At 42.3% G+C, this 115,343-nt stretch carries 103 protein-coding genes, 2 pseudogenes and 1 other annotated feature (2 of these 106 cut by a window edge); of the genes and pseudogenes, 84 read left to right on the plus strand and 21 right to left on the minus strand.

Features of this window, described 5'->3' with window-relative positions; genetic code table 11:
• The 13 genes from cysT to ABC357_RS05590 form a co-directional block, all read left to right on the plus strand.
• Nucleotides 1-136 carry the final stretch of a sulfate ABC transporter permease subunit CysT gene (cysT, locus tag ABC357_RS05530; RefSeq protein WP_412886543.1) on the plus strand. Its footprint begins 698 nt before the window's first position, so 136 of the gene's 834 nt are visible here — the last part of the coding sequence; its start codon lies off the left edge, out of view; the stop codon is at nt 134-136.
• A gap of 16 nt (nt 137-152) precedes the next feature.
• Nucleotides 153-1,025 carry a sulfate ABC transporter permease subunit CysW gene (gene cysW, locus ABC357_RS05535; RefSeq protein WP_412886544.1) on the plus strand — a complete coding sequence of 291 codons (873 nt, stop codon included), beginning with the start codon at nt 153-155 and terminating at the stop codon, nt 1,023-1,025.
• A gap of 15 nt (nt 1,026-1,040) precedes the next feature.
• A complete protein-coding gene (locus ABC357_RS05540; RefSeq protein WP_412886545.1) occupies nt 1,041-2,108 on the plus strand; it encodes a sulfate/molybdate ABC transporter ATP-binding protein in 1,068 nt (355 codons plus the stop codon).
• Nucleotides 2,109-2,399: 291 nt separating this feature from the next.
• The gene (locus ABC357_RS05545; RefSeq protein WP_412888586.1) at nt 2,400-2,528 is read left to right on the plus strand and encodes a YezD family protein; all 129 of its coding nucleotides are present in this window, start codon (nt 2,400-2,402) and stop codon (nt 2,526-2,528) included.
• Between the two features lie 90 nt (nt 2,529-2,618).
• Nucleotides 2,619-3,368, plus strand: coding sequence for a phosphoadenylyl-sulfate reductase (locus ABC357_RS05550; protein WP_412886546.1), 750 nt, complete (start codon nt 2,619-2,621; stop codon nt 3,366-3,368).
• Nucleotides 3,369-3,374: 6 nt separating this feature from the next.
• Nucleotides 3,375-4,520, plus strand: a complete 1,146-nt coding sequence (gene sat / locus ABC357_RS05555; protein WP_412886547.1) for a sulfate adenylyltransferase — start codon at nt 3,375-3,377, stop codon at nt 4,518-4,520.
• A 12-nt stretch (nt 4,521-4,532) separates the two neighbouring features.
• Nucleotides 4,533-5,132, plus strand: a complete 600-nt coding sequence (gene cysC, locus ABC357_RS05560) for an adenylyl-sulfate kinase (RefSeq protein ID WP_412886548.1) — start codon at nt 4,533-4,535, stop codon at nt 5,130-5,132.
• Nucleotides 5,133-5,144: 12 nt separating this feature from the next.
• Nucleotides 5,145-6,776 carry a nitrite/sulfite reductase gene (locus ABC357_RS05565; protein WP_412886549.1) on the plus strand — a complete coding sequence of 544 codons (1,632 nt, stop codon included), beginning with the start codon at nt 5,145-5,147 and terminating at the stop codon, nt 6,774-6,776.
• Nucleotides 6,760-6,975: a DUF3906 family protein gene (locus ABC357_RS05570; protein WP_412886550.1), complete on the plus strand. Its 216-nt coding sequence runs from the start codon at nt 6,760-6,762 to the stop codon at nt 6,973-6,975. The genes ABC357_RS05565 and ABC357_RS05570 overlap by 17 nt, the downstream gene beginning before the upstream one ends.
• A 4-nt stretch (nt 6,976-6,979) precedes the next feature.
• The gene (gene cobA / locus ABC357_RS05575) at nt 6,980-7,750 is read left to right on the plus strand and encodes a uroporphyrinogen-III C-methyltransferase (RefSeq protein ID WP_412886551.1); all 771 of its coding nucleotides are present in this window, start codon (nt 6,980-6,982) and stop codon (nt 7,748-7,750) included.
• Between the two features lie 15 nt (nt 7,751-7,765).
• On the plus strand, nt 7,766-8,518 hold the full coding sequence (locus ABC357_RS05580) for a sirohydrochlorin chelatase (RefSeq protein WP_412886552.1): 753 nt from the start codon (nt 7,766-7,768) through the stop codon (nt 8,516-8,518).
• On the plus strand, nt 8,499-9,200 hold the full coding sequence (locus ABC357_RS05585) for a precorrin-2 dehydrogenase/sirohydrochlorin ferrochelatase family protein (RefSeq protein WP_412886553.1): 702 nt from the start codon (nt 8,499-8,501) through the stop codon (nt 9,198-9,200). Before ABC357_RS05580 ends, ABC357_RS05585 begins: the two co-directional genes overlap by 20 nt.
• Nucleotides 9,201-9,417: 217 nt before the next feature.
• Nucleotides 9,418-10,515 (plus strand): metallophosphoesterase, encoded by a 1,098-nt coding sequence (locus tag ABC357_RS05590; RefSeq protein WP_412886554.1) that lies wholly within the window; start codon nt 9,418-9,420, stop codon nt 10,513-10,515.
• A 30-nt stretch (nt 10,516-10,545) separates the two neighbouring features.
• Here ABC357_RS05590 and ABC357_RS05595 read toward each other — a convergent pair whose 3' ends face one another.
• The gene (locus ABC357_RS05595) at nt 10,546-11,430 is read right to left on the minus strand and encodes a LysR family transcriptional regulator (RefSeq protein ID WP_412886555.1); all 885 of its coding nucleotides are present in this window, start codon (nt 11,428-11,430) and stop codon (nt 10,546-10,548) included.
• Between the two features lie 113 nt (nt 11,431-11,543).
• On the opposite strand from ABC357_RS05595, the gene ABC357_RS05600 reads away from it, so the two are divergent.
• Nucleotides 11,544-13,004: an aldehyde dehydrogenase family protein gene (locus tag ABC357_RS05600; RefSeq protein ID WP_412886556.1), complete on the plus strand. Its 1,461-nt coding sequence runs from the start codon at nt 11,544-11,546 to the stop codon at nt 13,002-13,004.
• Nucleotides 13,005-13,195: 191 nt separating this feature from the next.
• Here ABC357_RS05600 and ABC357_RS05605 read toward each other — a convergent pair whose 3' ends face one another.
• On the minus strand, nt 13,196-14,170 hold the full coding sequence (locus ABC357_RS05605) for a bile acid:sodium symporter family protein (protein WP_412886557.1): 975 nt from the start codon (nt 14,168-14,170) through the stop codon (nt 13,196-13,198).
• 230 nt (nt 14,171-14,400) lie between these two features.
• Here ABC357_RS05605 and ABC357_RS05610 point away from each other — a divergent pair, with 230 nt between their 5' ends.
• Complete coding sequence (locus ABC357_RS05610; RefSeq protein WP_412886558.1) at nt 14,401-15,336, plus strand: helix-turn-helix transcriptional regulator; 936 nt, start codon at nt 14,401-14,403, stop codon at nt 15,334-15,336.
• 204 nt (nt 15,337-15,540) lie between these two features.
• Here the strand turns inward: ABC357_RS05610 and ABC357_RS05615 are convergent, their stop codons facing one another.
• Nucleotides 15,541-16,272 carry a hypothetical protein gene (locus ABC357_RS05615; RefSeq protein ID WP_412886559.1) on the minus strand — a complete coding sequence of 244 codons (732 nt, stop codon included), beginning with the start codon at nt 16,270-16,272 and terminating at the stop codon, nt 15,541-15,543.
• Between the two features lie 234 nt (nt 16,273-16,506).
• Between ABC357_RS05615 and ABC357_RS05620 the strand changes: the two genes are divergently transcribed.
• The 7 genes and pseudogenes from ABC357_RS05620 (at nt 16,507) to ABC357_RS05650 (ending at nt 22,013) form a co-directional block, all read left to right on the plus strand.
• Nucleotides 16,507-17,424 carry an AEC family transporter gene (locus tag ABC357_RS05620; protein WP_412886560.1) on the plus strand — a complete coding sequence of 306 codons (918 nt, stop codon included), beginning with the start codon at nt 16,507-16,509 and terminating at the stop codon, nt 17,422-17,424.
• 86 nt (nt 17,425-17,510) lie between these two features.
• Nucleotides 17,511-17,840, plus strand: a complete 330-nt coding sequence (locus ABC357_RS05625; protein ID WP_412886561.1) for a DUF2628 domain-containing protein — start codon at nt 17,511-17,513, stop codon at nt 17,838-17,840.
• Nucleotides 17,841-18,210: 370 nt separating this feature from the next.
• Nucleotides 18,211-18,975, plus strand: a complete 765-nt coding sequence (locus tag ABC357_RS05630; RefSeq protein ID WP_412886562.1) for an alpha/beta hydrolase — start codon at nt 18,211-18,213, stop codon at nt 18,973-18,975.
• Nucleotides 18,976-19,030: 55 nt separating this feature from the next.
• Entirely contained in the window at nt 19,031-20,629 is a 1,599-nt protein-coding gene (locus ABC357_RS05635; protein WP_412886563.1) for an SWIM zinc finger family protein, read from the plus strand.
• A 265-nt stretch (nt 20,630-20,894) separates the two neighbouring features.
• Nucleotides 20,895-21,197, plus strand: coding sequence for a DUF5658 family protein (locus ABC357_RS05640; RefSeq protein ID WP_412886564.1), 303 nt, complete (start codon nt 20,895-20,897; stop codon nt 21,195-21,197).
• Nucleotides 21,198-21,214: 17 nt separating this feature from the next.
• A pseudogene (locus ABC357_RS05645) lies at nt 21,215-21,409 on the plus strand (FaeA/PapI family transcriptional regulator); the annotation flags it as partial.
• Between the two features lie 340 nt (nt 21,410-21,749).
• The gene (locus ABC357_RS05650) at nt 21,750-22,013 is read left to right on the plus strand and encodes a ribosomal protein L7/L12 (RefSeq protein WP_412886565.1); all 264 of its coding nucleotides are present in this window, start codon (nt 21,750-21,752) and stop codon (nt 22,011-22,013) included.
• Between the two features lie 118 nt (nt 22,014-22,131).
• On the opposite strand, the gene ABC357_RS05655 is transcribed toward ABC357_RS05650, so the two are convergent.
• Nucleotides 22,132-22,374, minus strand: coding sequence for a zinc ribbon domain-containing protein (locus ABC357_RS05655; RefSeq protein ID WP_412886566.1), 243 nt, complete (start codon nt 22,372-22,374; stop codon nt 22,132-22,134).
• 520 nt (nt 22,375-22,894) lie between these two features.
• On the opposite strand from ABC357_RS05655, the gene ABC357_RS05660 reads away from it, so the two are divergent.
• Together ABC357_RS05660 and ABC357_RS05665 are read left to right on the plus strand one after the other, a co-directional pair.
• Nucleotides 22,895-23,002: a DUF2711 family protein gene (locus ABC357_RS05660; protein WP_412888587.1), complete on the plus strand. Its 108-nt coding sequence runs from the start codon at nt 22,895-22,897 to the stop codon at nt 23,000-23,002.
• 70 nt (nt 23,003-23,072) lie between these two features.
• Nucleotides 23,073-23,399: a phosphoribosyl-ATP pyrophosphohydrolase gene (locus tag ABC357_RS05665; RefSeq protein WP_412886567.1), complete on the plus strand. Its 327-nt coding sequence runs from the start codon at nt 23,073-23,075 to the stop codon at nt 23,397-23,399.
• 85 nt (nt 23,400-23,484) lie between these two features.
• Here the strand turns inward: ABC357_RS05665 and ABC357_RS05670 are convergent, their stop codons facing one another.
• Together ABC357_RS05670 and ABC357_RS05675 are read right to left on the minus strand one after the other, a co-directional pair.
• Entirely contained in the window at nt 23,485-23,880 is a 396-nt protein-coding gene (locus ABC357_RS05670; protein ID WP_412886568.1) for a hypothetical protein, read from the minus strand.
• A 110-nt stretch (nt 23,881-23,990) separates the two neighbouring features.
• On the minus strand, nt 23,991-24,737 hold the full coding sequence (locus ABC357_RS05675; protein ID WP_412886569.1) for an IclR family transcriptional regulator: 747 nt from the start codon (nt 24,735-24,737) through the stop codon (nt 23,991-23,993).
• A 472-nt stretch (nt 24,738-25,209) separates the two neighbouring features.
• On the opposite strand from ABC357_RS05675, the gene ABC357_RS05680 reads away from it, so the two are divergent.
• The 5 genes from ABC357_RS05680 (at nt 25,210) to ABC357_RS05700 (ending at nt 30,538) form a co-directional block, all read left to right on the plus strand.
• Nucleotides 25,210-26,154, plus strand: coding sequence for a fumarylacetoacetate hydrolase family protein (locus tag ABC357_RS05680; protein ID WP_412886570.1), 945 nt, complete (start codon nt 25,210-25,212; stop codon nt 26,152-26,154).
• A 2-nt stretch (nt 26,155-26,156) separates the two neighbouring features.
• On the plus strand, nt 26,157-26,657 hold the full coding sequence (locus ABC357_RS05685) for a DinB family protein (RefSeq protein ID WP_412886571.1): 501 nt from the start codon (nt 26,157-26,159) through the stop codon (nt 26,655-26,657).
• A 15-nt stretch (nt 26,658-26,672) separates the two neighbouring features.
• Nucleotides 26,673-27,782, plus strand: coding sequence for a cupin domain-containing protein (locus ABC357_RS05690; RefSeq protein ID WP_412886572.1), 1,110 nt, complete (start codon nt 26,673-26,675; stop codon nt 27,780-27,782).
• An 86-nt stretch (nt 27,783-27,868) separates the two neighbouring features.
• Nucleotides 27,869-29,074, plus strand: a complete 1,206-nt coding sequence (locus tag ABC357_RS05695; protein WP_412886573.1) for an FAD-dependent monooxygenase — start codon at nt 27,869-27,871, stop codon at nt 29,072-29,074.
• 96 nt (nt 29,075-29,170) lie between these two features.
• Nucleotides 29,171-30,538, plus strand: coding sequence for an MFS transporter (locus ABC357_RS05700; protein WP_412886574.1), 1,368 nt, complete (start codon nt 29,171-29,173; stop codon nt 30,536-30,538).
• A gap of 380 nt (nt 30,539-30,918) precedes the next feature.
• On the opposite strand, the gene ABC357_RS05705 is transcribed toward ABC357_RS05700, so the two are convergent.
• Nucleotides 30,919-31,458 carry a TetR/AcrR family transcriptional regulator gene (locus ABC357_RS05705; RefSeq protein WP_412886575.1) on the minus strand — a complete coding sequence of 180 codons (540 nt, stop codon included), beginning with the start codon at nt 31,456-31,458 and terminating at the stop codon, nt 30,919-30,921.
• 226 nt (nt 31,459-31,684) lie between these two features.
• Here ABC357_RS05705 and ABC357_RS05710 point away from each other — a divergent pair, with 226 nt between their 5' ends.
• The 6 genes from ABC357_RS05710 (at nt 31,685) to ABC357_RS05735 (ending at nt 45,907) form a co-directional block, all read left to right on the plus strand.
• On the plus strand, nt 31,685-33,445 hold the full coding sequence (locus ABC357_RS05710; protein ID WP_412886576.1) for an ABC transporter ATP-binding protein: 1,761 nt from the start codon (nt 31,685-31,687) through the stop codon (nt 33,443-33,445).
• A complete protein-coding gene (locus tag ABC357_RS05715; protein ID WP_412886577.1) occupies nt 33,438-35,264 on the plus strand; it encodes an ABC transporter ATP-binding protein in 1,827 nt (608 codons plus the stop codon). The genes ABC357_RS05710 and ABC357_RS05715 overlap by 8 nt, the downstream gene beginning before the upstream one ends.
• A 686-nt stretch (nt 35,265-35,950) precedes the next feature.
• The gene (locus ABC357_RS05720; protein WP_412886578.1) at nt 35,951-39,898 is read left to right on the plus strand and encodes a DUF8202 domain-containing protein; all 3,948 of its coding nucleotides are present in this window, start codon (nt 35,951-35,953) and stop codon (nt 39,896-39,898) included.
• A 263-nt stretch (nt 39,899-40,161) separates the two neighbouring features.
• Nucleotides 40,162-43,209 carry an ATP-binding protein gene (locus tag ABC357_RS05725; protein WP_412886579.1) on the plus strand — a complete coding sequence of 1,016 codons (3,048 nt, stop codon included), beginning with the start codon at nt 40,162-40,164 and terminating at the stop codon, nt 43,207-43,209.
• Between the two features lie 2 nt (nt 43,210-43,211).
• Nucleotides 43,212-44,321: a response regulator gene (locus ABC357_RS05730; RefSeq protein ID WP_412886580.1), complete on the plus strand. Its 1,110-nt coding sequence runs from the start codon at nt 43,212-43,214 to the stop codon at nt 44,319-44,321.
• A 770-nt stretch (nt 44,322-45,091) separates the two neighbouring features.
• A complete protein-coding gene (locus tag ABC357_RS05735; RefSeq protein ID WP_412886581.1) occupies nt 45,092-45,907 on the plus strand; it encodes a hypothetical protein in 816 nt (271 codons plus the stop codon).
• Nucleotides 45,908-46,173: 266 nt separating this feature from the next.
• Here ABC357_RS05735 and ABC357_RS05740 read toward each other — a convergent pair whose 3' ends face one another.
• Nucleotides 46,174-46,851, minus strand: coding sequence for a hypothetical protein (locus tag ABC357_RS05740; protein WP_412886582.1), 678 nt, complete (start codon nt 46,849-46,851; stop codon nt 46,174-46,176).
• Between the two features lie 332 nt (nt 46,852-47,183).
• On the opposite strand from ABC357_RS05740, the gene ABC357_RS05745 reads away from it, so the two are divergent.
• The gene (locus ABC357_RS05745) at nt 47,184-47,723 is read left to right on the plus strand and encodes a DUF4352 domain-containing protein (protein ID WP_412886583.1); all 540 of its coding nucleotides are present in this window, start codon (nt 47,184-47,186) and stop codon (nt 47,721-47,723) included.
• A gap of 111 nt (nt 47,724-47,834) precedes the next feature.
• Here the strand turns inward: ABC357_RS05745 and ABC357_RS05750 are convergent, their stop codons facing one another.
• Nucleotides 47,835-48,101 (minus strand): hypothetical protein, encoded by a 267-nt coding sequence (locus ABC357_RS05750; RefSeq protein ID WP_412886584.1) that lies wholly within the window; start codon nt 48,099-48,101, stop codon nt 47,835-47,837.
• 261 nt (nt 48,102-48,362) lie between these two features.
• Here ABC357_RS05750 and ABC357_RS05755 point away from each other — a divergent pair, with 261 nt between their 5' ends.
• The 4 genes from ABC357_RS05755 to ABC357_RS05770 all read left to right on the plus strand — a co-directional run bounded on the left by ABC357_RS05755 (nt 48,363) and on the right by ABC357_RS05770 (nt 50,845).
• A complete protein-coding gene (locus ABC357_RS05755) occupies nt 48,363-48,683 on the plus strand; it encodes a PadR family transcriptional regulator (RefSeq protein ID WP_412886585.1) in 321 nt (106 codons plus the stop codon).
• 70 nt (nt 48,684-48,753) lie between these two features.
• Entirely contained in the window at nt 48,754-49,095 is a 342-nt protein-coding gene (locus ABC357_RS05760; protein WP_412886586.1) for a DUF1048 domain-containing protein, read from the plus strand.
• Nucleotides 49,096-49,333: 238 nt separating this feature from the next.
• Entirely contained in the window at nt 49,334-50,095 is a 762-nt protein-coding gene (locus ABC357_RS05765) for an ABC transporter ATP-binding protein (RefSeq protein WP_412886587.1), read from the plus strand.
• The gene (locus tag ABC357_RS05770) at nt 50,096-50,845 is read left to right on the plus strand and encodes an ABC transporter permease (protein ID WP_412886588.1); all 750 of its coding nucleotides are present in this window, start codon (nt 50,096-50,098) and stop codon (nt 50,843-50,845) included.
• A gap of 374 nt (nt 50,846-51,219) precedes the next feature.
• Here the strand turns inward: ABC357_RS05770 and ABC357_RS05775 are convergent, their stop codons facing one another.
• Nucleotides 51,220-51,507, minus strand: coding sequence for a hypothetical protein (locus ABC357_RS05775; protein WP_412886589.1), 288 nt, complete (start codon nt 51,505-51,507; stop codon nt 51,220-51,222).
• Nucleotides 51,508-51,874: 367 nt separating this feature from the next.
• Nucleotides 51,875-52,129: a binding site (T-box leader), on the plus strand.
• Nucleotides 52,130-52,200: 71 nt separating this feature from the next.
• Between ABC357_RS05775 and ABC357_RS05780 the strand changes: the two genes are divergently transcribed.
• The 6 genes from ABC357_RS05780 (at nt 52,201) to ABC357_RS05805 (ending at nt 56,251) form a co-directional block, all read left to right on the plus strand.
• A complete protein-coding gene (locus ABC357_RS05780) occupies nt 52,201-53,877 on the plus strand; it encodes a glutamine--tRNA ligase/YqeY domain fusion protein (protein ID WP_412888588.1) in 1,677 nt (558 codons plus the stop codon).
• 18 nt (nt 53,878-53,895) lie between these two features.
• Nucleotides 53,896-54,060 (plus strand): DUF6366 family protein, encoded by a 165-nt coding sequence (locus ABC357_RS05785; protein ID WP_412886590.1) that lies wholly within the window; start codon nt 53,896-53,898, stop codon nt 54,058-54,060.
• A gap of 228 nt (nt 54,061-54,288) precedes the next feature.
• Nucleotides 54,289-54,786: an LURP-one-related/scramblase family protein gene (locus ABC357_RS05790; protein WP_412886591.1), complete on the plus strand. Its 498-nt coding sequence runs from the start codon at nt 54,289-54,291 to the stop codon at nt 54,784-54,786.
• Between the two features lie 145 nt (nt 54,787-54,931).
• Nucleotides 54,932-55,297 (plus strand): hypothetical protein, encoded by a 366-nt coding sequence (locus ABC357_RS05795; RefSeq protein ID WP_412886592.1) that lies wholly within the window; start codon nt 54,932-54,934, stop codon nt 55,295-55,297.
• A 262-nt stretch (nt 55,298-55,559) separates the two neighbouring features.
• Nucleotides 55,560-55,757 (plus strand): hypothetical protein, encoded by a 198-nt coding sequence (locus ABC357_RS05800; RefSeq protein ID WP_412886593.1) that lies wholly within the window; start codon nt 55,560-55,562, stop codon nt 55,755-55,757.
• A gap of 170 nt (nt 55,758-55,927) precedes the next feature.
• Nucleotides 55,928-56,251, plus strand: a complete 324-nt coding sequence (locus tag ABC357_RS05805) for a hypothetical protein (RefSeq protein WP_412886594.1) — start codon at nt 55,928-55,930, stop codon at nt 56,249-56,251.
• A 58-nt stretch (nt 56,252-56,309) separates the two neighbouring features.
• Here ABC357_RS05805 and ABC357_RS05810 read toward each other — a convergent pair whose 3' ends face one another.
• Nucleotides 56,310-56,534 (minus strand): hypothetical protein, encoded by a 225-nt coding sequence (locus tag ABC357_RS05810; protein ID WP_412886595.1) that lies wholly within the window; start codon nt 56,532-56,534, stop codon nt 56,310-56,312.
• 173 nt (nt 56,535-56,707) lie between these two features.
• Between ABC357_RS05810 and ABC357_RS05815 the strand changes: the two genes are divergently transcribed.
• From ABC357_RS05815 to ABC357_RS05830, 4 genes are all read left to right on the plus strand, one after another.
• On the plus strand, nt 56,708-57,118 hold the full coding sequence (locus ABC357_RS05815; RefSeq protein WP_412886596.1) for a DUF4362 domain-containing protein: 411 nt from the start codon (nt 56,708-56,710) through the stop codon (nt 57,116-57,118).
• Between the two features lie 353 nt (nt 57,119-57,471).
• Nucleotides 57,472-58,755 carry an IS21 family transposase gene (gene istA, locus ABC357_RS05820; RefSeq protein WP_412885845.1) on the plus strand — a complete coding sequence of 428 codons (1,284 nt, stop codon included), beginning with the start codon at nt 57,472-57,474 and terminating at the stop codon, nt 58,753-58,755.
• Nucleotides 58,755-59,513: an IS21-like element helper ATPase IstB gene (gene istB / locus ABC357_RS05825; RefSeq protein ID WP_412885551.1), complete on the plus strand. Its 759-nt coding sequence runs from the start codon at nt 58,755-58,757 to the stop codon at nt 59,511-59,513. Before istA ends, istB begins: the two co-directional genes overlap by 1 nt.
• Before the next feature lie 38 nt (nt 59,514-59,551).
• Nucleotides 59,552-60,421 (plus strand): SMI1/KNR4 family protein, encoded by an 870-nt coding sequence (locus ABC357_RS05830; RefSeq protein WP_412886597.1) that lies wholly within the window; start codon nt 59,552-59,554, stop codon nt 60,419-60,421.
• Between the two features lie 719 nt (nt 60,422-61,140).
• Here the strand turns inward: ABC357_RS05830 and ABC357_RS05835 are convergent.
• Nucleotides 61,141-62,049 carry a LysR family transcriptional regulator gene (locus ABC357_RS05835; protein ID WP_412886598.1) on the minus strand — a complete coding sequence of 303 codons (909 nt, stop codon included), beginning with the start codon at nt 62,047-62,049 and terminating at the stop codon, nt 61,141-61,143.
• Nucleotides 62,050-62,183: 134 nt separating this feature from the next.
• On the opposite strand from ABC357_RS05835, the gene ABC357_RS05840 reads away from it, so the two are divergent.
• The 8 genes from ABC357_RS05840 to ABC357_RS05875 all read left to right on the plus strand — a co-directional run bounded on the left by ABC357_RS05840 (nt 62,184) and on the right by ABC357_RS05875 (nt 72,791).
• On the plus strand, nt 62,184-63,197 hold the full coding sequence (locus ABC357_RS05840; protein WP_412886599.1) for an alpha/beta fold hydrolase: 1,014 nt from the start codon (nt 62,184-62,186) through the stop codon (nt 63,195-63,197).
• A 40-nt stretch (nt 63,198-63,237) separates the two neighbouring features.
• On the plus strand, nt 63,238-63,384 hold the full coding sequence (locus tag ABC357_RS05845) for a hypothetical protein (RefSeq protein WP_412886600.1): 147 nt from the start codon (nt 63,238-63,240) through the stop codon (nt 63,382-63,384).
• A gap of 399 nt (nt 63,385-63,783) precedes the next feature.
• Nucleotides 63,784-64,521, plus strand: a complete 738-nt coding sequence (locus tag ABC357_RS05850; protein WP_412886601.1) for a polysaccharide deacetylase family protein — start codon at nt 63,784-63,786, stop codon at nt 64,519-64,521.
• Nucleotides 64,518-64,688: a hypothetical protein gene (locus ABC357_RS05855; protein ID WP_412886602.1), complete on the plus strand. Its 171-nt coding sequence runs from the start codon at nt 64,518-64,520 to the stop codon at nt 64,686-64,688. Before ABC357_RS05850 ends, ABC357_RS05855 begins: the two co-directional genes overlap by 4 nt.
• A 382-nt stretch (nt 64,689-65,070) precedes the next feature.
• Complete coding sequence (locus tag ABC357_RS05860; protein WP_412886603.1) at nt 65,071-67,020, plus strand: DNA/RNA helicase domain-containing protein; 1,950 nt, start codon at nt 65,071-65,073, stop codon at nt 67,018-67,020.
• Nucleotides 67,021-67,068: 48 nt separating this feature from the next.
• A complete protein-coding gene (locus ABC357_RS05865) occupies nt 67,069-67,398 on the plus strand; it encodes a pyrophosphohydrolase domain-containing protein (protein ID WP_412886604.1) in 330 nt (109 codons plus the stop codon).
• Nucleotides 67,388-69,808: a DEAD/DEAH box helicase family protein gene (locus ABC357_RS05870; protein WP_412886605.1), complete on the plus strand. Its 2,421-nt coding sequence runs from the start codon at nt 67,388-67,390 to the stop codon at nt 69,806-69,808. Before ABC357_RS05865 ends, ABC357_RS05870 begins: the two co-directional genes overlap by 11 nt.
• Nucleotides 69,809-69,890: 82 nt before the next feature.
• Nucleotides 69,891-72,791: a DEAD/DEAH box helicase gene (locus ABC357_RS05875; protein ID WP_412886606.1), complete on the plus strand. Its 2,901-nt coding sequence runs from the start codon at nt 69,891-69,893 to the stop codon at nt 72,789-72,791.
• Nucleotides 72,792-72,837: 46 nt separating this feature from the next.
• Here the strand turns inward: ABC357_RS05875 and ABC357_RS05880 are convergent, their stop codons facing one another.
• On the minus strand, nt 72,838-73,230 hold the full coding sequence (locus ABC357_RS05880) for a (deoxy)nucleoside triphosphate pyrophosphohydrolase (protein WP_412886607.1): 393 nt from the start codon (nt 73,228-73,230) through the stop codon (nt 72,838-72,840).
• 437 nt (nt 73,231-73,667) lie between these two features.
• Nucleotides 73,668-73,793, minus strand: a pseudogene (locus tag ABC357_RS05885) (excalibur calcium-binding domain-containing protein); the annotation flags it as partial.
• Nucleotides 73,794-74,871: 1,078 nt separating this feature from the next.
• Here ABC357_RS05885 and ABC357_RS05890 point away from each other — a divergent pair.
• The 5 genes from ABC357_RS05890 to ABC357_RS05910 all read left to right on the plus strand — a co-directional run bounded on the left by ABC357_RS05890 (nt 74,872) and on the right by ABC357_RS05910 (nt 81,987).
• Nucleotides 74,872-76,188 (plus strand): DUF2399 domain-containing protein, encoded by a 1,317-nt coding sequence (locus tag ABC357_RS05890; RefSeq protein ID WP_412886608.1) that lies wholly within the window; start codon nt 74,872-74,874, stop codon nt 76,186-76,188.
• Entirely contained in the window at nt 76,164-77,576 is a 1,413-nt protein-coding gene (locus ABC357_RS05895) for a hypothetical protein (RefSeq protein ID WP_412886609.1), read from the plus strand. Before ABC357_RS05890 ends, ABC357_RS05895 begins: the two co-directional genes overlap by 25 nt.
• Complete coding sequence (locus ABC357_RS05900) at nt 77,536-78,219, plus strand: hypothetical protein (protein WP_412886610.1); 684 nt, start codon at nt 77,536-77,538, stop codon at nt 78,217-78,219. The genes ABC357_RS05895 and ABC357_RS05900 overlap by 41 nt, the downstream gene beginning before the upstream one ends.
• Complete coding sequence (locus tag ABC357_RS05905; protein WP_412886611.1) at nt 78,200-81,394, plus strand: AAA family ATPase; 3,195 nt, start codon at nt 78,200-78,202, stop codon at nt 81,392-81,394. Before ABC357_RS05900 ends, ABC357_RS05905 begins: the two co-directional genes overlap by 20 nt.
• 179 nt (nt 81,395-81,573) lie before the next feature.
• Nucleotides 81,574-81,987, plus strand: coding sequence for a YhfM domain-containing protein (locus ABC357_RS05910; protein WP_412886612.1), 414 nt, complete (start codon nt 81,574-81,576; stop codon nt 81,985-81,987).
• A 218-nt stretch (nt 81,988-82,205) separates the two neighbouring features.
• On the opposite strand, the gene ABC357_RS05915 is transcribed toward ABC357_RS05910, so the two are convergent.
• Nucleotides 82,206-82,829: a hypothetical protein gene (locus ABC357_RS05915; protein ID WP_412886613.1), complete on the minus strand. Its 624-nt coding sequence runs from the start codon at nt 82,827-82,829 to the stop codon at nt 82,206-82,208.
• Between the two features lie 323 nt (nt 82,830-83,152).
• Here ABC357_RS05915 and ABC357_RS05920 point away from each other — a divergent pair, with 323 nt between their 5' ends.
• From ABC357_RS05920 to ABC357_RS05985, 14 genes are all read left to right on the plus strand, one after another.
• Nucleotides 83,153-84,076 carry a ketopantoate reductase family protein gene (locus ABC357_RS05920; RefSeq protein ID WP_412886614.1) on the plus strand — a complete coding sequence of 308 codons (924 nt, stop codon included), beginning with the start codon at nt 83,153-83,155 and terminating at the stop codon, nt 84,074-84,076.
• Between the two features lie 145 nt (nt 84,077-84,221).
• Entirely contained in the window at nt 84,222-84,905 is a 684-nt protein-coding gene (locus tag ABC357_RS05925) for a response regulator transcription factor (RefSeq protein ID WP_412886615.1), read from the plus strand.
• Nucleotides 84,906-85,907 carry a sensor histidine kinase gene (locus ABC357_RS05930; protein ID WP_412886616.1) on the plus strand — a complete coding sequence of 334 codons (1,002 nt, stop codon included), beginning with the start codon at nt 84,906-84,908 and terminating at the stop codon, nt 85,905-85,907. It abuts the gene before it with no gap.
• 94 nt (nt 85,908-86,001) lie between these two features.
• Nucleotides 86,002-86,685, plus strand: coding sequence for an ABC transporter ATP-binding protein (locus ABC357_RS05935; protein WP_412886617.1), 684 nt, complete (start codon nt 86,002-86,004; stop codon nt 86,683-86,685).
• A complete protein-coding gene (locus ABC357_RS05940) occupies nt 86,682-89,252 on the plus strand; it encodes an FtsX-like permease family protein (protein ID WP_412886618.1) in 2,571 nt (856 codons plus the stop codon). The genes ABC357_RS05935 and ABC357_RS05940 overlap by 4 nt, the downstream gene beginning before the upstream one ends.
• Before the next feature lie 316 nt (nt 89,253-89,568).
• Nucleotides 89,569-91,638: a bifunctional aldolase/short-chain dehydrogenase gene (locus ABC357_RS05945; RefSeq protein ID WP_412886619.1), complete on the plus strand. Its 2,070-nt coding sequence runs from the start codon at nt 89,569-89,571 to the stop codon at nt 91,636-91,638.
• Between the two features lie 172 nt (nt 91,639-91,810).
• Nucleotides 91,811-92,764, plus strand: a complete 954-nt coding sequence (locus ABC357_RS05950; RefSeq protein ID WP_412886620.1) for an AraC family transcriptional regulator — start codon at nt 91,811-91,813, stop codon at nt 92,762-92,764.
• 210 nt (nt 92,765-92,974) lie between these two features.
• Entirely contained in the window at nt 92,975-94,393 is a 1,419-nt protein-coding gene (rhaB, locus tag ABC357_RS05955) for a rhamnulokinase (RefSeq protein WP_412886621.1), read from the plus strand.
• Nucleotides 94,394-94,410: 17 nt separating this feature from the next.
• Nucleotides 94,411-95,667, plus strand: a complete 1,257-nt coding sequence (rhaA, locus tag ABC357_RS05960; protein WP_412886622.1) for an L-rhamnose isomerase — start codon at nt 94,411-94,413, stop codon at nt 95,665-95,667.
• A gap of 133 nt (nt 95,668-95,800) precedes the next feature.
• The gene (gene rhaM, locus ABC357_RS05965; protein WP_412886623.1) at nt 95,801-96,115 is read left to right on the plus strand and encodes an L-rhamnose mutarotase; all 315 of its coding nucleotides are present in this window, start codon (nt 95,801-95,803) and stop codon (nt 96,113-96,115) included.
• A 30-nt stretch (nt 96,116-96,145) separates the two neighbouring features.
• On the plus strand, nt 96,146-97,462 hold the full coding sequence (locus ABC357_RS05970; RefSeq protein ID WP_412886624.1) for an MFS transporter: 1,317 nt from the start codon (nt 96,146-96,148) through the stop codon (nt 97,460-97,462).
• 188 nt (nt 97,463-97,650) lie between these two features.
• Nucleotides 97,651-98,412, plus strand: coding sequence for a DeoR/GlpR family DNA-binding transcription regulator (locus ABC357_RS05975; RefSeq protein WP_412886625.1), 762 nt, complete (start codon nt 97,651-97,653; stop codon nt 98,410-98,412).
• 155 nt (nt 98,413-98,567) lie between these two features.
• Complete coding sequence (gene rhaD, locus ABC357_RS05980; protein WP_412886626.1) at nt 98,568-99,404, plus strand: rhamnulose-1-phosphate aldolase; 837 nt, start codon at nt 98,568-98,570, stop codon at nt 99,402-99,404.
• 181 nt (nt 99,405-99,585) lie between these two features.
• On the plus strand, nt 99,586-101,040 hold the full coding sequence (locus ABC357_RS05985) for a protein adenylyltransferase SelO (protein WP_412886627.1): 1,455 nt from the start codon (nt 99,586-99,588) through the stop codon (nt 101,038-101,040).
• A gap of 78 nt (nt 101,041-101,118) precedes the next feature.
• On the opposite strand, the gene ABC357_RS05990 is transcribed toward ABC357_RS05985, so the two are convergent.
• From ABC357_RS05990 to ABC357_RS06005, 4 genes are all read right to left on the minus strand, one after another.
• On the minus strand, nt 101,119-101,913 hold the full coding sequence (locus ABC357_RS05990; protein WP_412886628.1) for an SDR family NAD(P)-dependent oxidoreductase: 795 nt from the start codon (nt 101,911-101,913) through the stop codon (nt 101,119-101,121).
• Between the two features lie 162 nt (nt 101,914-102,075).
• Complete coding sequence (locus ABC357_RS05995) at nt 102,076-103,092, minus strand: AraC family transcriptional regulator (protein WP_412886629.1); 1,017 nt, start codon at nt 103,090-103,092, stop codon at nt 102,076-102,078.
• Nucleotides 103,093-103,578: 486 nt separating this feature from the next.
• Nucleotides 103,579-104,013, minus strand: a complete 435-nt coding sequence (locus ABC357_RS06000; protein ID WP_412886630.1) for a MarR family winged helix-turn-helix transcriptional regulator — start codon at nt 104,011-104,013, stop codon at nt 103,579-103,581.
• Nucleotides 104,014-104,037: 24 nt separating this feature from the next.
• Nucleotides 104,038-104,517 carry a glutathione peroxidase gene (locus ABC357_RS06005; protein WP_412886631.1) on the minus strand — a complete coding sequence of 160 codons (480 nt, stop codon included), beginning with the start codon at nt 104,515-104,517 and terminating at the stop codon, nt 104,038-104,040.
• Nucleotides 104,518-104,709: 192 nt separating this feature from the next.
• Here ABC357_RS06005 and ABC357_RS06010 point away from each other — a divergent pair, with 192 nt between their 5' ends.
• Nucleotides 104,710-105,933: a transglutaminase-like domain-containing protein gene (locus ABC357_RS06010; protein ID WP_412886632.1), complete on the plus strand. Its 1,224-nt coding sequence runs from the start codon at nt 104,710-104,712 to the stop codon at nt 105,931-105,933.
• A gap of 256 nt (nt 105,934-106,189) precedes the next feature.
• Here the strand turns inward: ABC357_RS06010 and ABC357_RS06015 are convergent, their stop codons facing one another.
• Both ABC357_RS06015 and ABC357_RS06020 read right to left on the minus strand, forming a co-directional pair.
• Nucleotides 106,190-107,962, minus strand: a complete 1,773-nt coding sequence (locus ABC357_RS06015; RefSeq protein ID WP_412886633.1) for a cache domain-containing sensor histidine kinase — start codon at nt 107,960-107,962, stop codon at nt 106,190-106,192.
• Nucleotides 107,963-107,968: 6 nt separating this feature from the next.
• Nucleotides 107,969-108,703 carry a response regulator transcription factor gene (locus ABC357_RS06020; protein WP_412886634.1) on the minus strand — a complete coding sequence of 245 codons (735 nt, stop codon included), beginning with the start codon at nt 108,701-108,703 and terminating at the stop codon, nt 107,969-107,971.
• Between the two features lie 303 nt (nt 108,704-109,006).
• Here ABC357_RS06020 and ABC357_RS06025 point away from each other — a divergent pair, with 303 nt between their 5' ends.
• From ABC357_RS06025 to ABC357_RS06050, 6 genes are all read left to right on the plus strand, one after another.
• On the plus strand, nt 109,007-110,014 hold the full coding sequence (locus ABC357_RS06025) for an ABC transporter ATP-binding protein (RefSeq protein WP_412886635.1): 1,008 nt from the start codon (nt 109,007-109,009) through the stop codon (nt 110,012-110,014).
• On the plus strand, nt 110,011-111,015 hold the full coding sequence (locus ABC357_RS06030; protein ID WP_412886636.1) for an ABC transporter ATP-binding protein: 1,005 nt from the start codon (nt 110,011-110,013) through the stop codon (nt 111,013-111,015). The genes ABC357_RS06025 and ABC357_RS06030 overlap by 4 nt, the downstream gene beginning before the upstream one ends.
• Nucleotides 111,016-111,052: 37 nt before the next feature.
• Nucleotides 111,053-112,003 carry an ABC transporter permease gene (locus ABC357_RS06035; RefSeq protein WP_412886637.1) on the plus strand — a complete coding sequence of 317 codons (951 nt, stop codon included), beginning with the start codon at nt 111,053-111,055 and terminating at the stop codon, nt 112,001-112,003.
• Between the two features lie 64 nt (nt 112,004-112,067).
• Nucleotides 112,068-112,952 carry an oligopeptide ABC transporter permease gene (opp4C, locus tag ABC357_RS06040; protein WP_412888589.1) on the plus strand — a complete coding sequence of 295 codons (885 nt, stop codon included), beginning with the start codon at nt 112,068-112,070 and terminating at the stop codon, nt 112,950-112,952.
• Nucleotides 112,953-112,991: 39 nt separating this feature from the next.
• Nucleotides 112,992-114,605 carry an ABC transporter substrate-binding protein gene (locus ABC357_RS06045; RefSeq protein WP_412886638.1) on the plus strand — a complete coding sequence of 538 codons (1,614 nt, stop codon included), beginning with the start codon at nt 112,992-112,994 and terminating at the stop codon, nt 114,603-114,605.
• Nucleotides 114,606-114,682: 77 nt separating this feature from the next.
• Nucleotides 114,683-115,343: the start of a M20 family metallopeptidase gene (locus ABC357_RS06050; RefSeq protein ID WP_412886639.1), read on the plus strand. The gene runs 758 nt beyond the window's last position; the window shows 661 of its 1,419 coding nt (coding positions 1-661); its start codon is at nt 114,683-114,685; its stop codon lies off the right edge, out of view.

Below are 115,343 nucleotides of genomic sequence, written 5' to 3' on the forward strand. Positions count from 1 at the left end.
CATTATGACAAAACTGGAGCAATACGATTATGCAGGAGCGACCGCGATTGCAGCTGTCATGCTGATAGCCACGTTTCTTATTCTATTGTCCATTAATCTGCTGCAATGGGCGGCCAGCAGAAAATTCATGCACTAAAAGGGGGGAAATCAAGATGCAGGTTTCGGCAGAAATGACCAAATCGGCAAAGGTTGGCCGATATTCTAATACAGAGCCGCTTGGTATCCGTTTGGTTTTGATTTTACTGGCCGTATTGTTTTTAGTTCTGTTTCTCATTTTGCCGCTTATCGCAATTTTTGCGAAAGCTTTCGAAAAGGGTGCAGGCCTTTATCTGGCATCTATTACACATCCGGATGCGCTTGCCGCAATCAAGCTGACCTTGCTTGTCACATTCATTGTTGTCCCATTGAATGCACTATTCGGCATTGCCGCTGCATGGGCTATTTCCAAATATTCATTTAGAGGGAAAAATATCCTGATTACACTTATCGATTTGCCTTTTGCGGTTTCACCTGTGATTGCAGGCTTACTCTTTATTTTGCTATTCGGGCAGAACAGCGCACTGGGCCCGTGGTTGCTGGAAAATAATATGGCCATTTTGTTCTCCGTGCCGGGAATTGTCTTGGCTACACTCTTCGTGACGTTCCCTTTTGTTGCACGCGAGTTGATCCCTCTCATGCAAAGCCAGGGGTCATCAGAGGAGGAAGCGTCGATCGTTCTTGGAGCGGGAGGCTTGAAAACCTTTTTGAAGGTGACTCTACCGAATAGTAAATGGGGCTTGTTTTATGGCATCATCCTTTGCAATGCAAGAGCAATAGGGGAGTTCGGGGCAGTGTCGGTCGTGTCCGGGCATATCCGGGGCTTGACGAATACAATGCCTCTCCATATTGAAATTCTCTATAATGAATACCAATTCACAGCTGCTTTTGCCGTAGCTTCGCTCATGTCGCTATTCGCCGTTGCTACATTGATAATCAAAAGTATGGTAGAGAGGAAAGGAAATTACCGCTCGAAGAAGGTAGGATAGGAAGGGGGAAAAGGTATGGCGATTACAATTAACAATGTATCAAAGTCATTCGGGAATACGGCGATATTGCATTCTATCAATCTTGCCATTCAAAGCGGGGAGCTAGTGGCACTTTTGGGGCCCTCCGGTTCGGGGAAAACATCGCTTTTAAGGATTATAGCAGGATTGGAGCAGCCGGATGAAGGAAATGTGCTGTTCGACTCCCGCGATTTAACTCATTTGGGGCTCGGGCAAAGGGAGGTTGGTTTCGTATTTCAGCATTATGCCCTCTTCAGGAATATGACAATCTATGAAAATATCGCATACGGCCTTAAGGTTCGCCCACGCAAACTGAGGCCTTCAAAAGAACACATCCATTCCAAGGTTAGTGAATTATTGGCGTTAGTTAAACTCGAACAATATGCCCGCCGCTATCCAAATGAATTGTCGGGTGGACAAAGGCAGCGCGTTGCTTTGGCAAGGTCTCTTGCTGTAGAGCCGAGGGTGCTGCTGCTGGATGAGCCGTTCGGTGCATTGGATGCAAAAGTGAGGAAGGAATTGCGCCGCTGGCTTCGTAAATTGCATGATGATTTTCCGCTCACAAGTGTTTTTGTCACCCATGATCAAGAGGAAGCATTGGATGTGGCAGATCGGATTGTGATCATGAACGAGGGAAGAATCGAGCAAATCGGCACTCCGGAAGCGGTATACGAAAATCCTGCCAATCCGTTCGTCTATGATTTTTTGGGCAGTGTGAATACATTTTCAGGCAGGATAAAGGACGGAAAGCTGGAGACCGGGGCTTGCTCAATTGCACTGGAGAATCTAGAAGGGGAGTTGGAGTGTGAAGCCACTGGTTTTATTCGTCCGCATGACTTTATCATTGATAAGCAAACACAAGCTAATGATTCAATCAAAGCGGTAGTCGGCCGTATACATGCAATTGGCCCGATTGTCCGCGTGGAAATGAGGCGATTGGATAATGGGGAAAGCATAGAGGCAGAAATAACAAAGGAATTGGCAGATTTGCTGTGTTTGAGGAAAGGTGACCATGTCAGTGTAAAGCCGAAGGATGTGAAGGTGTTTCTTGATTATGTCATATAAATAGGCTGTTTTTAATAGAGTTCAGTAAGTTGAAAAATAAGGCTGGAAATGATGCACCTCTGTGAACTTTATCGGAGGCCAGGCCACAATAATCATCGTTTTTGCGCTGAGTTATCATGGTTATAAAAAGACTGGAAAAAAGGAGAAGCTGCCGTGTAGAATTAATATTGACAAATCTTATGAGTATGGTAGGATTAATTTTAATATTTCTTACTCTTACCAATTAAATCAATGTGAAACAACCATAAGGGAGGGCGAACCCAATTGGAACCATCTCAAAGGAAAATCGTGATGGATCAACTTGAAAGGATGCTTGATTCTGTAAAATTTGGCAGTATTACGTTAGTTGTCCAGGATGGAAGAGTCATTCAAATCGAAAAGCATGAGAAGGTTCGCCTTCAACAACCGAAAATGCGCTGACTAGAAAACTAGAGGCGGTCTTTTTTACTTTACGTGTAGAAAAGACTGCCTTTTTTTATCGGCTGAATATTTCGAGAGGGGGTGTTTAGGATGGGAAAACAGCTTGCTGAAAAAGAATTGGCGGCATTATCAGATACGTTTTCACTACAAAGTGGCACCAAAGGCGCAAAGCAGGTCCTCAAATGGGCATATGGCTTTTATCATGGAAACGAGATTACGTACGCATCGAGCTTTGGGGCTGAAGCAATCGTTCTTATTGATTTAATCCAGGAAATCAAGCCTGATGCCCATATTCTGTTTCTTGATACAGGGCTTCATTTTCCGGAGACATATGATGTGATCGATACTGTCCGAAATCGTTTTCCAGCTTTGAATATAGAAATGAAAAAACCGTCCCTAACCATTGATGAGCAAATGGATATTCACGGCCCTGCGCTGTGGGAACGCGATCCGAATGCATGTTGCTATATTCGTAAGGTTCTACCGTTGAAGGAATCGCTGGATGGGAAAGCCGCTTGGATATCAGGTCTTCGGAGGGAACAATCGCCAACCAGGGCACTCACTCATTTTTTAAATATCGATAGCACCTTCCGAAATGTAAAAATATGTCCATTGATTCATTGGACATGGAAAGAGGTCAGGGAATATATTTCTTTAAAAGATTTGCCCTATAACAGTCTCCATGACCGCGGTTATCCGAGTATAGGCTGTTTCCCCTGTACTCAGCCAGCAGAAGGAGAGGCTGACAGCAGGGCGGGGCGCTGGAAAGGAAGCATGAAGACGGAATGTGGATTGCATCCGGCCAGGAACAAGGATAATGAAACCAATCAAAAGGAGTGAAGGAAAATGGCACTGCCAAAACCTCATGGAGGATTTCTCATAGACAGGTACGATCCAGCGATGGATGTAACAGAGATCACAAAAGAAATTCATATTGATGCTGTCGCGCTGAGTGACCTCGAATTGATCGGTGTCGGATTATTCAGTCCGCTCACCGGGTTCCTTGGTGAAAAGGAATATAGATCCGTTGTTGAAAATATGCGTTTGCCGGATGGAACAGTATGGAGCTTGCCTGTAACTTTGCCGACGGACGAAGCTACAGCCAGCATTTTGTCCACCGGGGAACGCGCGAAGCTTATCCATGGAAATTCGGTGTACGGCACTATCAACATATCAGAGATTTTCCGGCCCGACATAAAAAAAGAGGCGCGTGAAGTATATAAGACGGAGGATGTCTCCCATCCAGGCGTTAAAAGATTATTTGAAAGAGGAAATGTCTATATCGCAGGCGAAGTGACACTGATCAAGAAGCCGGACCATGGAAGTGCTACTGCATATTGGCATGAACCTGCCAAGTCCAGAAAATGGTTTGCTGAAAAAGGCTGGAGCTCAGTAGTGGGATTTCAGACAAGGAATCCAGTCCATCGCGCCCATGAATACATTCAAAAAATCGCGCTTGAAACGGTAGATGGTTTATTCCTGAATCCATTGGTGGGCGAAACCAAAGCGGATGATATTCCGGCAGATGTACGATTGAAAAGTTACAAAGCTTTGCTGGAGGGCTATTATCCGAAGGATCGCGTGCTGCTAGGCGTATATCCTGCAGCCATGAGATATGCCGGCCCAAGGGAAGCAGTCTTTCATGCTATTGTCCGCAAAAATTTCGGATGCTCCCATTTTATCGTCGGCCGCGACCATGCAGGAGTCGGGAATTATTACGGCACATATGATGCCCAGCAGATATTCAGCCAGTTTACGGCGGAAGAGCTTGGCATTACGCTTCTCTTTTTTGAAAACAGCTTTTATTGCCGTGCGTGCGAAGGGATGGCATCTGATAAAACGTGCCCGCATAGCGATGATCAACGTGTCATCTTATCAGGGACGAAGGTCAGGGAAATGCTCAGGAACGGAGAAGTTCCACCGTCAACCTTCAGCCGCAGGGAAGTGATTGATATTTTGATAGAAGGATTAAAAGAAGAAGCGAATGTATAAGGGGGGAAGGGAATGACTCAATCGAAGCATTTGACTTGGCACCAAGCGTCTGTGACGAAAGCGGACAGATGCAGCCAAAACGGCCATGGAAGCTGTGTCCTTTGGTTCACGGGGCTGTCCGGCTCGGGCAAGTCGACAATCGCCAATGCCCTTTCACGCTATTTGCACCGGAAAGGCATATCTGAATACGTATTGGATGGAGATAATATCCGCCATGGCTTAAACAGGGATCTGGGATTTTCCGACAGCGACAGGAAAGAAAACATCCGGCGAATCGGCGAGGTGGCGAAATTATTTGCCGATGGAGGAACAATCGTCATTTCTGCATTTATTTCTCCTTTCTGTGAGGACCGTGATGCAGTGCGGGCGATGTTCGAACCGGGAGAATTCATAGAAGTGCACATCCATTGTCCTTTAGACGAATGTGAACGCCGTGATCCAAAGCAGCTCTACCAAAAAGCGCGCAAGGGGGAACTTAAGGAGTTTACAGGGATTGATTCTCCATATGAGAAGCCCATTAACCCGGAGATCACTATATATACTGAGAAGCTAACTGTTGAAGAAGCGGTATATCAGATTAGGCAATATTTAATAGATGAGAAGATTATATAGGGGGTGGCAGTCTTGGGATATATCAAGCATTGGGCTGATAATGAAAAATTGAATAAATCAGAGCTGATGAAATTGGATAAGGATGGATTGAAGATTTTAGGGGATATTCCCTATTATGCTGCGAATGGATTTTCTTCTATTCCACGGGACCAATGGGATCTCTTTAAATGGGCAGGCCTATACTTGCAGCGGCCGAAGGAAGACGGGTATTTCATGATGCGTGTAAATGTTCCTTCAGGCATTCTGGATAATCGTCAATTAGAAGCGCTTGCCGGGATAGCCCGGGATTATGGAAGAGGTGTCTTTGATATCACCACGAGGCAGGCGATTCAATTCCATTGGCTTGAAATCGAACAAATACCGGATATATTTTCCCGTTTGGAAGCCGTCGGCCTTTCCAGTGCTGGCGCCTGTGGCGATATTACACGCACAATAGTCGGCAATCCGATTGCCGGCATAGATCCGGATGAATTATTCGACACTTCCCAGATTGTGAAAGAAGTCTATGATTATTTCCAGCGTAATGAAGATTTTTCGAACTTGCCGAGAAAATATAAAATGTCCATCAGCACCAATCTGAAAAACGCTGCCAATGCGGAAATTAACTGCATTTCCTTTACGCCCGCTTTGAAAGAAACCGGAGGAGAAACGCAGAAAGGCTTTCATTTGAAAGTGGGCGGAGGCCTATCTTCCCGCCCGTTTTTAGCCCAAACATTGGATGCCTTCATTGAACCCGAACGGACACTGGAGGTAGCGGTGGCTGTAACGACCATTTTCCGTGATTATGGCTATAGAGAAAAAAGGCATTTGGCCCGTTTGAAGTTTTTAATGGCCGATTGGGGTCCGGAAACATTTCTGGAAAAGATCGAGGAATATACAGGGAAACTGCCGTCAAAAGGCACCGAGCCCGTCCAACAATGGAATGCAGGGTATTTTTACGGGATACATGACCAGAAGCAAAAAGGGCTGAATTTTTTAGGATTCAATGTACCAGTGGGACGCCTCAGCGCCGATGAAGTTTTCGAAATCAGCTTGATTTCCCGCAAATATGGAAATGGAGAAATACGCACGTGCAATTCGCAAAATTTAATCATTCCGAATATCCCTGCCGCGCATGTTGAGGCGCTTTTGAAAGAACCGGTGTTCAAACGGATTACTATCAATCCGAATTCATTCATAGGCCATGCTGTCTCATGCACGGGAATCGAGTATTGCAATCTTGCCCTTGTCGAAACAAAAGAACGGATGAGGTTGATTGCGGAGGATCTGGACAAGAAAATCAGTCTTGATGTTCCTGTGCGGATGCACATGATCGGCTGTCCGAATTCTTGCGGACAGCGGCAGATTGCTGATATCGGCCTGCAGGGCATCCAGGTCAGAACGAAGGATAAGAAGAGGATTGACGCCTATGAAGTCTATATCGGAGGCACGTTGAACGCAGGAGGGAAATTCAACGAAAAATTGAACGGTAAAGTGCCGACTGAACATCTTCCGGACGTTCTAGAGCAGTTATTGCTGCATTTCAAAGAGGAAAAAGCAGCAGGGGAATCTTATTTTGATTATGTCCAACGACTTGGCATTCCTGCCATTCAGCAATCCTACGACCGGATTTTGGAGAAGGAATTGGATGGCTTATCTATATAGATTTACAGTCGATTTAGGGAGCAGGCTGGTTACCGCCATCATCCATGCTGAAGATGATGATGCGGCCTTCACCCACCTCGATGTCGAATTGGAAAAGTATTATTTAAAAGTACCGGAAAAAGTCGTGGCAATTCTAAGAGAAAAGAAACGATTAGGAAAACGGAGCGGCTATATACTTGATGGTGAGGAAGGGGAGTGAGCCGATGGCTGGTAAAGTATATCTTGTTGGTGCAGGGCCAGGCGATCCGGATTTATTGACTATTAAGGGGATGCGCTGCTTGGAGCAATGCGATGTCATTTTGTATGACAGGTTAGTCAATCCTGCACTATTAACGTTTGCAAGGAAGGATGCACAATTGATTTATTGCGGCAAGCTTCCCCAATACCATACGATGAAGCAGGAAACCATTAATTCTTTCTTGGTGAAATACGCCAAGAAGGGTTTAGCGGTTGTCCGCCTGAAAGGGGGAGATCCTTTTGTGTTCGGCCGCGGAGGCGAAGAAGCGGAAGCCTGCTTTGAAAATGGAGTCCCTTTTGAAATCGTCCCGGGCATTACAGCAGGAATCGCCGCACCCGCTTATGCAGGCATCCCTGTTACACACCGGGAATTAAGTAAAAGTTTTGCTTTCATCACTGGCCACCAGGCTGGCGGAGAAGAAGCGAAACATCAATGGAACCATCTTGCCAACGGTGTCGATACGCTCTGCATATATATGGGGGTATCCCATCTGCCGGATATTGTACGCCATCTAATCGATAATGGAAAACCAAAGCAAACCCCGATAGCGCTAGTCCACTGGGGTACCTGCGATGAGCAGCAGACTGTCAGCGGGACTTTGGCAGACATTGTAGCAAAAGTGAAGGCATCCAAGATTGCAAATCCTAGTATGATCATTATCGGCGAGGTTGTCACTTTGCAGGAAAAGCTGAATTGGTTCGAGCAGTGGCAGCCGAAAATCCCATCCGTCCAGTGAAAAAGGAGGCCTATCATGGAAAGTATTCTGTTCATCGGGCATGGTACACGTTCAAAGGAGGGTGCCCGAGAAGCAAAAGAATTCATTCAGAAGCTAATGGAGGAAATAACTGATCCAATAAAGGAATATGCTTTTTTGGAGCTGGCTGAGCCGACCATAGAGCAAGGTTTTAAAGCATGCATTGCACAAGGGGCTACTAGTATATATGTAGTCCCGCTTTTTCTTCTTGCAGCGGGCCACATAAAAGAGGATATTCCTTTTAGGCTTACTGCACTGATGAAGAAGCATCCCGGGACTCAGGTGTTCATGGCAAACCCCTTTGGCGTGCAAGAATCCATCCTCGATTCGATTGCCGAAGAAATCGCCAGGGCGGCAGGCAATTTAACAGGCGAAGATGCCATCTTAATCGTTGGAAGAGGAAGCAGCGATTCCTCTCTCCAACATCACTTTTCTCAAATAACTGCTGGTATAAGTGAACGGACAGGGATAAACAATGTGCAAGCCTGTTATTTGGCAGCAGCAAAACCTGCCTTTCCATTAGCGATCACTGAATTAAACCGAACAACTACAGGCCGTCTGGTCGTAGTCCCGTATCTATTGTTCGCGGGCCTATTGTTGTCTGAAGTATTCTCAGTGGTGAAGGAAATGCAACAGACTGGCAATCAGACAGTGGTGACGGAGCCTTTATCGAGGCATAAAAGCATGAAGGATTTAGTGGTGGCGAAAGTGAGAGGGAAAGGAGTACAGTATGCAGCCCTTGGTCATTGATTTGAAAGGCAAAAAGGTGACCATCGCCGGAGGAGGTACTATTGCATTGAGGAAAGCAATGGTACTCGGTGATGAAAATCCCATTTTGACATTTATAGCCCCGGCCTTTTCCGACGGCGTGCTGGAGTATGCCAGAAACAATAAATGCCTCTTGATTGAACGGGAAGCGGAGGGAGAAGATTTCGCCGATTGTTTTCTGGCCATAATCGCTACCAATGACCGGCAGGCCAATTCTTTGCTATCAAACGTTATTCCACACAACATTCTTTGCTGTGTAGTAGATGAACATAATGAAGGAAATGCCCTGTTTCCCGCGACTGTAAAACGCGGCCATCTGCAAATTGCGGTCAGTTCCAGTGGGGCCAGCCCGAAATTGACAAGAAAGCTGAAAAAAGAATTGGAGAGCCACTATGATGAATCTTGGATAGAATACAGCATTTTCCTGGCAGATGTCCGCAATGCAATGAAAGAAAAAGATATACTCTTCCAACAAAAGCAGGAAATCCTTGAAATGATCCTTGATGATTCATTCCGCCTGGATTCGAGGAATAGAAAGCGGATACTGGAGAGTCTGGATTCAATCCATCACTTCAATGGGCTAGCCATATGTACTGAGAAAGGAACCATCGTCAGCAATGATATCGGAGACGATTCCACGGGATTAATGGAAAGAATAAGGTAGAATGCAGGAATGTAAAGGGGATGTGTTCTTAGCAAGCCCGTTATGTATAGAAAGGTGGATTTTGATTTAGAGATACGGATGGGTTATCGATCTGTATCTCTCTTTTTTTATGGAAATCGCAGCCGGAATGTACACTGTTGATTAAGATTACCAGCGCCATCCAAATGCGTTAAAATAGAAGGAGGAATACATACAGGGAAGTGAGTGATATATATATATGCTCGATATACAGGAATTGAAATTGCCGGCAGAAGGAAGAGTTATTGCTATATCCGATATTCATGGCGATCTGCCGTTGTTGAAGAGGTTACTGGCTAAAGTAACATTCACAGAGGATGACATGTTGATCCTGAACGGAGATCTCTGTGAGAAGGGACCCGATAGCCTAAGTGTCGTCCGCTTTGCCATGGAGCTGATGGCAGAAAATCAAAATGTACATATTACGCAAGGAAATTGTGATGGCCTCGTCAAATATGTGTTTGAAGGAGATGAAGATATCCTGCAATACATGAAAAAAAGGCCATTTACCATCTTGAATGAATGTCTGGCAGAACAGGGGAGAACAATTGCTGATTTCAAAAGCATGGAAGACCTGCAAGCTTTTTATCGGCCCTATTACGGCAAGGAATTTGATTGGCTATTGAACCTGCCGGTCGCTCTGGAAACGGAAGATTTCCTCTTTATCCATGCAGGAATCGAAAATCGCACAGATTGGCGGAATACAAGTTTTGAATCAGCTGTTTCCATCCCGGATTTTTATAATAAAGGGCATCAATCCGAAAAAATAGTCGTCGTGGGCCATTGGCCTGTCGTCAATTATCGGGCAGAGACATTGAGCCATCATAACCCACGTATCGATTTAGAGAAACGCATCATTGCAATTGATGGAGGCAATCGTTTAAAGGTGGATGGCCAATTGAATGCGTTCATCATAACATGCCATCCAGGTAAAACCGTTTATTCCTATACTTATGTTGATTCATTGGAAAGATCGGCTGTCGTGAAGAAAAAACATGAGCTCAAGCAGATAGCCCTTGGAACAGTTACTTATCCTAACTATGAAATGAGGAAGTTAAGGGAGGGGACCTATTTTACTCTCTGTGAAAACGTTAAACTGGGCATTGAACAGCTTATAAAGAATGAATATCTGAAGGAAAAAGAAGGTGTGCTGCATGCCAATGATGATACAAGCACCACCCTTCTTCCTGTTGATGGGGGAGAGGCAGTGGCGATTGTTGATGACCAATGTACTGGGTATATGCTTGTAAAGAAGGAAGGAGCAGTCGGCTGGGTGCCCAAAAGCTGTTTTGAGTGAATGGGGCCTTCGCTATAGTGGCGAAGGCTTCTATTTAAATAATTCAATAAAATCCATGGCGGTCCTGGATACATACCGATCATTCCTCCAAACGAGGGCAATGTTCGAATAGACAGCTGAGTCGCTAATTTCGATGACTTTGACCCCATGAACCATGTGAGGGGGAACGGATGATCTTGGAACGATTGCAGCGCCGCCTATTCCAGCGGATACAAGGGAAATCAATACATTGACATCAGGGCACTCGCACAGAATATTAGGCTTCATTCCGATCTTTTCAAATTCATGGACTATTTCCTCGTAGAGGCCTTCTCCTTTTTCTCTATGTACAATCAATAAAGGAATCTCTCCTACTTCTTTTATGGAGATACTGTCTCTTGAATGCCAGTGATGCCAGTTCTCCGGTACCACCAGCACATTCGGCACTTTGCCAAGCGCAATACTTGTAATATTCTTCATATGGACAGGCATATAAACGATTGCCAATTCGATATCTTTATTTTCTAAATAATTGTCTATCTCGTATGGGTCGCCTGCAAACAGCTTGAACGATACGAGAGGATGATTTTCCTTGAATTGCTTCATTTTTTCCGGAAGGTAGGATACATAGGCGAGGACCGAGCCGATTGACAGGACTCCCTTCATCCCTGCTCCGGTTTCCTTTACTTCAAGCAAGGAATCCTCGAATTGCTGTATTAGAAGTTTCGCCTTCTCATAAAAAAGCTTTCCTGCTTCAGTTAATTCCATAGTTTTTCCATTTCGCTTCCGTTCGATCAACGTCAATCCGAGTTCTTCCTCCATCATCTGCAGCTGCTGGCTGAGTGGCGGCTGGGACATATTTAATTTTTTTGCCGCGCGGGAAATCTGCCCCTCTTCAGCAAGCGACTTGAAGTAATGCAATTGTCTCATATCCATTTCGATCACCCCATACTATTATATATGTTTAAACTATATATTAATAATTATATTAATATTTTAAATATATATAATAGAGTGATAGAATTAAAGAGTTAAAAGGGGTGTTTATAATGGGGATATTTGAAGGTTTGAACAAAAGTTTTTTAAATGGAGAGTGGACAGACGGAGCAAGCGGAAAAAGCTACGATATTTTGAATCCGTTTGATGATTCAGTCATCTCCACTGTAAGCCTTGCTTCAAAGAAGCAGTTGGAGGAAGCATTTGAAACAGCAAAGCAGGCACAGAAAGAATGGGGGAAAACGCCAGCTGACACACGCCGCCAGATCATGCTGAAAGCGGCTGGATTCTTAAAGGAACACCGTGATGAAATTATCGGGATTTTATCACATGAAAATGGCGGAACATTGATTAAAGTAAGTTTTGAATTTGACCTGACAATCGGAATCATGGAAGAAGCGGCCAAAATGGCAGATGAAGTCAATAAAATGAACGAAGTGCCTTCAAGCATGGAGGATAAAGTCAACCATGTGTACCGTTTGCCGCTAGGGGTGATCTCTTCCATTTCACCGTTTAATTTCCCATTGAATCTATCAATGCGGACAATTGCACCGGCAATTGCGTTGGGCAATGCGGTTGTCCATAAACCGGATATCCAGGTCAGCTATTCAGGAGGAATCATCATTGCGAAAGCATTCGAATATGCAGGCCTTCCAAAAGGGATATTTAATATGGTGTTGGCAGATTTGGACGAAATCGGCGACGGAATGATCACCAATCCGATTGCCCAATTGATCAGCTTTACAGGATCTACGGCAGTCGGAAGACATATCGGGGAAATTGCAGGCAAGAATCTTAAGCGTGTTGCCCTTGAATTGGGAGGAAACAATCCGTTTGTCGTGCTTGCAGACGCTGATTTAGACCGGGCAGTCGATGCAGCCATTTTTGGCAAGTATATTCACCAAGGCCAAATTTGTATGTGTGTAAATCGGATCATTGTCCATAAAGATCTGTATGACCGCTTCATTGAAAAATTCGTAGAACGTACAAAAGCATTGCCTTATGGGGATCAAATGGATCCGAAAACAGTGATCGGGCCGCTTATTAACAGCCGCCAGCTAGAGAAGGTCGAGAAAATAATTGCCGAAGCGAAAAAAGCCGGTACGAAGATGGCCCTTGAAGGCAAAAGGGTCGGCAATGTATTGACGCCGACTATTTTCTGCGATGTCAATAATGATGATCCAATCGCCCAATCGGAGTTATTCTCTCCTGTGGTTTCCATTATCCCGGCTGAAACAGACGATGAAGCAATCGATATTGCCAATGATACGATTTACGGATTAAGCTCTGCTATCTTTACCACAGATTTGGAAAAAGGGGAGCAATACGGGCTGCAAATCAATAGCGGGATGACCCATATCAATGACCAATCTGTCAATGATGCGCCTAATATTCCTTTCGGAGGAAACAAAATGAGCGGTGTAGGCCGTTTCGGCAATCCTTGGGTCATCGATGAATTCACGGTAGCCAAATGGATTTCCGTACAGACAAAATATCGGAATTTCCCATTTTAATAGGGAACTGGAAAAACAGATTATCGAAGATATAACTATGACGAAAAGAAGGCTCTTTTATTGGGAGCCTTCTTTTCATATACATACATATGCCTGAAATGTGCTGTAGGGATTTCCCCGTTTTTGGAATGTCTATTAAGCTCCAGCCAAGGAAATAAGGCTCCCTGTGCAGGAGTCTTATTTTTCGTTGTTCAAGCAATATCCGCTTTTTCTTGTCCAGTGGAGCCAGCTGTTTTTCGTTTTTCCTTCATCCGGCTGAATATCGTCGCAAGGATCGGACCGGATATATTATGCCAGACAGAAAAAATAGCACTTGGGACAGCTGCTAGCGGTGAAAAGTGGGCGGAGGCAAGAGCTGCCCCCAGTCCTGAATTTTGCATTCCTACCTCAATAGCGATGGCTTTTCTTTTAGGAAGGTCCATCTTAAACAGTTTGCCGAATAAATAACCAATCAGATAGCCCAAACAGTTATGCAAAACAACCACTGCGAATATTTCCAATCCGGTTTTGGCGATTTGTGCCTGATTTCCGGCCACAACGGCTGCCACGATCGCGACAATCCCGATCACTGATACGAGCGGAAGTACCTTTACACTGGCCTTTGCCTGGCGGCTGAATAGTTTTTTCACGATAAAGCCGAGGACAATCGGAATAATGACCACTTTTACAATGGACATAAACAAGTCGGACGGGCTTACATCCAGCCATTCACTGGCCAGCATATAGATGAGTGCAGGTGTCATGATAGGCGCGAGAACGGTCGTTACGGAGGTAACCGCTACAGATAAAGCGACATCGCCCTTCGATAGGAAGGTCATGACGTTGGATGATGTTCCACCCGGACAGCAACCGACCAAAATAACGCCTACCGCGATTTCAGGAGGAAGGTTCAGGCCTTTGGCCAAAAGGAATGCCAGACCTGGCATGATCAAAAATTGGCCGACAACCCCTATTATGACATCCTTGGGCCGCTTAAAAACTTCCTTGAAATCATCCGCCGATAATGTTAAACCCATTCCAAACATGATGATGCCAAGCAATGTAACAATATAAGGCCCAATCCATGCGAATGAAGACGGGGACACGTAAGCGAGGACTGCGAATAGCAATACCCACAAAGCGAATGTATTGCTGAAAAACGAGCTGATTTTTTCTAATGTTTTCATTTATGCACCTCTATCCTTTGCAGTGTTAAACCGATAATGGTGCTAAGTATATATTATTTTCTGAATAAATACAATATTAAAATTATTTACGCGGCCTTTTGGTATCTCTTTTATAAAAGATGTGAAAGTCCGCATGAAGCTGTACAAAGAATGCATGAAACGCTGCCTGCTTAATGCTGTTCTTCCGTTATAATATAAGAAAGAGATAAGACGGAAAGGCGATGAGCGGAATGAGTAAAGTCAGCAACTGCCTGCATATGCTGAATTGCCTCAATAGTAGGGGGGTTGTTAAAATTCAGGAACTGGAAGAAATGCTGGAAGTGAATGAACGGATGATCCGAAAATATAAGGATGAAATCGAAATGGCCGGCATACATATCGGTTCGAAGCGAGGAAAAGAGGGAGGCTATTATCTTGAAAAAACAACACTGCTTCCGAATATGGAATTTCAGGAAAAAGAGCTGAATGCCCTCGATATGGCGTATGATTTGATCAAGAATGACCATAGCTTTGCGGAATTTAATGCGTTCAAGCGTATGTATTTCCAGATTGCATCGACCCATAACCATAGCATAGAAACGAATCCATATATCTATTTCATCCATAAATACAAACCAAGGGACACGTTGACAAAGGATAATGAAAACTTCCTTGAGCTTAGAAGCGCCATCATCCAAAAGAGAAAAGTAGTCTTTTCCTATCAAGGGTGGCGGGGAATAGAGGAAACGAGGAAGGTGCATCCCCATGGTCTTGTCCATTATGACGGCAACTGGTACTGCTGCGGGTTTTGCGAGTTAAGGGGGGAGCAGCGGACATTCAAGCTGCTGCGCATTCAGCATCTGGAAGTAACAGAGGAAAATTTTGAGCGCGATGGACAGTTCAATATCCGCCAGGACAAAATCGGGATATGCGATGATGTGCATAACATCGAATTGCATGTGTTTCCCCCGTATGCCCATACGATTTCTGAAGCGGTATGGGGAGAGAAACAAGAAATCATCGATCAAGATGATGGAAGTGTTTCTTTTCGGGCAACTATGTCCGGAAAAGAATCCATCATTAAATGGATTCTAGGAATGGGGAGCGCTGTCCATGTACTTGGGCCGGCCCATATCAGACAAGCGGTGAAGGACGAATTGATCAAAACGATAGAGTATTATCAATAATTTTTAATGCGGCTTTCATAGTGCCGGATAGGCTGATAGGATATCTCCTATAAAAGGATAGCGGATCGATGAGAGAGCTGTTGTTTACAGCAGGCGTTTAAGCCATTTTGGCAATGCGATGGAAGGTGGGCAATAAATAGCAGCTTAGGGATGCTGATTTTTCAGAAGGGCAGGCAGGAGATGCCCATACCCTTCCAATTAGAGTCAATCGATAGACTCCCCATAGTTGATGCCTGTCCATTTTGAGTAGATGTTGTACAATTCCTGTCTGGAAATATTGAATTTGGAAAGGACCAATCTTTCAATAATAGGAAAGTCATCAACAAGGTCAATTTTCTTCATATTTTTAGTCAGAAGCTTAGCGTAATTAATGATGTAATCCAGAACATCCTTTTCGTAATGCCCATTTGAGGTTTTGTCATTTTGAATGGGAACAATATATTTCTCGTATATCCACATGGAAGTCCTGACTTTTTGCTGTGTCAGGACTTTGCTGCCGAATACGAGCTTTCCTTGCGATGAGAAAATTAATCCTTTATTGGAATGAGTATTCAAATAGGTATATGTCTGTTTGCCTGTCTTTACATGAAGTTGTAGGGAATGCATATAAAGCGGATTATAGGGATAGTCTGCTGTAAAGAAACGGCCATACTTTAGTTTGTATTTCAGTTGCTTGTGGAAAAGAGACAGGACAACAAATTGTTCCTCGTGTGGCAGGCTTTCGAAACGTTCGCTGCCCTTTATTTGGATATGTACGTTTTTTTTCTTAAACTCAACCTGATGATTGTCGAAATATTGGCTGAAAATCGGTTTCCTCATTTCAAGGGCAGCCAAGGCTTGAAAGTTTGTATAAGTGATTTCCTGGTGGATGAAGCTAAGAACAAGACTGAACAGACAGCTCGCTAAGAAGCAAATGAAAAAATATAGTAATCTCAATTGTAATTCTCCGTACGATTAGAATTGGTATAGGATATCATAACCACCTCTATAGTAATACAAAAGTTACTTTGATTGCCTTTTTTAGTATATTTTTATTTTTATGAGTTTAGTAGAAACAATATAAGGAAGAGTACCCGCTGCATTTTATACTCTTTTTCAATATATGGCGTATAATAAACCTTGAAATCTTAGCAGAATACTTGTTTTTGCTTCTTAGGGGATGAATTGCCAATGTTTATGAAAGTATTGAATGAGAATACGGTTCTCTTGATTTTTATGGCTATCGGTTTTGCTTTGCGCAAAGGAAGAATGATGAATACGCCCAATATGGATGGTTTATCGAAAATATTGACGCTCGTCGCTTTGCCTGCGGCCATATTGATGAGCCTTCAGACTCCTTATACACCTGAACTGATGAAGAAGGTAGGAATCACTTTGGTGGTCTCTTTGGTTATTACGATAGCAGCTTTTTTAATAGGATTGGCGCTCGCTCGCGCATTCCACATTCAGCATATTGAACGCAAGGTATGGATCGGCTGCTGCACATTTTCCAATATCCTGTTCATCGGCATTCCGATCATCGGTTCATTATACGGAACCGAGGGAATTTTAATGCTCGTAAGCTATAATACAATCTCTATGTTCCTACTATTTACGCTAGGCATAGCCATTTATAGCAAAAAGGGCGAGAACAGCATTCGTTTGAAGCAGTTTTTCATGAACCCGGCGGTTATTGCGACATTCATCGGGTTCCTTTTATTTGTAGCCAATATATCGCTGCCGGCTCCCGTCCATGGCGCCATGACAGCGCTGGGAGGCATGACAGCTCCGTTATCGATGCTCATTACAGGAGGCATGATGGCCGACAATAAAATCGGTGCCTTTCTCATCGATTTCAAGGTATATCTCTTTTCCAACATCCGCTTATTCCTGATTCCAGCCATAACCTATGTAATCCTGTCTTTTATGATAGACGACCCGCTGATCATCGGAGTACTAGTTGTGGCTTCTGCTATGCCTTCTGGCGCAATGAACGTCGTCTTTGCCGAGCAATACAGCGCATCTGGACCGCTTGCATCCAAATATGTCGTCATGACAACTTTATTGTCGATCATTACGCTGCCGGCTGTAGCGTATTTATTGGGATAAGGAAAAGTTCTTTTTGTTATGAAAATTTAAAACATATAGTATAATAAACAGGGCATTTTTACCACAGGATGAAAGGAGGAGAAAGAATGAAGGCAAGATTATCAAATGAAGCAGGCGTAACGAAAAATGTCAAAATCGGATTTAGTTGGACTACTTTCTTTTTTGGGTTTTTCCCTGCACTTTTCAGGGGAGATTTAAAATGGGCAGCTATCATGTTTATTACAGCAGCTGTTGTAGGCACATTCACAATTGGTTTTGGCGCATGGATTCCAGGTATTATTTTTTCATTTGTATATAATAAAATCAATATTAAAGAATTGCTTGAAAAAGGGTATAGACCTGCAGATGAACGAACTAGGGAAGAGCTGCAATCAAGAGGCATTATTTCCGCATCGGTTTCAAAGATCAGTGCTTAATCACAGCCGTATGGTACGTACAGGGATTGTTCACCAATCCCTGTTTTTTTTATGAATGAAAACCATTGGAGCTTCAAAGGGGCCAAGTTAGCTACTATGTTTAATCAGCTGAAGAGTAAGTGCACCATGATTCTTATAACAAGGACGCTGCTTTCTTCATGGTGTATGCGAGGGTCCGCAGAGAAACCCGCACCTTGTGCAATCCTAGAAAGAAATCGCCTTTTATTCGCAGCCGCAAATATATGGAGTGTAAACGGGCTATTTATGTACAATCCTTTTATGTATAGTACGCATATATATAATTCATACTTTATTAATCGGAATAGTGTGTTATATAATGGTGAAAAGACAAAAAGAAAGGGGCGAGGACATGCATGAACAGTATCCAGTTATGCCAGGGGCAGAATCATTTTTCCATAAAGGAGGAGAAGTAGGTATACTTTTGTCACATGGCTTTATCGGTACACCGCAAAGTGTCCGGTTTTTAGGAGAACAACTAGCAGATAGGGGCTATACGGTGATGGCGCCCCGCTTAAAAGGACATGGGACACATTATAAAGAATTGGAATTGTGTACATCCAGTGATTGGTATCAGACGCTCAAAGAAGGTTATAGAGAGCTAAACAAGCATTGCCGGACTGTTGTGGTTATGGGCCAGTCGATGGGTGGCACACTTGCTTTATGGCTCGCATCAAACCTCGCGGCTGACGCTGTCGTACTGATTAACCCAGCATTATCTGTACCAATCTTTGAACAATATATGGGTGAAAAAGAGCTTCGATTCATTGATGAAGGCGAGCCTGATATAAAGGCATGCAATATACACGAAATCGTATATGATAAAGTGCCGATACAAGCAATATGGCAACTGCAAGAATTAATGCGTTTGACACCGGAAAAGCTGAAGAATATCAAATGCCCGATTTTGGCCTTCAAATCTGCTGTTGACCATGTAGTTCCTCCCGAGTGTACGGATATGATATTGAATGCTGTCAGCTCCTTACAAAAAGAGGTCATCACCTTGCCAAACTCCTATCATGTCGCTTCAATGGATCATGATAAGGAAATGATTGTCCAAGTAACTGACTTTTTTATTCGCCATTTGCTTGTCGGGCATTTTCGGCACACCAGTTAAGCAGGCCGAAGCATGGTATAATACAGGAAATAATTCTAGCAGAAAGGATTGAACCATGAATTTAGCAGATTTTGAAACAAATATGCCGAGAAAAATTCTTGCGAGGGGCCAGAAATATTATAAAGGGGGCACTATTGATTGCATGGTGGAGTCGAACCCTGGGCATTTCGTGTTTGAGGTAAGTGGGACAGCGGATTATATAGTCGACATCCGCGTCGACGAGCATGGCGAAATCCTCTCATCAAACTGCACATGCCCTTATGATTACGGGCCAAATTGCAAGCATGAGGCAGCTGCCTTCTACGCGCTATGCGACTGGAAGGATTCCGGAAGGGTGCTGGCAGATGAAGAAGCGCCGAAGGAGTCAGAGGCTGTGATGAAGAGGAAGCCTGCTCAAGAGAGTTCCATCGTTATCACAGATATGCATGTGAAGGCTGCTAAAAAGCTGATCAAGGAGTTTATCTTGACCTATAAGAGGCGTGGATTCATTGAGTGGAGAGACGTTCCAGCTGCTTTGGCTGGAGTGGGAATGGCTATCCAGAATGCTTGGGAGATCCATCGTTCACACCCTGAACAAGCTGTCGATCTGTCTTTGGCTGTTTTGCAAGCAGTGATCGATATGCTAGCCTATTGTGATGATTCAAATGGTGAACCAGCAGCTGCCATCTATGAGAGCTTGGCTATCATCCAGGAATCAGTGGTCGAGGGCATTCGAATATTGGACGATAAAGAAATGAACCGTATGCTTAAAAAACTGATGAAGGAAGCTGGGCATAAGCGATATGACGGGTATAATGAATGGCGAACAAGTTTGCTGCACGCCTGTATTCCAATGTGCAATTCACCGAAAAGAAGAGCACAACTTGAAGATTTACTGAATGAGTTGCTGTCAGAATTACATTCTTCGACTAAAAGATATGACAAAGAACAGCTGTTGTTGGTCGCCAGCAAATTAGTTCAGCGCTTCGATGGGGAAACGGCTTATGTTTCGTTTATCAAAAGTCATATTGATGTAAGCGGCTTTAGGGAAATGGCCATCCAATATTATATGTCCAAGCAGCAGTATGAAGATGTCATTCAATTGTGCGAGGAAGGAAAAAAGCGGGATAAGGACCAGCCAGGATTAGTGGTCCAATGGGAAAAAGATGCTCTTGAAGCCTATATAAAGCTAGGTGATTTAAAAGGGCAAAAACAGGTGCTTAAAGAATTGCTGTTCCGTGAAAGAGATGGATATAAATACTATAGCAGACTGAAAAAAATGTATTCACATGATGAATGGCAGCATAAGCAAAAAGACATTTTATCACGATTGCACAAGGAAAATCATTCTTACACATACTTAAGTATTTTAAAAAAAGAAAATTTGAAAGAAGAGCTTCTTCAATATTGCAGTAGGAATCCTAAGCTGATAGAAAATACCTACCCATATTTAATTGATCGTTTCCCTGAAGAAGTAGAAGAGTTGTTTTTTCGACATATCGAGGAATCAGCAGAAAAAGCAAGCAACAGGAAACAATATTATATGGTATGCAGGCATATTAACCGATTAAGGGAAGTATGCAACGATGCACTTGCTGAAAGAGTCATCGACCACCTGCACGCAAAATATCATATGAAGCCTGCGTTTTTGGATGAATTATCCAACGTTCGTTAATATAGCCCTTGGCTGTTTGAAAGCTGTTTAAATTGAACAGCTTTTTTGTTCGGGAGGCAATCAGATGACGAGATTGTAAAGTGTAACAGATTGGTCATCCCTCCACTGGCTTTGGCATACACATTAGTGTAAAAGATATCTAGCAGAAGAAATGATTTGTTTAGAGCGATCGTGCAATGGAAAAAACGTAAGGAGACCCATTTTCTAGAACGGACAATAGGATTTTGTCTTGGATACACTCACTATATAGGTAGGTGGCTGCCATATGCAAAAGATTGTAAGATGCTTGTTGTTGCTCTGTCTTTTTGATGCGGTGGCGACTGATATAGGTATACGGACAGGCTTTATTGAAGAAGGGAATCCGTTAATGGGGATGATATATGAGCAAAGCAAGATTGTTTTTTATTGCTGCAAGCTCATTTTTCCTGTGCTGTTGGTTATTTTGTATGAGAAGCATATACAATCGAAGCTGCTGACGGTGCTGGTAGGAGTCTGCTTTACTTTATACGTAGCGGTAACGATGATCCACGCTTCTTGGATTGGGGTTGTTTTCATTACACTTAAATGAACGAGGGAGAAAGCATCATCCTGCCATATATCCAGATGCAAAATGAGCCCGTTTCTGCAGAGGAGGTGGCAGAAGGGGTAGGGCTCGCACGAGTGACTGCCCGCCGTTATCTCGATTATCTGGAAAAGCAAGATAGGGTGGAGATTGTTATTCAGTATGGGGGCATCGGGCGGCCCGTGAACCGTTATGCAGTTAAAAGTGGGCATTCCTGAAAAAGAGAGGGAAACAGGGGGCTCTCCGACTTGTTGAAGAGTAGAGAATGTTTGTGTTTTTTACCTTACTATTTCAATTCTATTTTTTATGCTACAAATGTGTTAAATATCACTAAAGTCCTATATTTCAGGTGCAAACTAGGATAGAATGCATAAACAAATAGATGGAACGAAAGGAAGTCCACAAATAAAGAAACAATAGATTTTAGATTTATTTGCTTATCCGTTTATCACAGCAGGCCTTCCCATATATGCATGGCTTTTTGCTGTAAACGAATCGGATTTAGTTACTTCCTCCTCTATTTAACCTTTAAGGACGCTTGAAAGGGGAGAGGAGCCAATGGTTCTAAAAATGACTGCCATTGTTGTCATCACCGGTTTGGCTATGCTTATTTGGACTCTGATCAGAAAGCTGAAGATATATCAAAAACGGCGGCATTCATATAGTTTCAAACAAAATCAAGATGCCATAAACAGTAAAGTACGAAAGATGCTGCAAAACGGCTATACAAAGCCAGCGATTATCAAAGTTGTCAGACAAAGAACAGGTTTGGGGTTGTTTGAAGCCAAGCAATATGTGGAGAGAATGACTCGTATGGAATGAAGGCCGGAGTCCGTTTAAATACTGATATTTTCAAAATGAGCAACAATCCTGTGCAGATTGTTGCTCATTTAGTTAAGGCTGCTGCCTAATTGTTTGTTTTTAAATCAGTTATTCTTTATTAGAAATATGCTTTCCACGCAGGCTGCACTTTCATGGTGTCCTCAGCGAGTTTTTCGGCTGCTTGTCGGTCCACCTGTTTCGATTGCATGATAAATTGGGTCATATGGTCTTTTTTCTCTGTAAAGGACTGCATGGATCCATCCGGTTTGGCACAATGGATGCAATAATCCTTGGAAGGGTCACCACCAGCGAAATCAGACAATCCTTTCATGGGCATACCGCATGAGATACAGGTTTTCATGTACTCTCCTCCTAATGATTAAATAGATTGTTAAGCTTTTTTTCTCCTATTCTTATTTTAAGGGAATGGAGAGCTTCTGTCAGTTTTGAGGAAAAAACGTTTAATACAGGTAGCCGGCAATTATGCCTGCGACTTTAAGAGGTTGATTCACTGATGTTTAAATGGACTTGTCCGTTTTGTCATTGTACCCTGTGCTCTTGATGCCATTTCAGGCTCGGAGCTTTTCATCCTATAGTTTAATTTCCCGCTCCAGGATGCCCGTTTTCCGGGGCCTCCTCTTCCTGCGTGGTCTCATCTCTCCCGCTGATCCCGCAGGAGTCTAGCACCTTCCGCAAATAAAACAGTAAATTCATCTTATTATAAACACAACTATTTGAGCATTAAACACCATCGGAAAGAGTTTCTACAGTCATCTTTTGTTTGTAAAATGACAGAGACATTAAGTACCTAAAAGGAGTCCGTTTTTTGATAGATTATGTTTGGATTGATGAAGAGTCACCTATTTTAAAGCAACTTCCGAATACTATTCATGGCCAATGATGAACATATGGATCCTATTGTTCAATCGATGAATTGGGAAGCTATACTATGTGACAAAACAACGTTAATTAGTTGGTATTTTGAATAAGGAACGAAACGATTGTAATTTTACAACTACTGGGCTATAGAGAGACCGCTAGTTTGAAAGGAAGAGACAAATGCCTGTTTATAACAAATTGGTCCGCGACCGGATTCCTAAAATTATGGAAGCGCAAGGAAAGCGGCTGAAAGTAAGAACGCTCGTGGAAGATGAATACGTTAGAGAATTGAAAAATAAAAGCAAGGAAGAACTGGATGAATATCTCAACACGGACAATGATGGTGATGCTACTGAAGAATTGGCTGATCTGCTGGAAGTCATCCATGCCCTTGCGAGAGTGCATGGGACCGATATGGCCGGCATAGAAAAAATCCGTATGAAAAAAGCGGCGGAACGTGGCGGCTTCAACGAGAGGTTCTTTTTGATTGAGGCAGAAGGAGAATGAACATACCGTTTTCTAGCCAGCTTCTGCAGTAAACAGGACAAGTCAGAAAAGGGATTCCCGTCAAAGATCCCTTTTCTTTTTGTATTTAGGAAGCTGCCACTTCTTTTCGGCTGTCGATGACAACGACCCAGTGCTCCATCGGGGCCATAAAATCATGCAAATGCGTCCATTTCTTGTTTTTTGAAAGGGCGCTTATGAGCAGGCAGATAGATTTCTCATTTAAATCGTTTACGAGTAAATCGAGCAGGGTTGCCTTCATGTTCATGATATCTTCATAATCATCCGTTACGGAAATGATCAGATCCAATTGGGGCATGAAACAATCCAGTTGCTGTCCAAGCTCACGCAAATCCGCAAGCGTATTTCCTTCGCATGCCAAATCGTTGAGGTGATTGACAAAATTCATATATTCCACACTGTTGTCACGCTTTATTTTTTCGGTCAATAAGTCCGTTAACAGGTTTGTTGGTAAGTTTTTCACTATTAATGAACTCCTTTCACTATTTTGATAATAGTGTAGCTTCTTTTGTTTTATTTTTCAAATAATTTAAATAATTGCAAGTAAAAGAGGCAGCTCATAGCTGCCTCTTTTTATGGTTGCCTATAACCGAAGGTCTGTGAAATCTCAAATGATTTTTGGCGCAGATATATACTAAGCGGATGGTCCGGCGAATCAGGGATGGATTCCTTGAATCCGACAACTGTCAGTGATCCAACCAATTCCGAGTTGAAATTGAGGATCGGGACTGAAACAGAAGAGACGGATGGGACGAGCGGTTCCCTGGCAAAGGAGATACAGGATTCTCTGACCTTCTGTAGTTCGCCCTGCCCTTCTGCTGGAAAGCCATTTTCCCTTAACCACTCTTTTTTCACCTCTTCCTCCAGGAAGCTATTGTACACCTTGCCGCTGGAAGAGAAAGGTGGCAAAATCGTCCCTATTTGCGCCCCGATATTCAGGTTATGGGGAGGGCTTTGGATTTTGACCACAATCGGTCCCTTATAGGTCCATGTCGTAAAAAGCACAGTATTATCGGCTTCTTGGCATATGTCCACTAAGTAGGGAGCGACACGGCTGCTGGCATCTTCCTGATCGATGGCAGACATGCCATATTGTATGAGCCTGGCACCAAGCGAGTACATCCCGGACATAGGATCGCGGTAAAGCATGTCAAGCTGCGTCAATGTATTTAAATATTTGTATAAATTACTTTTGGTTATGCTGGTGGATTCTTGTATATCCGAGAATCTCAAAGGCTTCCCGGCTGTCGAAATCGCGTCGATCACAGACATGCCCACTTGAAGCGATTGAATAACGTTCGATGATTTTGCAGTTTGCATCCGGCATATGTCTCCCTTTTTTCTACAAGTATACCAGAAAACGCGAAACAATCTGAATCCCATGTTTTCCATGAGTATGACAGGTAGAAAATACTATTTTTAAATAACCATAAAAATATAATCTTGACAATTTTTTGAATATTATACTATTATTTATACAAATAGTGAACATTGTTCTCTGTTAGTGAAAATTTTGCCGTTTGGAGTGAACATTTGTAAAAGGATATCGTGTTCATTGAAAGAAAACCATCGTTTACTGGTGAAGGAATCCCGAGACAAGAGGGAGTAATTCTGGAAGCGGGCGGGTTTAGGGAGTGAACAGGTGGCCCTATATGCCGCGCTCCATCATTGGAAAATAAACTGGAATTGGTTTCCGGCCATCCAATGAACCAAAATGATGAATGTAAATACTCGGTAAAAGAGTGGAATGCGGACCGACTGCAATACAACATACTAGAAAAGGGGTAATACAATGAAATTGGTAACATTCAGCAAAAATGGATTAACACGCATCGGGGCAGTAACTGAAAACAAGCAAGTGATTGATTTGAATTATGCTTATCAGGCAAAGCTTGAAGCAGAAGGAAAGCTTCGTGCGGCACTAATTGCAGAAGCATACGTTCCTGCTGAAATGAAGGGTTTTTTGCAGGGTGGGAATGAAAGCCTTTCCATTGCGAAGGAATTGGTCGATTATGCCTTGAATAATTCCGGCAGCTATAAGCATCCGCTTGTCCATGCCTTTGAGGATGTCAAAATTGAAGCGCCTGTAAACAACCCAGGAAAGATTATTTGTGTGGGCCATAATTACCGTGAGCATATTGCCGAAATGAAGCGTGAATTGCCGCCATTCCCAGTTATTTTTGCGAAATTCGCAAACACAATCATCGGTGCGCAGGATGATATTCCGCACTTCCCAATTTCGGAACAGCTGGATTATGAAGCGGAATTTGCCTTCGTTATCGGAAAACAGGCCCGTAATGTAAGCAAGGAAGATGCACTATCCTATGTTGCAGGCTATACCATAGCCAATGATGTAACCTATCGGGATATTCAGCGCCGTACACTTCAATGGCTGCAGGGAAAAACGGTCGAAGGCAGCCTGCCGATGGGGCCATGGCTTGTTACGACTGATGAAATCAAGGATCCTTCAGGGTTGGGCGTCCGCTTATCCGTTAATGGGGAAGAACGGCAGAAGACAAATACGGAGAACTTTGTATTTGATGTGAAGTACTTGGTGGAATTTTTATCAAACCTAATGACACTAGAGCCTGGTGATATCATCCTTACTGGGACACCGGGCGGGGTAGGGGTTGCACGCGATCCGCAAGCATTCCTGAAGGATGGTGATGTTGTCACGGTGGAAATCGACCGAATCGGCATTTTGGAAAATAAAGTATTCGCAGTGGAGGTGGACTGATAATGGGTGAAAAAACAATCAACCAATCCATCGAGTCAATCCAGGCTACGTTGGATCAAATAGTGGAAACAGTAGAAAGCCTGCCTGAGGATTCCATCCGTTGGAAACCTTCCGATGATGAATGGTCCATCCTGCAAATTCTGTCCCATATCAGTGAAGCCACTCCCTATTGGATCGGTGAAATCAAAACCGTTGTAGCAGACCCGGGATCAGAGTGGGGAAGAGGCATGCAGGATTCCGCAAGGCTTGCGGCTGTTGCAGAGCCGGAAAAATTATCCTCCGAGAAAGTGGAAGAACAAGTGAAGCAACTGAAAAATCAAGTGGAGGTTGAGCTTGGCGGATTAACCGAGGAGCAGCTGAAAAAAGAATCGCCGCACCGCAACTTTGCGAAATTCGGCAACAAGCCTGTATCCTTTATCATCGGCCATTTCATAGAGGAGCATTTGAAGGGACATCTCGGCCAAATTAATCGGAATATTTCGAAATTAAAACAAACTAACTAAAAGAGGTTGTCATTAATGGGAGAGAAACACGCTTATCTGCAGGATAAAGACGTCCAGGACTTCACGAAGGATATCCAGGAATATAATTTAGGGCCTTTATGGGAAGCTATTCCAGCTTTGATGAACAAAAATCCAGAGCCGCATGCCGTCCCATATCTCTGGTCGGATGAATTGCTGAAGCGAAAATTGAATGAAGCCGCGCAAATTTTCACGCCTGACCGCGGCGGTGAAAGACGCGCTATTTATTTCCAAAATCCCGGACTAACGTACCGCCAGCCATGGGGATGGGCTTCCACGACCCAAACGCTGTATGCAGCTGTCCAGCTCTTGCTGCCGGGGGAAGTGGCTCCTTCACACCGCCATTCGCAAAGCGCACTCCGTTTCATAACCGATGGTGAAGGAGCTTATACAATCGTCCAGGGCGAACGGATCTTCATGGAGGAAGGAGATTTCCTCATCACGCCGAAAAACCTATGGCACGGCCATGGCCATGTCGGCGATAAGCCGATGATCTGGATGGATGCTCTTGATATCCCTGCCATTTATTCGATCGGCGGCACTTTCTTTGAGCCATACCCGGATAAAATTGAAACACCGAAGAAACCGGACAATTTTTCAGAGCAGCGCTACAGAGGGGGAATGGTCCGCCCTGTAAGCGACCGGTACTCTCAGGTGGCGCCCCTCGCCAATTATAAATGGAACCGTACACAAGACGCACTGAAGGGGCTGACCAGATTCGACCCGGATGAAAATCATGGATATGCGGTCGAATATATCAACCCGTCCAATGGACAGACAGCCAATCCGACAATGGGAGCATGGATGCAGTACTTGCCGAAAGGTTTCCATACAAAGGCATTGCGCCATACCCATTCCGTCATCTATCAGGTGCACCAGGGGTCAGGCTATACAGTTATCAACGGTGTCCGGTTCGATTGGAAAAAAGGCGACTACTTCTGCATCCCGAACTGGGCGTGGTACGAGCATGTCGCTTCTGAGGAATCCTATCTGTTCTCGGTCAATGACCTGCCGATCATGGAACGGTTCGATTTGGAGCAGTCGCAAAACCTGGAAAGCGGAAACGGCCACCAAGAAGTCAAAGGCGAGTTCAAGGCAGTGCGATAAACAGGCTGAACCGGCCAGGTGAACATGCCCGGCTGGTTCCTGAAGGTGTCAGCACAACATGTTAATCAATAAGAGGAGGCATTATGATGGAAAATACGAAAGAAATTCCAATGATAGTCATAGGCGGTGGAATCGGCGGTTTAGCAGCCGCTCTCGGAATTGCGCAAACTGGACAGTACGTCAAGGTATTGGAGCAGGCACCTGAATTCGGAGAGGTCGGAGCGGGCATCCAGCTTGCCGCCAATGCTACGAATGTCCTGCAAAGGCTTGGTGTAATGGATAAAATCAATGAAATAGCCGTCTTTCCGAAGCGCCTTGTCCTAATGGACGCATTCAGCGGGAAAGAGCTGTCTGCCCTTGATCTTGGCGAAGTGTACAAAGAACGATACGGTGCACCATATATCGTCCTGCACCGCAGTGATCTGCATCGTGCCCTTTACGATACATGTAAAGAAAACCCTTACATTGCCCTTGAAACCAATCAGCGAATCATCGGAACAACAGAAGAAGATGGAGGCGTAACGGTGAAAGCGGCAGACGGACAGGTCCACAAAGCAAGCGCTGTCGTAGGCGCAGACGGCATCTGGTCCAAGGTCCGCCCTATGTTTGCGGAGGATGAAGCGATATGCTCCGGGTATGTCGCCTATCGCGGAGCCCTGCCGATTGAGGAAATCGGAGGTGCAGCAGGAAATATGGACGATGTATACATGTGGATCGGCCCTAACCTGCATCTAGTCCAATATCCGGTCCGCCGCGGCGAATTATACAATCAGGTCGTTGTCTTCAAGAGCAAAAGCTATACGAAAGAAATCGAAGCAACCGAACAATGGGGAACACCGGAGGAAATGGATGAAGTGTTTGCCGGCACATGCGGACAGGTGCAAAATGCCATCTCCTTCATTTCCAGACAACGCCGCTGGCCAATGTTCGACCGTCTGCCGATCGACAATTGGACGAAAGGAAAAATCACACTTCTTGGAGACTCTGCCCATCCGATGCTGCAATATTTAGCACAGGGTGCCTGCCAAGCATTGGAGGACGCCGGCTATTTATCAGACATGCTTCAGGAACACGGTGAAAACATTGAAGCAGCATTCCAGGCCTACCAGCAGGAACGGATCCCTCGTACAGCCTATGTACAAGGGTCGGCAAGAACATGGGGGGAAATTATCCATAATACTACACACGAAGGCATCCTGCTTCGGAATATCATCATGAACAACCGCACCTCACAGGATTTCACATTCGTCGATCAATTCCATGGCTATAACAAACATGCAGTAAAAGCATAAATAGACAATGCCGCCAGCCGCTTGCACAATGCAGCAGCCGGCGGCCATTTTCAATCGGGAAAAATCATGTATTACATACAGCTTGGAGGAATAAGGATGAAAAGAGTGAACCCAGCGGAAATCATCAATACGAGCCGATTTAACCGCTTCCATTACATGCTGCTTGCCTGGTGTTTTTTTATTATCATTTTTGACGGCTATGATCTGGTCGTCTATGGGACAGTCGTGCCTAAGCTAATCGAGGAATGGCATCTTACATCCGTCGAAGCTGGGGCGCTCAGCAGCTACGGATTATTCGGCATGATGTTCGGAGCCATTTTTTTAGGGATGCTGGCAGATAAAATCGGCAGGAAAAAAGTAATTGCCGTATCATTGTTTTTGTTCAGCTTGTTTACGTTCCTATGCGGCTTCACAGACAGTCCCACAACATTTTCAGCCTTCCGTTTCATCGCAGGCCTCGGTCTCGGAGGAATCATGCCGAATGTAATCGCCCTCATGACAGATTACGCACCCCAGAACCGAAAAAGCATGGCTGTATCCATTGTGCTATGCGGCTATTCAGTCGGCGGCATGCTGGCACCATTTCTCGGCATCGTCCTCATGCCCACATTCGGTTGGGAATCCATCTTCTGGTTTGCCGGCTTGCCACTGGTGTTGATACCGCTTATATATAAGAAGCTTCCCGAATCATCTAGCCATCTTCTCCGGAATGGGAAGAAGCAAGAACTGATTGCGATTCTGTCCAGGGTGAATCCTGACAGAAAACTCAGTCCAGATGTTGAGTGGACGGAAGCGGCTGAGGAAGTGAAAATTCCGGTTGCCGGCCTGTTCAAGGAAACGCGGACACGCAGTACTATCATGTTCTGGATTGCTTTCTTCATGTGCCTGTTGATGGTATTCGGGCTGAACACATGGCTGCCGAAGCTAATGATCAATGCAGGCTACGGACTGAACTCAAGCCTTGCCTTCCTTATTTCATTGCAGGCGGGAGCCATCGCAGGTACATTGATCGTCGCATGGCTTTGCGACCGTTACGGCTCCAAAAAGATGCTCGTTCCCTTGTATGCACTCGGAGCAGTCAGCCTGATTCTCCTTGGATTCGGCGGGAGTCCCATCTATATTTATGTATTAGTCACGATTGCCGGCGCATGTACAACCGGCGCGCAAAACCTTGTCCAGGCATACGTCTCCCAGTATTATCCTCCAAATGTCTGCTCGACCGCCCTCGGCATGGCTTCAGGAATCGGGCGGGTTGGCGGAATAATTGGTCCGCTTATGGGAGGCTTTCTGCTTGCGCAGCATTTGCCGATTCATATGAATTTTATCGCGTTTGCCATACCGGGGGTGATTGCTTCGGTTGCGTTGAGCTTGGTGCCGGAAAAGCTGGCTTATTATAGGCAAAGGCAATTGAAGGAAATGCCCAAGCCGGAGCAAGCTTATGTTGTAGAGGAACCGACCGTCTAAAGTAATATGAGAGTGAAAAAGCAGCTATTCATGATGATGAGCTGCTTTTTCTTTTTTGTTGTAATCAGTATGTCTAGTAAATGAGCCGATTCTTAATGGAACAAGGAATTGGATGGAAGGTTACCTATACACAAAAGTAGGTCGCATTATCGGTATCTTCTTTTCTTTTAATAGTTGAACCTGCGAATCTTCGATTGAACGAAAAAGTGTCTATCATAGCGAAAGATCATTCTACTATTTTGTTCATAAAGGATTGTATCTTATAAATAAGAAGTAAACAGAATTGTCAGTGAAGAAAATCAGTTTTAAGGCGAATGGCCTGTGCAGGACAACTCCATACATACCAAAAGCCATGTTCCTACGATCGAACATGGCTTCCTTTACGCGGGCGGAATCGGTACCGGCACAGTTAAGCGGTAGAGGTCGCTGACGATGGCGGCCATTTCTTCGGGGCTCTCAGTGGCGCCTCCCTTAATCCACTCAAACATGATATTATGCATAGCGCCCAACAGGAACCGGCTCTCATACTTTTTCTTTGCGGTGGTTGTATAGAGGGATATCGTTTTGTTGGCATGCTCCAACAGAACATAGGCAAGCTTGGCTTCATGGAGGCATAATAAAAACTCGCGGTGCTTGATCCAATAACGGAAGAAGGCCAAAACGCATACATACATATCCTTAGTAGGGTCGAGGTGCTTTGTTTCCTGTCCGAAGCGGTACCCTAGCTCATCCACATAGTGGGTGATGATCTCTTCCTTGGAATTATAGTTCCTATAATAGGTGACTCTTGATACGCCGGCCGTTTTGGCGATATCGGTAATGGTGATGTCCTCATACTGTTTTTCTTTCATCAATTTGAACAAAGCGAGGGCGATGCAGTCCTTCGCGAACATATTGACAGCATTTCGTTTCTTTTCCATGTAACAAAACCTCCTTATTTGTTACAGTTGCCTTTAAAACTATTGAGTTAGTAAATTATATCAATATAATGAATATCATTCAGTGTAACAAGCAGTGACTGAAGGAATCAACTGACAAAGTTAAACAAATAGGCTTTTTTTCTCCATTTTGTCATCTGCTGGCTAATTTGCCGGCAATGCTTCTTCGAGAAAAAGCCAACAAATAAGTAAAGGAGCTTCACCGTTAATGGTTAAAATTTTTAAATATTTGAAGCCGTTCGAATGGCTGCTTATATTCGCCAGTTTACTATTCATCGTAGCCCAGGTATGGCTGGACCTGAAATTGCCTGACTATATGTCGGAAATCACGGGCTATGTTCAAACAAAAGGGAGCTCAATGGGCCAAATCTGGGAAGCGGGGGCCTTCATGCTTCTCTGCGCTTTGGGCAGCTTGGCGGCATCGGTCGTGGTCGGCTTCTTCGCCGCACGCATCGCCGCTTCATTCACAGCCCGCCTTCGTTCGATGCTGTTCAATAAAGTAGAATCGTTCTCCATGAAGGAAATCAATACCTTTTCGACGGCGAGCTTGATCACTCGTTCGACAAACGATATCACGCAAATCCAGATGATCGTCACCATCGGCTTGCAGGTTTTGATCAAAGCGCCGATTTTGGCAGTCTGGGCCATCGTGAAGATTTCGGGGAAAAGCTGGCAATGGACTGCGTCGACAGCAGGCGCTGTCGGATTGCTGCTTCTGTTTATTGTGATCGTCGGGTTAATTGCGTTGCCTAAGTTCAAAGTTATCCAGTCGCTGACGGATAACTTGAACCGCGTTTCCCGTGAAAACCTGACAGGCCTTCGCGTCGTCCGGGCATATAACGCAGAAGCCTATCAGCAGGCTAAATTTGAGGAAGCGAACGATAGTCTGACAAAAACGCATTTGTTCACTACTCGAATGATGGCCGGGCTGATGCCGTATATGATGATGATCATGAGCGGACTCAGCTTGGCGGTCTATTGGATCGGGGCTTACTTGATTGACCGAGCCGACATGATGGACCGGATCGGCTTGTTCAGCGATATGGTTGTCTTCTCTTCTTATGCGATGCAGGTCGTGATGGCTTTTCTCATGCTGACAGTCGTGTTCATCATGATGCCGCGGGCAGCCGTGGCGGCAAACCGCATCAATGAAGTATTGGACACAGAGCTGTCCATCACCGATGGCTTTGTCCATGACGAGGCCACGAAGGAAAAAGGGGCAGTCGAATTCCGCCACGTCAGCTTCAAATATCCGGATTCTTCCGAGTATGTGCTGAAAGACATCAGCTTTACGGCCGCACAGGGCGATACGGTTGCCTTCATCGGCGCGACCGGCAGCGGCAAGACGACGCTCGTCAACCTGATCCCTCGTTTTTATGACGCAACCGAAGGGGAGGTGCTGGTAAACGGCATCGATGTCAAAAAGCATGCCCAGAACAATCTGCATAAAAAACTGGGCTATGTACCGCAGCGCAATGTATTGTTCAGCGGCAGCATCACTTCGAATGTGGCCTATGGAAGCAACCGGACCGAAGATATCCGGCAAGAGGTTGAAAAAGCGGTGTCCATCGCACAGGGAGAGGAATTCGTCCGCAAAATGGACGGTGCATACGACGCCCATGTTGCCCAAGGCGGCTCGAACTTATCGGGCGGGCAAAAACAGCGCCTGTCTATTGCGCGTGCTATCCACCGTAAGCCGGAAATCTACATTTTCGACGATTCATTCTCGGCGCTCGATTACAAGACGGACCGTGTGCTCCGGGCTGCGCTAAAGAATGAAACAAGCACCGCGACCAATCTGATTGTTGCCCAGCGCATCGGCACCATCATGGATGCTGATAAAATCATCGTGCTGGATGAAGGGAAAATTGTTGGCTCGGGGACACATGAGGAATTGTTAAGAACGTGCCACGTGTATCAGGAAATCGCCTATTCCCAACTGTCAAAGGAGGAGCTGGAACATGCTTAAGAAGAATAAACACCAAATGGACGGCTCTTCCGCAAATGGGGAGCAAGCAGGAAGCTTCAAAGAAACATGGGGTAGGTTAATTGCTTATTGTAAACCATATCTGCCGGTCATCATTCTGGCGTTCGCACTCGCCATCACTGGAACAATCTTCACGATCATCGGACCGGATAAGCTGAGCGAAATGACTGACCATGTCACAGCAGGACTGACCGGCTCCATCGATTTGGATGCCGTAGCGAAGATCGGGTTCCTGCTGGCCGCCCTTTACGGATTCAGCGCCCTGTTTTCCTATCTTCAGGGGTTCATCATGGCGACTGTCACGCAAAAGGTGACCAAAAAACTCCGTACGGACATATCGGAAAAAATAAACAAACTGCCATTGAAATACTTCGATTCCCATAACTTCGGGGATGTGTTGAGCCGGATCACTAACGATGTCGATATGATCGGCCAAACGATGAACCAAAGCATCGGTACTCTTGTCAGCTCGTCGGCGCTGTTTTTGGGGTCACTATTCATGATGTTCAAGACGAATGTCGCCATGACATTGACGGCAATCGTCTCTACCTTGATCGGATTCGGCCTGATGGGGCTTATCATCAAAAAATCTCAGAAGTATTTCCTGAGTCAGCAACAGGAACTCGGGGCGATGAACGGCCATATCGAAGAAGTCTACGCCGGCCACTTGGTCGTAAAGGTATACAACGGCGAGGAGGAAGCAAGGGAGACATTCAATGAGATTAATGAACGTCTCTACCAAAACATCTGGAAATCGCAGTTCTTATCCGGGCTGATGATGCCGATCATGACCTTCATCGGCAACTTCGGATATGTAGCGGTGTGTGTTGTAGGTGCCGCGCTGGCGCTGAACGGGCATATCTCATTCGGTGTCATCGTTGCTTTCATGATGTACATTCGCCTGTTCACACAACCGCTCGCGCAAATGGCGCAGGCTGCCACATCACTCCAATCGACGGGGGCGGCAAGCAAACGGGTATTCGAATTCCTGGAAGAACAGGAGCTGGAAAATGAAAGCCATAAGACGACAGTGCTTACATATGTCAAAGGCGACGTGGAATTCAAGCATGTGCAATTCGGTTACAGCGAGGATAAGACGATCATTAAAGACTTCTCGGTCCATGCCGCAGCCGGGCAAAAAGTGGCTATCGTCGGCCCTACAGGTGCCGGGAAATCGACCATGGTCAACCTGCTGATGCGCTTCTACGAAGTGAATGGCGGAGAAATCCTGATCGACGGTGTGCCGATCCACTCCATGACACGTGCAAATGTCCATGACCTGTTCTGCATGGTTTTACAGGATACCTGGCTTTTCGAAGGGTCCATCAAAGAAAACATCATCTACAATAAACGAGGCGTGACGGATGAAGAAGTGGTGCAGGCATGCAAAGCCGTCGGAATCGACCACTTCATCCAAACCTTGCCAATGGGCTACGACACGGTATTGAATGACCAAATCAGCCTGTCCGCCGGCCAGAAGCAATTGATCACAATTGCCCGCGCAATGGTGGAAAACGCACCGTTATTGATCCTTGATGAAGCGACAAGCTCCGTCGATACCCGCACGGAACGGCTTATCCAGGAGGCGATGGACAAACTGACCGTTGGCCGCACATCCTTTGTCATCGCCCATAGGCTGTCGACCATCAAGAACGCCGACCTTATCCTTGTCATGAAAGACGGCGACATCATCGAGAGCGGCAATCATGACACGTTGTTGGCTAAGCAAGGGTTTTATGCAGACTTGTATAATAGCCAATTCACTGAGCCGGTTGTGGAAGAAGAGGAATTGTGTGTGTAAAGGAAAGGGTTATTTAAAAGCTCGCAATTTCCAGAGTTATTATTAAGTGCTTTATTTCGTAGAACTAGGACTAATAGACTTGGGGAAGAAATTTCACGAAATAGCCAGGGGATAAGGAGCTATGAAGCCTAATAAAAAAGCAGTCGCAGAACGTAATATACACAACAAATAAAAGTGAGTACCCTATAAAAATGATAAGAATAATCATTTTTATAGGGTACTCTTTTTTTGTAATATGAAAAATAAAAACAATAAAGTATATTAACAGGATTCCTTGTTCTCTCTAAGAATCCTATCTTTCTATGCGATTAATATGGCTTTCCATTGTTTCTAATCAATTTTTAGGTTCTCAGAAATATCTTTTTGTGATGATTAAGAGTTTTCTTTAATAAAAGCACCCCGTATTGTCTAGCGTTACTCTCATATATTAAGCCCTTCAGCAAACTTAGTATCCATTTAATGAAGGGCTTTACCAAGCAAAAAACTATAGAGTTGAATTTTCAATAAATAAGGGTTTACAAAATGGTTCTGATCAGGCTTTATTCCGATTCAACCCCTTCAGTGGGTGAACAATCTGGACAAATGGAGAGAATGCTTAGGTAAAATGGTTCATTGTTCAGATTTTGTTCAGGTAGACTATATTAAATTAAAGTATGTGGGTATTAAAAGAAAGGTTGGAAGAAAAAATGCAGAAAGTTAAAAAGCAAAAAAAATGGTGGAAACGTTCACTAGCAGCAATGTTCTCTTTAACGCTTATGACGAGTAGTTTGTCAATGACAGGAGTGCCTGAGAGAGTTAACGCAGCTAATTCTCTAGGACCAGGTGGTGTGACGGATGCTACGCTATGGCTTCGACCAGATAAGGGAATTAATGAAAATAGTGGCAAGGTTACTTTATGGCAAGACCAAAGTAGTAAGATGAATCATGCAACTGCTGATACAGCAAGTATTCAACCAACGTATTTAGAAAATGGCATTAACTTTAATCCAGCACTACAGTTTGACGGAAAAAATACTTACATGAATTTAGATGTAAGCAAACTCCCAACTGGTAAACGTGCAAGATCAGTTGTTGCTGTGGCCAAAACTAGTGTTACTGCTCAAAAAACAATTATTTCCTGGGGGACTGAAGTATCAAATAAAATGTTTGGATTAGTGAGGAATGGCGATCAAGCTAGAATGATAGGGTATGGATCCGATAATGGTGTCATTAACACTTTCTGGGATGCTAATGTAAATGAACTTACTGGTACATGGGAAGGTGATAGTGGTGACAACACAGCATCTATATACAGTAAGATGAAGGTGAAGACAAATATTTCGCAATCAATAACTAGCTGGGATACAAGTTCGGATCCTAACGCGAATCCAAAAGCAGTGGCACGTATTGGGGCGAGGATTGAGAACACTACCCAAAGTTGGAATGGGCTCATTTCAGACGTCATTGTATTTGACAGAGTGTTGACGGATGTTGAACGCCATCGTATTAGTAGTTACTTAGCTGTAAAATATGGCTACACACTCGATCAGACAACACCGACTAATTATCTTGCTTCTAACGGAACTAAAATAATTTGGAATGCAGAAAACAATAAGGGTTATGGCAATCGCATCACAGTCATTGGGAAGGATACTGGAAGTGACTTGGTGCAGAAGCAATCGAAATCAACTGAAGAAAGTGGCAATGTAACGATTGCACTTGGAAACGATATTGCAACATCTAATAAGGCTAATAGCAGTAGTGTTGCTGAAGATAAAACCTTTTTAACTTTTAGTGATAATGGTGCAGAAGCGGATTATACAATCCCTCTTGCTGACAATAATATACCTGCAACGTTGGCGCATGCGAATCCAACTACACAAGCACAAGTGAAAATGATGCCACGTATCTACAAGGTAGATAAAAGTGCTGATTGGACGGACTTACCGGTTACTTTACAAGTAGACGGGGCAGATCCTACTAAATATAGTATCTATCTTTATATGAGTGATGATCCAAACTTTTCGACATCAACAGTCACGGTGAAATCGACAGATAAAACGACAGGTAAAGTAACACTGAATAGTAGAGAACTTGGGAATGGTAGCTATTTTACATTTGTTATACAAGTTGATAAAAGAGCTTTAGAAACACTAACTAATAAAATTGAAAAAGAAAATCTACAAGAGAATAGCTATACACCAGCAAGCTGGAAGGGCTTACAAAACGCATTAACAAATGCAAACATCATATTAACCGATACAAATGCAACACCAGAACAAGTAGATGAAGCACTTAAAGTATTAAAGAGAGCAGAAGAGGACTTAGTGCATACATCAGCTGTAGATAAGTCAAAACTAGAAGCTAAAGTAACGGAAGTAAGCAATCTAAAAGCCATTGACTATACACCAGCAAGCTGGAAGGGTTTACAAGACGCATTAACAAATGCAAACATCAAATTAACCGATACAAATGCAACACAAGAGCAAGTAAATGAAGCACTTAAAGTATTAAAGAAGGCGGAAGAGGACTTAGTGCTTACATCAGCTGTAGATAAGTCAAAACTAGAAGCTAAAGTAACGGAAGTAAGCAATCTAAAAGCCATTGACTATACACCAGCAAGCTGGAAGGGTTTACAAGACGCATTAACAAATGCAAACATCATATTAACCGATACAAATGCAACACAAGAACAAGTAAATGAAGCACTTAAAGTATTAAAGAAAGCGGAAGAGGGCTTAGTACTTACATCAGCCGTAGATAAGTCAAAACTACAGATCAAAGTAAATGAAGGTAATAAGTTAATTTCGAATCATTACACGCCTTCAAGCTGGGGAGCATATACTTCTACCAAATTAGAAGCGGAAGAAGTTTTAAAAAATCCAAATGCAACACAAAGAGAAGTAGATGCGGTATTAACAAAGTTAACTTCGGCACAGAATACGCTAGTAAAAGTACCTGCCGAAACACCTGGCCTAGACTCACTTACATCATCAACAGGTACATTAAGCCCAATTTTTTCATCAGAAGTCACAAACTACACTATGAATGTTGAACACACAACGTCTCAACTATCATTCAAAGCGGTACCATTTAATCAAGGTGCGAAGGTGACAATGACAGCCAACGGACAAGCTGTAAACATGGGGGATTTCTTCCCGCTATCAGTTGGAGAAAATACAGTTATGATTACAGTGACAGATGATACAGGATCAAAAACATACGTTATTACAGTTAACTATACCAAAGATACTTCATCGGGATCAGGCAATGGTGGCGGAACATCGACATCAACACCACCAATGACTGAAACAAACACAACAACAAAAATCAAAGTTGATTTAGATATTGACGGTGCTAATCCGATGGAAAAAATACCAGTTGAAATTGAACGTACAAAGCACGCAAACGGTCAAATCACTGACTTTGTCGCGTTAACAGAAGCGAATGCGAAGGAAGCTGTACAGAAAGCCAAACAAATTGGCAACAATATTACGCGTATTGTAATTCCAGATGCCAATGATGAAGTGGATAAAGTAACGGTTGAAGTGCCAAAACAATCGATTCAAATGCTACGTGAGAATGGCTTATCTTTCGAAATTTCAACGGACAATGCGTATATAACAATCCCAGTAAGCTCTATGGACGGAGTAAACGACAACCTCCATTTCCGCTTTCTTCCAGTTAAGAAGGAAAGCGAGCGCAAGGCGATTGAAGAGCGAGCAAGAGTTGAAAAATTAGTGTACGAAACACTACAAAGCAATGATGTGCGTGTCGTGGCACGTCCAATGAAGATTGAAACGAATATGCCAAGTCGTCCTGTACAAGTGACACTGCCACTGAAAGGTGTGAAAGTGCCAACAGCGAAGGCAGAGCGTCAAGTATTTTTAGAGCATCTTGCGGTGTTTATTGAATATTCGGATGGGGAGAAAAAGATCGTATTCCCTGAATTCATGACAATGGCGAACGGTGAACTTGGTTTACGTTTCACAGTGGACAAATTCAGCACATTTACGGTTATTCAATTCGAGAAATCAACAGTAGGTAAGCATGAAGCTTATATTAATGGCTTTCCGAATGGTACATTTGGTCCTGAAGAAAACGTGACACGTGTGCAAGTAGCGACAATGATTGCGCGCATCTTAGGCTACACAGATGACCAAACAGTAGACTACGCACCATTCAATGATATTCCAAGTAATCATTATGCAGCGGGTGCTATTGCTTTTATCAAAGAGCGAGGCATTATGAATGGTAATATGAATGGTAATTTCCGTGCAAGCGATAACATTACACGTGCACAAATGGCAACAGTGGTTGCGAACTATAAGCAGCTTCAGATAGAAGAAGGTGTAACTATTACTTTCAACGATACAAAAGACCATTGGGCCCAATGGATTATCGAAGCGAACCGTACTGCTGGTATCATTAACGGTTATGAGGATGGAAGCTTTGCACCAAATAAATACCTAACACGAGCGCAAGCTGTTGTCATAATGAACCGCATGTTTGAACGCGGTCCATTAAATAGCGTGACAACACCAAGTTTCCCTGACGTTAAAGGTAACCACTGGGCATTTAAAGATATTGAGGAAGCAGCAAAATCACATGTTTACTTTATCGATGAAGATAAGAATGAGCAGCTTTCAAAATAAGAAATAGCAAAAGCAGGCTAGGGGGAATCCTTAGCCTTTTTCAATCATAATCGAGACGGATATGGTAGTCAAACAGACGAATAGTACTGCGATAAGATTTCCAAGTGACGGATGAATGCTTGAGTCATATGATTCCTTGTACAGTTTTTGTTAAAATGTACTATGGTAGTATCTTCAATGAAAGATGATTTAAAAAGGAGAAAGAAATAGGATATAGCATACATAAAAACTCATAAAGATTTACAATAGGGGGAGGCATGATAATGAAAAAAAATATCTTGATCATCGTTAGCATTATTACGCTGTTTGTTATCGCCTATTTCTTAGGTAATTGGCATTATTTTTCGATTAAAAACCCTCAGATAGTTGAAGATGGAACTGTTAGTATCGATTCTGAGCAATTACATAAGCCTGTTAAACTTGAAGGGGAATGGTCCTTCTATCCAAATGTTTTAATACCACCTGGCGAGTCACTTGATACTTATAAAAATCAACGTACAACCATTGAGGTTCCAGAAAATTGGCATGGATATGTGCGACCAAATGAAGAAGGAATTACGGTGGGGACTTATCACATCAAAGTGAAGGTACCTTTTGAAGGACAATATGGCTTGTATATACGTACGATTCGACAGTCAAATCGCATTTTTATTAATGGTGTGGAGGTTGGAGCAAAAGGTAATCCAAGTACAACCATGAGTGATTATCAAACTGAAAATGATGATAAATACACTGTATTTGCACGAAGCGACAATAAAGAACTCAATATAATCATTCATGCAGGCAACTATAATTATCCGCAGGCAGGAATTATTTATCCCGTGGAATTCGGTACAATGGAAGTCATCCAACACCAATATAGGATAAAAGTTTTAGCGGATACAATTGTCAGTGTAGGGTACATTATCTTTGGTATTATTTATGTCATTTCTTACGGACAAAATCGCAAGCGCAGGGAAGAGTTGTACTTTGGACTATTTACGATATTATTAGGGATTTATATGTCCTTTATTAATCAAAAAGTGTTTTTTCTGTTAAGTCCCCCAATTCTTACTGTCAATCAAGTTCGTTTGCAACTTGGAATTTTACCTATAGCACTTATATGCTTAACGCTTTTTATCTATTATATGTACCCACAATTGACGAAAAAAAGAATTGTTTTCTTAATTATCATTTTACTTGGTATTGTTTTCTTTATATATGCTATCTATAATCCTTTTACCCATAATGAGAGAGCTACATCTCCACTGATAATCAATCAAAGAAAGGTAGATTATATAGCGGTAACTGCTCCAGTCGTCTTGTATAACGTATGGATTATTATACGTGTTATGTTGAAACGACTTGAGGGAGCTCGTTATATTTTAATTGTGTTTGCGGCAATTTGCTGTTATGCCATTTTATTAATTCTTAACTTCTTTACAGGAATTCCAATTGATTATAGTGAATACGTGTTGTTTTTACTTATATTATTAGGTTTTGCCTCATTGTTAAACTATCGTTCCAATGTAGCATTCATAAAAATTCAAGCACTATCAGAAGAATTAATTTTACATAACCAAATGAAGGATGAATTTTTACTTAAAACTTCCCATGAATTGCGAACGCCGTTAAATGGTATTCTAAATCTATCAAAATCGTTAATGGAAGGTTTGCAGGGACCATTGAGACGTGCTCAACAGGAGCAAGTAATTTTAATCCATAATATTACACAGCGTTTAGGTCATTTAGTAGAAGATTTGTTATTTTCATCTAATCAAATGACCGGAGAAGTACAGGTTTCACCAAGTAAAGTGCCAATATCTATTATAAATGAAGTAGTAGAAGAAATTCGAAGTGTCATGCCAAAGGATAGTCAAGTACGCCTAATAACTGATGTAGACTTGGAAGTGCCAGCCATGTTCACAGATGAATTACGCTTTAAGCAAGTACTTTATAATTTATTGCATAATGCTATAAAGCATACGACATTAGGAGAAATCAAGGTTACAGCATATGTGTATCAAAAACATATGGTTATTCAAGTAAGTGATACTGGCTCTGGAATTCTTGCATCTGATTTAGAGCATATTTTTAATGCCTTTTATCAATTAAATAATCATCATAATAAGGAAGGGCTCGGTTTAGGATTAAGTATTGCTAAAAATATTGTTGAAAAATTAAACGGTGAAATTCATGTCACAAGCTCGCTAGGAAAGGGTACGACATTTACATTTACGATGCCGCTAGCAACAGAAGAGGACATGAGCAATGAACAGTCATCCGCAATTATTAAGCATTTAACTCCGGAAGTGCTAAAGCTTGATTTACCATTAACCTATAAAGGGAATAATAAAACAATACTTGTGGTAGATGATAACCATATCGATATTAAGGTTTTAGTTGACGCATTAGCTTTAAAGGGGTATACAGTGATAGCAGTTGATAACGGTTTTGATGCGGTGGACTATATTAAAACGAATCAAGTGGATTGCATGTTAATCGATTTAATGAAGAATGGTATGTCAAGATATGAACTATGTAAGCAAGTACGTAAACAATATGACGTGCTAGAGCTACCTATCATTATTTTGACGGCAATTATGAAACATTCTGATTTAATCTTAACATTGCAAGTTGGTGCTAATGATTATTTGCAGAAGCCTATTAAGATGGAAGAATTATTTATACACATTGAATCTTTACTAGCTGTTCGACAATCTTCAATAGATGCTATTGAAGTGGAAATGAATTATTTGTATTCTCAAGTAACACCACATTTTGTCTATAATACCCTGAATACAATTATTGGTTTAAGCTATACCGATATAGATAATACGAGAGAAGCATTATACTGCTTGGCAACGTATTTCCGTGCAAAGTTAGGTGCTAATTATCGTAATAGTTTTGTTTCCATTGAAGAGGAAATAGAGCTTGTAAAGGCATATCTTTATATAGAAAAAATGCGTTTTGGAGATCGTTTAACTGTTAAATACGATATTGATGAATCTATCCAGCTAATGATTCCTACACTATCCATTCAGCCTTTGGTGGAAAATGCTGTTTTTCATGGTATATCCAAAAAGCAGGAGGGTGGCATGATAGAGGTAAGTGTTCAACGAGAAGGACAATTTGTTCGTATTAAAATATATGATGATGGGGTAGGTATGCCAGATGAAAAAATGCAAAAATTATTAAATGAAGAGAGCTCTCGCATTGGTTTTACCAATCCATTAAAAAAATTCAAACTGATAAAAAATGCCAGCCTACGCTTATATAGTGAGGAAGGTAAGGGTACGACTATTTTTATACTATTACCAGAGGGTGATTGAGCATGAATATTATTATCCTAGAGGATGAAAGAATGGCTATTGATTTATTAAGCATAATGTTAAATCGACTTACACAATTTCAGATTTCTATAAAGGGGACATTTACGAATGCAGTAGATGCCCTTATCTATCTTGAAAAAGAATCTGTTGACATCATATTTTTAGACATTGAAATGATTGATATGCATGGCTTACAAGTGGCAGAACAGCTCTTAATAAGACAACCATCCTTACAAATCATATTTGTTACAGCACATGCTCGATTTGCGGTGGAGGCATTTGAGGTTGAGGCAACAGATTATTTGTTAAAACCCGTACATGAGAAACGACTTATTAAAGCATTGACAAAAGCACATCAACGATATCTATTACAAGTTAAGGAATCGAAAGAGAACAAAGAGAATTTTTTATATGCACATACCATGGGTAGCTTTTATTTACTTGATGCTCAGCGTGAGGTAGTGAAGTGGCGTACAAGGAAAGTGCGCGAACTATTTTTATATTTATTATTTCACAAAAACAAGCCTAAGTTAAATGTCGTCATCATAGATGATCTATGGCCAAATTTCATTTTTGAAAAGGCAGCAAGTAATTTACATACGTCTATTTATCAATTAAGAAAGATTCTAAAGGAAAATGGCATAAATGATTCGATTCAATTAGTCAATAATCACTACCAATTAAATGTTGAAATTGATAGTGATTACGATGAGCTCATAGAATTATTAGAACAAGAAGACCATGATGAAGCGTCAATTCAACTCCTTTTAAATTGCTATGAGGGTGATTTTTTAGCAGAAGAGGAATATCCATGGGCTAATCAAACACAGCTACGTTTAAAGCAAGGGGTAACGCGAGTACTTGAAATGTATATTGCGAATACATCATCTGATAATCCTCTACTAAAATTTAACAGTCTCCAAAAGTTACTTGAATTAGATGAATTCAATGAACAGTACATGTTTTTACTATTAGAATTTTTAATCGAGCAAAATAAAAAACAGAATTGTTCAAAATACTATGAATTTATACAGGAGAAATTAGCTGAAATAAATGTCCCGGTTCCCCAAAAGATTCATAAGATTTATAAAAAGTACATGTCCAAAGTTTAATCTTTGCTTTCCCCTAACAGTAAAATGAGGAAATTCAATTAGAAAGGGGGGATAGAATGGATTCATTTACATTTTATAACAAAGTGACGAAGGCGACATAGTTTATCGACTTTCCTTTCCCACCGTAGTAGCGCTAGTTTTTGTGCTATATGGATGGCTCTCTCAGTTTAATAGAAATTTCTCCCGAATACTCGCTTATTCGCAGGATTTCATGCACCTGATATTTTGTAACGATAGAATATGGGGGCAGTTCCAATAAAAGAATCGTAGAGACATAGTGAAATAGAAGAGTATATTAACACTCCACTTTTTACCATACAATGCACATGCTCCATGCCGCCCCTGGAAGCTTTCCCTCCCATGTCTCAACGGGTCATTTGCCCTTTCATTCCTTCATTATGCCTATCCAAGAGGCCGAGGTTTTCAAAAGAAAGAGGTGGATAAATATTTATTCAGGAATAATATATTCTGAGGTTATTCATCCGTCCATTTTGTTCGAAATAGAAATTGCCTATAGCTCTGCGTCTCTAAAAGTGCGGAAAACAGTATCCTCTCTTTCCACACAATTTCCATTTCAAGATCATTCCCCCTATTTCTGAATGAATAGGAAAGAAATCGAAATTAGATAAATAGATCATTTGGATATCTACATAACTTGGTCACGTATTATCAATAAGTTTTGTTTCATTATGATGGGGAGTCTGATCCAAAAGCAAACCTGCTAAGGGTTTGCTTCGTCCAATATGTAGATATAAAAAGGGGGAATCTCAATGAAAAAATTAATTATCGCGGGGATCACAGCAGCGGTCATTGCCGTTCCAGTTACTTTCAATGCAATGACGAAAGCTGATGCGGAAACAAAACAGGCGGTAAATGACCAAAAACAGCCTGTCGACAAGGAATTATCACCAAAACAATTAGTTGAACGATATTTGACTGCGGCTCAGAATGAAAATTATCGTTATATGGCGCAGATAACCGATGATGAAAGATTCAAAACAAAGGCTGAACAAGTGGAACAATATAAATTGATGGGAAAAGATGAGGAAGTAATTGACTACAAAATTAAGTCTGTCAAAAACGAGACAGATAAAAAAATAAAAGTTATTGCAGACATAACATATACTGATAGTACAAATAAATCTGGCAGTACAACTGAAGAAACACCGATTTACCTTAAGCAACAAAAAGGCGCGGGATGGAAGGTGATTGTCGAAGATGAGGCAAAGGCTGATCTAGCTGCACTTCAAGAAGCGGAGAAAAAAGAGACTCCGGAGCAATTTGCAGTTAAGTATCTCGATTTAATTAAAGTTAAAGACTTCGATAAAGTTGCGGTATACACACTGGATGACCATTATAATGGTGATGCAGGATTGACTGCAAAAAGGTACAAAGAGACTGCAAAAGAAAAACCGACAATCACAGGCTATCAGATTCAAAGCGTAAAAAATGCTACATATGAAAAAGCAACTGTTGCAATCGTAGTTAACTATGACGATGGAAGCGACATTGTAACCGAGCTTCAGTTAAAAAGATTAGGCACAATGTGGGTAAATCACGTAAAGAATAAATCCGGATCTATGTAGGGACAGTTAATATATCGACTCGATGTAAATGTGTAATGGCTATGGTATCACGTTTTGATAATAGGAGTATTGATGATTATCGATGCTTAATAGATTTTCAGAAAGAAGAGAATGAAGAAAAACTAAACCAGCTAGTCGTTTGTTAATCATAAAATATATGTTAGAAGAATAGGGGATATATGTATAAAAGGAAAAGGGCCGAAGCAGTAATGGTCACCGTATTCGGCCTTTTTATGCTGCTCGAAAGTAGAGTGCATTTTGCTGTTTCAGAATGTAAGAGCCTTTATCTTTTTTTGTAAATCTGCGACTGGATAGGATTCAATGTGCGGTTTGTTGAGGTTTAAATTGTCATCTGTGAAAGTAATTCCAATTAAGGCAACTATCGGTGTATCGCCTATTGTTGAAAGAGTGATATTGGTGATGGCATCTCCTTTGAAGAGAGGAAACGGTTTTAGTTTCTTTATTTTTGTATCATATACAAATAGTTTGCCAGAGATGATGGTACCATACTTAGAACCTTGCACAAGCAGGATATAGCGGTCATCCAACCAAACGGCTCCTCTTGGTGTAATAGAAGATGTAGCTTTTGCGGAATCTACAATTGTTTCCACACCTTTATCGGTAGAGAAAATGCGAGTCGCCCCATCTTCCTCCCATTCATATTGAGTGAATACGACTTTATCTCCGGATGGTGAATAGTCATAGCCAGGAAAAGTAGCATGTTGATCGATGGAATAACTGGATGTTCGTCCATTCGGACTTTTTACTTGGAGGGCATTCTTGTTAAAGCTATAGGATAATTCATATGCTTTTTTTGGTGCAGAGGCAGTCGAAGCTTCTGCTGTAAGTTTACCTTTAAAGGCTGTCCCAGAGAAAAATACGATGTTCAGCATGAATAGAGACATAACTCCGATAATCATGTACTTGCCTAATTCTTTTCTCATTTTGCATTCCTCCTACTATTAGTAGTTCAGTTACTATACCCATATGTGAGTGTTAATATATGTATATTTCTGTTTTTTTAGAATGATTCATATTATTGATGTTTGCTAGATTGGTGAAACTCTGCCCTCTTAGCAAAGAAGCCGCAGAATGAATCATAGTTACAGAAATATTACAAAATAACGCATTTTTTCTACTCTTTTTTATGTGACGTATATAGTGCCGGATAGACTGTTAAGCTATAGATATAAAGCAACAAAAAAGATATGTACATAAAAGAATGCATAGTATCTAGCAGCTTACTAAACGGTACGTATCAAAGAGGGGGAAAATCATGAAAAAGGCATTCAAGTTCGGTTGTCTCGGAATAATCGCACTCATTATCATCATAGTCGTTATTTCATTGGCTGTAGGTGGAGGGGATGATGATTCACCTAAAAAAGTGGCAGATAACGGAAAGACAGAACAGAAAAAAGAAAAGAGCAATGAACCATCCCTATACAAAGTGGGTGAAACCGTAGAATTAAAAGATATCCGGCTGACATTGAACAGCGCGACTTTTGTTAATGCTAATCAATATTCACCAGCCGAAAAAGGAAAAGTGCTTGAAGTAGCATTCACCGTTACCAATAATGGCAAAAAACAAGCATATTTCGGCGCTGAAGAAATGAAGATTTCATCTGCAGACGGTATCCAGCATGACCAATATTTCGGTATGGACAATACGTTCATGAATGAAAATATCAATCCAGGCAAGACGATTACAGGAAAAGTCTATTACGACGTTCCTGCAAGCCCCAAGTATGAACTGATCTATACGCCAAATTTCAGCTGGGATGAAAAGAATATTACGTTTGAGCTAATACCTCAATAAGAATAAAGGGATGCAGTCGTACTTGATGACCGTATCCCTTTGTTTTGTCTATTAACAATTATTTATCTTTTCGGAAAAAAACGTTACATGATTGGATTAGATTGGCACCACTCATAATCTCTTTGGAACATTTACGCAATGGGGCCGTAAGAAGGCGCGAATTCCCTCGGCCAGCAACTCAGGCTGCTTGAATGCAGCAAAGCGGCCGCCTCTAGGCAATTCAGTCCACCGCTCGATATTTATGTAAGTACGTTCTGTCCATTTTCTCGGCGCTTTATTGACATCTTCAACAGTCAATGTTATTCCAGTCGTCACTTCGATAGGATGATTTTCTGGGGCATGCTTTCCATAATGTGTATGATCACAGTAAAGCCGCATGGAGGAATCTCCGTTCCCGAGTCATTCATGAGATTGGTCACCATTAAATCCTGTAGCAAGTAATAGCTGTTCTGCATAGCATGTAATAAGAGCAGCAAATTCTTTCAAAAACAATTTGACACCTTAGCTACTCGGTGTTACGATGTACCTGTAGTAAGCATTACTGAATAGCGGGATTTCCCCAATGCTGTTCAGTAAAAAAGTGCTTCAGTACTTAGTATCACTGAATATAAGTCAGACAAAATAGAGGTGAATCTAAACATGGAAAATCTTACGGAAATGCTAAAAGGATCGCTGGAAGGCTGCGTACTTGAGATCATCAGCCGCCATGAAACCTATGGCTATGAGATTACCCGCCGCCTGAACGATCTCGGGTTTACAGAAGTCGTGGAAGGAACAGTCTATACCATCCTAGTGCGATTAGAAAAGAAAAAACTGGTGAGCATAGAGAAGAAACCGTCGGATATGGGGCCGCCCCGAAAGTTTTATTCACTTAATGAGGCTGGCCGCGAGGAACTTGATCTGTTTTGGAAAAAATGGGATTTTGTATCATCTAAAATCAACGTCTTAAAGTCAACCTAGCTTCATAGGATATTCCGTCTGATCTGTTTGGAATGCCTTGTTCAGCTATATAAAAAAGGAGGAAAAATATATGTTAGGATTGTTCAAAAAAATGATTGGCGATAAAAAAGAATATAGGATGATGATGGCGCGGGTTGATGCCCTGCCGGAGGACTACCAATTCGTATTCAAAAAAATCCAGAACTATATGTGGAATTTTGCAGCAGGCAATGGGATGGATATGCTGCGCATGCAGTATGAATTAATCGATTTGTTCGAAGAAGGTGCAGCGGAAGGAAGGCAAGTGCTTGATATCACCGGGGAGGATGTGGCATCGTTTGCCGATGAACTAGTGGCAAACGCTAAAACCTATATCGCCAAATATCGTGAAGATTTGAATGAAAGTATCATGAATCGATTTGGAAAAAAATGAAACCAATAGAAAAGGTCGACTGAATAGCTGGTACACATATAAGTTGCCACCTTCACTATTCAGTTATATTTTTAGGACGGTACTAAGTAATACGGATTATTAGTCTGACTAAGTAGAATGAATAGCTCGCGATTTTTCGGCCGGATTATTACACCAATTTGTATAATCAACGGGCAACCAAGTGGTTTACGGAGTTCGCAAAAGGCCTAGCTGAGTTTTTAAGAGGGAGGAAATAAGGATGAACCATACAGTGTTATCTGTAAAAGGGTTAAAAAAGTCATTTAAAGACAAGGAAGTTCTAAAGGGTGTGGATTTTGAGGTGGGACGCGGCGAAATTTTCGCCTTGCTAGGCTCAAACGGAGCGGGCAAGACGACGGCGGTCAACATTCTTTCAACGCTGATGAAGGCAGATGGCGGAAAAGTAAGTGTTTGCGGCTATGACGTCCAGCGCCAGCCGGATGATGTACGCCGGAGCATCAGCCTGACAGGGCAGTTCGCTGCTATCGACGGCATGCTCACCGGACGGGAAAACCTGATGTTGATCGCCAAGCTGCGGAAAGTTTCCAATCCTGCACAAGTCACCGACGATCAGCTTGCCAAATTCAGCCTGACCGATGCCGCCAACCGCCGGGCGGATACGTATTCTGGCGGGATGAAGCGCAGGCTGGACATCGCCATGAGTCTGATTGGGGCACCAGCGGTCATTTTTCTCGATGAACCGACGACAGGGCTTGACCCCGAAGCGCGGATTGAAGTCTGGAATACCGTCAAGGAGCTTGCCGGGGGCGGTACAACTATCTTGCTGACAACACAGTATCTCGAGGAAGCCGAACAACTGGCGGACCGCATCGCCATCCTGCATGGCGGAAAAATCATCACGACTGGCACACTTGCACAACTCAAAGAGATGTTCCCGCCTGCGAAAGTAGAGTATATTGAGAAACAGCCGACATTAGAGGACATTTTCCTTGCAATCATCGGCAATAAGGAGGAGATGTAAATGATAGGCCAAACTAGGGTGCTACTAGGGCGTTTAATGCGCACTATCATGCGCAGCCCGGATACGATCATTACAGTGGCGATTACGCCGATTATGATGATGCTGCTGTTTGTCTATGTGTTTGGCGGTGCCATAGAGACAGGCACGGACAACTATGTCAATTATTTATTGCCTGGCATCTTGCTGATCGCGATCGCATCCGGCGTCGCTTACACATCGTTGCGGCTGTTTAACGACGTGAAAAGCGGGTTGATGGCGCGTTTCGTTACTATGCCCATCAAGCGTTCTTCGGTATTATGGGCACATGTATTGACCTCGCTTGTCTCCAATGCGCTGACAGTCGCGGTGGTTATCCTCGTCGCTCTCTTGATGGGCTTCCGTTCCAGCGCTGGTATTCTTGATTGGCTTGCAGTAGCTGGTATCCTCAGCCTGTTTACGCTTGCGCTGACGTGGCTGGCTGTTATTCCCGGATTGACGGCGAAATCGATGGAAGGGGCTACAGCCTACTCGTACCCGTTGATTTTCCTTCCGTTCATCAGTTCAGCCTTTGTCCCAACTGAAACCATGCCTAAAATTGTCCGCGTGTTCGCTGAGAATCAACCAGTGACTTCAATCGTGGATACGATTCGCTCCCTCCTGTATGAAGGGACTGTCGGAAACGGCATATGGACCGCACTTGCCTGGTGCGCCGGTATTATGATTATTGCTTACTTTTTTGCCAGTAAATCATTTAAACGCCAGTTAGGGTAAGTGCACCGTTTTTCGATAAAATGAGGATTCGAGTATCAGTCACTCCCAATAAACCTGTTTTTGCGGAGAGCCGTTTTGCATCAGATAAGCTTCTTGGCTGAGTGCAAGCAAGTACACAGAATGACGACCTGTTAATTGCGGTTGAAGAAAGAGATCGGAGAAATGGAAAAATACAGCCCTAGCAACTAAATAAGGTTCGGATGACTGTCTGAAATAAGCCTGGACTATTGGTTATCTAAGCGAACAATAAGAACAGCATCTTTAAATTTGATATATAGTACTAAAAAGCCGCGATATACATAATGTTATATCGCGGCTTTTATAGGGCCTTGAACAACAGTGAATAGTTGCACTCAAGGCTGGTAAAGCTCTATTTAGTATTTATACGGGTTTTCTTGCTCGTATTCCTCAAGCTGCTCTTTAAAAGATATCTGACTTCTACGATCTTGGAATGTATTTACATCGTAATGTTTGTTGTGTTTACACATCTTACAATTGCAACTCAAATTATATTTCGATAAGCGCCCTGGCTCACGCAGGTAATGAATAGTAGGTAATAGCTCCTCTAAAGGCTCATCGAAATGATTGAAATACATTTTGAACCGACTACGAATAATACGATTTCTTTGGTGTCTAACATAAGCTCTTGAACGATTTTTCATCTAAGCACACTCCCTTGAATGGAACGTCCACCTGCAAGAGCCCAAGGAAATAATCCCTTACAGGCGGACTATTTTATGCTTAGAAATAGGGTTGAGTTTGGTCATAAATGCCTCCTAATCATTAGTTGATTCGTGTAATGATTTTCATTACGAATATGTTTTATTGCAGCACTATATTTCTTCTATCTTTTATGTACGCCTTTCACGACTGCTGCAGTAAGTTTAACTAAACTTATTATAGTAAAAAAACAGGGTAAGGGCGACTAAATTACACAATAAGCTAAGACCAAGTGGGGATATTATGATTATTCCATCTTTACAATTGCTGATGGCCTTGATAATATTGTTGGTAATAAATTCAAAACATGCAAACGCGATGAAGAGAAGAGTAAATAAACCTCATTCTTCACAGAGAGCTCCGGGCGCTGAAAAGGAGCAAGAATGGCTTATTGAAACAAGACTCTGAGCATTCACATTGGAACTTCCTTCGTAAGGGATAGTGTGGCAGGCGCTCCTGTTATAGAGCTAGGGTATAAGGATCGATCGGTTCCGTACCTGAAGAGGTTGATATGGCGACATATTAATAAACTGGGGTGGCACCGCGAAGAATCTCGCCCCCAAGACTGAACTAGTCTTGGGGGTGGGATTTTTTTTATTGGTCCAAAAACAATGATAAACGGAGGAATAAAAATGATGGAAGAGAACAGAGACATGCTTAACCCAATTGAAAGGATTGTCGACGAAGACACAAGGGATGGCATTTTCAATAGAGCCATTTGTACAAGATTCCCGCCTGAGCCAAACGGATATCTCCATATTGGAAGCGCCTATGCCATCCATATAAATTATATGATTGCTAAAAAATTCAATGGGGAATTTAACCTTCGCTTCGATGATACCAATCCTTTGAAAGAAGACAGTGAATATGTCGATGCCATTATAGAAGACATGAATTGGTTGGGATATTCCCCCGCAGACCGTATCTTCTATGGCTCGGATTATTCGAATCAACTGTTCAACGCGGCGCTCTATTTAATCAAAAAGGGAAAAGCCTATGTATGCGACTTATCGCCTGAAGAAATAAAGGAATACCGAGGGACCTTGACAGAGCCGGGGAAGGACAGCCCTTACCGAAACAGGCCGATTGAGGAAAACATCGATTCATTCCTACGGATGAAAAAGGGAGAGTTTCCGACGGGCTCGAAGGTGTTACGGGCGAAAATGGATATGCGTTCGCCAAACATGAATCTAAGGGATCCCATCCTTTATAGGATCATCCACGCAAGCCACTATAGAACCGGCAACGAATGGTGCATTTACCCCATGTATGATTTTGCGCATCCTATCCAAGATGCGATCGAAGGCGTCACCCATTCCTTATGCTCCATCGAATTCAAGGACCACCGCCCTCTATATGAATGGGTGCTATCGGAACTGGACGTGAAGGAACCGCCCAAGCAAAGGGAATTTGGAAGGGTGAACATAACAGGCGTTGTAACAAGTAAGCGGTACCTGCGGGAGCTGGTGGCCGGGCAATTTGTGGATGGATGGGATGACCCAAGGCTGCCGACATTAAAAGGGCTCAGAAGAAGGGGGTTCACCCCTGAAAGCATACGGGCTTTTGTTCAGGAAATCGGTTTCGTCAGGCACCAAAGCATCGTGGATTTTGCTTTGCTTGAAAGCATACAACGCAATGAGCTGAAATCAAAAGCGAAAACTGTAATGGCCGTTTTACAACCACTGAAAGTAACGATAACCAATTATGATGAAAAGGCGACCGAGCTTTTGTCTATAGAAAATAATATAGAGAATGCTGAGCTGGGGCGCAGGGATGTTCCTTTTTCAAGAACGATTTATATAGAAAAGGAAGACTTTATGGAATTTCCGATAAAGGGATATAAAAGATTGTCCTTACATGGGGAAGTTAGATTAAAAGGGGCCTATATCATCAAGTGCAATGACGTCATTAAGGATAAAGCCACAGGCGAGGTCACTGAACTTCTGTGCACATATGATCCGATCACCAAAAGCGGGACAGGGTTTACAGGAAGAAAAGTGAAGGGAACAATCCATTGGGTGTCAGCCGATAACTGTGTTTCAGTTAACGTAAACGTATTTGAACCATTATTCGCAGATGAGCAGATTGCACAGGACCGCGAAAAGACGTGGGATGAGAAAATCAATCCAAGGTCTAAGGTGCTTGTGAAAGATTGCAAAATAGAATCCTCTGTGGTCGATGCAAATATGGGAGAAAGGTATCAGTTTTTACGGCACGGTTATTTTTGCTTCGATCCATACTCGACAGATCAAAAGAGGGTCTTCAATCGGATTGTTTCGCTGAAGGATTCTTGGAAAGGGAAGCGGGGATGAACAAACGGGGCATGTTGGTTGAAAAAGAAATCTGTTTATATACGATGTAATTTAAAGGATGGTATGAATAGAGCTCAAAACGGTGATTTTACAAACCTGTTTGGTGGATTAGGCTGGAAAGGAACAGGAATAGTAATTGTAGCTTTAATTGTGGGTTATATTGTATATACATTCATATTATGAACCATCTCATTGAACGAATAGGAACGATTCTTTATCAAGTGCTGATCTTTCAGCACTTTTTTATGCAGCTAATGGGGTATGATCATGTAAGAAGGATTTAAGAAACACAATTAAGGCCTTTCTTCATATTTAGTGGCGCTACTATATAGAATTCAATGCTTAAGGCTGAAACCAATGCCTATCTCAAACGTAATTATTGTAAAAGACGTAAGGTTGGGAGGCGTATGTATGAGGCAGCTTTATATAAAGCAGAAGGTGTTCAGTCTTAGCGGGAAATTTACGGTGAAGGACCAGCAGGAGAAGGACATATATTATGTAGAGGGAAGTTTTATGAAAATCCCGAAGACTTTCTACATTATGGATACAGCAGGAGATGAGGTAGCACTCATTACGAAAAAAGTGTTCAGCTTTTTACCCAAGTTTTTCGTCGAGGTGAATGGCCGGGAGGTATTAACCATAAAAAAGGATTTTTCCTTCTTTAAAGCACGATACACAATTGATGCGGCCGATATCGAAGTGCAGGGTAATTGGTGGGATATGAATTTTCAAGTTTTACAGCATGGTAATATCATAGGTGAAGTGGGCAAGGAGTGGTTCACTTGGGGCGATAGCTATAAGGTTCACATCATAGATGAAGAGATGGAAACCATTATGATTGCACTCGTTATTGCCATTGATTGTGTGAAGGCTGACCAAGCAGCTGCTTCCTCGGTAGCGTCGACTTAAGCTTAGTAATTGAGCGCGAGTCTTGAATAAGCTTTCTTATTCTTAGAGAACGAACAGGCTGAAGATCGGATCTGTCTTTAAGGCAGCTTTTTCTTCCCTCTTTTATCAACTAACCATTTCAGTAACGAAGAAAGGCAGTACTTTTATGGAAAACGTATCACATGCAGTTCAATTAGAATCGATCAAATCGATGCAATCGACAATCAGTAAACTCGAAAAAGCCTTGTCTCAGATGACACAGAAAGGCGTTAATACTACCTTAGTCAAAAAACGGCTCAAAGCTGTTTGCGTTGGTTTAGCAATGCTGGAAGATGTTTGGAATCAAAGCCCGTCTTCTTACACCCGGGAAGATGTAACGGAAGCCCGCCATGTTCTTGCTGGTTTATTGCCTTCCATCGAGACTAGCTATAGTAAGTCAAAGGCTGGCAGTCCTCAACGAACGCTTTTAGAAAGAAGAATAAAGGCGTTGGAACTAGCTATCCAAGCGATTGACGATCATTCCAATGACTAACGAGAATAAAGGGTGATGAGCAGAAGCCATTTAGACAAGATAGGTTGAGTGGGAATAGACGTAGCAGCATTCTTGCAATGTATCGATTGAATTTGTAAAATAATGTTCTTGAACTACCGGGGCGTTAATCCACTTAGGATTAACGCTTTTTTTGTTGAAGTCTATTGGATAAGCGATACAGTTTAGTCCACTAATTAATGGAAACAACTGTCCAATTAGTGGTATATTTATTGTATTATAAAAATTTAAGAGGTTAATAAGTATGCCAATCGCACTGATAAAAAAAATTATGGAACTAACCGTATTTGGAGTAATTGGTTATTTTTCATTTAGTAATGTATATAAAAACAAAAATGCTCCGTTCATGGCGAAAGTGTTAGTAGGAATAGTGAATGTAGCTCCTCTTTATGTGATTTATGGTTGGATCAAATTGTATATAGAAAGTGGTGTTCAACCATAAAGAAGGTTATCTTTAAAGCGGCCTTCTTCGTTTAAATAACGAGGATTCATTTAGATACATCCACAATCAGGGGAGGCTAGTTCAGTACAAATAGAATATCTTATTAATAATAATCGATGGAGGGAATCGAAATTAAAAAATATATCATTACAATCTTAGTATTATTTCTCATGGTAGCTGGTGTAATCGCCTATTATTTGAATCATAGTTATAAAACGGTAGGCTACGTAGTGCAAGCAAATGAAGATGAATTACTAATTATTTCTGAAAGCGGATATGAAAGACTGAACAAAAAGATGCCGGAAAGCATGACATTAGATAAGGTAGATGATGATTTATTATCTGAGCTTTCGTATATTTACATACCAAAAATAAATAAGTTCATTCAGTCTGAATATCAGAAGAACAATAAAGTGAAATTGTATTCTGGATCTGGAATAATGGATTCATTACCACCCCAAATCGAAGCAGATCTAATTGTCAAGATGGATTAGAAGCATAGTTTTCTTTCAAGAACGTAATGTATAGGAAAGTGAAATGATTGTTAATCAGTTATTCAAGAATAAAGGGAACATTTATTTCCTTGCTATATTTTTGTCCCAAGTCAATTGCTTCTTCCTTTGTTAATCCAGTAGCTAAGTCTTTACAAGTACAACCAGGAAAACGGTGGAATCCTCCTTCCGTAGCATGCAGTGTGTATCCTCGGCTACAGCAACTTCTAACTACATATGTATTATTTATAGGATAAACGGCAATAGCAAAAACCTCATTGTTCATGTTAATCACCCCCAACTATATATATTCTATAGAAAGGTATATTTATCCTTTTTTTATTTTGGAGCTATATAGCAGTCCACGTACTATTTTCTTATATGACGAATGAAGCAGGATAGTGAAAGAAGGTTATAGAATGTTTCAAGAGTAATATTGATAAGTGGGAGGGAGAAAAAATGAGAGTAATTATGATTGGATTCCTTCTATTGGTCATGGCAGGATGTCAATTTAATAAAAATGAAGAAGTGGTTGATAACCACGGTGATATACAAAATATAGAGAGTTTAGATAGATTTGTTGAGAACGTAAAAAATCAAAAAGAAGATCAAATTGATTTTGTACAGTATGGAATAGAGGGGCAACGAATGGTTCGGACTTTAACATTTGATGGAGAAAAAATGACTGCTTCTAGCAGTGTTGACGGGGATTTTATTCAAGAATATAGCTGCGGAAACATATTAGTTGAGACTAACAAAAAGACAAAAAAATATATTCTCAGTGATTGTTCTGGTAGTTTTAATGGAAATTTTGAGTTACTATCAGTCCAATTGCAGAAAAAGGATTCAACAAAACCAGTTAAAAACTAGCCAATGATAACAAAAGTGCCAATTGATCAAAAGATATATGAAGCACGTTATTTTAAAATCATTGGATCCTATAAAAAAGGTACAAAGGTTTATCTATTTTTAGGGGTCGATGAAAAAGGCAATGCCATTGAAGACCACAACGGGTTGATATAGGTACATGATGGAGGGGAGAAGATGAAAATAATCGATTTGATTGAACCTAGTGATAAGGTGGCTGGAGTCTCCTTGCTTGATATCAAAAAAACGGAAAAAGAACTAGGTGTAGAAATGCTAATTTAAATATGTACAGTATTGCTCGAATAAATATGTACAAATTTGATATGAATCTACATACTAATCTTGGGGGGATTAGTATGTACATAACAATGAATATTGATATCGATTTTGAGATTAAAAGTCTTTCAGACTTACCGAAATTCAAACAGATTATGGAGCATATGAAAATGAAAATCAATAAAAGTAAGCTAGCAAAGGAATTGGGTGTGGATCGGCGGACAATTGATAAATATCTAAATGGCTTTATCCCAAAAAGAAAAAGGGAAAAGCCCTCAAAGATTGATCCTTATTATGAAATAATAGCCGCATTGTTATCAGAAGATTCAAAACAGGTATTTTATTACCGTCGTATGCTTTGGCAGTACCTAAAAGACAATCATGGATTGGAATGTGGAGCTTCAACCTTCCGTGCGTATATAGCTCGTACACCTGAATTTAATGCCTACTTTGAAGAGGATAAACGTATTTCTTCACCCAAAGGGACAGTCCGATTTGAAACGCCACCAGGTAAGCAGGCCCAATTAGATTGGAAGGAAAACATTTTATTCGAAACCAAAGAGGGAGAAAAGATAGAAGTCAATGTGGCGGCTTTCATTTTATCAAATTCCAGATTCCGAACATTTCAATTAAGTCTTTCTAAGTCACAGAGTACCTTACTTTCTTTTTTAACAGATACTTTTGAAGCAATTGGCGGAGTTCCAGCTGAAATCCTTACGGATAATATGAAAACGGTAATGGATGAAGCGAGGACTGATTATCAACCTGGGAAAGTGAATGCGAAATTTGATCAGTTTGCGAGGGACTTTGATTTTAAAGTCAAACCATGTATTGCAGGACGACCGAGAACCAAGGGGAAAATTGAATCCACAATGAAACTCCTTGATGAAATTCATGCGTACCAAGGTCAACTGACAATGGAGGAACTTCATCTATTCATACAGGATTTAGGGAATAGAATGAATCACCAGATCCATCAAGGAACGGGGAAAATACCGATTATGGAATTCAAAAAAGAAAGGAACCACTTACTCCAGCTACCAACTGACAAAGTAAGAGATTCCTATCGCATCAAACATACACATGTAAAAGTCAATGCATCAAACATGATTTCCTACAAATCGAATCAATACTCTGTACCACCAGAATATCAAGGAAAAAAAGTAGGCTTACAGGTGTATGATGACTACTTGTGGATTTATTATAACATGAAACTGATCGCCCAACATCCAATTAGTAACGCTAAACTTAATTATCAAGAGGAACATTATAAGGCAAGCTTACTTGTTTCCACCCCTCATTATCCTGAAATCGACGATTTAGCAAAACGGAATTTAGCAACGATTGGAGAAGTGTATAAATAATGAATCCAACTACAAACTATCAACAATTATTATGGAATCTTGACTATCTAAAGTTAAAGCAAATGAGCTTACATTTAAATGAAATCGTAGACTTCAGCGTAAAGCATCAGATGTCATTTATCGACACATTAATCAAGTTGACTGCGTATGAAATAGACATACGGGAGAAAAACATGACGCAATCGATGGTGAAGGTCGCAGCTTTCCCTCATTTTAAGGAGGTGAAAGATTTCGATTTTACCTTTCAAACATCGATTAACCAACAGCAGATTCTAGACTTCCTTACATTGCGTTTTATCGAGGAGAATGAAAATATTGTGTTTTTAGGACCAAGTGGTGTCGGTAAAACCCATTTGGCCACAGCAATAGGGATTGCGGCAGCAAAGAAACGGACGAGTACCTATTTTATTAAGTGCCATGACTTGATTCAAAATTTGAGGAAAGCTCGATTAGAAAATCGGTTAGAGAGCCGTTTGAAGCATTACAGCAAATACAGACTGTTAATCATCGATGAAATCGGTTATTTACCGATTGATCACGAAGACGCTAAGTTGTTTTTCCAGCTGATTGATCGAAGATATGAAAAAAGAAGTACCATCTTAACAACCAATGTGAATTTCAAAGCGTGGGATGAAATATTTCAGGAACCTAAACTGGCCAATGCCATATTAGACCGCATTTTACATCATGCGACAGTTGTGCCTATGATAGGTGATTCATACCGATTAAAGGATCATTTAGCAAAAGAGAACGAGTAATTCTGTACATCCTTATCCAAGCGAAAGTGTACATATTTATGTTGACATTTACACTAGGTGCTCTTTTTCCAGAAGAATATAAGGAATTATTTTTAGCATCAAATGGAGTGAAATTTGGTGATTGGACTTTGTTCCCAATTAAAACGAGTGAACATTGTGAATTAGGAAATATTGTAATTCGAAATAAAGATGACAGACCCAAAGACTTGCCACTCGATATGATCTGTATTGGTGAAAATCTGAAAGGTGATAAAATGTGTTACCGAGTCAGAAAAAGATTTATGCAGGAATATATCTTTATTTGGAATGAAAAAAACGGAATTAAAAAATATCCCTCATCATCATTAAGTGAAATTATTGATAGAAATATACCTAAGGCAAAAAAGAATAAGCCAGTTAAAGTGGGGACTTTTCTTGTTGAAAGTGAAAAGTTAATTATAACTGACCCTGGTTATCGGGTAGATGAAGAGCAAGAAATGCAAATCATAATTGAAAATGTTAAAAAAGGTACTTGGAACTCATCCATCTCTTACTCAGATGAAGAAGTAGTTGATTATTTACTTGCCTTTCATGGGGATAAGAAGCCAAGAGGGAAATGGCACCTTTGTGATAAATGGATCGGGATTGATTCTGCGAAAGCAGGCATATTCGATTTAGAAACATTCGGCAGAGATGAAATGGTTCCATACGAAGTGGAAAATACTGATGACCTTGATATGGATGAAGAAGGCATGAAATATTTTGTTGCCTGTTGTGATAAGGTCTCTTCAAATGCACAAGGCGGGGTTGTTCCAGGTGGTGCGGTATCAATGTCAGGTTATGGTGATGGAGTATACCAAGTGAATGTAAAATATAATATTTCCAAAGAGGTGGTCGGAGTAATGATCGATTTTAGAAATGAAGAATAATTAAATTCAATTATATTCTTGTATAAAAGGCTAATAAGCTAATAGGAGAAGGATGATATGGACACCTTACTTTTATTTTATAAGAAATATCAAGGGAATATTGAGACTATGATTATATTAATTGGGCATTGAGGATGTTGGAAAATGATCGCTCGTCATTTTCAATGAATATCCTATCTTCTCTCAGAGAACCGTTAAATATCTTTGAGGTGGAAAGTTATTTTAGAAACGCTGTTACTGAATTGGACATACAGGAACCATCCTATAAAGAGTGTGCTGAATTGTATATGAAACATTTGTCGGAAAAGATACTTGAAAATGAAAATAATGCTATTGATATAGCTTATCAGATGTATGGGTAGTTCGTGACTTGGAGTATTATGACGACCCCGAATCCATAGAAGTATGGTACAAATGGCATGCCATTAGTGAAAGTATAGATGTTTTAGGTATGGAGACCATCGCTCGAGATTGAGTAGGGCATTCTTAATGACAACTATCGTGAACGAGGCGAAGAATCAACTAAGAACAAGTAAATAGAGGTTTTAACGGGGACGTGAATTGGAAAGGATTCGTCCCTTTTTCTGTTTGTAATATAGTAGCTTTTTGATGGGGTAAGTGGAAGGCATCTTATTTATTGAAATAGGATGCCATATTAATAATCATTTCATATTGCTAATTAAATAACCACCATAAGATAGTGAAATATCATCGATTGGCTAAATAGTTTTATGCTCCTCCTCCATGCCTAAAACCTCTCTCGCTGCTTCTATGAAAGCTACTATTATTGGCGAAAGCCACTTGTCTTTATGCCATAACATCTGTGTATAGACATGCAAGTCCGGATTCTTCCATGGAAGAATAACGAGGTCGCCCCGTTCAACTTCTGCTTCGACTGTTACTTCAGGGAGAAAGGCAATTCCGATGCCGGAAATGGCACATTGTTTAATCGCTTCTGCATTTTGAAATTCCAAATAAGTAATTTGATCAATGCCCTTTTTTTCAAATGACATGTCAAACATAGTTCGATAGGGACAGCCTTTTTCATTGACTAGAAACGCTTCTCCTTGAAAATCTTTCTCTTGTAGATGAGCGCGCTTCGCAAGGGGATGGTCTGGAGCGACGAAAAAACGAAACGTTTCCTCCAGCAATGGTTCCACTTGAAGGCCTGTTGAAAGAATGGGTTCGTCCAGTATAAAGACTACATCCGCGGTTCCTTCAAAGAGGGTTTGCTTGAGCTGCTGATTTGGAACAGAGCGGAAGATGAGACGGACTCCCGGATGGCGTGAACGAACGAGCTGAAAGACTGCTGGAAGCCGATATGCGCAAAGAACCTCGTTGGCGCTTATTGTTAAAGTACCGTTTAGGCTTTCATGGTCGTGAACGGCACTGCGTGCTTCTTCTAATTGATCCAGAATGCTTTGGACATGGGTTAAAAAGCGTTTACCTGCAGTTGTAAGAACAAGCTGCTTTCCCAAGCGGTCAAAGAGGCGGACGCCAAGTTCATCCTCCAATGCTTTCATTTGCATAGTGACATTAGAGGGGACATAGTTCAGAGCTTCGGCAGCCCGGCTGAAATTTAAAGTAGATGCAACTGTGCGGAATGTATTTAGCTGGCGCAATTCCATTGTTCTTCCTCCCTTAACCTTCAAAATTATTGAATACTGCTTTGAATTTTATTCACTTTTCTTGAGATTACCACAGGCCTATACTAATCACAAGGAATCATTCCATGGTTTCATCTTAAAGGGAGGGTACTAACATGGATTATGAGATATTTGATTTGGGGGATGTCACGTTGCAATCGGGAATCACGTTGCCGGACGCTTTTCTTGCCTATAAAACGTATGGGGAATTGAACGAACAGAAAGATAATGCAATCGTCTATCCAACTGCTTTTGGCGATCAGCATGTCCAGAATGAATGGTTGATAGGAGAGGGCATGGCACTGGATCCGACGAAATATTTCATTATCGTTCCCAATCTACTGGGAAACGGTTTATCTTCGTCTCCCAGTAACACGCCTCCACCGTTCGACCGGGCCAATTTCCCGCGGGTAACCATCTATGACAATGTCACATTCCAATATCGGCTGGTGACTGAACAATTTGGCATTCAAAAAATAGCCCTTGTAGTTGGATGGTCAATGGGAGGCATTCAATCTTTCCAATGGGGGGCAAGCTATCCTGACATGGTAGAACGAATTGCACCTTTCTGCGGAAGTGCCAAGACTTGGCCCCATACGTTTGTGGTTCTGGACGCTTTGAAAGCTGCGCTGATGGCTGCAGTCGGCTTCGATTCAACTAAATCAAACTATTTGACTTCAGCAGATATGCGTGCCGTTGGCCGAGTCTATGCTGGATGGGGCTTGTCGCAGGCGTTTTATAGAGAGGAACTATATCGTGAGATGGGATTTGATTCGTTGGAAGACTTTGTGGCAGGAGTCTGGGAAGATAGCTTTATGAAGATGGACCCTCACAATGTCCTGGCCATGTTATGGACCGGGCAGTTTGCAGATATTAGTGCAAACCCAGCCTATAATGGAGATTTTGAGGAAGCGCTTAAGAATATTAAAGCACTTGCCTGCGTCATGCCGGGAAGCACTGATTTATTCTGTACGGCTGAAGATAACAAATACGAGGCTAAGCTTATACCTAACGCTGAATGGAATCCGATTCAATCCATCTGGGGACATTTTGCCGGCCGTGGAATCAATAGAAACGATAATCAATTTATCGATGACAATTTAAAAAGGCTGTTGGCACATAGTAAATAAGGTTTGATATCTATATTTCCAGGAAATGTATGGAAATCCAATGCCAGAATATACAGGAGTAAATAAGCCATTTAGTGAAAGAGCGCAAAGAGCTCTCATTGAGATGGCTTTTTCTCATGATAGAAAACATGTGGAAAGTGAAGAAATACCAATTGTAAAAAATTATGGTGATATCCTCATAGGTTAAATTGTTTTTTTCATCGTTTCATTGGCTATGATATGGTCTTCTATGTTTGAATTAACGTCTATTCCTTGGTTGGTTAAGATTCTAGAAAGCTGTTGCATGTAATGGTTCATTTCAACGTCAACATCCTATAGAGAGCATAGCACTTATAAACAATGTACTGATGAAACACGATACAAAGTACTTTATTCTCAAATACAACACTCCTCGGAACTATTTTATAATTGACCATTAAGAGGATTAATTAGGTAAATTCATGTAAATATCCAGGAGGCGGAAAGTGCAAATATGGTGGCGTCCATAGTTTTTCTCCCATAAGGATGCCCGCCCTAGAACCATGAGGGGGATTGATAATATTCGCCGAAGGAGGCATACTAACAAGCAAAAAGCGGGGTCTGTTAGATGAAAGTGAAAGTGTTCCTTTTGATATGCCTGCTGGCCGTGTGCCTTCCGGCGGCGAATGCCTCCGCCGAGCGGAAAATACCAATATTGATTTACCATTCCATTGCCGAATTCAAGGGGCATGGCTCCCAAGAATTGTACGTGTCGCCGGATGCGTTCGAACAGCAAATGCTGTATTTGCGCGAGCATGGCTTCACCCCGCTGACATTCGAGCAGTGGCAGGAGATGGACCAGGTCGCCAAACCGATCTTTCTTACCTTCGACGACGGCTACAAAAACAACCTGACAGCCTTTGCTGTTTTTAAGAAACTGAAGACGGATACCTTCTCTCCGAAAGGCACCTTCTTCGTGATTTCCGAATTCATCGGCCGTTCGAACCGCTTGTCGGAAGACGACCTGAAGATGCTGGCTACATCAGGTATGGTTTCAATCCAATCCCATTCAGCGACCCATCCCGATCTGCGTAAGGTGGATAACTTGGAGTACGAGCTGAAAGGGTCGAAGGAAGCGATCGCGCGCATAACCGGCAAGCCGGTAATCGCTCTTGCCTATCCATATGGAATTTTCAACAAGAAGGTCATCGCCGAAACGAAAAAATACTATGATTTCGGCATTGCGACGACGCCCGAGTATTTCGTGAAAAGAGGCGCCAAGGATGAACAGTATACATTGCCACGGCTGTATATCACCTATACCACAACGATTGCCGAGTTTGCGAAGATTGTGGAGGGGAAATGAACCGCGGCAACGAGAGAGAAGGCGCCAGCTATATGCTTGGCGCCTTGCTTGTATGGTTACTCTTCGTCATCCGCGTCCACCGTGCCTGTGCGGCTGCTGACATCCATGGTTTTCAATCGGTTGTCGGCCGTTTTGATTTCCACTTCGTATTCGAACTCGGAATGTGAGAGTCGATCTTCCTCCAATTCCTCACGCTGATTAATGGGTGGTCGTTGAACGTCGGCATTTAAATATATTTGGCGACACTTAAAAGTAGAATTCCACGAATTTCAGATTGGATATGGTAGGATCATTTTTGGCATGCTCTTAGTGGGGGGGAGAATTCGAAAAAGGCAATTAAGGATAAAGTCATTTCCTCGATTGCCTTTTTTAGTATGCAATATATGATAAATTCTTTGTTAGATAAGAGTTTAATAGTAAAATAGTATTAATGATATTGATTCATTATACAATTACCTTTAGATTAGCTTGTCGGGAATTCGAATAAAATATTTGCAGGCATGACAATTTATTTTAGTCTTCTTCAGATTACAGAAAAGGTGAGCAATTATGATTATTTATGAGGCTTTGAAAAGCGAGTTTTTGAAAGATGTTTATGAAGATCAGTTGATAGATAATATTGTTCGTAACTATTCCGCAAAGATTGGGGCAGTTAATAAAAGTGAGTTAAGATCATGGGATAACTCTTTGAAATATATGCATAACGTTTTATTGGATCCAGAAATACCTAATGATGCTGGAGTGGCAATTGAGTTTAAAATACCGAATACTTCAAAAAGAGTCGATTTTCTTATTTCGGGCAGTAACGACCATAATCAGTCCATCGTCATTGTCGAATTGAAGCAGTGGCAGGATGTGGAGAAGGTGGAAGGGAAAGAAGCGATTGTCAGAACATTTTTGGGAGGAGGACCAAGGGAAACTACACATCCCTCCTACCAGGCATGGTCTTATGCCGCATTAATCCAAGATTATAATGAAAATGCCCAGAACGAACATTTTGAGTTGCACCCATGCGCCTATCTACATAATTATGTGAAAGTAGAAAATGATGACCCTATTATAGATGATTATTATCAATACTATATTGAGAAAGCACCCGTCTTCCGGAAAGGGGATGCCACTAGACTTCGGGGATTTATAAAACAGAATATAAAGTATGGAGATCGTAAAGAGAACTTATATAAAATTGAAAATGGCCGTATCCGGCCTTCTAAATCATTACAGGATGCACTCCTTAATATGCTCAAGGGAAACAAAGAGTTTGTCATGATCGATGAACAAAAAGTGGTTTATGAAACAGCTAAAACCCTTGCTGAAGAAGCGTATCAGAAGAATGAGAAACAGGTTCTAATCGTCAAAGGTGGACCGGGAACCGGAAAATCCGTGTTGGCTATAAATTTATTAGTAGAGTTAACTGCAAAAGACATGGTATGCCAGTATGTGACGAAAAACGCGGCTCCAAGAGCCATCTACGCCAAGAAACTGAAGCAGGATTTCCGCAAGGGCCACATCGATAACCTATTCAAGGGGTCCGGCAGCTATATTGAAGCGGCCAATAATGCCTTCGATGTACTGATTGTGGATGAAGCGCACCGGCTAAACGAAAAATCAGGCATGTTCAACCACCTCGGCGAAAACCAGATGAAGGAAATCATCCATGCATCCAAACTAGCCATCTTCTTCATCGACGAACGCCAGCGGGTGACACTGAAGGACGCGGGAAGCATTGAAACAATCAAAAAATTTGCCGATGAATACAATGCAAGCGTTTCCTACGCTGTGCTGGACTCGCAATTCCGCTGCAGCGGTTCCGACGGCTATCTCGCGTGGATCGATGACGTACTGCAGATACGGCAGACAGCCAACGACGACTATATAGGAAGCGACTATGACTTCAGGGTATACAGCGCCCCCGCAAAAATGAGGGATGAAATCTTCAAGCTGAACCGGACAAACAATAAGGCAAGGCTGCTCGCGGGTTACTGTTGGGATTGGAAGAAGGAAGGGAAGAGCAATTCCAAAATACATGATATTGAATTGCCTGAACACCATTTTTGTATGAGCTGGAATCTTGCTAATTCAGACAGTTGGGCAATTGATGAAAACTCAGTCAATGAAGTAGGATGCATCCATACTTCACAAGGTTTGGAATTTGATTATGTGGGTGTGATCATCGGTGATGATCTGTATGTAGAAGATGGCGATGTGAAAACGGATTTCACGAAAAGAGCGAAAACAGATAGTTCTTTAAAAGGGATCAAAAAGATGGCTAAAGAGGAACCTGAAAAAGCAAAGAAGCTTGCCGATGAAATTATACGGAATACTTATCGTACGCTTTTGACCAGAGGGCAAAAAGGTTGTTTTGTGTATTGTACCAATAAAGAACTGGAGCAGTATTTCCGAAATCGTCTGAAGGATATACAGATCGAGTATAAAGCGAATGAGTTTTTTAGAGATGTGTCTTTTGTTGCAGAGGATGCCGGGAAGTATGATGAATGATTTTTCATACTTAAAATTGAAGCAGATAGCTATGAAAGGATGATAGTAATGCCAGTTCATAATAAACTAGTACGTGATTTAATACCGAATATAATTAAGAAGACAGGCAAGGAATTCTCTACAAGAATATTAGATAAAGAAGAGTATGAACTAGAGTTGCGCAAGAAAAGCCAAGAGGAACTGAGGGAGTATCTGGAAGCGGAAGATGATGAGAGTGCAATTGAAGAACTTGCCGATTTAATGGAAGTCATCTATGCTCTAAGCCGCTGCCATGGCGCTACACCTGAGAAATTGGATAAAGCGCGCAAAGAAAAAGCCGCTAAAAGAGGCGGATTCGACGAGAAGATTTATCTGATCGAGGTAAGTGATGGCAAGTAGCATCGAGCTGATCACTCAAGATCTATCTACCCGTGTGAAAGACAGTATCAACAAGGCGAAAACTTGTTATATACTGACTTCTTTTGTGATGAACTCAGGGGTGAAACTATTGGAAGAAAGTTTGCTTCAAGCGGCGGAGAACGGCAGTGATATTAAAATTTGCACCGGGGATTATCTTTACATCACCCAACCAGAAGCTTTAGAGCGCTTGATACGCATCCATCAGTCGATTGAAGTGCGTCTTTGGAAAAGTAAAGGAATCTCCTTTCATCCAAAGGCGTATATTTTTGAAAATGACCATGATGGCACCTTCTATGTCGGTTCCTCGAACATGTCCCGTTCAGCCCTGACAAATGGGGTTGAATGGAATGTATCTATTACTGGCGGCGAAGAAAATGATATCGTAGAGACCGCAATTAAGGAATTTCTGATACTGTATCATGATGAATCCACCATGCCGCTTAACGAAGAAACGGTCAAACAGTACCACAAAGAGTATGAAGAATTCCATAAAAGTCATCCGCAATTAGTCCGTACATGGACGAAGCGCGAAGAAATTGAACTGACGTTGCTGGACGCGAAAGAGGATGGGCCTCTACCTGAAAAAGTAATCGAGAACCAACAGTCTTATGATGTGATAGCACCGCGCTTCGCCCAAATTGATGCTCTACAAGAGCTGGAAAATATCCAGGAAGAAGGATATGACAAGGCAATGGTCGTCATGGCGACAGGCCTTGGGAAAACTTATTTGGCTGCTTTCTTCGCGAAACGTTTCAAGCGAGTTTTGTTCGTCGCGCATCTGGAAGAAATTCTTCATCAAGCAAAATGTTCTTTTCAGAAGGTCATTCAGCCTGCCAAAACGGGCATTTATAATGGCAAACATAAAAATACGGAAGCCGATGTAGTATTCGCTTCAATCCAAACATTGAGCCGCAAACGCCATCTGGATGTATTTGCACCGGAAGATTTCGACTTAATCATCATTGATGAATTTCATCATGCGGCAGCCAATACATATCAGAAAGTATTAAACTATTTCAAACCAAGATTCCTACTCGGTATCACCGCCACACCTGACCGAAACGATTATCGTGACATCTACAGCATTTGCGACGGAAATGTAGCTTACCGGATTGATTTCATCGAAGCGATCCAAAGGCAGTGGCTCGCGCCATTCCATTATTACGGTGTATACGATGATACCGATTATTCTCAGATCAGATGGCTGGGAACAAGATACGATGCCGAAGAGTTGGCCGTTGCGCAATTGAAGGAAGACTTGGCGGAGAAGATTCTGCAAGCATGGCGACAGCATCGCCAGACAAGGACGATTGTCTTTTGCTCAAGTATCTTGCAGGCTGACTTCCTTTCAGATTATTTTAACAGGCACGACTATAAGACTATCAGTCTGCATTCACATTCCGCAACAGCACGCGATGAAGCTATCATGCAACTGGCAGAAGGCGAATTAGATTGCATCATGACCGTCAATCTATTCAATGAAGGTGTCGATATTCCTGCAGTCGATACGTTATTGTTTGCCCGTCCGACTGAATCGCTGACGGTTTTTACCCAACAGATAGGCAGGGGACTGCGCTTAGCGGAAGGGAAAAGTCAGTGTGTCATTATCGATCTTATTGCGAATTATCGCAATGCCGATGTGAAGCAAGAGATGTTTTACGTGCCGGTTGACGAGAAGAAGAAAAGCAAAGCCCTTCAACAGATGGCGCCGATTGGTTGCGATATTCATTTTGAACTTGAAGCCAAACAACTATTGGAAGAACTGGCAAAAAAGAAAATGCCGCGAAAGGAAATGCTTAAACGCAGTTACCAGCAAGTAAAACTGGAACTCGGCAGACGCCCATCTTATCTCGAGGTGCATATGAAAGGCTCAGTCGATAGCCGACTTTATAAACAGGAATTCAAGTCGTACATTGCATTCCTGCAATGGTCCAGTGAATTATCGGAGCAAGAATCACAAATATTCTTGTGCTATGAGGATTGGTTCATCGAAGTAGAGCGGACAAGCATGAATAAAAGCTACAAGATGATACTTCTGCTCGCCATGCTGAAACGGGGGCCAAGTGAATGGATGAAGCCGATCACAGCAAGAGAAGTAGCACCATTTTTCCATTCTTTTTTAATGGAGAAAGAGTACCGCAAACGTATTGACTTCAGTGATCAATCTTGCAAGAAACTATGGAAATATGATGAAGGGAAAGTCGCTAAATTGATAGAAACTATGCCGATGACAAAATGGAGTGGCAGTTCGAAGGGCATGTTAAAGTCTGAAGATGGAGTGTTCGTTCCTAACTTGGATGTGAGCGAGGAAGACCAGCAGTCTGTTTATGAGTTTACTAGGTGGATTTGCGAGTATCGATTGCATAGTTATTTTGAGAGGAAAGAGTAGAGTTAAAGAATTAGTAAGGATAACAAATATTTAATTGGCTGTTACATATTAATAAATGAAAAAACATCGAGGTGATTTAAAAATGAATTTCAAAGATAATTTAGCCTCTTCATTACGTAAAGGTTTTATTGATCAGGAGTTAAAAGTGGCGGGTACATATCGGCCAAAGTTATTAGTGAATAACTGCAAGAAAAATGAAAATGTATTGGGGTCACTGTTGGAAGAGTTAGATCGCTGTGATTCTTTTATTTTTTCTGTTGCTTTTATAACAGAGAGCGGACTTGCTATGCTTAAGTCACATCTATGGGATCTTAATAGGAGAGGTGTAAAAGGTCGTATTTTAACTTCAACTTTTCTAAATTTTAATCAACCAAAATTATTTCGTGAACTCATGAAAATTAAAAACATTGAAGTACGATTGTCAGATTTAAGTGGGTTCCATTCAAAGGGATATATTTTTCATCATAAAGATCATTATTCTATGATTGTTGGAAGTTCCAACTTAACAGCAAATGCGCTCAAGGTAAATTATGAATGGAACGTCAAGTTAACTTCACATGAAAATGGAGAACTGATTCATCATTTTAATAGGCAGTTCGAAGGTGTCTGGGAGAAATCTCGATTATTAACGGAAGAGTGGATAAAAGAATATGAGGTGAATTATAAACCAGTTGTAAATAGTCAAAAATTGAATACCGTAATCGATTTTTCGGAATCTTACCAAGTAAATTCCATAGAAAATGCAATAAAAATTACGCCTAATAAAATGCAGGAAGCAGCATTAGCCCAAATTCAATCATTACGAGATGCTGGAAAGAATAAGGGGCTTATTATTTCTGCAACTGGGACTGGTAAAACGTATCTATCTGCATTTGACGTAAGGCGTTTTGCACCGAAACGCATGCTTTTTATTGTACACCGTGAGCAAATATTAAAAAAAGCAAAATCTGATTATCAAAAAGTATTAGGTGGGCCTGATCAAGATTTTGGTATTCTATCTGGAAATAGCCAGGAGAAAGATGCTAAGTATTTATTTGCTACGATTCAGACAATTTCTAGAAAAGATTTTTTAAGCACATTTAATAAGGATGAATTTGATTATATATTAATTGATGAAGTGCATAAGGCAGGAGCTTCCTCCTATCAAAAGGTAATCAATTATTTTCAACCGAAATTTTTTCTAGGGATGACAGCAACACCAGAAAGAACAGATGATATTAATATTTATCAATTATTTGATTATAATATTGCATATGAAATTCGACTTCAAGAGGCATTAAACGAGGATATGCTTTGTCCTTTCCATTATTTTGGGGTAACAGATATAGCCCTTGAAGGAAAACTGCTCGATGATTCTGTTATGTTTTCTAAGTTAGTAACAGATGAGAGAGTAAATCATATATTAGAGAAAATTCATTTTTATGGGTATTCCGGTGAGCAGGTAAAAGGATTAATGTTTTGTAGTAGAAAAGAAGAAGCTAGTGAATTATCAAAGGAATTTAATAAACGAGGTCTTCGTACAGTGGCTTTGCTTGGTAATGACGGACAAGAATATAGAGCTAAACAGGTGAAAAAGTTAGAAGATGGTGATTTGGATTATATTTTGACTGTAGATATCTTTAATGAAGGGATTGATATTCCCTGTATAAATCAAGTAGTTATGTTAAGGCAAACTCAATCAAGTATAATTTTTATTCAACAACTAGGTCGTGGTTTGAGAAAACACGCATCGAAGGATTACGTAACCATAATTGATTTTATTGGTAATTATAAAAATAATTATCTTATTCCCATTGCATTAAGCGGTGATCAATCACTTAATAAAGATAATATGCGACGTCAGACTAAGGACACAAGTTATATACAGGGTATTTCGACTGTTAATTTTGAAGAGATCGCTAAAAAAGAAATCTTCAAAGCGATCAATAGTAGTAATTTATCTACATTAAAAAAATTTAGAGAGTCGTATTTATCTTTAAAAAATAAAATTGGTAGAATTCCATATCTATATGACTTTCTACAGCAAAATTCACTTGATCCTATTGTTTTCGTAAATACAAAAAAATATCCAAATATCCATGAATTTTTATTAAAAATGGAAAAAGGTCTCCCTGAATTAATGAAATATGAGAATAAAGTATTATCTATGTTTTCCTTAGAACTATTAAACGGAAAAAGAAAGCATGAATTAATTTTGCTTGATCTTTTGTTAAAAAAAGAAAGGATTAGCTATCAAGAATATACAGAAAAATTATTGGAACAAAATTGTTCCGTTAGCGATGATATAATTGCTTCCGTAGAACGAATACTTAATTTGTCTTTCTTTAATAGTAAAGATATTAAGAAGTACGGTGAAAAACCTATAGTAAGTATCAATGAAGAGGGTTATTTTTATTTTAATCAAGAAATAAATGAATGTTTACATAATCATTCTTATTTTAAAAGTTTAGTAAAGGACTTATTATTAGCAGCAAATGAAAAGAGTAAGGCGTATAGCTATAATCACCCGTTGACGCTCTATCAAAAATATACGAGAAAAGATGCTTGTAGATTATTAAATTGGCATAATGATGAAAGCTCCACTGTATATGGATATAAGGCAAAGTATGGAACATGCCCAATCTTTATAACTTATCATAAAGATGATAACGTTGATGCTAGTGTGAAATATGGAGATGAATTTCAAAATCCAGAGCTATTAAGATATTTCACAAAAAATAATCGGACTCTCTCTTCTGAAGAAGTAAAGAAAATTGTCTATTCACAAGAAAGAGGGATTAATTTACATATTTTTGTGAAAAAAGATGATGATGAAGGTAGCGATTTTTATTATTTAGGTAAAGCCTTTCCTGATAAAGAGACAGCAGCAGAAACGACCATGCCTGATATAAATGGTAAGGAACTCCCTGTAGTAACGATGAATTTATTAATGGAGCAACCGATTGAATATAATTTGTACCATTATATTGTAGAAAGAGATTAGGAGAATACAAGGAAAGTGTCAATTGACATTTTCCTTGTATTATAAACTAGTCTTTTATTAAAGCGTCAATAGTTGGAACATCAGCTGGTGCCCATTCAAGTTGACGAATCTCTTGTAAAGGTACCCATCTCAGTTGTGCATGTTCTTGTGCAATAGGAGTCCCTTCAATAATTATTGCTTTATAAGTTATAAGATTAATAATAAAAGCTGGGTATTCATATACAATATCAGCGACAAGTTCTTGCACTTCAATAGTGCATTCAAGTTCTTCTTTTATTTCGCGTATTAAACTTTCTTTAGGGCTTTCTCCCTGTTCAATCTTTCCACCTGGAAATTCCCAAAGGTTTGGTAAGGTCATAGTAGGAGAACGAAGTGCACAAAGGATGGTATTATCCTCACTTAATATAACGGCCCCAACTACTTTTATTCTCTTTTTCATTGTATCAAATCCTTTAAATTCAAGTTATATGTTATCTTAACATAAATAGTTCTAATTAAATGAAAAGGTTTTTTAAGATTATTAAGTTTTAATGCTGGGTAAATAATTATTTAATGGTGAAATAATAACTAATTTTACAAATATAAAACTCCTGAGAATAGCTTACAATATTTAAAGTAACGTTAAAGCCAATGGAAGTGAAAGCACTGCCAAAGCTTTATTTAAAACTAAGGAAGATATGCAGCAGTGGAAAATGCAGAGACGTGTAGAGTATAACTGTCTATAAAATGGCAACACAAAACTTTGAAAGCAGGCTATAACGTGCAAGTGGCAAAAAATATAAAAAAGTGAAATTGAATGCCCCAATTTCACTTTTTACATTATTTAGAGACTAATTATGTTCCGGCCTCTTAACGTTTATTAGAGATTTGAATTATTTATCTTTCGCATGCAAAATTGTCTTTATCTCGGTCGAGTCTAGGTTCGTATGCAGGATGGCTAGATGGTACACCATTTGGATATACTTTTCTTAATTCTGTACAGTTTTTAAATGACTCATTTCCTCTATCAGAAGTTGAAGTGTTATTCGCACTTTGTTGAGCTGCAATTCTAGCTTTCTCATCAGCTTCAGCTTTAGCTTTTTGCTCAGTCGCAATTCTAGCTTTTTCTTCAGCTTTAGCTTTTTGCTCAGCCACAATTCTAGCTCTTTCTTCAGCCTCAGCTTTAGCTTTTTGCTCAGCTGCAATTCTAGCTTTTTCTTCAGCTTCAGCTTTAGTTTTTTGCTCAGCCGCAATTCTAGCTCTTTCTTCAGCCTCAGCTTTAGCTTTTTGCTCAGCCGCAATTTTAGCTTTTTCTTCAGCTTCAGCTTTAGCTTTTTGCTCAGCTGCAATTCTAGCTTTCTCTTCAGTTTTAGCTTTTTGCTTAGTTTCATTTGATTTGTTATTTTCTGAGATACTTTCTTTTTTAGTATTATTGCTTACTTCTTCTATTTCTGATTTGTCTACAAAGATAATTCCTAGAACAAAAAATAATATAAAACCTATTATGAGTAACCAACCTGGTTTTTTGAAAGTAACTTTTCCTTTTTTATTTCTATACATCAAGTACAAACCGATTAAAAATACGATAGTTCCAATATAAGAGATTGGAACAACTAGGCCCATGAGTAACATTATCAAAAGAATTACACCGATGATGATTCGTCTTATGTTTTTCATTTCACTTCTTCTCCCTCTATTTTATTTAATTCCATTAATAAGAGTAACCTATAATCTTGTATTTTTATATATTTTTCATATTATTTAAATAGGTGAATGTTAGTTGTTGTATAGTTTTGGAAAACTGTTTCAAAAACTATGCTAGTCTTTTGAAAAAATTGTTTCATTGGAAAAATAAGATAATGATATATACATAACGTTGAGCCGAGAAAATCTAATGATCAACATACAAAATGAAGAATCAGTGAAAACTTATCCATCAATTCTTTTTAAAGTGGTGTTTAAAGGAAAAGTGAAAGTACAATGATATCCTTCTTTTAATCGTGAAATATTTCACGTTATGATTAATAGTATTCCATAAACATCCTCCTTCCCTTAATGTATAATCGGAAGTATAGATAGCTTGGACAGGAGTGGGCCATACATGTTGGACCAGAATTATAGAAACTATATTAAAGCCAATTATCTAAGGGCTAATGAAGCGATTGATGAATATCAATTAACGGCATTGTGGGAAGGCCTATGGGAAGTGCCGATCGTGAAGAGGACGGCGAAACGGAGAAAAAGGACGCGCATGTTGTTGGTTCAAACCATAAACAAGGCGGAAAGTGAAGAATACCAGCAGTTAAGCAAGCTATTTACAGGGCCGGGTGTGAAGAAGCAATTGCCTTCCGGGCAAGGTGATCACTATCTGGAAAAAGGGTTAGTGATGAAGCTGCTTGACTTTGAAAGCGATGAAAAAAGCGTCAAATCGCAAACCTATGTGATGGGATTGCCGCTTTATACATATATGCAGCAGCAAAGGGAAGAGCAAAAAGCTAGTAAGGATACGGAAATACAGGCAGTGGAGGAGCGATATGCCGAGATTAGTAGAATCCCTTATACAGGAACGATATCCGGCCGCACCGAATATATCACCATGCTTGAGGAGATGTTTGAAGAGCTGCTGGCATACCTGAAAGGGGAATCTTCCAAGAAGGAAGGTAGCCTGTATAGATGGCGTTGGAACAAGCAAATACAGTTCCTTCACTTTGCCGTCGCGTATTTGCATATCATCAAAACGCAAGAACGGTTTGATTGGAAAGAAATCGGAGCGAGGTATTATGGGATCATTGGCGGTTCGAAACAATTCGATCCCTATAAGCATGATTTCCTGCAGATGTTTGAAGAACGAGGCTTCCCGCCGGTATCGGTGGCCGGATTGCAGAGTTTCGGGAGCATCGCCCATATATCCTTCAGCGGAAGCATGCAAGGTAGCATGAGTTCTTTCCAGCACGGATGTATTCATTCGGTGACGGACCAGGAAGTGTTTGTCGATTCGTTCAGTACAGATGCACATAATCTCTGGCTAGTGGAGAACAGGGGAATCCTTACCCGTTTCGCTTCGGAAAAGGATTTTTTAAAAGAAACAAATAGCCTCATGGTCGCTGTGGATGGCCAGTTGAGGAGCGCCGTCAAACGTTTCATCAGCGAATTGTCCAATGGCCCTTCGGTACAAACCGTGCTGGTTTGGACGGATTACGATGAGGCCGGCGTACAGATTGCCAAAAGCATTTACGAGACAATCAATTCAACAGGACAGGCGCTTGCCTGGAAGTGGATCGTGCCGGGCAAGGACCGGATCGTAACGGAATTCAACTCGTATACAGAAACCATGGAGGCGTACATCCGGCTGCGGCAGAGCGAACAAGAAGAAGAGCTGGGGGGAGGAGATGAATGGCGGACGTGGATTCAAAACTGATTAGCATATTTAAAGAGAGCACGTCGTCAAGCGAGCTTCATGAGGCGATGCGCGATATTGTGAAGCTGGCGGGTGTCCTCAAGGATCTGAGCGATGAGGATTATTACCGTTCGCCGGTTAAGCTGCTGAAGGTGCTCAGGCTGCTGCATATCCTTCAGGAAGAGGCGCTTGGATTAGCGAAGGGCGAGCTTGAGAATGAGAAGTCCCTGTATTACCGATACCGCAATGTTTACGGAGAGGATGAGGATATGACGCTTGATGATGTCAAACGGCTTGTCTTTATCCTGATGAAATATAATTGGCTCATGAAGACGCCTTCGAATATCCGGATGCGCTCCCTCGGCAAGCGGCTTTTGGACCTGCTGATCCGCTTGGCGAATGATTCCCTGGCCTATCACTTGCATGATGATATTACCCGCTCCTTATTTCAGGCGAAGCGGGATGCGGAATTGAGCGAAGCGTATGATGACAAAGGGATTTCCGGAGGCAATATGCTGGCGAGCATGATCCGGAATGTCGAGGAAGCAGTCGGGCTGTTGAAAGAGAGGGAGCTTGAATTCCTCTCCAATCGCCATGCCTTGCAGCAGGTGCAGCTGATCAATACGTTGATGGAAGATCTCGAAATGAAGATGAAGGAGCGGATAGAGGCCTTTGAGACATTTGAAGAGAGCCTGCCTTTGGCCAATGTGATCCAGCGCGGTGTCTTCACGATGTCGGAAGGCGTCAAGATCAGCCTCGGCACCATTAATAAAATCATCAAATTCACCAATCTGCAGCAAACCGAACAAAGCAGGATGATCCGCCCCGAGCTGGTGCGCAGCTATATCATCAAAAGCTACAATAATCACTATGACGATGATCCCGATGCCCTGCAGGTCCTGAGTTTCATGGAACAGGGCCAGTATGAGGACGAAGCGATGGACGGACTCTGGATGCCTGTGAAGTTTGCGGCGCCTTTGACGGCGGAGGATATCAATGAGGGTATCGATTTCATCGAGCATTATGAACCTGCAACGGCTGATATAGATGAAGTGGAAGAAGTCGCATACGAGGAACCCGATGAATTGAGCGATGAGGAAATTGCGAAAGTGATGGAAGAAAGCCAGTGGCAATTGACGAAAGAACAGATTCCCACTGAGCATATCGAGTCTTATCTGCATGAAGTGGACGAATCGCAAGTGGATGAGATGCTGTTCGAAATCGGCGACGGGGAATGGGGCGACGTCATCCAGTCGCTGCTCGGCGTAGCGGCGCTCGTTTCCAATGAAAGAGCCGAGTTCGGGAAAGAGAAAGAGGCAGCATCAATGAAAAAAGACACAGACTGGGAATGGATGGAGGGCGATCGCCATGGAAGAAAATCAATACGATCAAGACAGCCAAAACGTTAACCCGCTCGCATCCTTGGCGTTATTGCCGAGTGTGTTGAGCAAGCAAGAAGAACTGACATTTATGAATATCCTCTTTTCTTCGTCTGCCCGTGTGCGCCGCGATAACTTCGGCTTGCCGCAAAAGCAGCTGGGCATCGAGCGTGACGACAAGGCCTTTTTGTCCTTCCTCTCACGGGTGAATCAAGCGATCAGCCGTTATTTCCAATGCATTTATGACGAGCAAAGGGACCAGGTGGTCGTGTTGATGAGGGTGAATGCAAGGCAAGCGCGTGGTGTCCTGTCGAAGGAAGCGATGGCGATCCTTATGTATATTTTTTACGAACAAGAGGTGATGCAGCATCCTTTCACCTTGTTCGAGAAGCTGCTGGAGGCTTTCGGCCATGAGACATTCCAGGCCAACCGCAAAGTGCATAATCATCTGGATGTGCTGCTGAAGATCGGTGCCATCGAATTATATGATGCGGCTTCGACCGAGGAAGCCTACCAATTGACGGCGATCGGCAAGCATATGTTTTCCGATTCCTTCCTGCGCCGGTTCACTGAATTTAGCCAGTCCACGCAATTGAATATGGACGATGTCCTTAAGTTCTATAAGCGCTATAACATGGAAAGGAGATTGGATGATGATTCCATGGAGACTTAATATCGCCGGTATCCGTGATTTCCGGCCGACGACGATCGATTTATCCGGCGAAGGGGAGCATGTCGGCATCTTCGGCCCGAATGGTGTGGGGAAGTCGACTCTTTCCTTTTGCATGGGAGCTGTCCTATATTCCAGCAAGGTGAATCTGTCCGGCTTGCGTTCCGCCAATCTGGATGACGACCAGGTGTGGAAAGCATCCATCTCATTCCTCTTCAAGAACGCCGGGGAAATCAAGGTGGATGCTCCGGCCTATGTCCAGTTCGAGCTTCATATGGAACAGGCGGCACAGCAGATCATCGCCCGTGAATACCAGATCAAGGAAGGCGATGAGCCTGACAAGTGGGAAACGGTCGCCACGTATAAATCCGGGGACAGGGCGAATAATTTCCCGGCCTACAAACGGCTCCTCCAGCAGAAATACCACATCGACCCGGATTACTATTACTTGATTTGGTACCAAAATGAAGTGAACCAGTTTTCCGAAATGGCCCCGGAAGAGCGGTTCCGCATTTTCAGCGAAATGCATGGCATCGATCAGATCCAGAAGAACTGGGAAGAAAGCAAGGAGCTTGTCCGGGAAGCGGAAGAAGCATTGAAGGAAGCCAAAGATCAACAGAGCCGGAGGAAATTCCAATTATCAATCCAAAAGGGCAAGCTCGATCGGTATCTGGATAATCAAAAACGCTTGAAGGAAGGATTTGTCCAGTATTATCACGCCTTATCTGTATTGATCCAACTGGGCCAGGAAGAGATCGAACGGCTTACCGACCGCGAAGCTCTGCTTGATGAGCGCTATGAGGAAGCCAATGACCAATTGGCATCAGTTGCGGAAAGCAAAGAAAAACTCATAGGACAGTTACAGGAATTGGACCAAAAGCGAAACTTGCTGGAAGACGAATTGCATAGCGTCCAGAAAAAACTCATTTCGTTGCGGGACCACTATGATGAAACGAAAAGTGAATTCACCAGACTTGAGGAAGAACTCGAGGATGTCCGGCAGGAAGTCAGCCAAATCCCGAGTGAGGAAACGGTGGATCATGTGCTTATGGAGCAAGAGGAAGAAACGCAAAGATTGCGTCCAGCCATCTCAAGCCAAGAAGAGCGAATCGGAAACACCGAGGCGGCCATCCAGGAAGCCAAGGATGAAAAAATGAGGCTGGAATATGCGGAAAATAAGGATCTTGATCAAGAAAAGCAAGTGAACCAACTGTTAGCGTTGTATGGGAGCAGCTATCGCGTAGACGAGCAGATCAAGCAGCTTGACCGAATGATAGCGGATGAAAAAGACGAATCGAGGGAATTAGAGCGGAATATTGAAGGGGCGGAAGCGGAGCAAAAAGAATTACAGCAAAACGAAATGTACAGCCCTAGGCAGCGTGAAGCCAAGCGATATTTCAAGCAAAAGGGCATACGCGCTTTCGCCCTGCGTGAATTGATTAAATTGGATGCTAAAGCCAATTTGGCGGATGAAGAAGCGTTCGACAGCTTGAAATATACGATGTTTGTGGACGATCGTGAATTCATCCCGCCCAATGATTTGTATTATGTGCCGCTTTCATCCATCGTCCCGGAAGGATACAGGACGGGATTGCCTGAGCATCATCTCGCCGTCCGGGATGACTTGCCGGATGGCATCGAGCCTTTTGCCGTTAAGGCGCTATGGTGGATCCGTTCTTTCTTCATGGAAAATGCTTCTGTCCGCCTGAGGGATGGAAAGGTCGTGGATGAAAAAGGGGTGCGCGGCCCACAGGAGCAGAACCGGTATATTTTATCCGAACAAGCGGTGGCGAATCGCCTTGAGCAGCTTGCAACAATGATTGCCGCTATGAAAGAGCGCCAGTCCGCCGTCCGGCAATCGTTGGCAGCCAATGAGAAACAAGCTCTCCATCTCCGCAATATCATCGGTGACGTGAAGGAAGCAGAAGCGTTCCGGGCGGAGGAAAAACATCGGCTGCTGCGTAAAACGCGGTTGAATGAGCTGGAACAGCATATCATGGAACAAACAGAACACAAAAAGGAGCTCGGGGAACAACTGAAGGAATGGACAGCCGAGCTTTCGGCATCTGAAGCGACGATGAAACTTTATAACGCTTATAAACAAATATGGCTGAAATTCGCCAGTGTGAAAGATAAGGTCCAGCAATTGGAGATGCTGCAAAAGAGTTTGGACGATTTGTCGAAGAGCATCAAAGAGCAAAAAAGGCTGGAAGATGCCAGAAACGAAGAATACGATTCGGTAATCGATGAATATGATGCCATTGATAAGCAAGCAAAAAGAATGAAGCTGGAAATGGAAGATATCGCACGGAACATGGAAGGGCTGCAGAAAGAGAAAGGCAATCTGCGGAAAGAAAAAGAAACAGAACAAAATGCCTATTTCCGGTACAATGAAGAGCTTCTGAAACTCGAACAGACCGCTCCCAATAAAGTGAAAGAAGAACAGATGAAGGAGCAAGAAACATATTCAAAACCGGAAGCCATCCACAACCGGGAAATCGGCAGCATCACCTTCCACAATGCGCTGAATGAAAAAGATATCGATCTATACGCTCCGGAAAACTATGAAAAAATGAAAACGGAGTATGACCTGACAAGTGAAGAAGTGAAGGAATCAGAAACGTTATTGCATAAGCATAGTGAACGGATGGAGCTTCTCCGCGACGATTTGGACACGAGTATCCAAGGGAAAGTATTATTGATCAACAAACATTTTGTCACCTATATGGATCAATTCGGATTCGATGGCGAGCTGGAATGGGACCTGCACGAAGGAAAAAGAGGGAACATGCATTATTACCTTTATTTGCGCGCCAAGAAATTCGGACATAAAATGGCGATGGAAGACGTCAGCGTCAAGGCCAGGGGAGGCAAGCACGGTGTCGGCCTATCGGGCGGCGAGAAATCACTCGTATCCCTCCTTTACGCCCTTGCCCTTCTTCAAACCATCCAAACAAATCCAAGTTTTATCGTATTGGACGAATTCGATAGTGCACTGGATGAAGGAAGGAAAGTGAAGGTCTTCGATCTCTACGTCCAAGAGCTAGGAAGAAAGATGATTGTGCTGACACCGAAATCACATGACACGGACTATATGAACCGCTTCAGCAAAGCGATTATCATCTATCATCGTCCGGAAATCCCAGAGAGTGGGATTATGAAATTGAAGAGGAAATAATGTGAGAGTACCCCCTCCAAGCAAACATTCAAAAATAATGAAGCTTGGAGGGGATTTTTATTTTGGCTACCAAAAGCTGGTTGCTTTTTCATACGTATTGTTATAAAAAGGGAGTTGTAAGTGTTTCTAAATGACAAAGGATTACTTATTGATAGGAGGCGACCATCCTGAAAAGTATAATGTCTTTAACTGCTATCTTTGTGATTATGTCCATATTTATAGCAGGCTGTTCCAACTCGTCAGATAAAGAAGAACAATATATAAACGTTCAAAAGCGTATTGGCAATGAATACGAAGATTTCAATGACATCACTAATAAGGATGAAGTTCAAAAGGTGAAAGACATATTGCACAAGAGCGAATGGGAACATAGAAAAGTAGATATGGCACGGCCAGCTGACTACCGGTTTATCTTTCAATATAAGAATCCCGGTATAGCAGCTAAAGCAATCGTTTATGAACTTTGGATTATCCCAAACAAAGATCAAGTTGAACTTGTAAGAGGTGATAGTGAGTATATTCAATTGGATAAGAAGAGGTCGGCAGAACTGGTTGAAATCATAACGGGCAATAAAATATCAGACCTTAATTAATCATTTGTCCTCGCCTTTATAACCATCATCTTACCTCCACTGTGAGATATATGAAGTAATAGAAACCAATACTTACCATCATGTTTCCTGTGGATTGAACATGGAGTCGTCTACAAAAAATTAAAAACCTCCTTTTACTTAACGCTATGTACCGTAGTAAACGGCACTTGTTAAGTGAAAAGGGGCTTTTTATCGTGTTAGGGTTTGGTTGGACGATATCAGTACTTTTGTAGCAGCTTCCCATCTTTCTTATCGAATATACGATAATGCGTATCAAAATCGGAATCACCATAATATTCTACTTCACAGTATGCCTTTTTAAGTGATCCGTAGCTCCAATCTTTTGCCGGAACGACAAAGGATTGCTCTTCTTTGTTTTTTAAGTGGATGTACAAGTCACTTCCGCCTCTAGATTCTTCGTAATATTCAATCGAACACGGTCCGCTAGTAAATTCAGAATCTCCATGGATAATACTCGGAGTTACTTTTATAGCCTCCCATAGCATTGCTATCGAAACAATAAACAGACCGATACAGAAAAGCAGTAAAAAGCCTCTAAATACTAGTTTAATTGGGTGGAACCATTTTTTTCTGTAACGGTTAACTCTGCGTTTGGTTCTTGGTGATTCTTCAAGAATTAAATCTTCGATATTGTCAGCGGTCCTAAAGGCGAAGACGTAACTTGTATAAACTATAGAAATGATCATTATAAATACAGGTATTGCATAGCCGTTGATGATAAGGTCTTTTATAATTCTCTCCCCTTTAAAAAAATAATATCTATTTCTAGATGAATCTCTTGTTGAGATAAGAGTACAGGATCTTTTTTCAACCCTATTCATTTATCTTACTTCCTTTGATTTAGCTACTATATTGATTCTGGCAATCTTTAAAGGAACTTTCCTTCGATCTCTCCCTTTTATACGTATACGGAAACGCCAAAAATAATACGTTTGTCTCATATGTCTTCAGTAGAAAAGGTAACAATAGCTCAATTTGCATTGCCTTTATTTGCCGGCTGCCTGCCTTTGTAATTATGGTGTTATTCAAATGGCCCTTGCTTTTTAAACTATAGGGTCCCTACAACTAACTAAGGATCGTAACATAAACAGAATATTCAGTTTTTATGATAGAATCATTCTAAAAGATAAAGGGAGTAATACATATGGCCATCAAAAAGGTATCGATCATAGGACTAGGTGCATTGGGAATCTTATTCGGGCAGCATTTATCGAAGAGAATGGACAAAGAGGATGTAAGAATCATAGCTGACCGGAAACGGATTGAACGTTATGAACGGGATAAAGTGTATTGCAACGGAGAAGAATGCTTCTTTCGCTATGTGTTGCCTGAGGAGAAGTGCGAGCCGGCGGACTTGCTCATTTTTGCCGTTAAGGATAATGGGTTGGACGATGCAATCCGGGCAGTAAAAAACCACGTAGGTGAACATACGGCCATCCTTTCTTTGTTGAATGGCATTTCTAGTGAGGAGAGGATCGGAGCAGCCTTTGGGTTTGATAAGGTGTTGTATAGCGTGGCGCAGGGGATGGATGCGGTAAAGGTCGGGAATCGATTGACGTATGACCACATGGGGATGATTTGCTTCGGGGACAAGAATCCTGCTGAAGCATCACAAAAAGCGAAGGATGTAGCGGCGTTCTTTGAAGAAAAGTTTCTTCCACATGAATGGGACCGCGATATGTACAGACGCCAATGGGGCAAGTTCATGCTTAATGTCGGTGTCAATCAGACTGCTGCGGTCTATAAAAGCAATTATGGCGAGGTGCAAAGGGAGGGGATAGCTCGGGATACGATGATTGCCGCCATGAGGGAGGTCATGGCTTTATCCGAAAAGGAAGGCGTCTATCTGACGGAGGAGGACCTGGAATATTGGTTATACGTGTTAAGTACATTAAGCCCGAACGGAAAGCCATCAATGGCACAGGACGTTGAAGCAGAGAGATTCAGCGAGGTGGCTCTATTTGCCGGAACGGTCGTCGAAATAGGGAGAAAGCATGAGTTGCCGACACCTGTGAATGAGGAGTTGTTGGAGAAAATCAGGGGAATGGAAAGCGAGTATCCTAACTGATAATAGTAGTTTAATGGTGTTTTAATGCCCTGGACAACTAACCTGTTCAGGGCTCTTTAATTGCTTTCATTTGGTTTATATTCCTTTTGTGATATATTTTGGTAAAGAAAGAAATGAAAGAATATGAGATTAGGATGAATAGTATATGAAAATCTTAATAGTGGAAGATGATAAAACAATCGCTGCAGGTCTTGAATTCTCTCTTCAGCAGGAACAATATTCGACTGTCCTTTGCCACGATGCGGCTTCTGCGAAGAAAGTGCTTACAGAGGGAATCGACCAATTATCTTTATGCTTGCTCGATTTGTCCCTGCCGGACGGGAGCGGCTATGAATTGTGTAAGCTGGCGAAGGGGCGTAAGGATATCCCGGTCATTTTTTTGACGGTGGTGGATGATGAGGTGAATGTGGTGATGGGGCTTGATATGGGTGCCGATGATTATATGACGAAGCCGTTTCGCGTGAGGGAGCTGCTTTCAAGGATCAAATCGGTCCTCCGGAGGTATGAGAAGCTGCCGCATACAAGGACGTTTATCGAAATCGGGAATATACGCATCAACACGTTGGAGGGCAAGGTTTATAAAGAGGGAGTCGATATTCCTTTGACAGCTTTGGAATATCGATTGCTGCTCATTTTCGGCAGCCACATTGGACAGGTCCTTTCAAGGAGCCAGCTATTGGAGCGGATATGGGATGTGGCAGGGGAATTCGTCAATGACAACACATTGACGGTGTATATTAAAAGATTGCGTGAAAAGCTGGAGGATGATCCGCAGCATCCGACATTGATTAAGACGATACGAGGATTAGGCTATAAGGTGGGTGATTGAATGCTGCGCAACCGGGAGATACGTGTCCAATTGGCTTTGATGGTCTCCAGCAGTGCGGTTATGGCGGCAGCTGCCGCTTTTGTTTGGCCCGCGGCTGCCCTTATGCTTGTTTTTGCTTCTTTTATCCTTATTGGCATCAGCCTTATGTGCACGCGATGGAGATACCGTGATATTGAAAAGCTTACCGGCTATCTGCACCGGATAGAGGGCGGGGATTATTCGCTGGACATTCGTGATAACGAGGAGGGCGAGCTTAGTATTTTAAAGAATGAGATCTATAAACTGACGCTCATGCTGACTGAGAGGGAGCTGAGTGTAACGAAGGACAACACCCAGTTGACAGATGCCATATCGGATATTTCCCATCAGCTGAAGTCGCCGCTCACATCGATGATGGTGATGGCTGATTTATTGAGCGGAACGGATCTGCCTGCTGGCAAAAGGAAGGAGTTTACCCGCCATATCCAGATTCAACTTGAGCGGATGGAATGGCTTGTTTCCTCTTTGCTGAAGCTGGCCAAACTCGATGCCGGCGCAGTTGATTTTAAAAGGGAACCAATCGAAGTGAAGAAGCTTATTCAGCAAGCATTAGAACCATTATTGATTCCAATCGATATTAAGGGACAGAATATTCTGGTTAAAGGCGAGGAGAAGGTTTCTTTTTATGGGGATTTCAAATGGACGACTGAAGCGATTGTCAACATATTAAAAAACGGTGTGGAGCATACTCGGGAAGGCGGTACAATCGAGGTGTGCTTTACTGAAAATGCCCTTTATACAGAACTGGCTATTAAAGATAAGGGGGAAGGCATATCTAAAGAGGATCTTCCGTATATCTTCAAGCGATTCCATAAAGGAAGGAATGCCGCGGAGGGAAGCATCGGCATCGGACTTTCCTTGGCCTATAGCATCATCACGCGGCAAAACGGCGTAATCGATGTGTCGAGCGTCATCGGAAGCGGCACAGAGTTCCGGATTAAGTTCTATAAACAGGCCATTTAAGCGAAAGTGACTAAATTGTCATGTTCACTGTCACTTAAAAGTCATGTTGGGCAGATAGACTGGCACTATCGGAACATTTTATGGAGGTATTGCAATGGAAATCCTTAGAGTAGAACATCTGTCTAAGACATATGGTAAGGGGGATAATGCTGTAAAAGCGCTTGATGATGTTTCCTTTTCCGTTCAAAAAGGAGAATTCATCGCCATCATCGGCCCGTCCGGTTCCGGGAAGTCGACGCTTCTTCACATGCTGGGCGGAGTCGACCGGCCCTCGGGCGGAAGGATTCTTATTGACCGGACAGACATTCATAGCCTCAATGAAACAAAGCTGGCCATTTTCAGAAGAAGGCAGATCGGTTTGGTGTATCAATTTTATAATTTGATACCTGTCCTGACAGTCGAGGAAAATATCACGCTGCCCCTGTTATTGGACGGCCATAAGGTCGATAAAGGCCAATTCAGCCAGATCATCAAGACACTGCATTTGGAGCACCGCCTGAATCATCTGCCCAACCAGCTTTCCGGCGGGCAGCAGCAGAGAGTCTCCATCGGAAGAGCTTTGATCAACCACCCGGCCATTCTGCTGGCAGATGAGCCGACCGGAAACCTCGATAGCAGCAATAGCAGGGAAATCATGGATTTGTTAAAACTGTTCAATAAAACCTACCGCCAGACCTTGATTGTCATCACACACGATGAACAACTGGCACTTCAGGCTGACAGGATCATTGCCATTGAGGATGGACGGATTGCCAAGGATGAGGTGATCCGCCCGTGAATGTTATGAATAAAGTGACCATCCGCCATTTGCTTCAGAACAGAAAGCGGACGTCCGTGACCATTATCGGCGCCATCATTTCGGTAGCCATGCTGGCTGCGGTGGCGACGCTGGGATATTCCTTTTTTGACGTGATGAAGAGGCAAACGATAGCGATGGAAGGGGAGTGGCACGTCCAATACAAGAATGTGGATAAAGGCCAGGTTGCCGCCATCAAAGATGATCAAGGAACTCAAGCCACCGTGATATCAAAAGATATAGGATATGCTCCTTTAAAAGGCGGACACAATAAAAATAAACCGTATTTGTTTATTAAGGCGTATAATCTACAAGGTTTTAAGCATTTTCCGATTGAATTGCGTTCAGGCCGCTTGCCGAAGTCGGCGGATGAAGTCGCCATCTCGGATTCAATCGCTTCGGACGGCAAGGTACATTATAGGATTGGAGAGGAGTTAACGGTCTTTATAGGAAACCGGTATATGAACGGGAATAAACAGCCGCTTGAACAGGAGGAACCTTTGAAGAAGCTTCACGGAAAAGTGGAGGAAACGTTCATAAACAAAGAAAAGAAATCGTATCGGGTGGTCGGTATAATCAAACGCCCTTCATGGGAACCGGGATGGGCACCTGGATATACAGTCCTTGGCTATGTTGACGAATCCATGCTGCAGGGTAACGAGCACGTGAATGCATCTGTACTGTGGAATAATGTAAACGAGGCTCAAGTCGCCCACGCCGAGGATTTGGCCAGAAAAAATAACATTGACTCCTTACAATATAACAGCCCTTTGCTGCAATACGAAGGCTCACTTATGGAAGGCGGCTTGCAAAAAACAATTGTTTCCTTAGCGGCTATCTTGATTACAGTTATTATGGTTGGTTCTGTCTCATTGATTTATAATGCATTTGCGATTTCCGTTTCGGAGCGGTTCCGCCATTTAGGCATGCTTGCGAGTGTAGGGGCAACCAAAAGGCAAAAGCGGAATTCAGTGTTTTTCGAGGGCTTCATCATTAGCGTGATTTCGATTCCTATCGGTATAGTTTGTGGAGTGCTGGGGATAGCCGTTACCTTCCATTACTTGAATGCCATGAGGGGGGATGTCTTCGGGGTTGAGGAAAAGCTAGAGGTGATTGTTACACCGTTATCTCTCTTCATCGCTTGTGCCGTTTCCGTTGTAACCATTTTTGTTTCAACGTATCTGCCTGCCATTAAAGCATCGAAGGTGACCGCTATAGAAGCAATCAGGCAAAATACGGACATCAAGCTAACGGGTAAAACAGTGAAAACACCCAAATGGATTAGCAGACTGTTTGGATTGGAAGCCGATATAGCGTTGAAAAATATGAAAAGGAATAAGAAAAGATACCATATAACCGTCTTTTCTATTACTCTCAGCGTATTTCTCTTTATGACGGTTTCATTTTTTTCCACCAATGTCAGAAATTCATTCGGTCTTTCCCAGGAGGAATTGAACTATGATATCCAGGTGGCGGCTGAGGAAGGTACGGAATTAAACGGGAAGGCGGCTAAATCGATTGCTGCCCTCGATGGTGTGACTTCCGAAAGCCTGATTCACGTAGCGGGCGCCGAAGCATGGATTGGCACTGAAGATGTTGCCGAAGAGTTGGTCCGCTCAGCAAAGCTTGGTTCCGGCAGTCTTCAGGAAGGAAAATATCGATTCGACATTAGTATCCATTCGATGAATGCATCCAATCTGTGCAAGTTCGCCAAAAAGGCGGGTGTCCACTACAAGCAATTGGCAGACCGTGGACATCCATCGGCCATCGTTATTGATACAACCCGTTATCGCGACGACCGCACAGGCAAATATACAAAAATAAAATCCATCCGTAAGCAAGCGGGACAACAAATTGGCTTGCGATTTACAAACGGCAATCAAGACAGAGAGGAAAAAGTGAAGATTGCTGCATTGACGGACCAACATCCGATGGGCATCAATCCAGCAGGAAGAGGAATGCTGAATATCATCGTTTCTGAACAGGTATTCGATAGCCTGGCGGGCAATAACCGAGAGGCATTCCTATACATTAATAGCAAGGATCCGATGAAAACACAGCAGCAAATCGAACAAATGAATGTGACGAACCTTCATGTATACAATATGTATCAAAACAGAAAAGGAAAAGAACAAAAGATGATCCTTGTTTCTATATTTACGTATGGCTTTATTGTGTTGATGTCGTTGATTTCCATCGCGAATATATTGAACTCCATTACTACTAGCATATCGCTCCGGAAGCGGGAATTTGCCATGCTAAAATCCATAGGAATGACACCGAAGAGCTTCAATAAAATGATTCATTTTGAAAGCCTCTTCTACGGCATGAAGTCGCTGATATATGGACTTCCAATCAGTTTTGCGGCCATGTACATGATCCATAAAGCGTTGCTGAACAAATTTAGCTATGGCTTCCATTTTCCTTGGATGAGCCTTCTAGTCGCTATTGTTGCGGTCTTTGCGATTGTCGGTTCGACAATGCTGTATGCCAGCGCAAAAGTGAAAAAGGAAAATATGATAGATGCTTTGAAGCAGGAGAATGTGTAGGAGAAGGGATTATTGAGTATAAAGCTTAGTGAAAAGCTTACTCTCTATTTCCATGGGGACCTCCAGTTTAGTGTAAGTGCTTGTGTTTTTGTAATAATTCTATCAAGTAAGTAGCTACATTTAAATATGAATTTTCAGCATAATTGAACGCTAGAGCCCCATTGCCGTAGAGGCAATGGGGCTCTTCAATGAAATAGTTAAGGAAGAGTAAGCAAAAAACATTTTGATTATTTTTGATTTTATTTATTTCAAAAATAATCAAAAGTGTATTATAATGAAAACAGAAATAAATACATAAACAAACAGGAGGATTCGGATGGTTACGAACAAATGGGATATTGAAAAGGCTTCACACGTGGAAAAAGGTCTCGGGGAATTGGTATATCGATCGAATTTGATTGGTTCCGACCGTGCTGTTTGCAACTGGGGCGGCGGCAATACTTCCATGAAGACGATGGAGAAGGATTTTCTTGGACGTGACATCGAGGTAATGTGGGTTAAGGGGAGCGGATCGGATCTTGCTACAATGAAAGCCTCTAATTTTACGGGATTGAAATTGGATGATATTCGGCCGCTGTATGAACGCGATGAGATGGCCGATGATGAGATGGTTGCTTATCTCTCACACTGTATGATTGATCATACGCATCCGCGTGCTTCTATTGAAACGCTGCTGCATGCATTTTTGCCATATAAGCATGTGGATCATACGCATCCAGATTCAATCATCAGTATTTGTTGTGCCGAAAATGGAAAACAAATCGCTAAGGAAATTTTTGGGGATCGTTTTGTCTGGGTTCCATATATTCGCCCAGGCTTTAAATTATCGAAAATGATTGCGGAGGGTGTTAAGAACAATCCGAAGGCAGAGCTAGTATTGATGGAGAAGCATGGCCTTGTCGTGTGGGGGGAAACCGCTGAAGAAAGCTATCATAAAACAATCTCTGTCATCAATGAAGCAGAGCAATATATTGATTCTAAAATGAAGGGTGCCCCCATTTTCGGTGGAGAAAAATATCAAGCGCTTGCAGAGGATGAAGCTAGTGCCATCCTAGCCAAAGTGATGCCATCCATCAGGGGTGCAGTAAGCGGGGAGAAGAAAATGATCCTTACTTATGACCGCGGGGAAGACGTTCTCGAATTCGTTAACAGCCGGGATGCCACTGAGCTGTCCCAGGTGGGTGCTGCTTGCCCGGATCATCTGGTCCATACAAAACGTGTTCCGTTGTTTATTGATTGGGATCCGCAAACGCAAAATGCCGAAGCTTTGATAGAAAGTATTCAATCAGGTGTTGAAGGCTTCAAGGAACAATATGTTGCTTACTTTGAACGAAATAAAAATGAAGGCGACCAAATGTTTGAACCGGCGCCCCGCGTTATTTTGATCCCTGGCCTAGGTATGGTCAATACAGGAAAGGATGCAGCAAATTCTAAGGTGAGCGGTGCCCTTTACCACCGTGCTATTTCCGTTATGAAGGGGACTACTGTTTTAGGTAAATTTGTTTCTTTGAATGAAAATGAATCCTATAATATTGAATACTGGCCGCTTGAGTTATACAAGTTGAGCCTTGCGCCTGCTGAAGCTGAATTTTCCAGAAAGGTTGCCTTTGTGACGGGGGGAGCCGGTGGAATCGGAAGCGAAACATGCCGCCGGTTTGTATCGGAAGGGGCACATGTGGTCATCGCCGATTTGAACTTGGATGGAGCAGAAAAGGTTGCTGAGGATATTAATGGAAAGTATGGGGCAGGCCGAGCGTTGGCAGTAAAAATGGACGTGACGAAGGAAGAAGAGGTCCAGGCTGCCTTTGACCGTACAGCGCTAGCCTATGGAGGCGTTGATATTATTGTCAATAATGCCGGACTCGCTTCCGGAAGCCCGCTGGATGAAACAACCTTGAAGGAATGGAACTTGAATATGAATGTCCTCGGAACCGGCTATTTCCTTGTCGCCCGCACGGCATTCAGACTGATGAAGCAGCAAAGCATCGGCGGAAATATGGTGTTTGTTGGCTCGAAGAATTCCATTTATGCCGGTAAAAATGCGGCAGCATATAGCTCTGTCAAGGCGCTTGAAACACATTTAGCAAGATGCATAGCTGCTGAAGGAGGAGAATACGGAATCCGTGTCAATTCGGTTCTTCCTGACGCAGTCCTTCAGGGATCTGCTATTTGGAATTCAAGCTGGAGAGAGGAGCGGGCGGCGGCTTATGGAATCGAGCCTGACCAACTCGAGGAACATTATCGCCAGCGTACTACATTAAAAGTGAATATTTATCCGAAAAATATTGCGGAATCCATCGCTTTCTTCGCATCGTCCAAATCGGATAGAACGACCGGCTGTATGCTGACAGTTGATGGCGGCGTACCTGCGGCCTTTACTAGATAAACAGATTCAAAGAGAGGAAGTGCATCACCTATACGGTGATGTTCTTTCTTCTTATTTCTTTTTGAATAAGCGTATATGTTCTACCGATAAAACTAATTGTGCTATGCTTAATACAATTTATATGGAATATGGTTGCATTTTCGTAAAATTGAACTTGAAAATGGGTGCTCTTATGGATGAGGGTCTTTTAATTCAAATGATGGAACTGACTGAAGAAGAGAATGCTGTATTGAATAATAAAAGGGAAATCGCAAAGGATATTTACACGACTCAGGCCCATTTTGTCATAGAAAGCCGCAAATTCCTCGATATGAATAAGCTGATCCAGTTAAGGAAGCATGTTCGTTTCATTGATTTTCCAAAGCATCGGCATGATTATATTGAAGTAAATTATGTATATAATGGAAAGCTCAAGCAAAAGGTGGGAGAGGAACCGATCATCTTAAAAAAAGGTGAGCTCTTATTTCTGAATCAGCATATTTACCATGAAATTGAAGCTAGTGAAGAAGAAGATATTGTCATCAATTTCATTATACAGCCGGAGTTTTTCGAATATATCTTTTCCTATCTTTCAACTGATAATATAATTAGTAATTTTCTGATCAATAGCTTATATGATAATACTCAAAACGGACAATACCTGTATTTTGCCGTGTCGGAAGCCGGCGATATCCAGGAGATAATGGAAAAATTGATTCATGAGCTTCTGCATCCTTCAATCCTATCCGATTCAACGATTAAGCTTTATACGGGTCTTTTGATGATTGAACTGATTAAGAATACAGATAAACTGAAACAGAAGAAAGAAGATCCTGTCCAGCAGTATATTATGGTGGAGGTCATGAAGTATATTGATGGGTATTATCAGAGTGCGTCACTTTATGAGTTAGCTGATAAATTGCACTTGCCCCATTATGGACTGAGTAAACAAATTAAAGCAGCTACTAGTTATACGTTCAAGGAGCTGCTTCAAGAGAAACGGTTGAAGGTGGCAAAGGATTTGCTCGAAGGGACTTCACTTCCAATCACAAATATTGTCAATATGGTGGGATATGATAACACCAGTTATTTTTACAGGATCTTCAAAGCCAAATTCGGTCTGACACCCCAAAAGCTGAGAGGATAAAAGAAACCATCGATTTAGGATGGTTTCTTTTTTCATGCACGGATGTTTGTTGCAGAGATGGCCACATTAGCCTGTATCTAATACAAAAGTGTACCTTATTTGCAAATTAGGACAGTCAATTTGTCTAATCACGTTATAGAAGAACTTTTTATTTCAGGTAGAATTACATATAAAGATATCGTAAGCGCTTTCAGTAAAGGATGATGATGAATGGCAAAATATAGCGTAGCTGTTGATATCGGCGCTTCTAGCGGAAGATTGATCCTTGGGTTTCTGGAAAAAGGCCAGTTGAAGCTGAAAGAAATCCATCGGTTTGATAATAAAATCGAACATAAGGGAGAGTCTTTTTGCTGGAATGTGGATGTGCTTTTTCAGGAAATCAAAAAGGGCCTTAAAGCATTCAAATCGTTGGGAATTCAGCCAGATAGCATCGGTATTGATACATGGGCTGTCGATTTCGTTCTATTGGATGAAAATGATCGGTGCATTACCGAAGCTGTATCCTATAGGGATCCAAGGACAGACGGGATGATGGAAGAGGTTTTCGGTCTATTTTCCAAGGAACGGTTGTATTTGGAGACGGGCATTCAATTTCAAAAATTCAATACAATTTATCAGTTATATTCGATAAAGCAGAAAAATCCAGAAGTTTTGGAAAGAGCAAAGTCATTTTTGATGATTCCGGATTATTTCAATTTCCTGCTGACAGGATTGAAAGCGAACGAATACACGAATGCGACCAGTTCACAGCTTGTGAATGCATTTACAAAAAGATGGGATGACAATATCCTTGGCCATTTGGAGATTGGTACGGAAATGTTCCAGGAAATTAAATTGCCAAAAACGGTTTTAGGTTCTCTGAAGGATGAACTGGCGGATGAACTGGGCTTTAATATGAAAGTGATTCTCCCTGCAACTCACGATACAGCATCAGCGGTCATTTCCGTTCCGGAACAGAACAGCTCCATTTACATCAGCTCGGGAACATGGTCACTTATGGGGGTTGAAAATCATTTTCCTATTTGTGTCACTAAAGCGTTAGACTACAATTTTACGAATGAAGGGGGCATCGATTACCGGTATCGATTCTTAAAAAATATCATGGGGCTTTGGATGATTCAGGAAGTGAAGAAGAACTATGAAAATCGGTACTCATTTGCCGATTTTGTGGAGCTGGCAGGGAAAGCATCTAGCTTCAAGTCAATTGTTGACGTGAATGACGGCCGTTTTCTGAAGCCGGATCATATGGTGGAAGAAATTCGCGCTTATTGCCGGGAAACAGGGCAGTTGGAGCCGGTAACACCTGGCGAGGTAGCCAAATGTGTATATGATAGTTTGGCAGAAAGCTATCGATCGGCAGTCGTGGAAATTGAAGAAATTTTTGAAAGGGAGTTCAAACAGATTAATGTCATCGGTGGAGGCTGTCAAAATGAGATGCTGAATCAATTGCTTGCGGATGTAACAGGCAAGGTGGTGTATGCAGGGCCTGTGGAAGCGACAGCGATTGGAAACATTGCCGCACAATTGATGGCACTAGGCGAACTGGGTGGCATTGAGGAAGCCCGTTCCATTATCAATCAATCATTTGACGTGAAAACATATTTACCTGCAGGTGTATTGCAGAATTAGTAATGGAGATGAATAGAATGTCAACACAAGAAAACTATGAATGGGCAAAGAAAGCGTATAAAAAGTGGGGAGTCGATGCCGACGAAGCCATAGAGAAGCTAAAGCAAGTGGCCATTTCGATCCATTGCTGGCAAGGAGATGACATAGGCGGCTTTGAGGTTAACCGCAGTGAATTATCAGGCGGAATTGATGTGACAGGAGATTATCCCGGAAAAGCGACAACGCCTGAAGAATTGCGCCAAGACTTGGAGAAAGCGCTATCCTTGATCCCCGGCAAACATCGAATCAATCTTCATGCTATTTATGCCGAGACAAATGGAGAAATAGTAGAACGTGATCAGCTTGAACCGAAACACTTTGAAAACTGGGTGAAATGGGCAAAAGAAAATAGTCTTGGTTTAGATTACAACCCTACTCTTTTCTCCCATCCTAAAGCGGCAGATGGTTTCACATTAGCTCATCCAAATAAGGAAATCCGCGATTTTTGGATCCGTCATTGTATCGGGAGCCGTAAAATTGGCGAGTTTTTCGGACGAGAGCTTGGAACTCCGGCTTTAACGAATATCTGGATTCCGGATGGCTATAAGGATATTCCAAGTGACCGGCTGACTCCCAGACAAAGATTGAAGGAATCATTGGATGAGATTTTTGCTGCAAAAGTGGATGAGTCCTATAATCTCGATGCGATTGAAAGCAAGGTGTTCGGAATCGGATCTGAAGCGTATGTGGTTGGGTCACATGAATTCTACTTGGGCTATGCTTTGAAGAATAACAAGTTATGCCTGTTGGATACAGGGCATTATCATCCGACTGAAACGGTTTCAAACAAGATATCATCTATGCTTTTATATAGTGAAAAGCTTGCCTTGCATGTATCAAGACCTGTTCGTTGGGATAGCGACCATGTAGTCATTCTTGATGATGAATTGCGTGAAATTGCGCTTGAGATTGTCCGGAACGAAGCATTGCATAGGGTCATCATTGGTCTCGATTTCTTTGATGCGAGCATTAACCGGGTGGCTGCCTGGACAATAGGCACCCGCAATATGATCAAAGCCTTGCTTTATGCCCTGTTAATGCCGAACAGCCATCTGAAAAAACTTCAGGAGGAAGGCAATTTTACAGAAAGATTGGCTTTAATGGAGGAGTTCAAGACATACCCATTTGGTGCAGTATGGGACCACTATTGTAAAATGATGGGTGTGCCGGTCAAGGAACAATGGCTGAATGATGTGAAAGTGTACGAAAAAGAAGTACTGAACAAACGCCCTTGAGTAAAGGTGTGGATTGCATGAGAAGGGAAGCGCCTGGACAAAGTAATTCCGGGTGCTTTATGAAATCCAAATGAATGTTGTATTTATTCCGAAAAGTAAGCGCTGTCAATGCGAATTGGAAAGGAGGGGGATCATGATCAGAAAAGCGTTTATTATGCAAGTTCATCCCGATAAGCATACTGAATATGAGACACTCCACAAAGAAATTTGGCCGGAGATGATAGAAGCTCTGCATGAACATGGGGGGAGTAACTATTCGATTTTTTTGGATAAAGACACAAGCAAGCTTTTCGGCTATGTAGAAATTGAAGATGAAGAAAAGTGGAGCATGATGACTACCACATCCATCAACCAAAAATGGTGGCGGTTCATGGAGCCTGTCATGGAGACAAACCTGGATAACAGCCCTGTAACAGTGGATTTAAAGGAAGTTTTTCATATGGACTAGTAAAAACGCGATGGATAAGGGGGATTTACAATGGCGATAAGCAACTTGGGAGCCAAACGCACAACAGGATGGAAAGCGACGATTTCAGTGGCGATGGCCAATTATATCGAAGCGGGTTCAATCATTGCAGCGGCAAGCAGCCTGACACTTTGGCAAGCCTACTTGAATATTGACTCTATGGGTGTGGGTCTGTTGAGCGCTTTGAGTGCAAATGCTTTTGGGGCAGCAATCGGCGCATTAATTGGTGGCCCATTGACAGATAAGCTGGGACGGAAATTCATTTTTACGTATGATTTATTATTTTATATGCTCGGAATTTTATTGATTGCATGCTCCTTCAATTTCCCGATGCTTTTGATTGGTACCATTGTCACTGGTATTGCTGTAGGGGCAGGGGTTCCTGTATCATGGACTTATATTGCTGAAGAATCACCGAAGGAAAAACGGGCTGCCCATGTAGGAACAGCACAACTGGCCTGGTCAATCGGACCGATGATTACATTCGCCTTGGCTGTAGCCTTGGCTCCGCTTGGATTACTTGGATCAAGGCTTATTTTTCTTCATTTGCTGATTGTTGCCGGGGTTACCTGGTATTTGAGACAAGGACTGGATGAGTCAAAGTTATGGGAAGAGCAAAAAGCAAAAGATGACGCAGACCTTGCTCAAGGGAAAATGAAAGGGAATGCCTTTAAAGAACTGTTCACATTGAAGGTGAACCGCCAAGCTTTATTGCTTCTGATCGGTATTTATTTATTCTGGAATCTGACAGCTGGTGCTATGGGGTATTTCATGCCTTATATTTATGAAAACGTTGGTGGCTTAAGCACAGGTCAAGCAAATATGCTGCAGGCCTTTCTATGGATGTTCACTGTAATTGTCACCTATTTTGGATTCATGAAGCTGGCAGACAAAATCAGCCGTCGACTGCTTTTCGGCATTGGCGCTGTTATGGGGGTCGTCGCCTGGATTCTGCTTACATTCATGCCGATGACTTGGCCTACACTGATTACATTCGTCATCCTCTGGGGATCATCAGCTGGAATCGGAGCACAGGCATTCTATGCATTGTGGACAAGTGAATTATTCCCGACGCGTTATCGTGCAAGCGCTCAAGGCTCGATGTATTTTATCGTCCGTACTGGAATCGCCATATGGTCTTTCGTACTGCCGACCATCATGCTTGAACTCGGATTCAAAGTTGCAGGTGTTGTCATGATTGCTTTCTTAGCCATACATGCTGTTATCGGCATTGCAATGGTTCCGAAAACCCAAGGGAAAACATTGAAGCAAATTGAAGAAGAACGGTATGGCAAGGATGAGATGTCCGCCAAACCAAAGATTAGTTAATTAGAAGTTTACAATTTGATGAAATAGCGACTTTCTTATTCTTAATAGTATAGGAAGTCGCTTTTTATTTGTCAGTGAGATAAAAGAGTTGGATTTATAAATATGGTATAATGAAATCAATAGGGAAATGAATGATAAATAAAAACAAACATACATAAACGGATATAATGTGGAAGGGGAATTCAAACGTGTTAGTGGCTGAACGACAACGGAAGATTGTAGAGCTGGTTAATCAGCGGCTTAGTATAAGAGTAACAGAGTTAAGCAACATTTTTAGTGTAACGGAAGAAACGATCAGGCGAGACCTCGAAAAGCTGGAAAAAGAAAACTTACTTACTAGAAGCCATGGAGGCGCGGTCAGTATTGAACAGGAAGAGAAGGAAATTTCCTATCGAGAGCGGGAAATTACGAATGCCGCCGAGAAAAAATCCATTGCTATAGAGGCAATCCGGTTGATTGAACCGGGAGACCAAATTATTTTGGATGCAAGTACGACAGCTTGGTATATGGCAAAGCAATTGCCGGATATGCCCTTAACTGTCCTCACAAATTCAATCAATGTCGCAATCGAACTAAGTAAAAAGGAGCATGTGAAGGTTATTTCGACTGGAGGCACATTATTAGCTCAGTCAATGTCTTATGTCGGCCCATTAGCCGAACGATCATTGACTATGTATCATGTGAACAAGGCCTTTCTTTCATGCAAAGGTGTACACGTGGAAAAAGGATTAAGTGATTTCAATGAATCCCAGGCACTATTGAAGAAGCAGATGATGGAAATTGCAGATGAGACAATTTTGATGGTTGATTCCAGTAAAATGGGCGTCAGATCCTTTTCTCATATTGCTTTCTTAGTAGATATAGATAAAGTTATCACAGATTCAGAAATGGATGAGGCACTTCTTAAACAGATAGAAGAAATGGATATAAGTGTAGTTGTTGCCGAGTAAAGGACACAGATTTATATTATCTGTGTCCTTTTTGTTGTTTTTATTCAATAAACAAAAATAAAAATAAATATAAATGTTGTTTTATTTTTGTTTATTTTTTAAAATATACTTAGAAAAAGTATATTGATGCTGTATCTCTTAAGGAGTGAAAGGCAATGGCAATAGTAATGGAAAAAGAAATGCTTTTAAATGCACCATTTGTGAACGAAATGATGGAAACAACTTTTAATATGTGGAAACTAGGCTGGGATGAAAGAAATGGCGGCAATATTAGTTTTTTATTGAAAGAAGAAGAAGTACTCCCTTATATAGATCCACTCAATGTCCTGCGAACAATTGAACTTGAATGTCCGGTAACTGAATTGGCCAATCGGTATTTTATTGTTACTGGTTCAGGGAAATATTTCAAAAATGTAAAATCAAATCCTGAATCCAATCTCGGGATTATCCGAGTTGCCTCTAACGGAATGGCTATTGATGTTTTATGGGGCTTTTCAAATGGAGGGAGACCTACGAGTGAATTATCATCGCATTTCTTAAGTCATATTTCACGTTTAAACTTGGACAAAAAACATCGTGTCATCATGCATGCTCATGCTACAAATATCATCGCAATGACATTTTCTCATGAATTGGATGAGAAAAGCTTTACAAAAACTTTATGGAAAATGTGCACCGAGTGCTTGGTTGTTTTTCCAGATGGGATTGGCGTCCTTCCTTGGATGGTTCCCGGAACTGAGGATATCGGGAATGCAACGGCTGATAAAATGAAAGACTGTCATTTAGTCATATGGCCTTTCCACGGGATTTTTGGTGCAGGAAACAGCATTGATGAAGCATTCGGCTTGATTGAAACAGTGGAGAAGGCAGCGCAGGTGTATACAGCTGTATGCGCACAAGGCGGTATGAAGCAGTGCTTAACAGATGCTCAGTTAAAAGATTTGGCAAGTGCATTTGGAGTTGTGCCGAAAGAGGGGTATTTAGCGGATTAATCGTACTCGTCTGATTAAAGGAAAGTCAACAACTAACATATAATGCCCTCACTACGTTTATAATAAGGTATTGGAAATTCAATCCTGGGTGGTTTCGTTTTGTCATAGACCGGTTAATCTTATGTAACTGGCAAATAGAATGATGGATAGAACACTCTGATTGAAATTGAAAGGGGATTATATGAATAATAAAGGCTGGAATTTTAATAATAGTTATACAAAACTTCCGGATTTTTTCTATAGCAATGTTTTACCCACACCTGTAGAGGAACCGAAGCTGGTTGTGTTCAATCAGCCGCTGGCGGTTTCACTAGGTTTGGATGCGGACCGGCTTGATACTAAAGAAGGAGCCGATGTATTTGCCGGGAACCAGATTCCTGCGGGCGGTGACCCGATTGCCCAAGCCTACGCTGGCCACCAGTTCGGCCATTTTACGATGCTTGGGGACGGCCGGGCGATCTTGCTGGGTGAACAGATTGCCCCTGATGGGACGCGCGTCGACATTGCCTTGAAGGGCTCAGGGCGGACGCCGTATTCCCGCGGTGGAGACGGCCGGGCAGCGCTTGGTCCGATGCTCAGGGAATATATTATCAGTGAGGCAATGCATGCACTCGGCATCCCGACCACACGAAGCTTGGCAGTGGCGGCGACCGGTGAGGATGTCGCCCGTGAAACGTATCTGCCGGGAGCTGTGTTGACTCGGGTGGCGGATAGCCATTTGCGTGTCGGTACATTTGAATATGCAGCCCGTTTCGGAGAGACAGATGAGCTCAGGGCTTTGGCTGACTATGCACTGGAAAGGCATTATCCTGAAAGGGTGGAGGATGATAATCGTTACTTGTCGCTTCTTAAGGGAGTGATCGAGCGCCAGGCGAAGTTGATTGCTAAATGGCAACTTGTCGGCTTTATTCATGGAGTGATGAATACCGACAATATGGCAATCAGCGGTGAAACGATCGATTATGGACCTTGCGCCTTCATGGATACGTATGACCCGGCGACTGTATTCAGCTCGATCGACCAGCAGGGGCGGTATGCGTATGGCAACCAGCCTTATTTGGCGGTCTGGAATCTGACTCGCTTGGCTGAGGCGTTGCTTCCATTGCTTTCTGAAGACCAGGAAGAAGGTGTTAAGCTGGCGGAGGATGCGCTGTCCCGATTTGCGGAAGAGTTCCAGAGTGAATGGCTTGACGGCATGCGGGCAAAGCTTGGCCTTTTCGATAGCAAAGAAGAGGATGAAGCTCTAGTCCAGGACCTGCTTAAATGGATGGAAAAACACCGGGCGGACTATACGAATACATTCCGGTCTCTGGCACTTGGCGAGTGGGAGCAAACGGCTCTGTATGGTAAGGAAGGAAGTGCGGATTGGCATCATCGATGGGAAAAAAGACTGAAGGGGCAAGCGGAATCATTGGAAGAGTCTTTTGCTTTGATGAAAAAAAGCTCCCCGGCCGTTATCCCTCGGAATCATCGAGTGGAGGATGCACTTACTGCAGCAGCTGAAGGGGACAGCAGTGTCATGGAAAAACTCCTTGCTGTTTTGGCGGATCCCTATGCTTACTCTCCTGATCAGGAAGAATATGCGAAGCTGCCTGAACCGCCCGATCAGCCTTACCGGACATACTGCGGTACATGATGCAGCGGGAAAGAATCTGATTGACATAAAGTAGGAGGCTCCAGCATGAAAAGAGTGGAGCCTCCTATTCGTACGTTTTCAAAAAATAGTCGGAACTAGTCCCCCGTCCATGCGGATTGGCGACCCTTTGAATGCGGAAGCATATGGACTGCACAGAAATGCGGCCAACCTGCCGATTTCAAAAGGCTTGATAAAACGCTGAATGTCAGATTGAGAGAGATTTGCTATCATAAACTGTTTCTCCTTTTCTGAAAAATCCATATCTTCATCAGGGAATAGACCATCAATGATCTGGTGCACAGTTTCGGAAAGTGTCGGTCCGGGCATGATTGTATTGACTGTGACTTCTGTTCCTGCCGTTACCTTTGATATGGTCTTTGACAATGATAATAGCATCGATTTTGTCATGCAATACTGCGGCATTTGCCCCGAAGGCATAATGGCTTCTTCGCTTGCGATGAAGATTATGCGGCCATCATTATTCTTCAGCATTTTTGGCAAATAGAATTTGGATAGACCATTTGCGGCGAGGACATTGGTCCGGAAGTAGGTTTCCCACACGTCATCTGTGACGTCCTCATATTGCATCATTTCATATATCCCCATATTGTTCACTAGTATATCCACGACAGGGTATTTTTCGAATAAAGCCTCTCTTTGGTGAATATCCACGATATCGGCTGTGGCGTTTTGAGGGGAAGTAGCCGGGAAAAGTGATTTGATCTCTTTTACCGTTTTCTCTACCTCAACATCATGCCTGCCATTAATGAGCACATTCACACCTTCTTTGGCAAGCTCAAGGGCAATCGCTTTTCCTATGCCTCTCGATGATCCTGTCACTAAGGCTGTTTTATTGTTTAATCCCATATCCATCAAACATTTCCCCTTTTCTATTATGTTGAAGAGTATAGCTGTTTCCATTTTTGTAATGGGCGGTAAGAGGCGTGTAGAGCAATTCGCTTCCTTAGTACAAGGGAAGCGGTGCCCTGAAAATCCAAGCATGCAGAGATAAATCCTTTTTTAAGAATACAACTCTCATTCATTTGCCGATTTTCTACCTAATTGTTCAGCTCGCCAGTGGGAAGGTGTAACACCTTCCCACTGGCGGAAAGCGCGATAGAATGAATTTTGGTCTTCGTAGCCGATCAAGAAAGCCACTTCCTTCAATTCGAGCGATGGGCTTGCCAAATATTCGCGCGCCTGCTCATGCCGGGCTTGTGCCAACAAATGTTTGAAGCTTGTGCCCTCTTCCGTAAGCCGGCGCTGCAGGGTGCGGTCGCTCATCCCCAACTCGGCTGCGATAGACTGAACGCCGGGGCGTCCTCCTGTTAGGCGGTGCTTCATGATCCATTTGACCGTCTCAGTGCTTGACATGCTCCTTTTTTGCTCGTCCAACGAATGGTCCAGTGCAGGAGTCAGTATTTCCAACAACTCTGCATTGTACGTGGCAAAGGGACGGTCCAGGTCAGTTCGATGCAGCGTCAGCTGATTGCGTTTTGCTCCGGTTTTAACGCGGCAGCCGAAGTAAGCCTCCAGTGCTTGGACGTTGCCCATTGGATATGCAAATTCGATGAGCTTTGCCGTAAGTGGGTGTGCTGTGCCCCTGCGGCCCAACTCCAGAAGAAATGCCAGTGTAATGCCGACAAGTATCGGCGGCCCCGCTTGTTCGGAATTTGTCCATTCCAGCCGAAGCGTGCATTCCTCTCCTTTTTCTGAGATAAACAAACGTTCAGGAGGGCATAATGGTTTGTACCGGGCCATTCGGTTTAAAGCATCGCGATAGTCGCGGGCATGGTACGTTGCCAAGACGGTTGGCGGGTAATGGGCTGTTTCAAAGCCGGTCGCAAGCTCGATGATTCCTTGTGCGATGTCATCAATCAATTCGGAATAAGCCTGCCAAATGGAGAAATATTGATGGATGGTGACAACTGGCTCCGTAAGAATAGTGAGCGGCAGTCCGGCTTTTCGTGCCAGTCCGTGTGCGGATATCCCTATTGGATTCAATCCTGCCCAGAATCCTGCAGGCATTTTAATGCGAGTATGTGACGTCATTCTAGGGCCCTCCTTTAGCAATTTATGCATAAACTCTGTTTCGTGCTGTCCTCCGTGCCGGGCAGTTATTATAGTACCTTCTCCTGCATCCTCTGTAACTAGCAAAAGGCGACTTTATTCCTGCCGAATGCGCCATTCGTAACAGGCACCTTTTCCAAAGCATAGTTGTTTCAAGTCCTAACAATGGTAGAAGGGGACGGAAATGATTCTTGTGCGATTCAAAAGGAAATAGGCTTATTCAATTAGAAAACAAGGCCATTTTAACATAGCAGTGTTGATTCGTTGAATTATTTGGAAACGTACTCTCCTGGTAAAGCTGAATGTTTGTGGGTAGGCCGACTGAAGGAATAGAAAAATTGGCAAGAGAAAGGACCTTATTATCTGGCGGAGAGTTCCTGCAGACAATAAGGTCCTGTTTAGTGTTTCTTTCTATTCTTTACGTTCAATAAAACCAAGAGATGATTCAAAAATGAACGAACACCCTCCTCATGCGCGGTTTCTTAATTTTTCGCTCAATTCATGGAGCATGCTGAGCAGTTTTTCGTATTCCTCGTACCCGATTTGGCAGGTGCCGACGGCTTCAGCCACTTTCTCAGCGATTGCTTGCTTGGTTTGCTTGGCTTTCGGTTCGAGATGGATGGAAATTTTCCGTTCATCCTGTTTGGAGCGTTCTTTCCGCAGCCATCCGTTTGCTTCCATACGGTTAATCATCGGTGTCAGTGTGCCTGTGCCGATGCGCAAGGAGGCGCCAAGATCCTTGGCGGCCACGCCGTCTTTTTCCCATAGGGAGAGCAGAACGAGATACTGGGGATACGTCAAGCCGAATTCCTGCAGGGCGCCTGTGTAAAGCTTATTGAATTCGCCCGCTGTCTCGTAGACGGCGAAGCATAGTTGTTTGTCCAATGTCATTAAATCGGTCAATGATGATCACCTTTTCCTTTTAAGTCAAGCGAGCCATTTTTGCAGGTCGCTTTCGATTTTGTCAGGCTCGGTTGCCGGGCCGTAGCGTTCCACTACATGGCCTTCACGGTCCACCAGGAACTTGGTGAAGTTCCATTTGATGTTTTTTGAAAGGATGCCTTTCCTTTGTTCTTTCAGGAAGACGAATAAAGGGTCAGCTTGGTCTCCGTTCACTTTAATCTTGGCGAACATTGGGAAGGTTACGCCATAATTCAGCTGGCAGAATTCCGTCGTTTCTTCCATTGTATCAAATTCCTGATGATTGAACTGGTCGCAAGGGAACCCGAGAACCTCAAAACCTTGCTCCTTATATGTGCTATATAATGCCTGAAGGCCCTCGAATTGCGGTGTCAGTCCGCATTTGCTTGCAGTGTTGACAATAAGCAGCACCTTGCCTGCATAATCATTCAATTCCTTAAACGCCCCATTTGCCATCTTCACTTCAAAATCGTGAACAGTCCCCATCTTAATTCCCCCTCTGTTTTTTTGAATCGTGTATGATTTAATCGTACACGATTTAATGAGGGAATGCAATTAGTATAGATAGATATCTTTTTATGGATTCCCATAAGGAATTAGTACGGAAGAAGGTGATTTATTGTTTTGTATGGAAATATATGTATTGTGCTGATTGTGTAAAAGGGAGTGTACAGCAAATTGGACAAGAAAAATTTTCAGATCGATTATCGATATAAGAACACAACTGGGAAGGAGATTGACGTTTGGTTTTCGAAACCAATAGAAACGAGTACGCAAAAAAATATTGAAATAGTAAGAAACAGGGAGCCGGATACAAGTACAGAATATCCATTCTTAAATCCTATTTGTTACTATAAATTAAATCCGGATGACGAATTGAAGATAACCATACGATATTATGGCACAAGTAAAGAACATAGTTCTTCCGGGATGATATCAGAGGAAGAAAGCCAATTTTTTCTTCGCTCTACACGATTAATCCCTGTAAATGAATCTACGAAAGAAAGTGCTCTGCTCATCATCGATAAGGAAAAAGATCAAATGCAAAAAGCAAAGAAAATATTTAAGCATATCGTTACACATTTCAAGTATTCAACTCATTTCAATGAAAGGGGGATCCAATCTTTTTTGAAAAAGAAAAAAGGGGATTGTGGTGAATTTGCTGCCTTATTTGCCTCCTATTGCAGATCGGTCGGTATACCTGCAAGAGTATTATACGGCACATGGACCTTGAAGAAATTCTCGCCCCATTCATGGGCAGAAGTATATATTCAGGGGAAGGGATGGGTGCCGGTCGATCCAAGCATGGGGAGGATGAAACTTTTCTATCATCCGTTTATTCATGTAACTTCAGCCATTTTTTACGGAGCAATGTCCAATAATGATAGATATTTCGGAAGCCATGAAGGAAAAAGATTTGCCTTTTCGATTGAACCTTTTAGGGATCTTTCACCTGTTTCTAACATCGATATAGAAATGAATTATTTTTCGCAAAAAGCCTGTATCGATGGGGAAATGATTGCTTGGGGCTATGAATTCCTTGATGGGAAGGCCCCTTTTTTACAGCCTATCTATCCAAGAATTCATAGTCCGCTGAAAAAAACAAATGTAAAATTGCTTTTTGGATCGTGGAGAGGGAAGCATCTAGAATGGCGGAAGCATTTGAGTTATCACATAAAGACAGCAAGTTTTAGTATTGCGTTTATATGCCTTTTTATTGAATTAATCAACGACTATCTCATTAAAAATCAAACGCTTTCCGTTATTTTGCCTTCACTCTCAATACCTTTAGTACTGCTCGGTATTTTGTTCAGTTTGTTCAGAAGGGAAGGGAATGCAGCCATATATATAATGGGTTTCTTTTTTTTGCTTGCTTTGGTTGACCCTTATTTAACCAGATAGTTACATCTATTAAAAGATTGTTCTTCTCCCCAAAAATGGTTGGTTTCTGTCCTAATTGGACAAGAGTCAACCTTTTATCCGTTTTCCGGTTAAAAAATGTCTTACTCATATAGAGGAATTCGGATACATATAAATCTCTAGCCCGCTGAAATAGCCAATTTACCTTTGGTCATGAATTCTGTTTTGACAAGATCGGAGCTTGCTTTGCAGCCTTTATTATGAGTATCAGGGTGCTTTGAGATATTTGTTTCTACTTTTATAAATGGATGACAATCCGTACGACAGTGCCCCAGCCATATTTGCTGAATATGGCCAGTCCCGATTGATCCCCGAAAGTCAGCTTCAACCTTTTATGGGTATTGATTAATCCGATGTGATTGGTGGATTCCTGGCCTTTCTCCATATTAAGCTGTAGTTGTTTAAGTGAGTGGGAAGGGATTCCTTTTCCATTATCGATGACTGAAATGGTGAATTCTTGCTCCGTTTTTCGTATTTTGATTTTTAGTGCCAGTTTTTCCAGCTCTTCACGGAAGCCATGCTGAAGGCTATTTTCTATCAGGGGCTGTATACATAATTTTATGACTTGATTGCCCGATATCTGATCTGAAACATCCCAGAACACCTCGAATCGCTCCTTATAGCGGATTTTTTGGATTTCAATATAGCTCTTGGTGTGGCTGATTTCTTTTTTGATTGTGACCATTTTGTTGTTTCCATCCAGGGAATATCGTAAAATGGCTGCCAAATGGCTGATCATCCCATTCAATTCGTTGGGCTTCCCAGTTAACGCGATTGCCTTCCAATTCAAAGTTTCCAATGTGTTGTACAGGAAATGTGGATTTAACTGTTCCTGGAGCGCGGCGAATTCCATGGCTTTTTCTTTATTGGCCCTTTCCGACAATAAAACCTTCAAATAGTTGTTTTCCATGAAGTTATTCAAGATGCGATGGATGATGTAGCTATAGATCCCCTTATTATAGGAGGAATAAGAGGGCAATGTTTTTCCTTCCTCTGCGGCTTGGAATATCGTTATGATTCGTTTGACATCCTTGTTGTTTTTCTTTGTGAAGTGATAGGCGAGAAGGGTGCCGGCTATAATCGATACACCTATGACTACAAAACACAGGATAGTGAGTTTGACCGAAGCCTCCATCAGTGATGATTTCGGCGTAAGGGAAATGTACATCCAGCCGTATCGGCTTGAATCAGCTTTGGTGGCTACAAATGATTCTTTGTCGATATCGACGGTGGAGATGCTATTCCGTTCATTCACTAAACGTTGTATTTCTGTTTCGGAAGGCTTTTTGTGGCTATTTTGGAATATGGTTTTACCGTCACTGTTGACGATCAAAAAAGGCTGTTTCTCCGGGCTGTATAAATGGGAAAGATAGTCCTTAATGTAATTCGCTTCAATATTCAGCACGATGACGCCATTCCGCTTAATCGGCATCGGCCTGTACAGGGTGATGACATCCACTTTCTGCTGTTTAGCAGAAGCATAATTGTATGTTTTGGTTATTTGTCGTGATTCTGTCCATATATGCTGTTTCTTGAAGTGCTGCTGGAAGCTTCCATACCAAGCTCGGTCATAAAAATCATCCAGTTGGACGAGTCCGCCGATATTTGATGAGACGAATTGCTTCTTGTCATTCTCGATGTATATATAAATCGAATCAATATAAGGCTTCGCTATTTCGGGGGAATCGATGAATCTCTTAAGCGAGGCCAGTTTTTCATAGTCATGGATCAATAAATAAGGTTTTTCCATTATACTCTGCAGATTCACAAATTCCTTGGCGCTTGCCACAATGTATAGATTTAACGAGTCGGATTCATTAAAGATCAATTCAATGTTTTCTTTTGTTTGGCTCAGTACATCTCTGTTGTTCGTATAGATGTTTTGCTGTGTATAATGACTGATCAAGAAGAAGGATAGAGTGCCTAATATTGAAATGGATATCAGCATGGGCAGGAGGAACACCAATAAGTTTTTGATCAGGAACGCACGGTAGATGTTTTTGCCTGGCACAGGGCGTTACCTCTCATTGCGGAATTCCCGCGGACTTTTTCCATGAAATTGCTTGAAGGACCGGGTAAAATTCTTGGAGTTGCTGTATCCGACCAGTTCACTGATTTCATAGATTTTATACGTATAATCCCCTAATAATTCCGCTGCTTTCTTCATTTTTATACGAGTGGCAAAGTCGGAGAAATTCTCTCCGGTCTTATCCTTGAAATATTTACTGATATAGGAGGCATTCATATGGACGATTGCCGATGCACCTTCCAGAGATGCCGTCCTATAATGATCGATTACATACTGCTGGATGGCTGTAATGATTTTTCCGTCAAAAATCGGTTCTTCCCGTTCAATCTCATCTTCCTTGCTGTTTTCCATATCCAGCTCTTCCTTAATGGCGGTGAAGGTTTCAAATATTTCTACATAATTCGTCGGCTTGAGCAGATAATTCTTGACCCCGTATTTGATGGCTTGCTGGGCATATTCGAATTCTTTATAGCCGCTCAATAAAATAAGCTTTTTCGTAGAGCTTTGCAGGAATAGTTCTCTCGCAAGGTCAATCCCGGTCATGATGGGCATTCGAATATCGCTAAGGATTACATCAACCGGATGGGTATTGGCGAAATCCAATGCATCTTGGCCGCTTTTTGCCTGAAAAGCGACATGAAAGCCCATTTGATCCCAGGGTATATAATTGCTCAATCCATTTCTGATTTCTTCTTCATCGTCGGCAATGATTAAGTTATACATGTTTACACCCTCTCCCCGATCAGAATCTATCCTTTTTTGGCTGTTTATTGATTTATTATAGTATGTATCTTATTTATTGTCTAAATATTTAGAAAAATGAATCTATTATCGAATAAAGATACGTTTTCCGGAAAAGGAATTAAATTTAGATACTTAATACAAACATACATCCCTTTTATTAGGCTGTGAATTCTTATTTAATAAATATAAGTTCTCCCTGCTAATCCCCGCTCGCTTAATCTCTACCTTTTTTTCCGAAAGCTTGAAAGATAATGCATCCCATACATGAATGAGGTGGTTAACATGAAAAACTTGCTGGAAGTCGATCATTTACAGACGGTATTCCAATCACGCCAAAGTGAAGTAGTATCTGTGGATAATGTTAGTTTTAGCTTGAAGCCTGGTGAAACGATTGGGATTGTCGGGGAGTCAGGCTGCGGCAAAAGTGTCACGTCCTTATCGATTATGCGCTTGCTGGGGGAAACCGGGAAAATCAAAAAAGGGGATATCCGTTTTAACGATGAAAGTTTGACACAAGTATCTGAGCATCGGCTCCGCCAAATCAGGGGGAATGACATCTCTATGATTTTCCAGGAGCCGATGACTTCTTTAAATCCGGTATTCACAATCGGAAATCAATTGATGGAAGGAATCCGCCTCCATTTAAAGTTTTCCAAGAAGGATGCCAAAGAATATGCGGTTGACATGCTGAAAAAAGTAGGGATTCCCCGTGCCGTTTCCATTATGGAGGAATATCCGCATGCTTTGTCAGGAGGGATGCGCCAAAGAGTGATGATCGCTATGGCTCTTGCCTGCAATCCGAAATTGTTGATTGCGGATGAGCCGACTACAGCACTTGATGTAACCATTCAAGCGCAGATTTTGGAATTGATGAAGGAGTTGCGCAAGGAATACAATACGGCGATAATGCTGATCACGCATGATCTGGGTGTCGTAGCTGAAATGGCCGATAAAGTCATCGTTATGTATGCAGGACAAGTCGTTGAAGAGGCGGATGTTTTTACATTGTTCGATGATCCGAAGCATCCATATACTCAAGGGCTCATCCAATCCATCCCTCACTTGGAATATGAAAAAGAAACCCGCCTTACTTCCATTCCGGGTATGGTCCCTACACTCCATAACATGCCGAAAGGGTGCCGATTCCAAACAAGGTGCCCGTTGGCAACCGATGTTTGCAGACAGGAGCCTCCGTTGTTTTCCGTCAGTGAAGGACATGCATCCAGATGCTGGCTGTCGGAATCCGGCAATGAAGTGATGGCAGAAACGGACAGGGGGAATCTCGCATGAAGGTGAACCGGCAGAATGGGATTGGAACCGATGCTGCATTACTGAAAGTACAGGATTTAAAAACCTATTACCCTATTAAAAAAGGCATTATGTCAAGGACGGTTGGCCATGTCAAAGCGGTGGATGGCGTCAGCTTTGACATCTATCCCGGAGAAACACTCGGATTGGTCGGGGAATCTGGCTGCGGGAAATCGACAATCGGAAAAACATTAATAGGATTGGAGTCGGTCACGGAGGGCCGCATCTTTTTCCGGGGACAGGATATTACGCAATTCTCCACAAGGCAAATGAAGGAAGTGAGAAGAGACCTGCAAATGATATTCCAAGACCCTTATTCATCCTTGAATCCGAGGAAAAGGGTGAAAGATATCCTTGGAGAAGCACTCAGGGTGCACAGGGTGGTGGAAAAGAATCAAACCGAGAAACAAATCGACCGCCTTATGGAAATTGTCGGATTGCCGAAATCTTATAAGAATCGCTATCCACATGAGTTTTCCGGAGGGCAACGGCAACGGATTGGGATTGCCAGAGCATTGTCGTTAGGGCCTAAACTCGTAATCTGCGATGAGCCGGTTTCAGCATTGGATGTTTCCATTCAGGCACAGGTGCTGAATCTTTTAAAAGATTTACAGGAAGAATTACATCTCACGTATCTATTCATCGCCCATGGTTTAGGCGCCATTAAATATATCAGTAACCGGATTGCCATCATGTATCTAGGGAAAATTGTCGAAGTGGCGAATACGGAGGATATCTTTAAGCATCCAAAGCATCCATATACAAAGGCCTTGATCAGTGCTTATCCTGTCCCGAATCCACATATGAGAAATAAAGAAAAAATTGTGATTGAAGGAGATGTTCCGAGTGCCTCCAATCCGCCCAGCGGATGTAAATTCCATACTCGCTGCCCGCTTGTTAAGGATATTTGCCGGCAGCAGGAACCTCAATTACAAGGTGAAATCCATTCAATCGCTTGTTTTGCAGCAACAGACTATGTTTGAAAACGGATCCCTAACTAGATAGAAAGAAGGTGGATGGATGCTGTCATATATTATTCGAAGAGTATTGATTGCCATACCTGTACTATTGGGTGTCACAATATTCAATTTTTTAATCATCAACATGGCGCCGGGCAATCCAGTCGAAATGTTCGTGGATCCGAACACGTCGCCGGAACAAATCGAGATAAGAAAGGAACAGCTTGGGTTGAATGATCCAATATATATCCAGTATTTTCACTGGCTTGGCAATTTGCTGCATGGGGATTTCGGGTTTTCTTATTCCTCCTACGCCCCTGTCCTCGACATGATCGCTGAGCGGATCGGGCCGACAGTGTTATTAATGGGTGTCTCATTGTTAATCGGCTTGGTTCTTGCCATCCCTCTCGGCATATTCAGTGCAACGAAACAGTACAGCAAGTTCGACTACTTGGCCACAGGATTCTCTTTTTTGGGGGTGTCGATCCCAAACTTTTTTCTCGGCTTAGGATTGATCTATATCTTCTCTATAGTTCTTCAGTGGCTTCCGACAGGAGGGATGGTCACATTAGGTCTCGATGAGGGATTTTTGGACCGGATAAAGCATTTGGCATTGCCTGTTATCGTGTTAAGCACGTATATCGTCGGAAGGACCATCCGTTATGTCCGGGCCAGTATGCTGGAGGTGCTGGGCCAGGATTATTTACGAACGGCTCGGGCAAAAGGGTTAAAAGAATTTATGATTACCAATAAACATGCATTAAGGAATGCATTAATACCGATTATTACGGTCATTGGCTTAGAAATCCCAATGCTGTTGGGGGGAGCGGTCATAACAGAACAAATCTTCCAATGGCCAGGCATGGGCCAGTTGACGATCCAGTCGATTGTATCCAGGGATTATCCGACAATCATGGCGATCAATTTTATGTCGGCTGTGTTGGTATTAGCTGCAAACCTGGTTACGGATATTGTGTATTCCATTGCTGATCCAAGGATTAAATACCAATAGAGGAAAGGGGTGAAGCAAAATGCCGATGGCGGAACAGGAACTTCAGCCCACAATACCGGGCAATATGCCGGCTCCGGAAGGATATAAGGCAGAGTCAGGCAAAGAGGAAAGCTACCTGAGGTTAATCATCAGACGTTTTTTGATGCACCGTTTAGCAGTTATCGGATTACTTATATTTATTTTAATCATTTTAATGGCCATTTTTGCCCCCATCATTGCTCCCTATGATTCAAATGCCATTTCAAGACAACTAAACGCACCTCCTTCAGACGAGCACCTGCTGGGGACGGATCAGATCGGCAGGGATGTGTTAAGCCGGCTAATCTATGCTTCACGAGTATCTTTGATTGTCGGTATTGGAGCAGTGGCTATTTATGTAGCGATTGGAACGATTGTTGGGGCCATTTCGGGATATTATGGCGGTTGGGTCGATATGTTGGTCATGCGTATTACTGATATTGTCATGTCTTTTCCAGCCTTGATTGTCATTCTCGTGATCGTGAGCATCATCGGTCCGAGTTTAACGAATCTTGTCCTAATTCTTGGTTTCCTGAGTTGGCCCTCGGTAGCCAGGTTAGTAAGGGGGAGCGTGCTTTCCTTGAAGGAGATGGATTTCGTTAAATCCGGCGTTTCTTTAGGCTATAGTGCAATGCGGATCTTGTTTAACCATATCATGCCGAATGCAATTGCCCCGATTCTTGTCCAGGCGACATTCGGGATTGCCGGAGCCATCATGATGGAAGCATCGCTCAGCTTCCTTGGAATGGGGGTCCAGCCTCCAACGGCAAGCTGGGGGAATATGCTGACAGGTGCACAATCCATATCCATATTGACTTCCCAGCCTTGGTTATGGGTACCGCCAGGTGTAATGATTATATTGGCTATCCTTTCAATCAATTTCATAGGGGATGGACTGAGGGATGCAATCGATCCTAAAAGCTTGAAATAAGCAGAATGGGTCTTAAATCCATAATAAAGGAGAATTAAAATGAAAAAGAAGTTATCAATCATTTGCATGATGTTTCTAGTGCTCTTCAGTCTGTCTGCCTGCAAAAGCAGCAGTACAAGTGGGGGTGGTTCCGATTCCGCGCAGGGGAACTCTAAAGGGAAAATTATGTATGTCGGCATGGTCAATCCTCCTGGAGGCGTTAATCCTATCAATGCGACAGATGTGCCTTCACAATATATCAGCTCCATCTTATTTGAAAGTCTATTCGAATTAAGCGATGACATGGAATTCCTTCCTAAATTGGCTAAGAGTATAGAAACAGCGGATAATCAAACATTTGTCATAAAACTGGATCCGAAAGCGAAATGGACGGATGGAAAGCCATTTACGGTAAACGATATTACCTTTACATTGAACACTATGGCAAACCCAGCCACAGTGAGTACAGGATTGCAAGCGCTTTCTGTTATTGAAGGCTTGGACAGCAATGGGTATTTGCCAGAGGGCAAGAAAGAAATTTCAGGGCTTGAAAAGATAGACGACCATACATTGAATATCAAAACGAAAAAGCCAGTCGATATGGATTTAATAAAGGATAAATTAGGGGTAAGCATCCGATTTTTGCCTGAGCATGTTTTAAAAGACAAGGATCCTGCCACGTTGCATCAGGACCCATTCATGCAAAAACCGACTGTTACGGACGGAGCGTTCACATTTGTCCAATATGCGAAGGACCAATACGTAGAATTGGCGGCCAATAAAGAGTATTACCGCGGCGCGCCGAAGTTAAGTAAAGTGTTCTTCAAAATCATGCCTACCGCAAACATAGTGGCTCAATTGCAAACAGGAGAAATCCAAATGGACATTCCGTCTATTGGGCCGATTGCTACTGAAGATTTCGAAAAAGTGAAGAATATGACAAATGTCAAATTTGTCTCGGGAAAACCTTTATATACACAATACTTGTTCTTTAATACTAAGATTATCCATGACAAAAAAGTCCGCCAGGCAGTTGCCTATGCTATCGATCGGGAAATGCTAGCGAATGACTTGTTTAAAGAGGGACAGGTCTCTGAAGGCCCATATAGCCCGGTGCATCCATATTATAATGAGGAAGCGAAGAAATATGAGTTCAATCCGGAAAAGGCCAAGCAATTATTAAAAGAAGCTGGCTGGAATTCAGGAAAGGCGCTTACATTAGCTATCCCATCAGGGAACACGACACGTGAACAAGCGGCCAATATTATCGCGGAAAATTTAAAGGCAGTGGGCATTAAAGTCCAGGTTAATAAATATGATCTACCTACCCTAATACAACAGGCCAAGAAGAAGGATTTTGATATCCTGATGTTAGGGATACCGTTCCAATTCGACCCTGATTTAACTGCTTTTTACAGTACGAAAGGCGTCAATAACTTCAGCGGATACAGCAATCCGCAAATGGATGCATTGATCGAACAAGGGAAAGCAGAAGTCAACCCGGAAAAACGGAAAGCCATTTACAACCAGATTGTCGACATCATCCAAGAAGAAATGCCGACATTTACCTTCTCTACATTATCTGCAGGCACCGCGGTTTCCAATTCGGTGGCTACAGGTATGCCAAAGGATAACGGCATGTTCTATGATATACACCAATGGGATTTTAAATAGATTCGCTGATACTTCCCTCATCGCATGAGGGAAGTATTCAGACAAGTGATTCAAAATAAATAAAAAGGGTGATGGATATGAAGTATTTTCAGGAAAGAGTAGCGCAAATCATTGAAGATAAGCGTGAAGAACTCATTGAAGTGAGCAATCGCATTTGGGAATATGCCGAATTAGGCTATGAGGAAAAAAGATCTGCCTCCTTGCTTTGCGATATGCTCGAAAAGGAGGGCTTTACAGTTGAACGGGAAGCGGGCGGCATTGAAACGGCTTTTATCGGAAGTTATGGCAGTGGAAACCCAGTCATTGCCATTATGGGAGAATTCGATGCATTAACAGGGTTAAGCCAAGAAGGGGGAGTCAGTGAACCGAATCCGATTGTTAAAGGTGGAAACGGCCATGGATGCGGGCATAATCTGCTTGGTACCGGTGCCCTTGCCGCAGCAATCGCGCTGCGCTATTACATGGAGGAAAATGGAATGAATGGCACTATCCGTTACTATGGCTGCCCGGCAGAAGAAGCAGGCGCCGGCAAAACCCATATGGTACGGGAAGGGTTATTTTCGGATGTTGATATTGCGTTATCATGGCATCCTGGATCGCATAACCTTATCTGGAATACCAGTTCATTGGCATGTCTCGGAGGAACATTCCGCTTTGAAGGGAGAAGCTCACATGCGGCGGCAAGCCCCCATCTGGGAAGAAGCGCATTGGACGCAGTAGAATTAATGAATGTCGGCG

This window comes from Bacillus kalamii, from assembly GCF_047238185.1.
Taxonomy (GTDB): Bacteria; Bacillota; Bacilli; order Bacillales; family DSM-1321; genus Bacillus_AD.

What these genes read in the sequence shown, in the direction of transcription:
- cysW (WP_412886544.1), top strand. Translation starts at nt 153, where the DNA reads ATGCAGGTTTCGGCAGAAATGACCAAATCGGCAAAGGTTGGCCGATAT.
- ABC357_RS05540 (WP_412886545.1), top strand. Translation starts at nt 1,041, where the DNA reads ATGGCGATTACAATTAACAATGTATCAAAGTCATTCGGGAATACGGCG.
- ABC357_RS05545 (WP_412888586.1), top strand. Translation starts at nt 2,400, where the DNA reads ATGGATCAACTTGAAAGGATGCTTGATTCTGTAAAATTTGGCAGTATT.
- ABC357_RS05550 (WP_412886546.1), top strand. Translation starts at nt 2,619, where the DNA reads ATGGGAAAACAGCTTGCTGAAAAAGAATTGGCGGCATTATCAGATACG.
- sat (WP_412886547.1), top strand. Translation starts at nt 3,375, where the DNA reads ATGGCACTGCCAAAACCTCATGGAGGATTTCTCATAGACAGGTACGAT.
- cysC (WP_412886548.1), top strand. Translation starts at nt 4,533, where the DNA reads ATGACTCAATCGAAGCATTTGACTTGGCACCAAGCGTCTGTGACGAAA.
- ABC357_RS05570 (WP_412886550.1), top strand. Translation starts at nt 6,760, where the DNA reads ATGGCTTATCTATATAGATTTACAGTCGATTTAGGGAGCAGGCTGGTT.
- cobA (WP_412886551.1), top strand. Translation starts at nt 6,980, where the DNA reads ATGGCTGGTAAAGTATATCTTGTTGGTGCAGGGCCAGGCGATCCGGAT.
- ABC357_RS05580 (WP_412886552.1), top strand. Translation starts at nt 7,766, where the DNA reads ATGGAAAGTATTCTGTTCATCGGGCATGGTACACGTTCAAAGGAGGGT.
- ABC357_RS05585 (WP_412886553.1), top strand. Translation starts at nt 8,499, where the DNA reads ATGCAGCCCTTGGTCATTGATTTGAAAGGCAAAAAGGTGACCATCGCC.
- ABC357_RS05590 (WP_412886554.1), top strand. Translation starts at nt 9,418, where the DNA reads ATGCTCGATATACAGGAATTGAAATTGCCGGCAGAAGGAAGAGTTATT.
- ABC357_RS05595 (WP_412886555.1), bottom strand. Translation starts at nt 11,430, where the DNA reads ATGGATATGAGACAATTGCATTACTTCAAGTCGCTTGCTGAAGAGGGG.
- ABC357_RS05600 (WP_412886556.1), top strand. Translation starts at nt 11,544, where the DNA reads ATGGGGATATTTGAAGGTTTGAACAAAAGTTTTTTAAATGGAGAGTGG.
- ABC357_RS05605 (WP_412886557.1), bottom strand. Translation starts at nt 14,170, where the DNA reads ATGAAAACATTAGAAAAAATCAGCTCGTTTTTCAGCAATACATTCGCT.
- ABC357_RS05610 (WP_412886558.1), top strand. Translation starts at nt 14,401, where the DNA reads ATGAGTAAAGTCAGCAACTGCCTGCATATGCTGAATTGCCTCAATAGT.
- ABC357_RS05620 (WP_412886560.1), top strand. Translation starts at nt 16,507, where the DNA reads ATGTTTATGAAAGTATTGAATGAGAATACGGTTCTCTTGATTTTTATG.
- ABC357_RS05625 (WP_412886561.1), top strand. Translation starts at nt 17,511, where the DNA reads ATGAAGGCAAGATTATCAAATGAAGCAGGCGTAACGAAAAATGTCAAA.
- ABC357_RS05630 (WP_412886562.1), top strand. Translation starts at nt 18,211, where the DNA reads ATGCATGAACAGTATCCAGTTATGCCAGGGGCAGAATCATTTTTCCAT.
- ABC357_RS05635 (WP_412886563.1), top strand. Translation starts at nt 19,031, where the DNA reads ATGAATTTAGCAGATTTTGAAACAAATATGCCGAGAAAAATTCTTGCG.
- ABC357_RS05640 (WP_412886564.1), top strand. Translation starts at nt 20,895, where the DNA reads ATGCAAAAGATTGTAAGATGCTTGTTGTTGCTCTGTCTTTTTGATGCG.
- ABC357_RS05650 (WP_412886565.1), top strand. Translation starts at nt 21,750, where the DNA reads ATGGTTCTAAAAATGACTGCCATTGTTGTCATCACCGGTTTGGCTATG.
- ABC357_RS05655 (WP_412886566.1), bottom strand. Translation starts at nt 22,374, where the DNA reads ATGAAAACCTGTATCTCATGCGGTATGCCCATGAAAGGATTGTCTGAT.
- ABC357_RS05665 (WP_412886567.1), top strand. Translation starts at nt 23,073, where the DNA reads ATGCCTGTTTATAACAAATTGGTCCGCGACCGGATTCCTAAAATTATG.
- ABC357_RS05675 (WP_412886569.1), bottom strand. Translation starts at nt 24,737, where the DNA reads ATGCAAACTGCAAAATCATCGAACGTTATTCAATCGCTTCAAGTGGGC.
- ABC357_RS05680 (WP_412886570.1), top strand. Translation starts at nt 25,210, where the DNA reads ATGAAATTGGTAACATTCAGCAAAAATGGATTAACACGCATCGGGGCA.
- ABC357_RS05685 (WP_412886571.1), top strand. Translation starts at nt 26,157, where the DNA reads ATGGGTGAAAAAACAATCAACCAATCCATCGAGTCAATCCAGGCTACG.
- ABC357_RS05690 (WP_412886572.1), top strand. Translation starts at nt 26,673, where the DNA reads ATGGGAGAGAAACACGCTTATCTGCAGGATAAAGACGTCCAGGACTTC.
- ABC357_RS05695 (WP_412886573.1), top strand. Translation starts at nt 27,869, where the DNA reads ATGGAAAATACGAAAGAAATTCCAATGATAGTCATAGGCGGTGGAATC.
- ABC357_RS05700 (WP_412886574.1), top strand. Translation starts at nt 29,171, where the DNA reads ATGAAAAGAGTGAACCCAGCGGAAATCATCAATACGAGCCGATTTAAC.
- ABC357_RS05705 (WP_412886575.1), bottom strand. Translation starts at nt 31,458, where the DNA reads ATGGAAAAGAAACGAAATGCTGTCAATATGTTCGCGAAGGACTGCATC.
- ABC357_RS05710 (WP_412886576.1), top strand. Translation starts at nt 31,685, where the DNA reads ATGGTTAAAATTTTTAAATATTTGAAGCCGTTCGAATGGCTGCTTATA.
- ABC357_RS05715 (WP_412886577.1), top strand. Translation starts at nt 33,438, where the DNA reads ATGCTTAAGAAGAATAAACACCAAATGGACGGCTCTTCCGCAAATGGG.
- ABC357_RS05720 (WP_412886578.1), top strand. Translation starts at nt 35,951, where the DNA reads ATGCAGAAAGTTAAAAAGCAAAAAAAATGGTGGAAACGTTCACTAGCA.
- ABC357_RS05725 (WP_412886579.1), top strand. Translation starts at nt 40,162, where the DNA reads ATGAAAAAAAATATCTTGATCATCGTTAGCATTATTACGCTGTTTGTT.
- ABC357_RS05730 (WP_412886580.1), top strand. Translation starts at nt 43,212, where the DNA reads ATGAATATTATTATCCTAGAGGATGAAAGAATGGCTATTGATTTATTA.
- ABC357_RS05735 (WP_412886581.1), top strand. Translation starts at nt 45,092, where the DNA reads ATGAAAAAATTAATTATCGCGGGGATCACAGCAGCGGTCATTGCCGTT.
- ABC357_RS05740 (WP_412886582.1), bottom strand. Translation starts at nt 46,851, where the DNA reads ATGAGAAAAGAATTAGGCAAGTACATGATTATCGGAGTTATGTCTCTA.
- ABC357_RS05745 (WP_412886583.1), top strand. Translation starts at nt 47,184, where the DNA reads ATGAAAAAGGCATTCAAGTTCGGTTGTCTCGGAATAATCGCACTCATT.
- ABC357_RS05750 (WP_412886584.1), bottom strand. Translation starts at nt 48,101, where the DNA reads ATGCGGCTTTACTGTGATCATACACATTATGGAAAGCATGCCCCAGAA.
- ABC357_RS05755 (WP_412886585.1), top strand. Translation starts at nt 48,363, where the DNA reads ATGGAAAATCTTACGGAAATGCTAAAAGGATCGCTGGAAGGCTGCGTA.
- ABC357_RS05760 (WP_412886586.1), top strand. Translation starts at nt 48,754, where the DNA reads ATGTTAGGATTGTTCAAAAAAATGATTGGCGATAAAAAAGAATATAGG.
- ABC357_RS05765 (WP_412886587.1), top strand. Translation starts at nt 49,334, where the DNA reads ATGAACCATACAGTGTTATCTGTAAAAGGGTTAAAAAAGTCATTTAAA.
- ABC357_RS05770 (WP_412886588.1), top strand. Translation starts at nt 50,096, where the DNA reads ATGATAGGCCAAACTAGGGTGCTACTAGGGCGTTTAATGCGCACTATC.
- ABC357_RS05775 (WP_412886589.1), bottom strand. Translation starts at nt 51,507, where the DNA reads ATGAAAAATCGTTCAAGAGCTTATGTTAGACACCAAAGAAATCGTATT.
- ABC357_RS05780 (WP_412888588.1), top strand. Translation starts at nt 52,201, where the DNA reads ATGGAAGAGAACAGAGACATGCTTAACCCAATTGAAAGGATTGTCGAC.
- ABC357_RS05790 (WP_412886591.1), top strand. Translation starts at nt 54,289, where the DNA reads ATGAGGCAGCTTTATATAAAGCAGAAGGTGTTCAGTCTTAGCGGGAAA.
- ABC357_RS05795 (WP_412886592.1), top strand. Translation starts at nt 54,932, where the DNA reads ATGGAAAACGTATCACATGCAGTTCAATTAGAATCGATCAAATCGATG.
- ABC357_RS05800 (WP_412886593.1), top strand. Translation starts at nt 55,560, where the DNA reads ATGCCAATCGCACTGATAAAAAAAATTATGGAACTAACCGTATTTGGA.
- ABC357_RS05805 (WP_412886594.1), top strand. Translation starts at nt 55,928, where the DNA reads ATGGTAGCTGGTGTAATCGCCTATTATTTGAATCATAGTTATAAAACG.
- ABC357_RS05810 (WP_412886595.1), bottom strand. Translation starts at nt 56,534, where the DNA reads ATGAACAATGAGGTTTTTGCTATTGCCGTTTATCCTATAAATAATACA.
- ABC357_RS05815 (WP_412886596.1), top strand. Translation starts at nt 56,708, where the DNA reads ATGAGAGTAATTATGATTGGATTCCTTCTATTGGTCATGGCAGGATGT.
- istA (WP_412885845.1), top strand. Translation starts at nt 57,472, where the DNA reads ATGTACATAACAATGAATATTGATATCGATTTTGAGATTAAAAGTCTT.
- istB (WP_412885551.1), top strand. Translation starts at nt 58,755, where the DNA reads ATGAATCCAACTACAAACTATCAACAATTATTATGGAATCTTGACTAT.
- ABC357_RS05830 (WP_412886597.1), top strand. Translation starts at nt 59,552, where the DNA reads ATGTTGACATTTACACTAGGTGCTCTTTTTCCAGAAGAATATAAGGAA.
- ABC357_RS05835 (WP_412886598.1), bottom strand. Translation starts at nt 62,049, where the DNA reads ATGGAATTGCGCCAGCTAAATACATTCCGCACAGTTGCATCTACTTTA.
- ABC357_RS05840 (WP_412886599.1), top strand. Translation starts at nt 62,184, where the DNA reads ATGGATTATGAGATATTTGATTTGGGGGATGTCACGTTGCAATCGGGA.
- ABC357_RS05845 (WP_412886600.1), top strand. Translation starts at nt 63,238, where the DNA reads ATGCCAGAATATACAGGAGTAAATAAGCCATTTAGTGAAAGAGCGCAA.
- ABC357_RS05850 (WP_412886601.1), top strand. Translation starts at nt 63,784, where the DNA reads ATGAAAGTGAAAGTGTTCCTTTTGATATGCCTGCTGGCCGTGTGCCTT.
- ABC357_RS05855 (WP_412886602.1), top strand. Translation starts at nt 64,518, where the DNA reads ATGAACCGCGGCAACGAGAGAGAAGGCGCCAGCTATATGCTTGGCGCC.
- ABC357_RS05860 (WP_412886603.1), top strand. Translation starts at nt 65,071, where the DNA reads ATGATTATTTATGAGGCTTTGAAAAGCGAGTTTTTGAAAGATGTTTAT.
- ABC357_RS05865 (WP_412886604.1), top strand. Translation starts at nt 67,069, where the DNA reads ATGCCAGTTCATAATAAACTAGTACGTGATTTAATACCGAATATAATT.
- ABC357_RS05870 (WP_412886605.1), top strand. Translation starts at nt 67,388, where the DNA reads ATGGCAAGTAGCATCGAGCTGATCACTCAAGATCTATCTACCCGTGTG.
- ABC357_RS05875 (WP_412886606.1), top strand. Translation starts at nt 69,891, where the DNA reads ATGAATTTCAAAGATAATTTAGCCTCTTCATTACGTAAAGGTTTTATT.
- ABC357_RS05880 (WP_412886607.1), bottom strand. Translation starts at nt 73,230, where the DNA reads ATGAAAAAGAGAATAAAAGTAGTTGGGGCCGTTATATTAAGTGAGGAT.
- ABC357_RS05890 (WP_412886608.1), top strand. Translation starts at nt 74,872, where the DNA reads ATGTTGGACCAGAATTATAGAAACTATATTAAAGCCAATTATCTAAGG.
- ABC357_RS05895 (WP_412886609.1), top strand. Translation starts at nt 76,164, where the DNA reads ATGGCGGACGTGGATTCAAAACTGATTAGCATATTTAAAGAGAGCACG.
- ABC357_RS05900 (WP_412886610.1), top strand. Translation starts at nt 77,536, where the DNA reads ATGGAAGAAAATCAATACGATCAAGACAGCCAAAACGTTAACCCGCTC.
- ABC357_RS05905 (WP_412886611.1), top strand. Translation starts at nt 78,200, where the DNA reads ATGATTCCATGGAGACTTAATATCGCCGGTATCCGTGATTTCCGGCCG.
- ABC357_RS05910 (WP_412886612.1), top strand. Translation starts at nt 81,574, where the DNA reads ATGTCTTTAACTGCTATCTTTGTGATTATGTCCATATTTATAGCAGGC.
- ABC357_RS05915 (WP_412886613.1), bottom strand. Translation starts at nt 82,829, where the DNA reads ATGAATAGGGTTGAAAAAAGATCCTGTACTCTTATCTCAACAAGAGAT.
- ABC357_RS05920 (WP_412886614.1), top strand. Translation starts at nt 83,153, where the DNA reads ATGGCCATCAAAAAGGTATCGATCATAGGACTAGGTGCATTGGGAATC.
- ABC357_RS05925 (WP_412886615.1), top strand. Translation starts at nt 84,222, where the DNA reads ATGAAAATCTTAATAGTGGAAGATGATAAAACAATCGCTGCAGGTCTT.
- ABC357_RS05930 (WP_412886616.1), top strand. Translation starts at nt 84,906, where the DNA reads ATGCTGCGCAACCGGGAGATACGTGTCCAATTGGCTTTGATGGTCTCC.
- ABC357_RS05935 (WP_412886617.1), top strand. Translation starts at nt 86,002, where the DNA reads ATGGAAATCCTTAGAGTAGAACATCTGTCTAAGACATATGGTAAGGGG.
- ABC357_RS05945 (WP_412886619.1), top strand. Translation starts at nt 89,569, where the DNA reads ATGGTTACGAACAAATGGGATATTGAAAAGGCTTCACACGTGGAAAAA.
- ABC357_RS05950 (WP_412886620.1), top strand. Translation starts at nt 91,811, where the DNA reads ATGGATGAGGGTCTTTTAATTCAAATGATGGAACTGACTGAAGAAGAG.
- rhaB (WP_412886621.1), top strand. Translation starts at nt 92,975, where the DNA reads ATGGCAAAATATAGCGTAGCTGTTGATATCGGCGCTTCTAGCGGAAGA.
- rhaA (WP_412886622.1), top strand. Translation starts at nt 94,411, where the DNA reads ATGTCAACACAAGAAAACTATGAATGGGCAAAGAAAGCGTATAAAAAG.
- rhaM (WP_412886623.1), top strand. Translation starts at nt 95,801, where the DNA reads ATGATCAGAAAAGCGTTTATTATGCAAGTTCATCCCGATAAGCATACT.
- ABC357_RS05970 (WP_412886624.1), top strand. Translation starts at nt 96,146, where the DNA reads ATGGCGATAAGCAACTTGGGAGCCAAACGCACAACAGGATGGAAAGCG.
- rhaD (WP_412886626.1), top strand. Translation starts at nt 98,568, where the DNA reads ATGGCAATAGTAATGGAAAAAGAAATGCTTTTAAATGCACCATTTGTG.
- ABC357_RS05985 (WP_412886627.1), top strand. Translation starts at nt 99,586, where the DNA reads ATGAATAATAAAGGCTGGAATTTTAATAATAGTTATACAAAACTTCCG.
- ABC357_RS05990 (WP_412886628.1), bottom strand. Translation starts at nt 101,913, where the DNA reads ATGGATATGGGATTAAACAATAAAACAGCCTTAGTGACAGGATCATCG.
- ABC357_RS05995 (WP_412886629.1), bottom strand. Translation starts at nt 103,092, where the DNA reads ATGACGTCACATACTCGCATTAAAATGCCTGCAGGATTCTGGGCAGGA.
- ABC357_RS06005 (WP_412886631.1), bottom strand. Translation starts at nt 104,517, where the DNA reads ATGGGGACTGTTCACGATTTTGAAGTGAAGATGGCAAATGGGGCGTTT.
- ABC357_RS06020 (WP_412886634.1), bottom strand. Translation starts at nt 108,703, where the DNA reads ATGTATAACTTAATCATTGCCGACGATGAAGAAGAAATCAGAAATGGA.
- ABC357_RS06025 (WP_412886635.1), top strand. Translation starts at nt 109,007, where the DNA reads ATGAAAAACTTGCTGGAAGTCGATCATTTACAGACGGTATTCCAATCA.
- ABC357_RS06030 (WP_412886636.1), top strand. Translation starts at nt 110,011, where the DNA reads ATGAAGGTGAACCGGCAGAATGGGATTGGAACCGATGCTGCATTACTG.
- ABC357_RS06035 (WP_412886637.1), top strand. Translation starts at nt 111,053, where the DNA reads ATGCTGTCATATATTATTCGAAGAGTATTGATTGCCATACCTGTACTA.
- opp4C (WP_412888589.1), top strand. Translation starts at nt 112,068, where the DNA reads ATGCCGGCTCCGGAAGGATATAAGGCAGAGTCAGGCAAAGAGGAAAGC.
- ABC357_RS06045 (WP_412886638.1), top strand. Translation starts at nt 112,992, where the DNA reads ATGAAAAAGAAGTTATCAATCATTTGCATGATGTTTCTAGTGCTCTTC.